Source organism: Mycobacterium lacus (genome assembly GCF_010731535.1).
GTDB classification, from domain to species: domain Bacteria; phylum Actinomycetota; class Actinomycetes; order Mycobacteriales; family Mycobacteriaceae; genus Mycobacterium; species Mycobacterium lacus.
Genome location: NZ_AP022581.1, coordinates 864,428 through 979,770, shown reverse-complemented (window position 1 = coordinate 979,770; position 115,343 = coordinate 864,428). Strand labels below are relative to the sequence as shown.

The following is a 115,343-nucleotide window of genomic DNA, read 5'->3' as shown; positions in this document are numbered from 1 at the left end:
TGTTTCTTCCAGAACCGATCGCATGCTGGCGCGCAGCGCCCGCCAGACGTCGGTCAGCGCCGTGGTCGGGCCGGAGTAGGGCAGGTCACCGAGTCCGATGTCGCGGACGCTGGCCAACGGTCCGTCGATACAGCGCAGCACGTCGGCGATGCTGATCTCGCTTCCCGGACGCGCCAGTTCATAACCGCCCTCGCGACCGCGGTGGCTTCGTACCAACCGGTCGGTGCGCAGATTGGTCAGGATATCGACGAGGAATTGCGGTGGTATGCCTTGCGCGTGGGCTAGGTCGTCGGTCTTGACCAGCGTGCCGGCGTCGGCCGTGGCGAGCTGTACCATCGCGCGGACCGCGTACTCCGCCTTGGCCGACATCCGCATTCTGTGCATTGTGCCATTGCCGGCTGGCTACCCGGCGCCGTCACGCAATCGCACACAGCAACGCGTCGGCGTGCTCCGGCCGGCACACCACCAGATCGGGCAGTAGCGGGTCGGGACGGTTGTACCGCAGCGCGGAGCCGTCCAACCGCGAGGTATGCAAGCCGGCCGCCCGCGCCGCGGCGACCGGCGCCGCGGAATCCCATTCGTACTGACCGCCGGCGTGTACGTACACGTCGGCCAATCCCTGGATCACCGCCCCAACCTTGGCCCCCGCCGATCCCATCTCGACCAGGGTCCCCCCGAGGCGCTCGCACACCCCCAGCGCGACCGCCGGCGGGCGGGTGCGTGACACCACGATCCGGGGCGGGCCCTGATACGCCGGTGGCGGCGTGACGTCGGGGGTGGCCAGCGTAACGCCCTGCGCCGGCAGCGCGACCGCACCCGCGACGAGTTCACCGGACTCCCACAGCGCCACATGCACGGCCCAATCGTGACGACCGAGCTCGGAGAATTCGCGGGTGCCATCCAGCGGGTCGACGATCCAGACGCGATCGGTGCGCAATCGCACCGGGTCGTCGGCGCCTTCCTCGGACAGCACCGCGTCGGCCGGCCTCGACTGCGCCAGCGCCGCCATCAGGAAGTCGTGCGATCGCTTGTCCCCCACGGCTTTGCGCTCGGCCTCGGTGGCATTGGCCAGCTCGTCGCGCACGGCGAGCAGCAGCTCTCCAGCCTGGGTGGCCACCCGCGCGGCCAGCTGGTGATCGTTCATGCCCGCGACTCGAGCATGTCGATGATCAATTGCGCTTGCTCGTCGAGATTTCGGTGCGGGGTAAGCCGCAGGTCTGGATTCTTCGGTCGCTGGTACGGGCTGTCGATGCCGGTAAAATGCGTGATCTCACCCGCTCGCGCTTTGGCGTACAACCCCTTGGGATCACGGCGCTCGCACTCTTCGAGGGACGTGTCGCAGAACACCTCGAAGAACTCAAATCCGGCGTCGGCGTGGACTTTACGTGCCAGCTCGCGGTGCTCGGCCAGCGGGCTGATCGCCGGCACCAGCACGATTTGGCCGGAGTCGGCGAGCAGCGTTGCCACATGCGCCAGCCGGCGCAGGTTCTCCGCACGGTCGGCCATGGAAAATCCCAGGTCGGCGTTCAGGCCATGTCGGAGGTTGTCGCCGTCGAGAACGTAAGCGGGAATGCCCTTTTCGAGTAGCTTCCGCTCAGCCAGCATGGCCACCGAGGACTTGCCGGCACCCGACAGGCCGGTGAGCCATACCGTCCTGCCGCGAATAGTCCGATCTTCGGCGGTGACCAGTGATCTGTGCCGCACGGTGTTCGGGCTTGCGGTGCGGGCCGAGACGTCGCGCAAGACCATTCCCGCCGCCACGGTGCCGTTGGTGTCGGGGTCGATGAGGATGAACGAGCCGGTGCTGGCGTTGCGGGTGTACTCGTCGAGCAACAGCGGCACGTGGGTGCGCAGCGAGACGCGGCCAAGTTCGTTGAGCTTCAACGCCGTCGCGGTCTTGTCGCGGTGCAGGGTATTGACGTTGAGCCGGTAGTCGAGCGCGGTTACCCTCGCGCGCGTGGTCCGGGTGGTGTGCTTGATGACGTAGTCGCGACCCGGCTCTAGCGCCGCGGTATCGGCCATCCAGCACACGGTCGCGTCGAATTCGCGTGTGACCCTGGGCTGGTTGTGGGTGCGGGCGATCATGTCGCCCCGCGAGATGTCGATATCGTCGGCCAGGCGCACCGCGACCGCCATCGGCGGAAAGGCTTCTGCCACAGGCCCGGTCGGGCCGTCGATGGCGGTGATCGTGGTGGTCTTGCCGACCGGCAGCACGACCACCTCGTCGCCCGGGCGCATCACCCCGCTGGCCACCGTGCCCGCGTAGCTGCGATGGTCCTGATGCTCGAGGGTGTGTGGCCGGATGACGTACTGAATCGGGAAACGAACGTCGACCAGGTTGCGGTCACCGGCGAGGTAGACCTCTTCGAGATGGGACAGCAGCGACGGCCCCTCATACCACGGTGTTCGATCCGATTTGGCGACGACATTGTCACCGTGCAGCGCGGAGACCGGAATGGACGTTACGTCTTGCACGTCGAGGCGGGCGGCGAAGGCATGAAATTCGTCCCGGATCGATTCGAATTCCTTTTGGTCCCATCCGATCAGGTCCATCTTGTTGACCGCGAGCACAAGGTGACGAATGCCCAGCAAGGACGCCAGGAAGGCGTGCCGACGAGATTGTTCGAGCAGGCCGTGGCGGGCATCGACGAGCACGATCACCAGCTGCGCGGTGGACGCCCCGGTCACCATGTTGCGGGTGTACTGGATGTGGCCCGGGGTGTCGGCGATGATGAATTTCCGCTTGGGAGTGGCGAAGTAGCGGTAGGCGACGTCGATGGTGATGCCCTGCTCGCGCTCGGCGCGCAGGCCGTCGGTGACGAGCGCCAGATCGGTGTACTCGTGGCCGCGGTCCCTCGACGTTTGCTCGACCGACGCCCACTGGTCTTCCATCACGGCCTTGGAGTCGTAGAGCAGGCGCCCGATCAGTGTGGACTTGCCGTCGTCGACGGAGCCGGCGGTCGCGAGCCTCAGCAGCGTAGTCATCAGAAGTAGCCCTGGCGCTTGCGGTCTTCCATCCCAGCCTCCGAGATCCGGTCGTCGGCGCGGGTCGCGCCGCGCTCGGTCAGCCGGGACACCGCGGTCTCGGCGATGACCTCGGCGATGGTGGCAGCCGACGACTCAACGCACCCGGTGCAGGTGACGTCCCCAACGGTGCGGAATCGCACCGTGGCCTCGAACACCGGCTCGTCGGCGCGCGGCTGCATGTGCCGATGCACCGCAAGCAGCATCCCATCGCGCTGAAATACCTTGCGCCGGTGGGCGAAATAGATCGTCGGCAGCGTGACGTTCTCCGCACCGATGTACGACCAGATGTCGAACTCGGTCCAGTTGGACAGCGGGAAGACCCGAATGTGCTCGCCCGTGTGATGCCGCCCGTTGTAGAGGTTCCACAGCTCCGGCCGCTGCGCCTTCGGGTCCCACTGACCGAACTCGTCGCGGAAGCTGAACACCCGCTCCTTGGCCCGAGCCTTCTCCTCGTCGCGCCGCGCTCCCCCGAACGCGGCGTCGAACTTGTTCTCCCGGATGGCACGCAGCAGCGTCACGGTCTGTATCGGGTTGCGCGAAGGGATAGTCTCGACGACCCGGCCGGCGTCGATGTCCTCCTGCACCGATGCCACCAGCAAGCGCACCCCGGCCGCGGCCACCAGCTCGTCGCGGGTGGCGATGACCTCGTCGAAGTTGTGCCCGGTGTCGACGTGCATCACCGGGAACGGCAGTCGCCCGGGGCGAAACGCCTTCAGCGCCAAGTGCAGCATGACGATGGAATCCTTGCCGCCCGAGAACAACAACACCGGCCGCTCGAACTCGGCGGCCACCTCCCGGATGATGTGGATCGCCTCGGCCTCCAGCGAGCGCAGATGGCTCAATTCGTACTGGCCCGCCGCCGGGCCTGCGTTCACACCGCTGGTCATGCTCCCCGAAAATTCCCGATTAAGTTGGTAGAATTGACCAGATTTAGGTCATTACCTGTCATGTAACCAGCGGTCGTCGACCCTGTCAATGAACTCGCGGACGGCTCTTCTCCCCGCTTCCCGCGCCCCTAGCCACCTACAAGGTCGGCCGAGCTACAGCGTGACCTCGTTGAGCTTGCCGGTGGCGACATCGAAGACGAACCCGCGCAGCGACACGTGCTTGGTGACGAACGGGCTGTTCTCGATGCGGCGCAAAGACTGCTTGACGTCCTCGACAGGATCCGGGAATGACTCGGCCGCCCACGGCGGTTTGATCCCGATCTCGTCCTGGATGGCGCGCTTGAAGTCGTCGTCGGTGAAAGTGAGCATCCCGCAGTCGGTGTGGTGAATCAGGATGATCTCCCGGGTGCCCAGCAGCCGCTGGCTGATGGCCAGCGAGCGGATGGCGTCGTCGGTGACGACCCCGCCGGCGTTGCGGATGACGTGCGACTCGCCCTCTTTGATGCCGAGCGCGCGGTAGACGTCGAGCCTGGCATCCATGCAAGCCAAGACCGCGACGTGCTTACTCGGCGGCAGCGGCAGTGGGCCCTTGAAGGTGCTCGCATACTCGGCGTTGTTGGCCAGATAGTCGTCGGTCACCGTCACGCAAGTCTCCTTAGCCTCGATCCACTGATGCAGTTCGGCCGGGCGGGTCTCGTAATGCGGAAAGTGCCCCTCTGAGCTGGGATGATCGGTGTCCTCAAGCGAAAATTCGACCAGCTACGAGAAAGGCGCTTCCGGTGCCAGTGTCGCACAACCCCATCCCCGATTCCACGGTGTTCGACGATGACAGCCTCGTGTCGCGCGCCGGGCGGGTGCCGGTGATGGCGCTGGCCCAGGTCGCGGCCACCGCCGGCGGGTCTCAGGTTGCGGGCGGGGCAGGCTGGTCGGGCGGGGCGGGCTGCTCGGGCGGAATTGCCCCGTCGCAGCCACCAGGCGGTGGCGGGCCCGGGAGAGGTTCGTCGCCACTGACGCAGTCGTAGTAGAACTGAGGGCCGACTATCCAGGTCTTCATCCACTGGTGCCAAAACGACCCGTCGGGGTACTTCTCGCCGTCGCACACGGCCAAATTGCCGAAACCCCATCGACCACCGGGGCAGTAGCCCTTTGTCATGTCCGGCTGGTGCGGGTCAGGCGGATCAGCGCTGGCAACCGCGGTAGAAAACGCAAACGCCGCGGCGCAACCCAATATCGCAGCGCCATGGCGAGCAAGCTTCAACGTCATTTCGACTCCATTCAGAGGTTGAATCAACGCGGCGGATTCCACGTAATGGTCAGCACTTGTGGATGAGCCGCGCGATGAGGCATAGGTGTTCCGACCTTCTCGAGGACAATCTGAGCCCGGTTCGTTGTGATCAACAGTCGGCATTTCAGGAAACACGACCGCGCTTTCGCCAGTCTATGATGCGGAAAGCTGGCGATGTCAACTCGAAGTGGCCCTGGGGTGAACCTGGGGTCTGAACCCCAGATCGCGGTACGAAACTGTGCTTAGGCAGGCCGATCCCGCGGTGGATACTGACAATCGGCAGCCCGCATTTCGGCCACGAACATCCACGCGATTGCAATGATCGTCGGACACAGCGTCATCGCTTCGGTGTGACAAGGCCAGACCGGTAGGCGATGTCAACCGGGCGAACTGCCAAGCGGCATCGAGCAACTCGGCGGCGAGCAACCGTACCCCCGCGCTCCGCCCGGCTGCCAATGCCGCCGGATAGTCGGAGACGAGATCACGGGGCATACGTACGTGATTGGCAATGGCGGGGATGGCGTCGATGGCGGTGTCGGCGCCCCGGGGCGGGCAGCCATTTGGTTGGCCAGGTAGACACGGCAGCAGCAGATAACGGGGCACCGAAACCAGGCTCGATCACACCCACGCCCACGACCATCAGCAACCCAGCCGGCGGCTCGCTACCCTGTGCCCATGCGACTCGTTGGTCTGGCATGACACGGTTTCTGGCGCGCCGGTTGCTCAACTACCTCGTGCTGCTGGCGCTTGCGTCGTTCTTGACCTACTGCCTGACCTCGCTCGCGTTCTCGCCGCTGGAAAGCCTGATGCAACGCAGCCCGCGCCCGCCGCAAGCCATCATCGAAGCCAAAGCCCACGACCTTGGCCTGGACCGGCCCATACCGATCCGCTACGCAAACTGGGTCTCGCACGCCGTACGCGGCGATTTCGGGACCACCATCACCGGCCAGCCCGTCTCGGCCGAACTCGGGCGTCGCATCGGAGTCAGCCTGCGGCTGCTGGTTGTCGGCTCCGTGGTGGGTACGGTGCTCGGGGTGGTGGCCGGGGCGTGGGGAGCCATCCGCCAATACCGCCTCAGCGACCGAGTCGTCACCATGCTGGCGCTGCTGGTGCTCAGCACCCCGACATTCGTCATTGCGAACTTGTTGATTTTGAGCGCGCTGCGGGTCAACTGGGCCGTGGGTGCCCAGCTCTTCGACTACACCGGGGAGACGTCACCGGGCGTGGTCGGCGGGGCGTGGGACGACCTGGGCGACCGGTTGCAGCATTTGATCCTGCCCTCGCTCACGCTGGCGCTCGTTGCCGCCGCGGGATACAGCCGGTATCAGCGCAACGCGATGCTCGACGTCCTCGGCCAGGACTTCATTCGCACCGCCCGCGCCAAGGGGCTGACCCGCCGGCGCGCACTGTTCAAGCATGGGCTGCGGACCGCGCTGATACCGATGGCCACCCTGTTCGCCTACGGGGTGGCCGGATTGGTCACCGGAGCGGTATTCGTCGAGAGGATCTTCGGCTGGCACGGCATGGGCGAGTGGACGGTCCGCGGAATCGCGACTCAGGACACCAACATCGTCGCGGCGATCACGGTGTTCTCCGGCGCGGTGGTGCTGCTCGCCGGCCTGCTCTCCGACGTCATCTATGCGGCGCTCGACCCGAGGGTACGGGTGTCATGATCGCCACCACCGGCCAAGCCGATGTCCAGCAAACCGATTCAGAGGCAACGGTTTTCAGTTCGCGCCGCACTCTGGTGCTGCGCCGGTTCCTGCGCAACCGGGCCGCGGTGGCGTCGCTGACGCTGCTCGTCGTCTTGTTCGCCGGCTGCTATACGTTGCCCTCGCTGCTGCCGTACTCATACGAGGACCTCGATTTCGATGCGTTGCTGCAGCCACCGAACGCCAATCACTGGCTGGGCACCAACGCGCTGGGTCAGGACCTGCTGGCGCAGACGTTGCGCGGCATGCAGAAGTCGATGCTGATCGGTGTCTGCGTTGCGGTGATCTCCACCGGAATCGCCGCCACCGTCGGGGCGATTTCGGGCTACTTCGGGGGCTGGCGGGACCGGGCGCTGATGTGGGTAGTCGATCTGCTGCTCGTGGTGCCCAGCTTCATCCTCATCGCCATCGTCACCCCGCGAACCAAAAACTCGACCAACATCATGTTGCTCGTCCTACTGCTGGCCGGCTTCGGCTGGATGGTCAGCTCGCGCATGGTGCGCGGCATGACCATGAGCTTGCGCGAACGCGAATTCATCAGGGCCGCAAGGTATATGGGCGTCTCCAGCCGCCGGATCATCGTCGGTCACGTGGTGCCCAACGTGGCATCCATCTTGATCATCGACGCCGCGCTCAATGTCGCCTCGGCCATCCTGGCCGAGACCGGTTTGAGCTTCCTCGGTTTCGGCATTCAACCGCCGGATGTATCGCTGGGCACCCTGATCGCCGACGGCACCCAGTCCGCGACGACATTCCCGTGGGTGTTCTTGTTTCCGGCCGGCGTCCTGGTGCTGATTCTGGTCTGCGCCAACCTGGCCGGTGACGGCCTGCGCGACGCGCTCGACCCCGGCAGCAGAACCCTGCGGCTACGGCGGCCGGCCCGATGAGCCCGCTGCTCGAGGTGACCGACCTGGCCGTCACCTTCCCCACCGACGGCGACCCGGTGACCGCGGTGCGTGGTATCAGTTACCGCGTCGACCCCGGCGAAGTGGTGGCGATGGTCGGCGAATCGGGATCGGGAAAGTCCGCGGCGGCGATGGCCGTGGTGGGCCTGCTGCCCGAGTATGCCGAGGTGCACGGCTCGGTGCGGCTACAGGGCACCGAAGTCTTGGGGCTTGCCGACGACGCGATGTCACGATTCCGCGGTAAGGCGATCGGCACGGTGTTCCAGGATCCGATGTCCGCGCTCACGCCCGTCTACACCGTCGGTGACCAGATCGCCGAGGCGATCGAGGTGCACCAGCCCCGCGTCGGCAAGAAGACCGCGCGGAGACGCGCGGTGGAACTGCTTGAGCTGGTTGGCATCTCACAGCCCGGGCGGCGCGCCCGCGCGTTTCCGCATGAACTGTCCGGCGGTGAACGGCAGCGGGTGGTGATCGCGATCGCGATCGCCAACGACCCCGACCTGCTGATCTGCGACGAACCCACCACCGCGCTGGATGTCACCGTGCAGGCGCAAATCCTCGAGGTGATCAAGACCGCACGCGACGTTACGGGAGCCGGGGTACTGATCATCACCCACGACCTGGGCGTGGTGGCCGAGTTCGCAGATCGGGCCCTGGTGATGTACGCCGGCCGGGTGGTGGAGTCTTCCTCCGTGAGCGACCTTTACCGCGATCGCCGGATGCCTTACACGGTCGGCCTGTTGGGCTCGGTGCCCCGGCTCGACGCCGCGCAGGGCACGCGGTTGGTGCCCATACCCGGGGCGCCTCCCTCACTGGCCGGCCTTCAGCCGGGATGCCCGTTCGCGCCGCGCTGCCCCTTGGTCGTCGACGAATGCCTGGCCGCGGAACCCGAATTGGTCGAGGTGGGAGCGGACCACCGGGCGGCCTGCATCCGTACCGATCAGGTCAACGGGCGCAGCGCCGCGGACATCTACGGCGTCAAGACCGACACCGGCGCTGCAGACGTTGGGGACTCGTCCGTCGTCGTGCGGGTAAAGGATCTGGTCAAAACCTACCGACTGACCAAGGGCGTGGTATTGCGTCGCGCCGTCGGCGAGGTCCGCGCCGTCGATGGCGTCAGCTTCGAATTGCGGCAGGGCCGCACCTTGGGCATCGTCGGTGAATCCGGTTCGGGCAAGTCGACCACCTTGCATCAAATCCTGGAACTGGTTGCGCCGCAATCGGGCTCGATCGAAGTGCTGGGCACCGACGTCGCCACGCTGACGTCGGCGGACCGGCGAGCACTCCGGCGCGACATTCAGGTCGTCTTCCAGGACCCGGTCGCGTCGCTGGACCCGCGACTGCCCGTATTCGACCTGATCGCCGAACCGTTGCAGGCCAACGGTTTCAGCAACAGCGACACGAACGCGCGGGTTGCCGAGCTGCTCGACATCGTGGGATTGCGCCGTGCCGACGCGAGTCGCTATCCCGCCGAGTTCTCCGGCGGGCAGAAGCAGCGCATCGGCATCGCCCGGGCGCTGGCGCTGCGGCCCAAGATCTTGGCCCTCGACGAACCGGTCTCCGCGCTTGATGTCTCCATCCAGGCCGGGATCATCAACCTGCTGCTCGATCTGCAGGAGCGCTTCGGACTGTCGTATCTGTTTGTGTCCCATGATCTTTCGGTGGTCAAGCACCTCGCCCACCAGGTGGCCGTGATGTTCGCCGGGTCGATTGTCGAGCAGGGCGACAGCCAGCAGATCTTCAGCAATCCGCAGCACGATTACACACGGCGGCTGCTCGGTGCCGTCCCGCAACCGGATCCGGGCGGCCGTGACTAGCCGGATGACGATGCCCCGAGCCTGCGCTCGGGGCATCGAGGCTGCGCTCAGGGCGTCACTGTGCGGAAAATCCACGCCCTGGACGCAGACTCGAACTGGGCGCGCAGTGATGGCGTTGCTGGCGGCCGGATTGGTGCTTGCCGGATGCTCGCCGGCCGCTCCCATCGCGCCCTCAACGGGCGTCGACGCTGCGGTCGGCACCACCAGCGACATCAACCCGCAGGATCCCGCTACCTTGCAGGACGGCGGCAACCTGCGACTGTCGATCACCGATTTTCCGGCCAACTTCAACACCTTGCACATCGATGGCAACGTGGCCGACGTCGCGGCGATGATGAAGGCAACCCTGCCGCGGGCATTCATCATCGGGCCGGACGGCTCGACGACGGTCGACACCGACTACTTCACCAGCATCGAGCTCACCAGCACTTCCCCCCAGGTGGTCGCCTACACCATCAATCCCAAGGCGGTGTGGTCCGACGGCACACCGATCACCTGGCGAGACATCGCGAGCCAGGTCCATGCCACCAGCGGCGCCGACAAGTCGTTCGCGATCGCCGCTACCGGCGGCAGCGAGCGCGTGGCGTCGGTGACCCGCGGCGTCGACGACCGCCAGGCCATCGTGACGTTCGCCAAGCCGTACGCCGAGTGGCGCGGCATGTTCGCCGGCAACGGGATGCTGCTGCCCGCCAGCATGACCGCCACCCCCGAGGCGTTCAACAAGGGCCAGCTCGAGGGGCCCGGCCCGTCGGCCGGTCCGTTCATCGTGTCGTCGCTGGACCGAACCACACAACGAATCGTGTTGACGCGCAACCCGAAATGGTGGGGGACGCGGCCGCGCCTGGACAGCATCACCTACCTGGTGCTCGACGACGCCGCGCGGCTACCGGCGTTGCAGAACCACACGATTGACGCGACCGGGATCGGCACACTCGACCAGCTGACCATCGCGCAGCGCACCAAGGGCATCTCGATCCGGCGCGCCCCCGGCCCCAGCTGGTATCACTTCACGTTCAACGGAGCCGCCGGCTCGATCCTCGCCGACAAGGCGCTGCGCCTTGCGGTTTCGAAGGGCATCGACCGCCGAACCATCGCCAAGGTCGTCCAGTACGGCCTGGCCAGCAACCCGACGCCGCTGAACAATCACATCTTCGTCGCGGGACAGGAGGGCTATCAGGACAACAGTGGCGTGGTCGCCTACGACCCGGAGCAGGCGAAACGGGAGCTCGACGCCCTGGGCTGGAAGCAGCGCGGCCAGTTCCGGGTGAAGGACGGTCGCCCGCTTGTTATCCGAGATCTGTTCTACGACGCCCAGAGCACCCGGCAGTTCGCCCAGATCGCACAGCACACGCTCGCGCAGATCGGTGTCAAACTCGAGCTCGAGGCCAAGTCCGGCAGCGGCTTCTTCAGCAACTACATCAACGTCGGGGCGTTTGACATCGCGCAGTTCGGCTGGGTCGGCGACGCCTTTCCATTGTCGTCGCTCACCCAGATTTACCGGTCCGACGGAGAGGGCAACTTCGGCAAGATCGGCAGCCCCCAGATCGACGCCGCGATCGAACAAACGTTGGAGGAACTCGATCCGGGCAGGGCCCGGGCGCTGGCCAACCAGGTCGACAAGCTCATCTGGGAAGAGGGATTCAGCCTGCCGCTGACCCAATCTCCTGGCGACGTCGCGGTCGTCAGCACGCTGGCCAACTTCGGTGCGACCGGTCTCGCTGACCTGGACTACACCGCCATCGGGTTCATGCGTAGCTGAAGCGGCGCCGCGGCAACGGCATCGGGGGCAGCGCATGCTCGACCGTGGCCGAGGCCATTCCCGGGCCGCCCGGGATGATCACCACCGGGTTGCGGGCACCTGCGGCCCGTGCGCACGTAATTTCTTGGTCGCCCTCCGGCGACACCGGCCGGCGCACCGGTCGCACGCCGGGCAGTTTCGCGAGCTTGTCGTGCGCCCGGCGCCGCTTCGCGTTCATCGTCATCGGTGTCGGCCCGCCATCGTCTCATTCTGCCGACATCGCCCGACACAGGCACCCAGGCAGCCCGGCGCGACTCAGCCGCGAATCAAGTCGGCGGCCTTCTCCCCGATCAGGACCGACGGCGCATGGGTGTGCCCACGAACCGTGCTAGGCATCACGGAGGCGTCGGCGACCCGGAGGCCGTCAATCCCACGGACTCGCAGCGCGGGGTCGACCACGCTCGCCTCGTCGCTGCCCATCCGGCATGTGCCCAGCGGGTGATACAGGGTGTGCGAGCAGGTCGCGAGTGCCAGTTCCAGCGTGGCCTCGTTCAACTCGGTGCAGTCACGCGGTCGCGCGATGGGCCCGAGCAAACCCTTGAGCGGGGCGGCTTCGGCCATTCGCGCGCATATCCGCAGGCCGGTCATCATCGCCGCGCGGTCCGCGCCGCCGGGGTCGGACAGGTAACGAGGCTCGATGACCGGCTTGGCAAACGGGTCGGCGGACCGCAGCGTGACCTGGCCGCGGCTTTCCGGTGCGACCAGGATCGGCCCGAACACCACGCCGTGCCCCGGCGGCTTTACCAGCAGACCCTCGTCGTAGAACGGCGCCGGGGCGAAGATCAGCTCGACGTCGGGCAGCTCCAATTCGGGCCGGCTGCGGACGAATCCATACGCCTCGCCGACGTTGGAGGTGAGCATGCCGCGGCGCCGCAGCAGGTAGTCGATCAACTGTTTCGGCTTTTCGGCGGCGAACAAGCTGTCGCCGTCGACCTCGAAGCCCAGCACCGTGACGAGGTGGTCGAGCAGGTTCTGCCCCACCTCGGGCGCGTGGTACACGGTGTCGATGCCGTGCTCGGCGAGCTGCTCGCGGTCGCCGATGCCCGAGAGCATCAGCAGCTGGGGGCTGTTGATGGCGCCCCCGCAGAGCACCACCTCGCGGCGGGCGTAGGCGACCGCTGATTGTCCGTCGCGGCGGAATTCCACGCCGACCGCCCGGGTTCCGTCGATGACGATTCGGGTCGCGGTGGCCTCGGTGAGCACGTTGAGGTTCTTGCGTCGCATCGCCGGCTTCAAGTAGGCGTCGGCGGTACTGCACCGAGCACCCCGTCGCTGCGTCACGACGGTCTCGCAGAAGCCTTCCGGTGCAGGGGAATTCGGTTGCGTAGCGGGGAATCCGCACTCACGCGCCGCCGCCAGCCACGCTGCCGTCGAGCGGCGCGGGCTGCGCTGCCGGGAAATGTGCAGCGGGCCGGTCACTCCGCTGTCGTCGCCGCTGACGAAGTGCCACGCCGCGGTGACGTTCTCGATGCGCCGGAAATATCCGAGCGCCTCGGCGTAAGACCATTGCGGGCCGGCCCGCCGCGCCCACTCGTCGTAGTCGGCCCGGAACCCGCGCACCCACATCATCGCGTTCATCGAGGACGAGCCGCCGAGCACTTTGCCTCGGGGCCAATAGATCTCGCGACCGCCGAGCCCCGGCTGCGGCTCGGTCAGGTAATCCCAATCGACCTCGCTGCGGAACAGCTTGGGGAAGGCCGCCGGGATTCCGATGAATCGGTTCTTGTCGCGCGGCCCCGCCTCCAGCGCAACCACGGCCGTGGCGGGCTCGGCGCTGAGCCGATTGGCCACGACCGCCCCGGCCGAGCCGGTACCGACCACAACGTAGTCACACTGAATGTCCATATCTTGGGGTGAGTGTATGACGCGTGGTTGCTAAGCCGTGAGATCGATGCGGTGCGCGCCCTTGACGCCGTCGTAGCGGTCGGGACTGCACGTCAGCACGATCACCTGGCCGTGGTTGCCGACGGTGTCGAAGACCTCTGCCATCTTGGCCAGCCGGTCCGGATCGGTGAACCCCAGCGCGTCGTCGACCACCACCGGAACGGTGTCCTCCTTGGCGACCAGGGCCGCACCGGCCAACCGCGCCAGGATGCCGAGTTGCTCTTTGGTGCCACCCGACAAGGATTCGTAAGGCACGGTGACGTCGTCGACCGTGCGGCTGCGGATTCGCAATTCGCTGTCGATGTCGACTTCGAAGGTAGGCCCGAAAACCGGCTGGCCGAGCCGCTGCAGCTCGGTGCGGTAGGGCTCGACGTAGCGCAGACGGGTGGTGTCCCGGTGTCGCGTCATCACCGACCGCAGCAGCTGCGCGGCCCGGGCCCGGCGGCCGACGCGGGCGTGCTGGCTGGCGGCGTGCTCCCGCTCGGCCTCGGCGGCGTCGAGCTTGCCTTTGCGGCCCTCGCTGCCGAACACCGAGAGCTCGATGCCGACCTCCCGCAGCGCGCGGGCCGCATCGTCGTGGCGCTCGCGCAGGGATTCGGCCGCTTCGGCGGCGTCGTCCAGCTCGGCGGCTACCGCGCCGGGCGCCGTGGCGGCGAGTTCTGCGGCCAGCTCGGCTACCCGCCGCTGCGCGGCCCGCATCGCCCGCGCGTCGGCCGTGGCCTTGGCGGCAAGTTCCTCATCGCTGACCGACATCCGCTCCCCGGTCAGGCGGTCGGTGGCCGCATCGAGCTCGGCTCGTTGGGTCGTCACGTTGTCGTGCAGAACCGTTGCCCGCGTGGCCATCTCGGCGAGCCGTCGGTTGGCGGCGGCCGCGATCTGACGGCGGGTCTCGAATTCCGACTCCGCGGCCGCTCGAGCCGCCTCGGCCGCGTTGAGTTCGGCGCGGGCGGTTTCGCTATCCAAACCCGCGTTCGTCGTGAACTGGTCAGGTTCGTCCACTTGGCCGGCGCGCAAATGAGCCAGCCGCGAGCGCAGTTGCTCGACCTGTTCGTCGCCGCACAGGCCGGCCAGGGTGGCGCTCAACTGGTCACGGCTGCTTTGCAGTTCGCGGCGCCGTTGGTCGCCGCGGCGAGCCGCGGCAACGTCAACGACCTCTCCGGCCGCCAGCGCGTCGGCCAGCTGTTGTTGTGCCGCGGCATATTCGGACTGAATGTCGAGGGCTGTTGCCCCCGGGGTAACCCGCGCGTTCAGGACACCGGCAACCTCGACCTCGGTGGGGCCGGTGGCGGTGATCGACCAGCTTTGACCGGCCGACAACGAGACGCGCCGGTCACCGACGGCGAGCTGGATGTCGGCGGCGGCGGTGAATTCCACCGCCGTCGAGAGCAACGCGAGCTGACCCGCGGTGCGCTCGACCGCGGCCGCGGCATGTTCGATCCGATGCAGTAGCCCCTCGGTCAGGGTGACGGTGGACAGCTCTGCGCAGACCGCGTCGCGGTCACGCTGGATGGCATCGATCTTGGCCAACCGGGAGGCTAACCGGTCGGCCTCGTCGCGGTCGGCGAGCAGGTCGACGGCGCGCCGGGCGCGTTCGGCGCGGCGCTGAACGGCGGCCAGGACGCAGGTGGCCTGCAGCGCCGCGGCATCGGCGGCCTGCGCATCCGCATCCGCCGTCGACCGTGCCGCGGCGGCCGCCTGCGCCTCGACTTCGGAGGCGGCGAGCGTTGCCGCACGAGTGTCGATTTCGGCGAGCAGGCGCAGGCGCTCGGTGTGCGCGGCGGTCGACGCGGCGCTCGTCGCCGCCGCGGCCGCGGCGACCAGCTTGGCTTCGCGCGCCTGGTCGGTGAGTTCGGCGATCCTGGCGGCGGCGGCCCGCGCGGCGGCGAGTCGGGGGCCGGCCGCAACCAGTTGCTGCGACAACTCGGCCACCTGTTCGCTCAGGGCGGCGTGGCGACGCACCCGCTCGTCGACCTCGGCGACCGCCGCCGCGCACGCGGCCACCGCGGCGTCGGCGTCGGCGAGCCGGGAGATCGCGGCGGCCCACTCACCGGTGGGACGTCCGGTCGGGGTGAAGTAGCGCGCATATTCGGCGTCGATCCGCTCCACCAGAACCGGCTCGGTTCCCGACAGTGTCGCTTGGTCTCCGGCGGCGACATCGAGCGCACGAGACAGCGCATCGCAGCCGGACAGGTCCACCGCGGAGGTCGACGCGGCCTGCAATACCCGCTGGGCATGCCATAGATCGGTGTCGACAGTCTCGGCCAGCATCGCGGTGACCCGCTCGTGGGCTTCGTCGCCCGTCAGCTGTTCGCGGCGCGGGGCCAGCAGCGTCAACTCCGTCTCGCATCTCTTGTGAAAGCGCTTGCGATAGACGAAACGATAAGGGCCGCTGCTGATCTCGGCGGTGACCTCGGAGCCGACGTCGGCGTTGGTCGGCTTGACCTGCTTGACTTCCTTCTTCGTCGAGCGGTCCTTGGATTCCAGCAGCAGGTCCAAGGCCTCAATCATCGACGACTTGCCGATCTCATTGGCACCGCACACCACCACCACGCCGTGATCGGGGAACTCGATCTCTCGGTGCGCGATGCCGCGGTAGTTCGTCAGAACCAGCCGATGCAGCTTCATGCCGCGCCCCGACCGACGAGCCGCAGCAATAGCGCCAGCGCCGCGTGGGCGTCGACGGCGGACTCGTTGTCGCCGGCTCGTGCCGTTGCGACCAGTTCGTCGACGGCCGCGGCGGCGAATCCCCCGATGCCAAGGTCGCTGAACTCGCCGTCGGCGGGCATCACCGCCAGGTCGGTGTGACGTTCCCACAGGCCCAGCCAGGCGAACAACCGCGCGTACTTGTCCAGGCAGGCATCCAGGGCAGCGCGGTCGGTGACGCTCAACGAACCGGTCAACGCGAGACGCACCACGGCGCGATCCTTCTCGGTCATCAGGTCGAGATTCAGGCCCAAGTCGGTGATGTCGCGGCTGGTGTCCACCTGGTGATGCAATGTGATGAACCGCCAATGGCCGACGCGGCGGGACTCCACGGTGACCGGGCGTCGCGGGTCAGTCTCGTCGATGTCGACCACCAGGACGTGGCCCGGGTCTGGTTCGACGTCGTCGAAGTTGGTGACTTCGGGTGTGCCCGAGTACCACACGCGGCCGCTGCCGCCGACCGCGGTCAACGAATGCTTGTCCCCCAGGGCCACGTAGTGGATCGTTCCGCGAGACACGGCGTCCTCGAGTTCGGCCAGCCGGATCAGCGAAGGCTTGTCACGGTCGGGGTCCAGCACGTCGACGCCGCCGTGGGCGACGAGCACGCGCGTGATGTCGTCCTTGGGCAGCCCGTCTAGCACTTCGGCGACCAGGTCGGTGGTGGGTGCCTTGGACCGCCACGGCGCGGCGACGATCTGCAGCCCCGGCCGGATCTCGTGGACGCCGGCGTGATCGAGCACCACGACATTGTCCGGGCATTCGGCGGTGAACAGCGTACCGGTGTACACCGACGACGCATCCAACGGGTCGTGATTGCCGGGCAGCAGGTAGACCGGAATACCGATGGCGCGCATGGCCTCCAAAGACTGCCCGATGACGTGCGGGGCAAGCTGGTTGTGTTCGAAGACGTCACCGGCGACCACGACGAACTCGGCGCCCACCTCGGCGGCCAGCGCACCCAGCCCGGCCACCGCGTCCCGACGAGCGGCCGAATACCGTGGCTGCGCGTCGCCCGCCAGGAAGTGACGGGTCATGCCCAGCTGCCAATCGGCGGTGTGCAGGAATCGCATCCCATCTCTCCTCAGTGGGTGGGCTGTCATGGCAACGCGAGTTTAGGTCTGGGCACCGACAAGACGGGGGACCTCGCTCGGCAGGTCCGGGAGCGCGAGTTTATTGGGCAGCTGGCCCAGTGTCTCGGGACGGCTCCCTTGTCACTGAAACCACTTGTGTCACTTCGGTATCTGTGCGGCGATTCTTGTCGGTGGCCTCGGATAGTTTGGGGCTATGGGTTCGGGCGGTGTCGCGACCGGGCTGAGGTTCGACGCGTTCACCACCAGGAAGTGGCTGGCGCTGCTGGAACGCTGCGAGCGAGTGCGCCCCGACTCCCCGTGCCCGAGCATCAGCTGATCAATCACCTGGCCCGCCAAGCCACCGCAGAAGAACTCGGTGGCAAACTTTCGCATCCGATCGCCGACAATTGGCCCTGCCAGGTGATCGGTTGGAACGCTTCGATGAGTTCGGGTCGCGACCGTCGTGTACGCTGCACCCTTCGCGACCGACTTAATTCTTGGGTCGGTTACGAGGCCCTCGTCGAGAGTTACGACCGACTTACTTCCCAGTTATGTGGCGAAGTGACCACCGACGCGGAGGTCTGGCCTGTCGAGGACCCAGAACTCGCCGTCAGCTTCAAAACCTTCTGCAGGCACCGTGGGCAGGATGACCGTGCACGACCAGAGTGGCGAAGTACCACGGCTCAATCCGTGGTCATAAGCGGACTTGACACTCATATGACCGATCGAATGTCTTGGCTTGTCGACGATATGTCGCGCATGCCGTCCGGCTCCGCTAAGGGGCGCCAACGCCTCCGCTCACGTAGGGCTGGGGATCGCCAGTGATGGGAAAACGGAGTTTGCCGCTAGTCTGTTGTAGCCACATCACCCCGTGGACGTGTAGCGCGATCTCCTCTGGCGCACGGTCTGACGAAGTCGCGTCGAGGACTGCTTCGCCCACGACGCACGGAGCACCTGCTTGGCGTAGCTGTCGGTCGACGGCTTCCACTACCCAGATGAATCGCGGCAGGCGGGCCAGTCGGTATTCGCGTTGGATCGTCGCTGGTATCGCTCTGGCTTCCAGATTGGCTTTGAAGTCGTTGGAGCGGATTGCGTAGGTGCGAAGGGCGAGCTGCCGGGCGTTGATGAGATCCTGAATCGGCGCGAAGGGCAGGGGATCTGCTGCGGCGCTGGCGATCTGGTTTGAGGCGTTGAGGAGAAATTGCCCACCCTTGCGCTCGGCGGCTTCGGGGGCCAGCCAGAGCTTGTCTGGTACCGGGACGTGCATGGTGCGCCACGGCCCATAGCTCTTGCCTGTTCGACGGTCTACGTCGTTGAGGACATCGTGGACAACGAGATAGGGACCGGCCTGGTCATCGTGACGAATGAACTCGATCCAGCCAGGCTGTGGATGGTTGGTCCGGCGATAGCCACAGAGAATGAAGGCATGGTTGCTGGTGCCGACAAGTACGGGATTGCCTGAGTTGAGGTGCCGGCATGCGACGGCGACAATCCGATGGTCCCACGATCCCGGTGAGGCCGTGGGTGAGCCGGGTGAAATTGTAGGGGGCACAGGATCAGCCGGTTGCCACGGCAGCTGCGGACTGGGCAAGTCGCCAACAAGGTAGTACATCGCTGGAAGTTCAAATGTGCGAAACAGCTCGCTGAGTTGGGTCACCGTGAGGCCCCTCTCTGGCAGGGTTAGTTGAGACAGCAGGGTTCGAAAATATCTGACCAGGTATTGAGGGCAAGTAAGGATTGCAACGAACAATGACGGCGACTTTGGCTGAGGTCCGGAAGGGTAGCGCCGATGATGAAGGCGTGGGAACCGATTCGGCCCAGGGTCCGCGGGCGGATCGTCCCCGGCGGCGCAACTTCACCCCGGAGTACAAGGCGGCCATTGTGGCCGAGTACGACGCGTTGACCGAGCCGGGTGCGCGGGGTGCGCTGCTTCGGCGTGAGGGCCTGTACTCATCGCACATCGTGGAGTGGCGCCGAGCGCGCGACGCGGGCGCGTTGGACGGCTGGCCCGGTCAGGCGGTCGTGGTAAGGACCGCGACCAGGCCGAGATCGAACGGCTACGGAAGCGGGCCGAACGGGCCGAGGCCGAGCTTGAACGCACGAGGGCCGCGTTGGATCTGGTGGGAAAAGCACACGCGCTCTTGGAGACGCTCTCCGAGAGCACGGGCACGCGGCCCGGGTCGAAGAAGTGATCGCACAGTTGCTGCCCGAGGTGGAGCGGCTGACCTCGACCGCGAAGGCGTGCGCGCTGCTGGGCAAGCCGCGCGCGAGCCTGTATCGGCAGCGCAACCGCCCTGCCGGTCCACGCCGCAAACCCGGGCCGAGCGGACCGCCGCCCAATGCGCTCGACGCGGCCGAGCGCACGCAGATCCTTACGGTGTTGTGCCAGCCGCGCTTCGCCGACAAGGCGGTCGCCAAGTGTGGGCCGAGCTGCTCGACGAGGGCGTCTACCTGTGCTCGCAGTCCACGATGTACCGGATCCTGCGCACGCACAACATGACCCGCGAACGGCGGCGGGTAGCCACACACCCGCCGCGGGTCAAACCCGAGCTGGTCGCCCACCAACCCAACGACGTGTGGTCCTGGGACATCACCAAATTGGCGGGACCGGTGCGCGGCGAGTTCTACCAGCTCTACGTGATGCTGGACATCTTCAGCCGCTACCCCGTCGGCTGGCGCGTCGAGTACCACGAGGACGCCGACATCGCCCAGGACTGGATGGCCGAGCTGACCGCGCTACACGGGCGGCCCGGCGCGATCCACGCCGACCGGGGTTCGGCGATGACGTCGAAGAACGTCGCCCAGCTGCTAATCGACCTCGGCGTGGCGCGCAGCCACTCGCGCCCACGGGTGTCAAACGACAACCCGTTCAGCGAATCCCAGTTCAAAACGCTGAAGTACCGCAACGATTTTCCCGAACGGTTCGACTCGATCGAGCACGCCCGCACCTGGTGCAAAGACTTCTTCGACTACCTGCGCCACGAGCACCGCCATTCCGCGCTCGGCCTGCACACACCGGCGTCGGTGTACTTCGGCACCGCCGCCGACATCCAGGCCAAACGAGCCCGGGTCATGGCCGATGCCTACGCCGCCAACCCCAACCGGTTTAGCAGCCCACCACAGCCCCCGAAACTACCGACCGCGGCATGGATCAACCCACCGACCCCACAACCGAAAATAGTGTCCACATAGTGAGACGCTGTCTCAAACACCTTGACAGCTACCGGGCCGCCACTCGGTAGGGCTCGGCTCGGATGCAAGCTGGCATCAGCTTTCAGCGAGAAGTCAGCCTTCGTGCGCCTTGCCGTGTCGCCGCGCAAATATGCAGCGAAGTGGCACATCCATGCTGCGGCTTGAGCACAGGCGCCGAGTTGGGCATCCTGTTGCGCGAATGGCACACCGCGAATTTCCAGTTGGCGTCCGAAGAAGTTCACAGGTTCAGTTACCGACGTGCGCACCGCCGAGGCCAGGTCAGGCGGAGGTGGAAGAAGGGCTCGAGACACGAGTCCCGTCGATGCCGGGCGTACGACGACATAGCCGATGTAGTCGTGTTCGTTGCCAAGCCGCCACAGCGACTGTGGCTCGAGTTGCCTGCCAAAGAAGTGCAGCCGGTGTGCGGAGTCCGGGACATCGGCGAACTGGCGTGAGTAGTACGCTGAAAACTCGCTGCGGTAATCGATGTCCAGGTAGCGGGTTTCAACCACTACGGTGGCTGCCCCATGTGAGCGCGCCACCTCGACGCAGCGTCTGAGCGGTGCGTCGTTGAGCGACCCCAGGTAGCGGGACAGCGCCGCATCCCATTCGGCGTCTGTGGTCGGATGATGGACCTCAGCGGGATCGGGATCGTTCCAACCCCTCAGCTGCACCATTCGCCTGTTTGGTCAGGCCAACCGCAAGCTCGCAGATGCGGTTTCGGCATCTCGCCGCAACTCGGCGAGCTTGGCGAGATCTTCGGTCAACTCTTGTTGCTCTGCGGGGCTGAGCAGGTCGTTGGGATCGGAGGGCAGCTGCGCGGTGGTGTTATCGGTCGACAGCTGCGGCAGCACCGCTTCAGGCATCAGATCTTCCCTCTCTCGGGTGACGTTGTTCGAGCGTACGGCATATAACCATGTCCCACCGACATCTGCTTATATGCGTCACATGGCGCAGGCCACGGCCAGGCGTCGACCGCATCAGCTGGTCGCCGCGTGATCGGCAGCGAACTGACATGTCAGCACAACTCAAGTCGTGGACGCGACCGATGCCGCGCGATGAACGACTCCCTGGCAGGCAGCCACATGAGCACGAATACCCGGTAGGTATTGCAAAACGATTGCACCCGAACCGTCGTCATCTCCGCCCTGCGGTCATCCAGACCCCAGTAGCCGTCAATGTCACCGGTACGCGGTAAGCCCAGCTGACCCAAAAGCCCATGGTTGGTCGATATCAGACGCGCAGGAAACCGGTTGGCGCCGTACCGCTCTGTCCACGAGTTTGATTCCACGAGTTCGAATCGGCGAAACGTCAGTGGCGAAGCGCTCACCGGCTGCGGATCGAGCACGAGGCCGCATACCGGGATGTTGTTGTGTTCGATCCATCGGCGGAAAGTGGCATGTATCGACGCCCCGAACAGATCGGCGAGCTGCACCGGGGTCGAGATGTCAATCGGGTAGTCGCGGGCTACCCGGGCCAGAAGGTCGAGCTGAAAAAGCAGTTCGGCGCCGCCCTGATTGGCTTCACGTTCGAAGACAAACTCAACATCAGGGGCCAGCGTGCGATCGGTGTCCCCAAGGACGAGCAGATCACGCTGCCAGGGAAGTGCGTCGTGCATTGCCTCATGGCAGCGCACAAACTGCCGCCGCGCGGGAACGTCAATCGCTGGGCTCACGTGCAAAACGCGTTCGCGTCGATCGAGCGCGCCGCGGATCTTCCGCCCCGCACTGCGAAGGAGTTTGCGCAATTCGAGCGGCGCATGCGTGATCTTGCTCTCCAAGAACACGTAGTCGTCTGACTCAAGCAGACCGCAGCCGGCGACAATGTCGTCCACCGGCGTCGGGAGCCGATCGGCCACATCCGCTTTGCGCAAGACAGCGCGCGCGACGTCGCGAATGTCGTCGAGGTTGTCCAGCGGCTTGATCACGTGCTCCTCCGTATGTTCATCTGCGTTGGTCTCGAAGATGGGCGATGAACGCGGCGACAGCCCTGCGTTCCTCCTCGGTCAAATCTGAGCTGCTCAGCGCATGGTCGAACGTGTTGGCGGCCAGCACGCCGTCTTTCTCGGGGACGACATAGCCGGCCAGCTCCATCAGCGTCGGGTAGGGAATCTCGAGCACCTTCGCGAGGCGGTGCAGGACGTTGGGATTTGGCTGCTGGACATCGCCACCTTCGAGCTTTTGCAGGTAGGCGATCGAGATCTTGGCGGGCTCAGCCACCGCCTTCAACGCCAGCCCACGTATCTGTCGGACCTCACGCAGCTGGTCGCCCAACGCGTTGCCCATATGACTGCCCTCCTTGTGCTATACCACGGTGGTGATAGTACACCACAGTGTTGACGCTGTCGGTAACTTCCACTATGGTGTACGCCAGGTACCACAGTAGGTGGTGCGTCTCCTCGAGAAAGGACAACGGCATGACACGGCACGACACCCAAATCCGATTCACGCTGGACGGTCAGCTCTTCACGACGATTGACGACGACCAAGAGGCCGCCGCGCTGCTGCGGCTAGTCGGACACGACCCGTCCGGATTCGACCTCGGGCGGATCGACGATGAGGGCGACGAGACCTTCTTCCTCGACACCGACATCGTGCGAGTCCATCCCGGTGACAGCTTCATCACCCGACCCACGCTGCATTTCACGATCGACGGCGTGCCATACACCACCCACGACGACGACCAAGAGGTTGCTGCGCTGCTGCGGCTGGCCGGAGTCAACCCCGCCAACCACTACCTGGCGCGCGTGGGCGAGCCCACGCACCTTGATCCAGGCGAACTGGTCAAGATCCATCCCGGAGACTCGTTCGTCACCGTGCGGCACGACAGCCCCGTGGCGTGATGACCACCGCCCGCCACGGCCCGGACCGGTTCTTGGCCGACCTCGCGTGCGGTGGTGTCCCAGCACGTCGGGAAGGCCCCGCCATCATTTATGTGGTCGTTCCGGCGACCGGAGCGCTGGCCGGGGTAAAAATTGACACGGCGGTCAGCGTCAGCGAGTTGCAGTCGTGGCCCACGACGGTCCCGCATTGGCTGCACTTCCGCGAGGCCATCGCCTTCGCGCACACCAACACCGACACCAATGACTGTCTGCCCGGGTGGCGGCGGCATTCTCGCGACATCGGACAATGGGACACCTCCGCTCCACCAGTCCGCGCATGGCTCGCCCATGTTCGCGGCGTTCTGAGCACAGCCACGAAAGCGGACTAAGCGATGAGGCACTCGGTGGCGATGACCGACACGGTGGCTGACCAAGCACGACACCACCTGCTTCGACCAGACGGCCAAGAGGATGTATGCCTGGCCACCTACACTGTCTCCACCGGCAAGCATCGCATCACCTACTTGGTTAATTCCCTTGTGCTGCCAGAAGATGGTGACCGCAAGGTCCACGGCAACGCGTCCTTCACCGGGCGCTATCTCCTGCGCGGTGCTGCCAAGGCCGCCGCCGAAGGGCAGGGGCTGGCCATGTTGCACTCGCACCCCGCAGGCGAAGGTTGGCAGTCACTCAGCAACGCCGACCACGACACAGAACACGGCTATGCCCATATCGCCCACGAATGCACGGGAGGCGCGCTGCTCGGCATGACCCTGGCCGGTGCCGACAACACGTGGTCAGCGCGCATTTGGGGCCGCGGGGAAACGTCGCCTCAGTGGGCTGAGACCGTACGCGTGGTCGGCCCGAAGCTCAAGATGTCATGGAATAACGACTTGCGCCGGCCACCACGGCGAACCGCAGCACAGGTACGCACCATCTCCGCATGGGGGCCTGCGCGCCAAGATGCCATAGCGCGTCTGCGTGTCTTGGTCGTCGGAGTCGGTAGCGTGGGACTCGATGTGGCCCAGCGGCTCGCAGCTACCGGTATTACCGATATCGGCGTCATGGACTACGACGTCATTAAGGAACTCAACCGCGACCGCATGATCGGAGTCACGCGATCTGACGCACGCTGGAGGCGGCACAAGGTAGATGTCGCTCTCAGGCAGATGCGCATCGCAGCAACGACGGACCGCCCGCGGTTCAAGAGATATCGGATGAGTATCTGTACACCGGAGGGTCTTGTCCACGCGCTGGACTACGACGTTATCGTCTCCTGCGTCGACAGGTCTTGGCTGTCAGCGGTCACGCAATTCCCCAGGTTTGAGGGGTTGTCCGTCACGGAATTCCCCACCCTGGCTGTCAGGTAATTCCCCACCCTGGGCGGTGTGTCTGCCGGGTGTGGGCCTCGCACACATGTTCGCTCTTGATCCGTCGGAGTACGGCGGACGAAGGGGCACTGATGGCGAGGAGAGATATCGAGATGTTCGATCTGATCGAGTTGTACACGCATTGGCAGGCTGGTCGCTCACAGGTGCAGTTGTGGCAGTCGCTGGGGATGGATCGTAAGACGATCCGCAAGTATCTGGCCCCGGCGGTCGCCGAGGGCATTGGCCCAGGCGGAGAACCGCTGAGCGCCGAGCAGTGGGCGGCGCGGATCGCGCAGTGGTTTCCCGGACTGGATGATCGCGGCGCGCGGGCATCGACGTGGCCGTTGATCGACCGGCATAGCGACCGGATCAAGGACTGGCTGCACGCCGATGTTACGGTCGCCACGATCGCGCAGCGGCTACGTGACGACCATCAGGTCGACGTGTCGGAGTCCTCTGTGCGGCGTTGGGTGGCAATGAATTTCGCCGATGAGGTGGCTCGTGCTCGGGTGAGCGTGCCGCGCGGCGAAGTGCCGCCGGGCAGCGAAGCGCAGATCGACTACGGCCGGTTAGGAATGTGGCTGAACCCGGCCACAGCCAAGCGAGTCGCAGTGTGGGCGTTTGTCATGGTGCTGTCGTGCTCGCGGCACCTGTTCGTTCGCCCTGTGGTCAGGATGGACCAAACCACCTGGTGCACTTGCCATGTCGAGGCATTCGAATTCTTCAATGGTATTCCGGCCCGGCTGGTGTGCGACAACCTCAAGACCGGGGTGGACAAGCCCGACCTATATGACCCGAAGATCAACCGCACCTACGCCGAGCTGGCCGCCCACTACGACTGCTTGATCGACCCGGCCCGGGCGTTCAAGCCCAAGGACAAACCTCGTGTCGAGCGGCCGATGCCGTATGTGCGGGATTCGTTCTGGCGGGGCCGCGAGTTCACCTCGCTGGCTCAGATGCAGGGCGAGGCGGCCCGGTGGAGCCGGGAGGTGGCCGGGCTACGACATTCACGGGCCCTCGACGGCGGCCAGCCGCTGCGGGTGTTCGAAGCGATCGAGGCCGATACGTTGAAACCGTTGCCGCGCCACGCGTTCGAACTCACCACCTGGTCTATCGGCACCGTGGGGGTCGATACGCACCTCAAGGTCGGCAAGGCCCTCTACAGCGTGCCATGGCGGCTGATCGGGCGGCGCCTGCACGCCCGCACCGCCGGTGACATCGTGCAGATCTTTGCCCACAACGAGGTCGTCGCCACCCATGTGCGGCGGGCCTCGGGCGCTCCACCGACTTCTCCCACTACCCGCCGGAGAAGGTCGCCTTCGCGATGAAAACCCCACCTGGTGTCGGCACACCGCCGCCCAGGTCGGCCCCGCCTGCGAAGCGGTGATCGCCGAATTCATGCGCGACAACGCGATCCACCACCTGCGCTCGGCGCAAGGAGTGCTCGGGCTGCGCGACAAGCACGGCTGTGATCGGCTCGAAGCCGCCTGCGCCTGCGCGATCGCCGTCGGCGACCCGGCGTATCGGACCATCAAGGGCATCCTGGCCGCCGGCACCGAACACGACGCCACCACCGCCGAACCGGCCACCGGCGCCGCCGCCACTACCGCGGCGTTCCTGCGTGGCCCCGACCAGTTCGCCACCGGCGACACCGGCGGAGTCGGCTGAAAGTCACCGGGTCCCGGAATCTGACCGAATCACAACCCACATAAGCTATTTCACAAGGAGAACACGACTTCATGGGTATTTGTGACCCCGCGCTGCGCAACGCGCTGCGCACTCTGAAACTGTCGGGCATGCTTGACACCCTCGACGCCCGGCTAGCCCAGACCCGCAACGGCGACTTCGGGCACCTCGAATTCCTGCAAGCACTGTGCGAGGACGAGATCGCCCGCCGCGAATCGGCCGCCCTGACACGGCGCATCCGCCGCGCGAAGTTCGAAGAACAAGCCACCTTCGAATCCTTCGACTTCTCCGCCAACCCGAAACTGCCCGCCGCCATACTGCGCGACCTGGCCGCGCTGCGCTGGCTCGACGCCGGCGAGTCGGTCATCCTCTACGGACCCGTTGGGGTAGGCAAAACCCATGTGGCACAAGCACTCGGGCATGCTGTAGCCCGACGCGGCGGCGACGTCCGTTTCGCCAAAACCTCTCGGATGCTCGCCGACCTCGCCGGCGGGCACGCCGACCGCAGTTGGGGCCAACGCATCCGCGAATACACCAAACCGCTCGTGTTGATTCTTGATGATTTTGCGATGCGCGAGCACACGACCATGCACGCCGACGACCTCTACGAGCTAATCAACGAACGCGCGGTCAGCGGCAAGCCGCTGATCTTGACCTCCAACCGCGCCCCCAACGACTGGTACGGCCTATTCCCGAACCCGGTCGTCGCCGAATCGCTACTCGACAGGATCATCAACAGCAGCTACCAGATCCTCATGGACGGACCCAGCTACCGGCCCCGCAAACGGCCCGGACGCAGCGTCAGCTAGACAACGCCACCGCGGGCACGGTACACATACCATCGAGGCCCGCACCTGGGGAATTCCGTGACGGCAGCCCTGGGGAATTACGTGACGGTCGACACTTGGCCGCGAGCAATACTCAATACCATCGCCTACGCCGACTTGATCCCCGTCATCGACGGCGGCCTCACCCTAGAGACCTTCCCGGACGGGCAGATGCGCTCAGGCAGCTGGCGCGCTCACACGTTGGTTCCCGGCCGCCCGTGCATGCTCTGCACCCGCCAACTCAACCAAACCGACATCCAGTTGGACCGTCGGGGACTGCTCGACGACCCAACCTATATCGAGCGGTCCGGACGCCAAACTGCCATGGGCGCACCAAATGTCGCCGCCTACGCGGCATCGGTCAGCGCGGCCCTGCTAGCACAGTTCGTCAGCCTGACAGCGCACCCCGGCCATCAAGGTGTCCCAGCACCATTGAGATACGTGCTCACGACCCACAACTTGCACCTCCTAGAAGCCGCCACCGGAGAGCACTGTCAATATGAACTCGACACGGCCATCGGCGATGGCCGTACGCCATGGGGCACGTCTGAATCGACAATTGCCGCGACGGCACGCGGCTGTGGACGCATCTCGCGCACGCGGATCGCCAGAAGCCATCGGATGGCCCCCGACCGGGCCACATAGCATGTTTCCGGCGCGTGTTCGAGTTCTCCACAACCGCACGGTTTTAGGATCGCAACAAAGACGAGAAAGACCCGTCCGCCATTTCGGTGAGGATTCTGCAAGCCTGCAGGTAGAGGCATCGCCGTCCGCCACGCAGTTTGAGAACCTACAGAAGAATAGGCCTCGTAGTTCCGAACTGATTAACGTGAGTTCGATGAATGAACACAACCTTGTGCTGATGCGGCACGCGAAGTCGGCGTATCCAAACGGCGTCGCCGATCACGACCGCCCATTGGCGCCCCGGGGCATCCGAGAGGCCGGTCTGGCCGGTGACTGGTTGCGCGCCAACGTGCCCACGATCGACAGCGTCCTGTGTTCGACGGCGACCCGCGCCCGGGAGACCTTGGCACGCACGGGGATCGAAGCTCCAGCGAATTACAGCGAGCGGCTGTACGGCGCCGCCCCCGGCACCGTGATCGAGGAGATCAACAGGGTTGCAGACGAGGTGAGGACCCTGCTCGTCGTCGGGCACGAGCCGACGATATCCGAGGTGGCGATCATCCTCGCCGGGGCCAACGCCACCGACGAGGAAGCCGCACAACGCATCTCGGCGAAGTTCCCGACGTCAGGAATCGCCGTACTGCGCGTCGCTGGGCGCTGGCAGGACCTCGAAACCGGTGGCGCCGCCCTCGTCACCTTCCACGTGCCGCGAGGCTAAGCGTTGGTGGCCAGCGTCAGCTCCATCAGCTTGATCGCCTGACCGCAGGCGTCGATGCCGGGCGCCTGCGGGTTGACCCACCAGCCGACCACTCCCGCCGCGTCGCTGGCGACGCCGCAGGCGCCGTTGGGATCGCCCGTGCGCATCACGATCGAGTCAATGCCCTGGATGGTGCGGTTCTCGATCTGGTATTTCAGGCCCTCAGCGACCTTGCGCTCGTTGCTCAAACTGCCCTGTTCGAACCAGAACCGGGTGATGTCGATCAGGCCGGCCGGGTTGGCCGCCTGCCACCGGCAGATCGCGCCGACGAACGTGCTCTGGATGTCGAGCGGATCGGCGCCCACCGTCTTGGCCAGGATGTCGGTGGTCAGGACCTCACATTCCTTGAGCAGGTTCGGATACTGCCGTTCGGAATCGTTGTTCCGCGGGACCCCGCCCGAACCCGCCTTCACGGCGTTGCCCGCGATCGACCTCGAACAACCGGTCAACACCACCAGCACGGCGATCAGCGCTGCGACGCCACGCATCCACCGGCTCATTTCGAGTTCGCAATCGATTGGCGGGTCAGTTCTTTGGCTATGTCGCAGGGGGGCGGGAATGGCTTCTGGCTGAAGCTGACCGACCATTCGATGAAGTCGTCGGAGAACTGGATACCGACCTCACACAGCGAGTCACCGAGGCTGGCCTCGCTACCGATGGCGATGAAACCGCTGTGCCCGTTGATGTTGATGTCCTCGACACTGGCACGGGACAGCTCCTCGGTCTTGCGTTCCCGCCCGATGGGGCTGCCGCGGTACCAGGAGAAGGAAAAGTGCGGCCCCGTGATGCCGCCACCCGCCAGCCACTGGCAGCCGACAGAATTCTTGGCGGTGTTGACCAGCCCGGTCACCCTCGTCAGCTGCGTCACGGTCTCGTCGCTGACGCCGCCGCATTGCGGGAAGAAGGGGCCGTGATGGCCTTCGGCGTTGCCGGGCGTCGACGAGATCGTCGCTCCCGGTTTGTTGTCGCCGGAACTAGAGCACCCGGCAACCGCCGGGATCAGAGCCATCAAGGCCACGAACGCCCGAGTCGCCAGGGCCAGCGTCGTCACGTTACGCCGCACCGCTATCCTGCCTGTTGCTGAGCCTGCTGCTGGTCACACGATGCACTGTAGCCGCCGCCCCAGGTGTCAACCACCGACACGCCATCTGATCAGGCATTTCGGCCCAGCCCGCCGACCCGGCGCGAGGGCCGAACTAACCCGCGGCGGGCGCACGCGGTGTGGGACAGTTACCCAATGCTCCTGGCACTGCTGCGCCAGTACATCCGGCCGTACCGTCGTCTGGTCGCGGTGCTCATGGTGCTGCAGTCGATCAACACCATGGCTTCGCTGTACCTGCCGACGGTCAATGCCACGATCATCGACGACGGCGTATCCAAGGGCGACACCGCCACCATCGTCAGGCTCGGCGGGGTGATGCTCGGGGTCGCCGGATTGCAGGTGTTGTGCTCGGTAGGGGCCATCTACTTCGGATCGCGGACCGGTATGGGCTTCGGCCGCGATCTGCGTTCGGCGATCTTCGAACATGTCATCACCTTTTCGGAGCGCGAGACGGCACGGTTCGGTGCGGCAACGCTGTTGACCCGCAGCACCAACGACGTCCGCCAGATCCAGTTCCTGGTTCAGATGACGGGCACCGTGCTGGTCACGGCGCCGATCATGTGCATCGGCGGCATCGTGATGGCCATCCACCAGGAGGCCGCCCTGACGTGGCTGCTGCTGGTGTGCGTTCCGCTCCTGGCCGTGACCAATTACTGGATCATCTCGCACCTGCTGCCGCTCTTCCGCGGCATGCAGAGCATGATCGATGGCATCAATCGGGTGCTGCGCGACCAGCTCTCCGGCGTTCGGGTGGTCCGGGCGTTCACGCGAGAAAGCTTCGAACGGGACAGGTTCGCGCAGGCCAACCTCGCCCTGTCGAACACCTCGCTGAAAGCGGGCAACTGGCAAGCGCTGATGCCGCCGGCGACCTCGCTGATCGTCAACGTGTCGGGTGTCGCGGTGATCTGGTTCGGCGGGCTGCGCATCGACCACGGCCAGATGCAGGTCGGCTCGCTGACCGCCTTCCTGGCCTACCTCGGCCAGATCCTGCTGGCCGTATCGATGGCGACAATGACGCTGATGGTGTTGCCGCGAGCGTCGGTCTGTGCCGAACGGATCAGCGAGGTGCTCTCCACTCGCGCCGCCATCGACAACCCGGAAAATCCCGCGTTCCCGGCGGGTGGCGTCACCGGGGTGGTGCGCTTGGAAGCCGTGACGTTCACGTATCCGGGCGCCGACCGTCCCGTGCTTCAGGACGTCTCGTTCACCGCGTTGCCGGGTACCACCACCGCGATCGTCGGCAGCACCGGTTCGGGCAAGTCCACGCTGGTTTCGTTGATCTGCCGGCTCTACGACGTAACCGCCGGCGCGGTGTCGGTCGACGACCTGGACGTTCGTGACTACCAGACCGAGCGGCTTTGGTCGGCGATCGGTCTGGTGCCCCAGCGTGACTACCTGTTCTCCGGCACCGTCGCGGACAACCTGCGCTACGGCGCGGCCCCGGAACAGGCAGTCACCGACGGACAGATGTGGGAAGCGCTGCGGGTCGCCGCCGCCGACGGATTCGTGCGGGCACACCCCGACGGGCTGCGGATGCGCGTCGCCCAAGGGGGAATCAACTTCTCCGGTGGACAGCGCCAGCGGCTGGCGATCGCCCGGGCCGTCATCCGCCGCCCGGCCATCTATCTGTTCGACGACGCATTCTCCGCACTTGACGTGCACACCGACTCCCGAGTCCGCGCCTCGCTGCGGCAGATATCGGGCGATGCAACAGTTATCGTTGTCACACAACGGATTTCGACTGCCTACCAGGCAGATCAGGTGATCGTGGTCGACGACGGGAAGATCGCCGGCGTGGGTACCCACAAATCGCTGCTGGCCGACTGCGCCATCTACGCGGAATTCGCTGCCTCGCAGTCGATGAGCGCCGGAGTCGGGGGCGCGCCGTGACCGCGGCGATCAGCGCACGGCCCCGCGGCACGGCCTTGCCGCCGACCGCGATGCGGTCGCGCGACTTCTGGGGTTCGGCGTCCCGCCTGGTGAAACGCCTTGCGCCACAGCGTGGGCTGAGCATCGCCGTGATGACGCTGGGCATCTGCGGCACCGTGATCGGGGTTGTCGTTCCGCGAATCCTCGGTCACGCGACCGACCTGCTGTTCAACGGTGTGATCGGGCGAGAGCTGCCGTCGGGCATCACCAAGGCACAGGCCGTCGCCGCAGCCCGGGCCCATGGGAACATCGCCTTCGCCGACCTGCTGGCCGGGATGAACGTGGTGCCGGGCCACGGCGTGGACTTCGACGCGGTGGGCAGTACGCTGGCGCTGGCGCTCGGGCTGTATCTCGTTGCCGCGCTGCTGATTTGGGCGCAGGCGCGACTGCTCAACGTGACCGTGCAGAAAACCATGGTCGCCCTGCGTGCCGATGTCGAGGACAAGCTGCACCGGCTGCCGCTGTCCTACTTCGACGGACGCCAGCGCGGTGAGCTGCTGAGCCGGGTCACCAACGACATCGACAACCTCCAATCGTCGCTGTCGCTGACGGTCAGCCAGCTGGTGACCGCGATTCTGACCGTGGTCACCGTGCTGGCGATGATGGTGTCGATCTCACCGCTGCTGGCGTTGATCACGCTGTTGACGGTGCCGCTCTCCCTGCTGGCGACGCGCGCGATCGCGCGGCGTTCGCGGCGGCTGTTCACGGCGCACTGGACCAGCACCGGACACCTCAACGCCCACATCGAGGAGACCTACAGCGGGTTCACGGTGGTCAAGACGTTCGGCCACCAGGCCGCCGCGCGAGAGCAGTTCCGCAGGCTCAACGATGACGTCTACCGGGCCAGTTTCGGCGCGCAGTTCTTCTCCGGCCTAGTTGGCCCCGCGACGACGTTCATCGGCAACCTCGGCTACGTCGCGGTCGCCGTGGTCGGGGGCCTGCAGGTGGCCACCGGACAAATCACGCTCGGCAGCATCCAGGCATTCATCCAATACGTCCGGCAGTTCAACACGCCGCTGAGTCAGACCACCGCGATCTACAACACCCTGCAGTCCGGGGTGGCCAGCGCCGAGCGGGTGTTCGACCTGCTCGACGAGCCCGAGGAGGTGCCCGACCCCGAGCCGGCCGTCGAGCGAATATTGCGATCGCCCAACGGCCAGGACCCGCTCCGGCGCGGCGACGATGCGGTCACGGATGGCCCGTGGGGGTCCCCCCGCTTGCGGGGGTGGGGGTACCACCCACTTGCGGGGGAAGGAGGCGCGCCATCCAACTTGCGCGGCCGCGTCGAGTTCCGGCACGTGAACTTTGCCTATCACCCCGGCACCCCGGTGATCCGCGATCTGTCGATGCTCGCCGAACCGGGCAGCACCGTGGCGATCGTCGGACCAACCGGAGCGGGCAAGACCACGCTGGTGAACCTGCTGATGCGGTTTTACGAGGTGGATTCCGGCCGAATCCTGATCGACGGGGTTGACATCGCCTCGGTGAGCAGGCAAACGCTCCGGTCGCGTATCGCCATGGTGCTGCAGGACACCTGGCTATTCGACGGGACGATCGCGCAGAACATCGCCTACGGACGGCCCGAGGCCACCGAGGACGAGATCGTGCAAGCCGCCAGGGCCGCCTATGTCGACCGGTTTGTGCACACGCTGCCCGCCGGCTATCAGACTCGGGTCAGCGACGACGGCGGCAACATCAGCGCGGGCGAGAAGCAACTCATCACGATCGCCCGCGCTTTTCTCGCGCGCCCGCAGCTGCTGATCCTGGACGAGGCGACCAGCTCCGTCGACACCCGCACCGAGGTGCTCATTGCGCACGCAATGTGCGAGCTTCGCCGGGACCGAACGAGTTTCATTATCGCGCACCGCCTTTCGACGATCCGCGATGCCGACCGCATCGTGGTGGTGGAGGACGGCAGGATCCTCGAACAGGGCAACCACACCGAACTGCTGGCGCGTCGCGGTGCCTATTACGAGATGGCCCAGGCCGCGACTTAGAAAGAAGTTGTTGAGGATCCTCCAAGGGGCCGACCGGAGGCTGAGATCGTCCCGGGCCAACCCCACCAGCAAAGGATCACGACAATGTTCTCACCCCGCCTCACCGCAGCTCTGTCCACCGCAGTCGGCGCCGCCGCCGTCGGTCTTGCCGTGGCTACCGCCGGCGCCGCCTCGGCCGGCACCGCCGACGCGACGTTCATCTCACAGATGGAGTCGGTCGGCGTCACGTTCTCCTCGCCTGAGGCCGCCGTACAAGCGGGTCACCAGGTGTGCACGGAGCTGGCCGCCGGCGAAACCGGAAGCCAGATCGGCGCCGAAATCGTCAGCCAGACCGACCTCACGCCGAAACAGGCGGCCTACTTCGTGGTCTACGCGACCAAGGCATACTGCCCGCAGTACGCCAGCCAGCTCGCGTAAGCCCCACAGGCCAGGACGTGGGGATCCCGTCACGGGGATCCCCACGTCGCTTTTCGGGTCGGGGGTCGGGCGGCCCCCATCGCGTTGGGCAAACCCTTCCACCCGCACGTTCGGCTCATTAGGCTCAGTACCCGGCTATCGATGCTGCTGCGCCGAGACCTCGACGCAGCAAACAGCTGTGGGCCAACTGAAGGAGATGTTGATGAAGCTTTCGCTTCGCACCGCAGTCGCTGCCACGGCCGCGACGCTTGCCGTCACGCTCGCGATCGGCGGTTGCTCAAGCAATTCGGGCCCCGGCGCCGGGAAATCGGGCACCGGCGTCGTCGCTCCCAATGGCGACGCGGCGACGCTGCTCAAACAGGCGGCCGAAGCCATGCGCAAGGTCACCGGGATGCATGTGAGCCTGGCAGTGAAGGGCAACGTGCCCAACCTTCGGGTGACCAAGCTGGACGGCGACGTCTCCAACACCCCACAGACCGTCGCCACCGGTAATGCGACACTGCTCGTCGGCAACAACAGCCAGGACGCGAAATTCGTCTATGTCGACGGCCACCTGTACTCCGATCTCGGACAACCCGGAACGTATACCGATTTCGGCAACGGCGCCTCGATCTACAACGTGTCGGTGCTCCTCGACCCCAACAAGGGCTTGGCCAACCTATTGGCCAACCTCAAGGACGCGGCGGTGGCCGGCACCGAGCAGGTGAACGGCGTCGCGACCACCAAGATCACCGGAAACTCGTCCGCCGACAACATCGCGACGCTTGCCGGCACGCGTTTGACCTCCGAGAACGTCTCGACGGTGCCCACCACGGTCTGGATCGCTTCGGACGGATCCTCCCACCTCGTCCAGATCCAGATCGTCCCGACTCCTGACACCTCGGTGACGCTGACGATGTCCGATTGGGGCAAGCAGGTCACCGCAACCAAACCGGTCTAGCCGCCGGCGTGGGCGTCACAGCAGTTCGCTGCAACCTGTTGAAACCGCCGGACCGCCGGCACTCGGAAAGGACTCACCAATGACGATCATTACCCGTCGGCGGCGGTTAGCGGTGGCCGTCGCAAGCATGGCCACCGCCACCGCGATGACCCTTGGGCTCGCCCCCGAGGCGACCGCCGCCGATCAATATGGCGCGATTGCCTACTCCGGCAATGGCTCATGGGGCCGATCGTGGGACTACCCAACCAGAGCGGCGGCCGAGGCCACCGCCGTCAAAGGTTGCGGCTACTCGGACTGCAAGGTCCTCACCAGCTTCACCGGCTGTGGCGCCGTGGCCGCGAATGGCAAGGCCTACCAAGGGGGTGTTGGGCCCGACCTGCCCACCGCGATGAAGGACGCCTTGACCAAACTCGGCGGAGGCTACATCGACACCTGGGCCTGCAACTAAAGTCCTGAAAGTCGCCGGCGCGGGTGCTCGCACCCGGGCGCCGGTCACTCCAAGGATTCGTAGAGATAACAAAAGGTCAACGTCTGAACCTTTTCTCAACACCCACTCCGCACGAGCGGAAACGAGAAAAGGACCAGACCGTGAAGACCATCAAGATTGCCACCCTCGCCAAGACCGCCGTCTTCGCAGCCGTCGCTGGTGCCGTCGCACTCGGGCTGGCCGGCCCGGCCGGCGCAGCCGCGGGCACCATGCACGGCGACCCCGCCGCCGCCGCCCAGTGGTGGCGTCATCAGAAGTACGACGACTGCGTCATCATGGCGAGCGCCGACGTGATCGGTCAGATGACCGGGAAGGAGCCCTCGGAGCGGGCCATCATCAAGAAGGCCCAATCCACCCCCAGCGCCATCCACCCCGGCTCGATCTACATCAAGCCGGCTGACACCACGAACCCGAACTCGGGCATGGGCACGATGTTCGCCGACGTGCCGACGCTGTTGAAGCAGTACAACATCGACGCCGTCATCAGCAACAAAGACCACGCCGCAGAGACCGGCGTCCCCGCCGGCATCGAGGGAGTCGAGGCGCTGCTGGACGGCGGCCACGCGGTGATCGTGAGCGTCAACGCCGAAATGATCTGGGGCGAGCCCATCGAGTCCAAGGACGACGACGGCAACCCGGTGTCCGACCACGCCGTGGTGGTGACCGGTGTGGACACCGCCAACAACGTCGTGCACCTCAACGACAGCGGCAACCCCGAGGGCCGCGACGAGCAGATCCCCATGGAGCTGTTCATGAAGGCGTGGGAGACCAGCCACGAGCTGGTGGTCACCACGACCGGAACCATCGCCCATTGATGCATCGATCGCGATCGGCGGGCGGCCACCCGGTGCAATCGCGCCGGGTCGGCCGCCCGCAGATCGCGTGTTCCGCTGAGCATCAGGGCAATTCGCGCGACGAGCCGACAATCACCTTGGCAGGGCCAGCATTTCAGTCGTCTCGGAGGGACCCGCACCACCGCGCCGCGACACGTCAGCGCGCCGGCAGCGGGGCGTCCATGGGAGTGCGGCCAGGATACCGACGTGCCGGAATCCTCGGTTCTTACCGAATTCCCGCACTTCGTATGACAATGAACAACCGACGGCACATCAGAGGACCCGGAATGGCTGGTAGCGCGACAGTGGACAAACGTCTCGACCTCGGCCTGCTTGGGCCGTTGGAGATGAGCATCGACGGCACCCTGGTGCCGTTGGGCACCCCCAAACAGCGGGCGGTGCTGGCCATGCTGGTAATCAACCGCAACAGACCCGTCGGGGTCGAAACGCTTACCACCGCCCTATGGGAGGACTGGCCTCCGTCGGGGGCAAGGGCCAGCATCCACTCCTACGTGTCCAATCTGCGAAAGCTCCTGAGCGGCGCCGGGATCGACCCCCGAGCGGTATTGGCCGCGGCGCCACCGGGGTACCGACTCAGCATCCCCGACAGTAGTTGCGATCTCGGCCGATTCATCGCGGAGAAGACCGCGGGCGTGCACGCGGCCGCGGCCGGCCGATTCGAACAGGCCAGCCGGCATCTGTCGGCCGCGTTGGCGCAGTGGCGCGGCCCGGTGCTCGACGACCTGCGCGACTTTCAGTTCGTCGACGCCTTCGCCACCGCCCTCGTCGAGGACAAGATTCTCGCCCACACCGCCAAGGCGGAAGCCGAAATCGCTTGTGGACGGGCCTCCGCCGTGATCGTCGAATTGGAAGGGCTGACGGCCGAGCACCCTTACCGCGAGCCGCTGTGGACGCAACTGATCACCGCCTACTACCTCACCGACCGCCAGTCCGACGCGCTGGGCGCCTACCGCCGGGTGAAAACAACGCTCGCCGAGGACCTCGGCATCGACCCTGGCCCGACCTTGCGGGCACTGAACGAGCGGATCCTGCGCCAGGAACCGCTGGACGCCAAGAAAACCGCCAAGACCACCGCCGTCGGCACCGTCACGGTGCTCGACCAGCGCACCCGGGCCGCCGGCGAGAAGGTCGTCGCGTACCTGCACGAAACCTCCGGCCCCAGCTACCCGCTGCAATCGGTGGCTACCCGGATCGGGCGTCTGCACGACAACGACATCGTCCTCGACGACGCGAACGTCAGCCGCCATCACGCCGTCATCATCGACACGGGCACCAACTTCATCATCAACGACCTTCGGTCATCGAACGGCGTGCATGTGCAACACCAGCGGATCCGCTCCACCGCCACGCTCAACGATGGCGACCACATCCGCATCTGCGATCACGAATTCACCTTCCAGATCACGCCGGGGACTGAAACACGGTGGGTGTGACTTCGGCGCAATGCTTTTCGGCGCCGGACGCTTCCGGGCGCACGCCCGTCGTAATGTGGCGGTTTTCGCGCGCTCGCGTCGACGAAGGCTTAGCGTCATGATTACCGTCATGGTTGCCGGACCTGGTGGTTGCGGCCGATGCGACGCTGTGCGGCTGTTGATAGTGTCGGCGGGGACGCGGGTTGGTTGGGAGGATCGTCGATGAGCGACGCGCAGAGCTCGCGGGTAGGCTCGATGTTTGGGCCGTACCACCTCAAACGGCTGCTCGGCCGGGGCGGGATGGGCGAGGTCTACGAGGCCGAGCACACCGTCAAGGAGTGGCCGTGCGCGGTCAAGCTGATGACCGCGGAGTTCAGCAAGGACCCGGTGTTCCGCGAGCGGATGAAGCGCGAGGCCCGCATCGCCGGGCGTTTGCAGGAACCCCACGTGGTGCCCATCCACGACTACGGCGAAATCGACGGGCAGATGTTCCTGGAGATGCGCCTCATCGAGGGCACCGACCTGGACAGCATGCTCAAACGGTTCGGGCCGCTGACCCCGCCGCGCGCGGTGGCGATCATCACCCAGATCGCCTCGGCCCTTGACGCCGCCCACGCCGCCGGCGTGATGCACCGCGACGTCAAACCACCCAACGTCCTGGTCACCCGCGACGACTTCGCCTATCTGGTCGATTTCGGCATCGCCAGCGCCACCACCGACGAGAAGCTGACCCAGTTGGGCACCGCGGTGGGCACCTGGAAATACATGGCGCCCGAACGGTTTTCCTCCGACGAGGTGACCTACCGCGCCGACATCTACGCGCTGGCCTGTGTGCTCTACGAGTGCCTGACCGGCGCCCCGCCCTATCGCGCCGACAGCGCGACCACGCTGGTCACCGCCCACCTGATGGACCCCGTCCCGCAGCCCAGTGCGGTGCGCTCGGGCATCCCCAAGGCCTTCGACGCGGTGATCGCGCGCGGTATGGCCAAAAAGCCCGAGGACCGCTACGCCAGCGCCGGTGATCTGGCCCGGGCGGCCCACGAAGCGCTCAGCGACCCCGACCAAGACCACGCCGCCGACATCCTGCGCCGCAGCCGGGAATCCACTCTGCCCGGCACGGCCGCCGTGACCCCCCAGCAGCCAACCCTTCCCGCCACCACCCCGCCCCCGCAGTACTCGCCAACGCCTTCCTACGCCGACGCGGCCAGTTCGGGGCCCCTGCAGCGCTCGTCGCCATCCGGCCAACCCTCCTGGGCCCCCGCGAGCGGCCCCATGCCCGCCGCGAGCCAGGTCCCCCAGCCCCCGCAGTACTTCCAGGGCGGCGGCTGGGGCGGCACGCCACCGGGCACACCGCCACCACAGCAGCCGGGTGGCCCAACATCCTGGAATCACGCTCCGGCGCCGCGTGGTCGCAACCCGTGGCCCATCATTGCCGGCGCCGCCGCGCTGGTGGTCGTTCTCATCCTCGCGGGCATAGGCATCTGGATCGCCGTCAGCCCCGACCACCCAACCCCGACGGCGGGTGAGACCACCACCAACGTCCCCACGACCACGACCAGGCCGTCGACCTCCACGACGGCGCCCACCACGACCACGTCAAGCGGCGGCGATCCCCAGAGCAGGCTGCTCAGCCTGCTCCCGTCGGGATACGCGAGCGGCGCGTGCACGCCGACCACTCCGAAGCCAAACAGCATTTGGGTGAACGCGGTGGCCATGGTCGACTGTGGGCAAAACACCAACCCGGGCGGCCCGAGTCGCGCCGTCTACGGGCTGTTCGCCAATCCCGACATGCTGAAGCAGGCCTTCAACGACGACATCGCCGCCGTGCAGCTGATGAATTGTCCCGGGGAAGGACCGTCCCCGGATGGCTGGCACTACGACAAGACCCCTACGGTGACCGCCGGCATGATCGCGTGCGGCACCTACAAGAACCATCCGAACGTGATTTGGAGCAATGAGGCAAAGCTGATGCTCAGCGATGTCTTCGGCGACCCCGCCACGATCGAGGAACTGCACGTCTGGTGGCAGAAATACGGCTGATCTGGTTGCACTGCAGGGCCCACTGATGGCCGGCCAATTCCGATATGCGTTGGCCGACTTCGGATCTGGCCTGTCAGCCCGTCGCAGGGTCTTCGACAATCCTCATTCGGCGGCAGGCTCGGGACACTAGGAAGATGCAGCGGAGGCTAGGCATGGACGACACGACCGATATCGCCACCACTACCCCACCCCGGCTGGAGTTGCGGGCCGCCGGGCGCACCTGGCACGCCGTCCCGGGCCGCGCCTGGACGATTGGCCGATCCAACGAAGTCGACATTCATCTGGAAAATCCGAGGGTATCGCGACACCACGCGGTGCTGGAGCCGACGCCCGCGGGGTGGGTTTTGGTCAACCACAGCAGCAACGGGATCTTCGTGAACGGGCAACGCGTCGAGCGACTGACGATACGTCAGCCCCTCACGGTGCTGCTGGGCTCGGCATCCTCCGGCGAGATGCTGCAGCTACACCCGGCCGTCCGGCCGGGTGTAGCTGGCCCGCCGCGCGCGAATGCCGCCGAGCCGCCACGGATCGGCGAGACGACGGTCGCCCGGCCGCCGACCGCGGTACACGCGATCGACCAGCTGGTCGTCACGATCGGCCGGGCACCCGACAACAACGTCGTCCTCAACGACCTGTTGGTATCCCGACGCCATGCCGTGTTGCGGCGCAGCGGCAACCGGTGGGAGCTCGTCGACAACAACAGCGCCAACGGGACCTACGTCAACGGGAACCGGATCAACCGCGCGGTCATCGGACCCGACGACATCGTCGGCATCGGCCACCAGTTGCTCCACCTGTCCGGCGAGCGGCTCGTGGAATACGTCGACACCGGCGATATCTCCTATGAGGCGTCCAATCTGCGGGTGGTCACCAACAAGGGCCGCGTGTTGTTGGCCGACGTCAGCTTCGTGCTGCCGGAACGCAGCCTATTGGCGGTGGTAGGCCCAAGTGGTGCGGGGAAATCGACGCTGCTGGGCGCGCTCACCGGGTTCCGCCCCGCCGGCAGCGGCACGGTGCGATACGACGACCGCGACCTCTACGACAACTACGCCGAACTGCGGCACCGGATCGGCTTCGTACCTCAGGACGACATCCTGCACACGCCGCTGACGGTGCGCCGGGCGCTGAACTACGCGGCGCGGCTTCGCTTCCCGCAGGATGTGTCCGCGGCCGAACGCAGGCAACGCATCGAGGAGGTCCTCGCCGAGCTCGGGCTCACCACGCAGGCCAATCAACGTATCGACAGTCTGTCGGGTGGTCAGCGCAAACGCACCAGCGTCGCGCTGGAACTGCTGACCAAACCGTCGCTGCTGTTCCTCGACGAACCCACGTCAGGCCTCGACCCGGGCTATGAGAAATCGGTCATGCAGACCTTGCGCTCGCTGGCCGATGATGGCCGTTCGGTGGTGGTGGTCACCCATAACATCGCCCACCTGAACATGTGCGACCGGTTGCTCATCCTTGCCCCCGGAGGTCGCCTGGCCTACTTCGGTCCACCGCAACAGGCGCTGAGCTACTTCAACTGCACCGACTTCGCCGACCTGTTCACTCTTCTCGAACAGGACACGTCCACCGACTGGACCGGGCGGTTCAATACATCGCCGTTGCGCGAGGCGTTCGGCGGCCCGCGGCCGGCGGCGCGCCAGGCACGGCCGGCCACCCCTCCGGCCGCCAAGGCAGTCGCTCAGCAGAGCGCGTTGGCCCAATTCGCCATCCTGTGCCGGCGGTATCTGGCGGTCATCGCCGCCGACCGCCAGTATTCGGTGTTCTTGCTGCTGTTGCCATTGTTGCTGAGCGTGTTCGCGCAGGCCGTCCCCGGCAACGCCGGCTTGTCGCTGGCGAAGGCGATCGAAACGAGGTCGACTCAACCCTCGCAGTTGCTGGTGCTGCTGATCATTGGCGGCGGGCTCATGGGCTGCGCAACTTCCATCCGCGAAATCGTCAAGGAACGCGCGATATACCAACGCGAACACGGCATCGGTTTGTCGCGCGGCGCCTACCTGGCCTCGAAGTTGGTGGTCCTCACGGTAATAACCAGCCTGCAGGGGCTTCTCCTGGGTTTCCTCGGTGACATCCGTTGGCCCCCTCCCGATCAGTCCGTCGTCTTGCCATGGCCCAGGTTCGAAGTGGCGCTGGCGGTTGTCGCCGTCAGCGTGGTCTCGATGATGATCGGCCTGCTGATCTCGGCCATGATCGGCAACGCCGATCGCGGCATGCCGCTGCTGGTCCTCGTGGTCTTTGCCGAACTCGTGCTGTGTGGCGGGATGTTCGGCGTGAAGGGCCGCATCCCACTGGAGCAGCTGGCGTGGTTGTCGCCGTCACGGTGGGCCTACGCGATGGCCGCTTCGACCGTCGATCTCAACGACCTGCGCCGGACGGCGGGCGGGGACCAAGATCCGCTCTGGGACTACGACGTGAGTACCTGGCTGACGGCCCTGGGCGCATGCGCGGTGCAGGCGCTCGTGCTGGTGATCCTGCTCGCAATACAACTCAGCCGGCTGGACCCCCACCGCAAGGCCCGCAAGTAGGGTTCACGCGTACTTCATCACAAACGGCACCCCGCTGACGGCCAGGGAACCGCACGACAGCTGAACCGACAGCAGGCGATAGCCGATGTAGTACACCCCGTAGGACCAGGCGCGCTCGGCGGCGGCACGCCACCCGACGGGCAACAGCGCCGCGACGCCGAACAACGCGGCCATGACGAACATCGAGGCCCTGAGGTCGGTTCCGGCTGCCGTGAGCATTTGTCTCCCCTGATCTCCAGCTCCCGGGGTGGGTGCGCTGAGAAGAGGGTGTGCCCCCGCACTCAGCGCATCCTTGAGGGATCCTTGGAGCGGCGAGCGCCAGCCTGGCGACGATGCACGCCCCGAAGGGCGTGGCACCCCCAAACCCGCAGGGGCGAAGGGCGAGCCGGGCAATCCTGCATCGGCCTTGCGACGGACCCACACCCGCCCTTGATGTCGTGGTTTTCGTGCGGTCGGGGTGGTGGCGGCCTACCGTCATGATTGCCACATGTGGGGTTGCGCCTTGCCGGGCCTGCCTGGATGTTGTTGGTAGTGTCGGCGGGATTGCGGGTTGGTTGGGAGGATCGGCGATGAGCGACGCGCAGAGCTCGCGGGTAGGCTCGATGTTTGGGCCGTACCACCTCAAACGGCTGCTCGGCCAGGGCGGGATGGGCGAGGTCTACGAGGCCGAGCACACCGTCAAGGAGTGGACCGTCGCGGTCAAGCTGATGTCGGACACCTTCAGCAAGGACCCGGTGTTCCGCGAGCGGATGAAGCGCGAGGCCCGCATCGCCGGGCGTTTGCAGGAACCCCACGTGGTGCCCATCCACGACTACGGCGAAATCGACGGGCAGATGTTCCTGGAGATGCGCCTCATCGAGGGCACCGACCTGGACAGCGTGCTCAAACGGTTCGGGCCGCTGACCCCGCCGCGTGCGGTGGCCGTCATCACCCAGATCGCCTCGGCCCTTGACGCCGCCCACGCCGCCGGCGTGATGCACCGCGACGTCAAACCGCAAAACATTCTCATCACCCGCGACGACTTCGCCTATCTGGTCGATTTCGGCATCGCCAGCGCCACCACCGACGAGAAGCTGACCCAGTTGGGCACCGCGGTGGGCACCTGGAAATACATGGCGCCCGAACGGTTTTCCTCCGACGAGGTGACCTACCGCGCCGACATCTACGCGCTGGCCTGTGTACTGCACGAGTGCCTGACCGGCGCCCCGCCCTATCGCGCCGACAGCGCCAGCATGCTGGTCACCGCCCACCTGATGGACCCCATCCCGCAGCCCAGTGCGGTGCGCTCGGGCATCCCCAAGGCCTTCGACGCGGTGATCGCGCGCGGTATGGCCAAAAAGCCCGAGGACCGCTACGCCAGCGCCGGTGATCTGGCCCTGGCGGCCCACGAAGCGCTCAGCGACCCCGACCAGGACCACGCCGCCGACATCCTGCGCCGCAGCCAGGAAGCCACGCTCCAGGGCCCGGCGACCAACGCACCGCTGCCCACCATGCCGGGCACCGCGATGGCGCCTCCCCCGCCGCCCGCACCGTCTTTCACCCCGCCGCGACCCGCACCCGTCCGGCAATCGCCGGCGTCGTCTGCCGAACCGGGCAGCTCGGGTCCCATGCAGCGAGCTGCGGGACCTCCGGCCCCTCCGCAGCCGCAACAGTCATCGCCGGCCGGCCAGCCCGCCTGGGTCCCCACGAGCGGCCCCGTTCCCTCCGCCAACCAACCTGCCCCCCAATACTTCCAAGGCGGCGGCTGGGGCGGCACGCCACCGGGACCGCCCCGCCGCAGCAGCCCGGTGGGCCGACACCCTGGAGCCAGACGCCACCAGCGGGTACGCCCAACCCGTGGCCGATCCTGGCCGCCGTCGCCATCGTGCTCGTCGTGATCGTCGGAGGCATCGGCATCTGGTTGGTCACCCGGCCCACGCCGGCAAAGCCGAAGAAACCCGTACCAGAGGACCGGCTCAGCGCGTTGCTGCTGACCGCCTCGGAGGTCAACTACGTCATGGGTTCGTCGAACATGCAACCCGGGAAACCCATCACGTCGATGGACTCCTCGCCCGTGACGCTGTCGCTGCCAGACTGCCAGGGCGCGCTCTACACCACCCAGGATCCGGTGTATGCCGGCAGCGGCTATACCGGCATCAGCGGATTGGTATCGTCCGAGCCCGGCGACAACTATGACCACTGGGTCAACCAGGCGGCGGTTACCTTCCCGTCCGCCGACAAAGCCAAGGCGTTCCTGCAATCCACGGTGAACAAGTGGAAAGCCTGCGCCGGCAAGACGGTCACCGTCACCAACAAGTCCAAGACGTATCGGTGGACGTTTGCCGACGTCTACGGCCAGCCCCCGAAGATCACGATGGTGGACACCCAAGAAGGCGCGGATGGCTGGGAATGCCAGCGCGCGATGAGCGTGGCCAACAATGTGGTGGTCGACGTCAACGCGTGCGGATACCAAATCACCGATCAGGGCAGCCGGATCGCCGACAAGATCGTCGATAAGGTCAACGAGGAAACCAAGCAGGCCTAGAGGCCTGGCCCCTCGGCACGCAGGTCGTCGACCGCCGACATGGCGTCGCGCAACTTGGCCAGCCACTCCTCGGTGTGCTCGCCGACGAGCTTGACCGACCAGGCGAGCGCGTCGGCACGCGATCGTGCGACGCCGGCGTCGACCAGCGTGTCGAGCACCTGGCGTTCCGGTTGCTTCAACCGCGTCATCACCGGAACTGCGATGTGCGTGAACAGGATTCGCTCGGTGCCGGTTGCCGAGTCAACGTCGACCCCCCAGGAAACCTTGCGGCCGTAGCGGTGTTGCGCTTCATCGGCGATGTTCATCCGCTGCGAACGGGTTTCTTCACGGAATCTCGCGACCCGGCCTTCCGCGCGTGCCTCGCTTTCCTCATTTCCGGAATCCCCGGGTTCGGGCAATTTGCCGATGACAGTGATCTCTTCGCGGTCGACGATGACCGTGGGGTCGCCGTCGAACCAATCGTCGGGTAGGCGTCCCGCGAACCACTCCGCGGCGCCGCTGGCGTCGGGTTGCGCCGCCTGCTGCCAGCCGCCGGGGCGGCCGCAACCGCGCCCACGCATGTGATGGTGTTTCATGATTACATGATTACACCGTTACAGGTGTAATGGAATGCCATTCGCCGGCAGCGAACGTCGGACCGGTGCGGCGGGAGCGCCCGAGGTGGCAAAACGCATTGATATCGGGGGTTCGACGTTGTACTTTTGGTAGCGAAGCAGGCCCGGAAAGTGACCTATCTCAAGTGCCGGAAGACGGGGTGAAAGCCGGCCGCGGACATCGTCAGCCGCCCCCAAGAGTCACGCCGGGCCTGCCCGTGTCGTCGCCCCGGCGGACCCTAAAGAGTTTTACTGCCCCCTTGACGCCCCGGAGGTGACGCCGGCCCGCGGAAGTCCACTGATATCCAGCGGCATCGGCGCTATCGCCGCAGGCATCCCGCACCGAATCCGCGACCAGCACGGTACCTGGCCGCGCCACCCCGGTGACCCGGCTGGCCACGTTCACCGGACTACCGAACCAGTCGCCGGCCCGACTCACCGCCATCCCGGCGGCAACTCCAGCTCGCAAGCGGGGAAAGTCGTTGTCGGTGTCGACGACCTCGACAAGCTTCAGCACGGTGTCGAGCAGGGGCGCCGGATCCGGGCAGACCAACATCACCGCGTCGCCGATCGTCTTGATGAATCGCACCGGCGGAGCCGTCACGTCACGGGCGAGGTCAGCCAGCCGGCTGGCAAGTTGCCCTAGCGCTTCGGGCGATACTACTTCACCCAGCCGGGTGAAACCGACCAGGTCGGCAAACGCGACGGTGACCTGGCGCGCTCCCGGCAGAGGCCTGCCGGCGGCCCGCTCCCCCGCATTGACGGCCTCGGTCTCCATCATGTGCCGCAACTGCATGAAAAGCATGTCCTTGATCATCGGTCCGAGCATCGGCGCGATGCGGCCCACCAGTTCCTTCGACGCCTTGGCGATCTCCAGCTCGGTAGCCCCCGGACGCATGATTGCCGACAGCGCGGTGTAGCGCATGACCTCGGCGGCGCGCGACAAACCGTCGGCGAGCACCCGCACCACCAGCACCAGTTGATCCGGATCGAGTCCCAGCTCAACGAACCGCTGCGCGTGCGCGGCGGCTTCGCCGTCGGCGCGCATGTGCACGACCGCGTCGGGGTCGTCCACTCTGACCAGACCGATCGCACGCTGGACGCGCTGCAGCAGTTCCAGGTCGACGTTGTGGCGCTCGCTGATCTCCCGGGTGGATACGTAGGTGCCGTCGTCGCCGATGAGGCGGCGGGTGACCAGCAGCAGCGGCGGATTGGTCGTCTGGATCTCCTCGGCAGTAATGCCTTGCTCAAGTAGCCATTCGACAAGCTCGGCCCGCTCGGCGCGCGCGGTGCCTTCCAATCCAACGAGTAGATCGTCGATGTTCTGGTCGACCGCTTCCTCCATGACGCCAACGTATAACGCTGACTGGGCATGATGTGGGGTGATGCCAACCGCGTTACTCCACGGACTCCCACCGGTCGTCGACGAGCGGGCCAGCGTGCTGATCCTTGGTTCCTTTCCGAGCGTTCGGTCGCTGGCCGCAAGCCAGTACTACGCCAACCCGCGAAACGCGTTCTGGCAAATCACCGGTGAGCTTTTCGGATTCGATGTCACCGCACCGTACGAGTTGCGGTTGGAGGCGCTGCGATCCCATCGTGTGGCACTTTGGGACGTGCTGCGACAATGCCGCCGCCTCGGCAGTGCGGATTCCGCGATCGATCCGAAGAGCTTGGTGGTCAACGACTTTAGCGAGCTGTTCGCCAACTACCCGGACATCACGCGGGTGTACTTCAACGGCGCCAAAGCGGCCGAGCTGTACCGCCGGCTGGCCGGGGCCGACGGGCCGCACCGGCCGCTGCACCACGAGCGGCTGCCGTCGACCAGCCCGGCTCATGTCATGCGCGCGGGCGAGAAGCTGGCCGCCTGGCGGGCGATTTCCGCGCCGATCGCGAGCGCGGCGCAGCCGGGCGAAGCGGGTCGGCGCCAGTCAGATTCCGCGCCGATCGCGAGCGCGGCGCAGCCGGGCGAAGCGGGTCGGCGCCAGTCAGATTCCGCGCCGATCGCGAGCGCGGCGCAGCCGGGCGAAGCGGGTCGGCGCCAGTCAGATTCCGCGCCGATCGCGAGCGCGGCGCAGCCGGGCGAAGCGGGTCGGCGCCAGTCAGATTCCGCGCCGATCGCGAGCGCGGCGCAGCCGGGCGAAGCGGGTCGGCGCCAGTCAAGCCCGTCATGATACCGGCGGTCGCCGGTGGGCCCACGGCCTTGCGGCTTCGATCTGCGCGGACAACGACAGCAACGTCGCCTCGTCATACGGCCGGCCGACGAGCTGCACCGATATCGGCAGGCCGTCGGCGTCGAAGTCCCACGGCACCACCGCGGCGGGCTGGCCGGTCAGGTTCCAGACCTGCAGGTACGAAACCCGCTGCGCGATCAGCAGCAGCGTCGACACCGCGCCCCGCCGTTGATAGGCACCGACCCGGAACGGGCCGGACGCGGTGCCCGGCGTGACGACGACGTCGACATCGTCGAAGATCGACTGGATCCGGCTGCTCAGCGCGGCTTCGGCGGCACGTACGGTCGACATTCGGCGATCCGAGAAGAACGACCCAATGCGCGCGATCGCGCGAGTGCGCGCTTCCAGACGTTCCGGGTGCGGCTGGGCATCCGCGTCGTCGCTGATGCCGCGAAGATAGCGGGGCAGGTAGTTAGCGTAGAGCGAGCGCGGATACTCGGGGTCACGGGTGACGACGTCATGGCCCAAGTCGCGTAGCAACGCTCCCGCCATCTCTACCGCCGTCAGCTCCGCCTTTCCACACCTGACGGGCAGCGGCGTTGGGGCCTTGGTGCTCAAGGCAATTCGCAGCCGACCGGGTTCGCGTGCGGCCGCGTCGACGAACTCACCTTCGGGACCGGGCACCCCGGACACCTCGGTCGTCACATCAAGGAAAAGTGCCGCGTCCATCACCGAACGCGCTATCGGCCCGTTGACGCTTAGTCCGTACCACGCATTGTCGTGTGGCTCCAACGAGATCCGATCGCGTTGTGGTTTCAGCCCGAACAGACCACACCAGCTCGCCGGGATGCGGATCGACCCGCCGCCGTCGGATCCCAGTGCCAGCGGAGCCAGCCCGGCGGCAACCGCGGCGGCGCTACCGCCGCTGCTGCCGCCCGGGGTGCGAGACGGGTTCCACGGATTGCGGGTAGCCCCGAAGGTCAGCGACTCGGTGTAGGGCATCATCATCAGCTCGGGCACATTGGTCTTGCCGATGATCACAGCGCCCGCCGCGCGCAGTCGGCGAACCACTTCCGCGTCAGCGGTCGCGGCCGGACCGTGCCCTCCGCTGCCGCAGGTCGTCACCTCGCCGGCGACGTCGACGTTGTCCTTGATCGCGATCGGCACGCCGAGCAACGGCAGTCGCTCACCGGCGTCGAGGCGTTGCTGGGCGACCGCTGCCTGTTCGCGCGCGCTGTCGCACAGCACCACTCGGTACGCGCGCAGCTCGCTGTCGAGCCGCTCGATCCGTTCTAGGTAGACCTCGAGCAGCACCGGTGCGGTGAGTTCACCGTCGGCCAGCATGCGCGCCTGTGTGACCGCGCCGGCGAAGGCAAGATCGCTAGGGTCCACTGCGGCAGCGTATCCGAGCGCAGTCCCCGACTGGTCTGCGGCCGGGCCTAGCGGGCAAGTACCGTGACGACATGTCCTGCGTGTTCTGCGCGATCGTCGCCGGGGAGGCTCCGGCCATCCGGATCTACGAAGACGACGCCTATCTGGCCATCCTCGACATCCGCCCGTTCACCCGCGGCCACACCCTGGTGCTGCCCAAGCGGCACACTGTAGACCTCACCGACACCCCGCCGGAGACAATGGCGGACCTGGTCGCCATTGGCCAACGGATCGCCCGCGCGGCCCGCACAACGGAATTGGCCGACGCAACCAACATCGCGATCAACGACGGCGGCGCCGCCTTCCAGACCGTGTTCCATATCCACCTGCACGTGTTGCCGCGGCGCAACGGCGACAAGCTGTCGGTCGCTAAGGGGATGCTGCTGCGTCGCGACCCGGACCGGGAAGCCACCGGACGGATCCTGCGGAAGGCGCTGGCGCAACTGGATGCCACGGCACAGGACTGATTTCCCGGGCCTGAAAATTTGCTGGCCTCCACTCGCACGTCATCTGCAGATCTATCGGTTCGGTGAATCGTCTGGCCCCGACGCACCGTGGGCCCGGTCAGTAGTCCTCGAGGATGATCGAATGCACGACGCGGTCGAACTCCTCCTGGGGTATCGGCTCACCGCCAGGGATGTTGTCGCTGACCAGCCATTGGTTGCGCTCGACGTAGCCGTTGAACTCGGCGTGGTAGTTGGCGAAGCCGCGCTCGTAGTCGGTGCCTGCTGCCGCAAGCTCGCCGGCGAGGATGTAGGCGCCCAACAGGGCGACACTGGTCCCCTGCCCCGACAACGGCGAACAGCAGTATGCCGCGTCGCCGACCAGCGCCACCCTGCCCTTCGACCAACTATCCATCTTGATCTGTGACATCTCGTCGAAATAGAAATCCGGCGCATTGCGCATGTAGTGCAGCAGTTGCGCGCGGACCCAGCCGTCCTCGGCCATCCGCCGTTCCAGCTCCGCGAACTGCGCCTCGGCGTCGCGGTAATCGATGCGTAGCTCGGTATCCATGAAGGCCAACGCGGCCCGGGCCTCGGTGTTGTCGCGCGCGCTGTAGACGCCGGCCATGGTGGTGTCGCCGTAGTGCCACTTCTGCCAGTAGTCCAGTTCCAGGAAGTTGGGCACGGTGAAGATCGCCGCGTGAGTGCCCAGTCTCTTGATGAATTGCTCCTCCGGGCCGAACACCAGCGCGCGCACATTGGAATGCAGACCGTCGGCGCCGATCACGAAGTCGAAGCTGCGGGCCGCGGCGCGCTCGAACGTCACCGCGACCGAGGTGCCGTCGTCCTGCAACGCGGCAATGCTGTCGTCGAACAGGTATTCGGCCGCATCTTGGGTTGCCCCGTAAAGCAATTCGACGAGGTCGTCACGCAGCAGCTCGATGTCGGGGTTATCGATCGGACCGCCGGTCGGGGTGGATTCGGTGTCGCGGGACAGCTCGTTGCCGTCGCGGTCGACGATGGAGGCGCCGCGAATTCCGGTCTTGCGGGCCTCGGCGGCTTCGAGTAGTCCCATGCGTCCCAGCACCGTCAGCGCCGGGCCACGGACGTCGATCGCCTGGCCACCCGGCCGCAGGCCGGGATGGCGTTCCACCACGGTCACCGAATAGCCGTGCTGCCCAAGCCAATACGCCACTGTCAGGCCGGCCACGCTGGCACCTGAAACCAAAACCGTCCGCACGTCACGCACTTCCTACCCAATTCCCGCAAGCCTCTTGGCATCCCGGAAAATGTCGTCGAGCATTGCCGGAGTCAACTTACCGGTGAACATGTTCTGCTGGCTCGGGTGGTAGCTGCCGAGCAATCGCACGCCCGACGGTAACTCGGCGACGACGCCGTGGCCGAACTTCGGCTTGCGCGTCCCGGCTATCCCCGCCAAACCCGGCAGTCGCAGCGCGACCTGCCAGGCGAACCCGCCCAGGGCGACGATTGCGCGGACATGATCGGACACCAGGCGCCACTCCGCGTCCAGCCATGGCGAGCAGGTGACCCGTTCGACCGGTGTCGGGGCGTTGCCCGGGGGCGCACACCGCACGGGTGCGACGATCCGAATCTGGTTGGCCCGCAACCCGTCCGCGGCGTCGACGCTGACCGGCGAGTTCACCAGCCCGGCCCGGTGCAGTGCCGCGTACAGCTGGTCGCCGGACCGGTCACCGGTGAACATCCGTCCGGTGCGGTTGGCGCCGTGCGCGGCGGGTGCTAACCCGACGATCAACAGTCGCGGGTGCTCCGATCCCCAGCCGGGCACCGGGCGTCCCCAGTACGGCTGATCGGCGAAGGCTCGGCGCTTGGCCACGGCGACGTCCTCACGCCAGCTGACCAGCCGGGGGCAGGCCCGGCACACACTGATCACCGCGTTGAGTTCGGGGATCGAGCCGGCCGCGGCTGCCAGCACCGAGACCTGCGCGGCGTCGGCGGCCACCGGCGTCCGCGGGGTCGCCGGATCTCCCGGCCACCCGGTCCCCGGCGCGACTGGAGAACCGAACGCCCGACCGGTGCTCGGATGGGGAAGCACACAAACATCCTGCATGGCGGCGGATGGCGGAAAATTCGGTGGCTCCCCGTCCGGGGTTGGCGCTAGATTCGGCCGCGATATCCCATGAACAACAGCGACCGCGGCCCGGTGTCTCTCGTCCTCTTGGCCTCCCTGATGGCGTGCGCGGGGGACGGCATCTCGATAGTCGCCTTCCCGTGGCTGGTGTTGCAGCGCCAGGGCAGCGCCGGGCAGGCGTCGATTGTGGCCGGCGCGACGACGTTGCCGCTGCTGTTCTCCACGCTGGTCGCCGGCACCGCGGTCGACTACTTCGGACGTCGCCGGGTGTCAATGATTGCCGACACACTGTCCGGGACAGCCGTGGCCGCCGTCCCGGTGGTGGCCTGGGCGTTCGGCGCCGACGCCGTCAACGTCACGGTGCTGGCGGTGTTGGGCGCCTGCGCGGCCACCTTCGACCCGGCCGGGATCACCGCCCGCCAGTCGATGCTGCCGGAGGCCGCCGCCCGCGCGGGCTGGTCGCTGGACCGGGTCAACAGCATCTACGAGGCGATCCTCAACCTCGCCTTCGTCGTGGGTCCGGGCATCGGCGGCTTGATGATCGCGACAGTTGGCGGCATCACCACGATGTGGATCACGGCCGGGGCATTCGGGTTATCCATCCTCGCGATTGCCGCCTTACGGCTCGAGGGCGTGGGCAAGCCGCACCACGCGACCCGGCCCGAGGGGCTGGTGTCCGGCGTTGCCCAGGGGCTGCGCTTCGTGTGGAGCTTGCGGGTACTGCGCACGCTGGCGCTGATCGACCTGTCCGTCACGGCGCTGTACCTGCCTATGGAGAGCGTGCTGTTCCCGAAGTACTTCACCGACAGGCATCAACCCGCCGAACTCGGCTCGGTGCTGATGGCGCTCTCCCTTGGCGGATTGGTCGGCGCGCTGGGCTACGCGACGCTGGCGAACTACCTCGCCCGGCGCACGATCATGCTGACCGCGGTGCCGACCCTTGGCTTGGCGACGGCCGTCATCGCGCTGCTGCCACCGTTGCCGGTCATCTTGGTGTGCTGTGCGTTGATCGGCTTGGTGTACGGGCCCATCCAGCCGATCTACAACTATGTGATCCAGACCCGGGCACCGCATTATCTGCGCGGCCGGGTGGTCGGGGTGATGACGTCCCTGGCGTTTGCCGCCGGGCCGTTGGGCTTGCTGATGGCCGGTCCGCTGACCGACGCGGCCGGGTTGAAGGCAACGTTTTTCGCGTTGGCGCTGCCGATCTTGGTTACCGGCCTGATCTGTACCCGGCTGCCATCGCTGCGCGAATTGGACCACGAGCCGAAGTTTGCCCTCGATCCCGCGCCGTAGGATCGGGTGAGTGAACGTGTTGGCCAGCCTGATCGCCGAGCTGCCCGACGGCACAGTGGTCACCGATCCCGCGATTACCGATGGCTACCGCCAAGACCGCGCCTTTGATCCGTCGGCGGGCAAACCGATGGCCGTGGTCCGGCCGCGGCGCACCCAAGAGGTGCAGACCGTGCTGCGCTGGGCTTCCGCGCACGGGGTGCCGGTGGTCACGCGGGGGGCCGGCAGTGGCCTGTCGGGCGGGGCCACCGCGCTGAACAACGGGATCGTGTTGTCGACGGAAAAGATGCGCGACATCACCGTCGACCCGGTCACCCGCACCGCGGTATGCCAGCCCGGGCTGTTCAACGCCGAGGTGAAGCAGGCGGCCGCCGAACATGGTCTGTGGTATCCGCCCGATCCGTCGTCGTTCGAGATCTGCAGCATCGGCGGCAACATCGCCACCAACGCCGGCGGCCTGTGCTGCGTGAAATACGGTGTCACCACCGACTACGTGCTGGGCATGCAAGTGGTGCTGGCCGACGGCACCGCGGTCCGGCTGGGTGGCCCGCGTTTGAAAGATGTGGCGGGGCTGTCGCTGACCAAACTGTTCGTCGGCAGCGAAGGCACGCTGGGCGTCATCACGGAAGTGACGCTGCGGCTGATACCGGCACAGAACGCATCGAGCATCGTGGTGGCCAGCTTCGCTTCTGTGGAGTCGGCGATCGATGCGGTGCTCGGCGTAACCGCGCGGCTGCGTCCCTCGATGCTGGAGTTCATGGATTCGGTGGCGATCAACGCCGTCGAGGACACCATGCGGATGGACCTGGACCGCTCCGCGGCGGCCATGCTGGTGGCCGGCTCCGACGAACGCGGGCGCGCGGGCAGCCAGGACGCCGAACTGATGGCCGCGGTGTTCGCCGACAACGGTGCGACGGAGGTTTTTTCCACCGACGATCCCGACGAGGGCGAGGCGTTCGTGGCCGCGCGCCGGTTCTGTATCCCGGCCGTCGAAAGCAAGGGGTCGCTATTGCTCGAAGATGTCGGCGTGCCGCTGCCCGCATTGGGCGAGCTGATCACCGGAATCGCGCGGATCGCCGATGAGCGCGACCTGATGATCTCCGTGATCGCCCACGCCGGCGACGGCAATACGCACCCGTTGCTGGTGTATGACGCCTCCGACGCCGCGATGGTGGAGCGCGCGCATGTCGCCTACGGCGAGATCATGGATCTGGCCGTCGGTCTGGGCGGCACGATCACCGGCGAGCATGGCGTCGGGCGGTTGAAGCGGCCGTGGTTGGCCGGTTACCTCGGCCCCGAGGTGATGGACCTCAACCGGCGCATCAAGCGGGCGTTGGACCCGCAAGGCATCCTCAACCCCGGCAGCGGGATTTAGCTTTCGCCGAGCGTGAACCACGCGACGCGTCGTTCGCGTGTCGCGTTGTGGATTTCACAGTCGGCGATTGACATTGCTGTCGATATGTCTTAGACATGAGACATGAAGCCGGTGATGTCTCAGAGCTTCGAGCTCGCCACCGCAGCGACCTGGCCGAATCCCTGGCCGATGTACAAAGCGCTGCGCGACCACGACCCGGTGCACCATGTCATCCCGCCCGGACGTCCCGACCACGACTACTACGTGTTGTCGCGCCATAACGACGTCTGGTCGGCCGCGCGCGACCACGAGACGTTCTCGTCGGCGCAGGGATTGACCGTCAACTACGGCGAACTGGAAATGATTGGGCTGCAAGACAACCCACCGATGGTGATGCAGGATCCCCCAGTGCACACCGAGTTTCGCAAGCTGGTGTCCCGCGGATTCACCCCGCGGCAGGTCGAGGCGGTCGAGCCGAAAGTGCGCGAGTTCGTCGTCGAGCGGATCGAGAAGCTACGCGCGGACGGCGGCGGCGATATCGTCACCGAACTGTTCAAACCGCTGCCGTCGATGGTGGTCGCGCACTATCTCGGTGTGCCAGAGGCGGATCGGGTCCAGTTCGACGGCTGGACCCAGGCGATCGTCGCGGCCAACAGCGCCGAGGGCGGCGTCGCCGGCGCGCTGGAAACCGTCGGCGACGCGGTCGGGTCGATGATGGCGTACTTCACCGCGCTGATCGAGCGACGCCGTGCCGAACCCGAGGATGACACCATTTCGCACCTGGTCGCGGCCGGGATGGGCGCCCGCGGCGACATCCCCGGCACGCTGTCGATACTCGCGTTCACGTTCACGATGGTCACCGGCGGCAACGACACCGTCACCGGCATGCTCGGCGGCTCGATGCCGTTGCTGCACCAGCGTCGCGACCAGCGTCGGCTGCTGGTAGACCACCCGGAACTGATTCCGGACGCGGTCGAGGAACTGCTGCGGCTGACCTCACCGGTGCAGGGCCTGGCGCGGACCACGACGCGCGACGTGACGATCGGCGCCACCACCGTTGCGGCCGGTCGCAGGGTGCTGCTGCTCTACGGATCGGCCAACCGGGACGAGCGCCAGTACGGGCCGGACGCCGCGGAGCTGGACGTGACCCGCTGCCCGCGCAACATCCTGACCTTCAGCCACGGCGCGCACCACTGCCTGGGCGCGGCCGCAGCCCGGATGCAATCCCGGGTCGCCCTGACCGAACTGCTGGCCCGCTGCCCGGACTTCGAGGTCGACGAGTCGCGCATCGTGTGGGCCGGCGGCAGCTATGTCCGGCGTCCACTGTCGGTGCCGTTTGAAGTGAAATCGTGATGGCCGACTGGCTGGGCGAGCGCCGTACCGAGGTGGCCGCCGACCGGATACTCGACGCCGCCGAGGAGCTCTACACGCAACGCGATCCGGCCTCGATCGGCATGAACGAGATCGCCAGGGCCGCAGGCTGTTCCCGCGCGACCCTGTACCGCTACTTCGACAACCGTGAGGCCTTGCGGACAGCCTACGTGCACCGCGAGACCTATCGGCTCAGCCGCGAAATCAACCGGCAGATCAGCGGTATCGACGACGCGCGCGAGCGGCTGATCGCCGGCATCACCACCGCGTTGCGGATGGTTCGCGATAGCCCCGCGTTGGCGGCGTGGTTTGCCGCCAGCCGTCCACCCATCGGTGGCGAGGTGGCCGGACAATCCGAGGTGATCGCGGCCCTAGCCGCGGCGTTCCTGCATTCGCTCGGGCCGGGCGACCCGGCCACCGTCGAACGCCGAGCCCGGTGGGTGGTCCGGGTGATCATCTCACTGCTGATGTTCCCCGGCCGCGACGAAGCCGACGAGCGAGCGATGATCGAGGAGTTCGTCGCCCCGATCGTGACGCCGGCAACGACCCGCCGGTAGACGCGGATTAGCCGCGACGAACCTGGCGATATCGCCCGAGACGCAGACCACGTCGCGATACCATCCCTCGCGGCCGGGGGCCCTCGAAGGATGGGAGGCCAGCGATGTCTCTTGTGATGGTGGCGCGGGAAATGATTGTCGGCATCGGCAGCGTCTTCGGTCTCATCGGTGTCGCGGGCAATCCGGACGCCAACGGCGCCACCGGCGCGTCGCACCCCCGGGTTGCCGGGGTGACAACGATTGATGCCGCCGTTCACCAACGACATCGTCGACGCGACTTGCGGGCAACCACTCGGCAAGACGCCGCAGCGAACATCCCGTAGCCGGTCAGGCCAACCAATAGGCTTGCGCCTTAATGGATTTCCGCGGAATGCCGAAGTCCTCCCGAAGCACCTTGGCGACCGAACGCGTCGTGCGGGTGTCGCAGGCCACCCAGCCGAAGTGGTCGCAGGCGTCGAACGCCGCCGAGCGGACCGTCTCGAGCAGCTCCGCGCCGGCGTTCTTGCGGTCCACCCAGGTGACACCGGTTTTGCGCGCCACCGGCAGGCATTTGTCGTCGTCGCAGCAGGCCTCGAGAAACACTTGCGCGGGGGCGTCGCCAATCGATTCGAGTAGCGAGTTGATCGCCGGCAGTGATGCCGTGTCGCCGACGATGACGTACCCGGTGGGCGGCGGATCCGGGATTGCGAACTTGCTGCCCAACACGGTCGCCTCGATGGTGTCGCCGGGTTGCGCGGCCCGTGCCCAATCCGACGCGCAGCCGTCGTGCAACGCGAACTCGATATCGAACGTGCCGGCGCCCGGATCGGGGTCGACCAGCGTGTAGCCGCGTTGGTGCCCGTCGGCGAACCACATCCGGATCCACATCGTCGGATGCACGGCGTGTTCGTCGAGCATCCCGCCGGCGTCGAAACTCAACCTCAGGTAGCGCGGGCTGATCTCGCGGCGGCCGATCACGGTGAGCCGGTAATCCCCGGCTCGCAGCAGCTTCAGCACCGCGCCCTGCCAACCCCGCGATGGTTTCAGTTCGGTCATGCGTCCCGACGCCTTCCATCAGCCTGCCGTTAATTAGGACAGGGTAACCTATCTAGCCATGGTGTCGGGTTCAGTTCCGGACGCGCGTGAATCGGTGCAGCAACCAGGCCAATGGAAGGGTCAGCGCGAGCGTCGCGATGAAAAGGTTCAGCATCGAGCCGGTGTAGACGTGATACCGGACCACGTAGACCATCGCGAACTCCATCGTCACCAGATGGATCAGGAAGATCTCGTAGGAGATCTCGCCCAGCCACACCATCGGCCGGGTGGCCAGCAGCCGCGCATACCAACCCTGGTCGCCGAGGGCCAGCGGTGCCACCGCCAGCGCGGCAATCCCCGCGTAGAAACCCGTCTTGACCAACGCCTCCCCCAGAGTTGCCGGCGACGTCGTGGGCGCGCCCGCGATCGGGGTGGAGACGATGAAGTAGCTGACGATCGCCAGTGGCATGGCCGCGAACGCGTAGCAGCGCACACCCATCGCCTGCAGCACGGCCAGCATCATGCCGGCGAGGAACCAGGCGAGGTAGGTGGGCAGCCAAAGCCGGGCGCCGTCGGGGAATCGGTGTGCGGTGTGCACCAGGGTCAACCAAGCCGGGCTGATCAGCATCAAGCCCGCCAGGGCACCCAGCAGCAACTTGGGCTGCCATCGCCGCTGGCAGATCGCCACCAGCAGCAGGTAGGCCAGCAGTGGGAGCGCCACGTAGAAGGCGGCCTCCACTGCGAGACTCCACATTTGGGTCAGGCCCTGATGCAGGTACGAACCCAGGTAGCCGTCGGTGTAGATCTGCGTCAGCGTGAGGTTGCGGAGCAGTCCCATCCAGCTGTGCCCGGGGTTCGGCGCGGCCTCGCGGAAGTGGTACAGAACGTAGGCGAACAGCACGGTGAGGACGTAGGCAGGCATGATGCGCCGAACCCGGTGCCAGGCGTAGCGGCTCAGCGAAGGCGGCGGGCCGCCGGTGGCGGCCGATTTCGCCCACGGACGGAACAGCAGGAATCCGGACAGCACGAAAAAGATCGGAACGCCGATCTCCAGCCGGGCCCCGACCAGGCCCCAGTAGCCGTGGGTGTACTTGCCGGTGGTGTAGGCCGCGTGGGTGCCGACCACCAGCAGGGCGGCGACCGCGCGGATGCCGGTCAGCGAAGCGACCCGGTCCACGTGCGAGGTTTGCTCGAGCCCGCCCTGGGCGTCCTCGGCCTTGGACAGCGTCATCCGGCGCGGTTCCGCCGAGGTTTGCCGGTGTCGTGGCGGCGAAGGTCGATCAGCACGCCCGAGATGCGGGTGCGCTCAAGTTTTTTCAGTGTGGCACGGCCCATCTTGGCCGGCAGTTCCACCAGTGAGAAGTTTGGCCCGATGGAGATATGGCCGAAATCACTGCGGTGCAAGCCACCCTCGTTGGCAATTGCGCCGACGATTGCGCCCGGGCCGATCTTGTGCCGCTTGCCGACGGAGACCCGGTACGTGGTGAACTCCGGCTTGCTCCTTGGCTTTTCGATACGGTCCTGGCGGCGTCGCTTTTCCAGCCGCTCGGGTCGCGGTTCGGGCGCCAGCAGAAACGCCTCGCCGTCGCGGGACTGCAGCGCCAGCGCCGCGGCGATGTCGGCCATCGGGACATCGTGCTCGCGTTCGTAGTCCTCGACCAGGCCGCGGAACAACTCGATTCCCGGGGCGCCGAGGGCGTCGGTGATGGAATCGGCGAATTTGGCTACCCGTTGCGCGTTGACGTCCTCGACGGTGGGCAGCTCGGCCTCGGTGAGCTTTTGACGTGTCGCCTTCTCGATCGACTTGAGTAGGTGGCGCTCCCGCGGGGAGACGAACAACAGCGCGGTTCCCGAACGCCCGGCCCTGCCGGTGCGTCCGATCCGGTGTACGTAGGCCTCGGTGTCGTGCGGGATGTCGTAATTGACCACATGCGATATCCGCTCCACGTCGAGCCCGCGGGCCGCCACATCGGTGGCGACCAGGATGTCTATACCTTTGGGGCCGCCATCTCTTAACGCCGCGATGGTCCGCTCCCGTTGTGCCTGGGCAATATCGCCGTTGATGGCCGCCGCGGAAAAGCCTCGGGCACACAGCCTTTCGGCGACGTCCTCGGTCGCCTGCTTCGTGCGCACGAAGACGATCATCGCCTCGAACGGCTCGACTTCGAGGACTCGGGTGAGTGCGTCCATCTTGCGCTGACCGGCGACCTGCATGTAGCGCTGCGAAATGTTTTCGGCTGCAGCAGTTTTCGCTTCAGCCTTGACTTCGAACGGATCGTGCAGGTATTTGGCGGTGAGCTTGCGGATGGCCGGCGGCATGGTCGCCGAAAACAGGGCAACCTGTTTGTATTCCGGGGTTTCGGACAGGATGCGCTCGACATCTTCGGCGAAACCCATACTGAGCATCTCGTCGGCCTCGTCGAGCACCAGGTAGTCCACCCGCGACAAGTCCAGCGTCTCTCGTTCCAGATGGTCGATGACCCGGCCGGGAGTCCCCACGACAACCTGGGCGCCGCGTCTCAGCCCGGCACGTTGCACGCCGTACGACGACCCGCCATAGATAGGCAGCACATGGAGCTCTGGCAGATACGCCCCGTAGCGGCCGAACGCCTCGGCAACCTGCAGCGCCAGCTCCCGGGTGGGCGCCAGCACCAGCGCCTGAGTGGCCTGGCTGGCGACATCGATTCTGGACAGGATCGGGATCGCGAAGGCCGCGGTCTTGCCGGTGCCGGTCTGCGCCAGTCCCACCACGTCGGAACCCGCCATCAGCGCCGGGATCGATGCGAACTGGATGGCCGTCGGCGACTCGTAACCGACGTCAGCGATCGCCCGCAGGACGCGGGGGTCAATCTGTAGGTCGGCGAACGTCGCAGGGGGGGTGTCCGGAAGGGCCATTGCCTCGGAAGTCTAGTGGGGATCGCGCCCGGCCCGGATGCCAGGCGCGACGCGTCCCCGAGCGCGCGTGTCTGTACAGCGACACGCCGCATTGACCGTACACCTTGGTGCGCTCGTGGCGACAGAATCGCGGCCACCCGGCCACGCCTGCCACACCTGCACGCCCGATGGCGGTACCGTGCGCGATGTGTGGTCACTACCGTGGCGCGCCCAGCCGCTGGCGGGTTTGGTCATTGCCCTCGTCGCCGCGATGCTGGCTGGCTGCGGATCGGGCGACTCCACGGTCGCGAAGACACCGCGGGCCAGCACAACCATGCCGACCCCCGCGAGCACTACACCGAGCAGCCCGCCGTCCGGGACGGCCGCCCCGCCCAGCAGCAGCGCCGCCGCCGACCCGTGCGCGGTCAATCTCGCCTCGCCGACGATCGCGAAGGTCGTCTCCGAGCTGCCTCGCGATCCGCGCAGCGAGCAACCCTGGAACCCAGAACCGCTGGCCGGCAACTACAACGAGTGCGCTCAGCTGTCCGCGGTGATCATCAAGGCCAACACGAACGCCATCAATCCCACCACCCGGGCGGTGCTGTTCCATCTCGGCAAGTACATACCGCAGGGCGTGCCCGACACGTACGGATTCAACGGCATTGACACGTCGCAGTGCACCGGCGACACGGTGGCGTTGACCTACCCCAGCGGCCTAAGCGGATTGACCAGCGACGTGAAGTTCCGCTGGAACGGCAGTGGCGTCGAACTGATCGGCAACACCGCCGGCCGTTGAACGAGCCGTCAGCCGACCAGAGTCTGACGCGATGTTCGACGGCCGCTTTGTCGGATTCGCCGACTTCCTGATCCGAGACGGCGAGCACTGTCGGGTCGCCGACACCAAGCTGGCCCGCTCGGCCAAGGTCACCGCGTTGTTGCAGCTGGGGGCCTACGCGGACACGCTGGCGCGTTCGGGAGTGCAGGTGGCTCCGGAGGCCGAGCTCGAACTTGGCGACGGCGCGGTGCTGCGCTACCGCGTCGGCGACCTGATCCCGGTGTACCGGTTCCAGCGCGCTCTTGCAGCGGCTCCTTGACGACCACTATGCCGCGGACACCCCGGTACGCTGGGACGACGAAGGGGTGGGGGCGTGTTTGCGCTGCCCGCTGTGCACCGAACAGCTGCGCGCGAAAGACGATCTGTTGCTGGTCGCCGGAATGCGAATAACCCAGCGCGAGAAGCTACTTGACATCGGCATCACCACAATCACCGAGCTGGCCAGCCACGCCGGGCCGGTCCCCGACCTGGCGGCGGGCGCACTTAACAAGCTGACCGCGCAGGCCAAACTCCAAGTCCGCCAACGCGACACCGGTCCGGGCGTAGGTGGTACCGTGACACCGATCGGCGTGCAACCGGTTCCAGACGGAACCGCGATCGACGACCATGACTCGCTGTCGTCAACCTTGTCGGCCTTCATGGGGGATGCCGCCGCGTGCGATCGCACGCCGGAACAAACGGCGGTCGCCCTGCTGGCCGCTGCCCGTGCTCTGGTGGGCGCATTTCGATCGGCTGAACTTCCCGGTCGACGAATGGGCGGACAACACAGACGTCTTCGTTGCCCGCGAGGCGACCGTCGACAACTCCGCGCTGGATTGGCTGGTCGACGGTCGGCACACGCTGCCCGATGAACGGGGCTATTTCCTGGATCGCTCATACCGGATGCATCCGGCGGTGCGCGCCGCCGTCTCCGAGCTGTGCTACGGAGGCAGGCCGCGCTCCCACGCCAAGTGCATCGCCGCGCGCAGCCTCGACGCATATCAACCCGGCGTCCGGGTGGTTCCCGTTCGCCACCAAGGGAATTCGATCGAAAGCCCGCAGGAGGGCGAGGCGATCGTCGCTGAGATTCAGCGTTTGCTCGGCAGGTCGTGGACCGATGAGCACGGCACCCGGCCGTTGGCCGCCGCCGACGTGCTGGTGCTGGCACCGTACAACGCCCACGTGGCGATGCTGCGCCGGCGGTTGTCGTCGGCCGGTCTGCGCGACGTCAGGGTCGGAACAATCGACAAGTTCCAGGGCGCGCAGGCGCCGGTCGTCTTCATCTCGATGACGGCATCGTCCGCTGATGAAGTGCCACGCGGAATCTCGTTTCTGCTCAACAGGAATCGGCTCAACGCCGCCATCAGCCGGGCGCAGTATGCGGCCGTGGTCGTGCGCTCGGAGATGCTGACCGGGTAACTGCCCGCCACGCCCGCCAGCCTGGTAGACCTGGGCGGGTTCCTCGCGCTGACTCAAGCCAGTTGAAGACAGCTAAATTAATCCCCACGAAACGAATGCCGACCGGAAGTGCCATAGTCGTCCGGATCTGCGCGGCGGTGCTTGTTGCGCCACGGCGAATACTCGGCGATCGGGCGGAAGCGCTGCCCGTCGTCGGCAGGAGAACCGTTGTGGGCGAAGCCAATCTGTTCAAGCGGCGCCGAAACGGGGTCCGCGGGCACGCCGTGCGATGATTCGACAGAGTCGCTGTGCCGCGCTTCGGCGGATGCCGGGCGCAGTTGACCGACTCGGGCCACCAGCGGTTCTGTGTCGCCCTCGTCGTACACCGGTTGCAGCGCGGAATCGATGTCGGGTTCGCGACGGATGACGTACTCGACATAGTCGTCATAGCTATCGTCATAGCCGTCGGCGGGCACGGGCTCGTCGGTCGTCACCGGACCTGTGAAGCCCTCCAAGAACAAGACGGCAACGATCCCGAACAACGAAATGAACGCGGGCAGCAGCATCGACTGCGACATCGCGGCCGAAAACGGCTCGCGAACATACTCGGGCAACTGCAAGGTGGGGGCGCCCTGCACGCTGGGCGTGCCCGCGCCGCCGGGCATCGGCGGCATCTCGGCGGCGATGCGCGCCGTCATGAACGCGGCCATGCCTGCGCTGCCGAGCACCGCCCCGAGTTGCCGGGTCGCGTTGTACACGCCCGAGCCCGCACCGGCCAGGCGCGGCGGCAGGTCGCGGGACGCGGTGGCCGTCAGCGGTGACCACACAAACGCCATCGACACACCGATGACGCTGAACGGTAACATCAACCGCCAGATCGGCGTGTCCGGAGCCATCTCGAACGCCAGCCACGTCAGCCCGATCGCCAGCGCCGAAAACCCGAAACCGAGCACCGGCAGCGGATGGGATCTGTCCACGATCACGCCGACGAGCGGGGCCAGCACACCGCTGGTGATCGCCATCGGCGCGATCAGCAGCGCCGAGCGGGTCGGCGACAACCCGCACACCGCCTGCGCGTAAAACGTCAGCGGCAGCACCATCCCCGTCATGGCGAATGCGGTAATCGCCACCCCGACATTGCACAGGCTGTAGTTCCGGTAGTCGAGGATGTCCAGCGGAATCAACGGCTCGCGGGTGTTGAGGGCCTGCCAGTAGATAAACGTCGACAAAAACCCGACGCCGGCGACGATCACCGCCCAGATCCATGGCTGCCAATGGGCGGACTCCCCCTCCTGCAGGCCGAAGACAATCAGAAACATGCCCACCCCGGACAAGCCGACGCCGATCCAGTCGAACTGGTGCAGCTGGGTCGGCAGCACCGGAACCAGCCAAACCGCCAATACCAGGGCGACGATGCCGACCGGGACGTTGACGAAGAAGATCCACTGCCAGCCCAGACTGTCGACCAGCCCCCCGCCGGCCAACGGTCCCACCAGGCTGGCTACTCCGGCGGTGGCACCCCACACGCTCATGGCGGCGCCGCGGCGGTGCGCCGGGAAGATCCGGGTGATCGTCGACAACGTCTGCGGGGTGAGCACCCCGGCACCCACACCCTGTGCCACGCGGGCGGCGATCAGCATGCCTGCGCTGCCCGACAGGCCGCACCACACCGACGCGACGGTGAACACCACCAGGCCGATCAGGTAGAGGTTTTTCGGGCCGAATCGGTCACCGAGTCGACCGGCCACTAGCAACAGCACCGCATACCCCAGCAGGTAGGCGCTGGTCACCCAGACCACGGTGTCGTAGCCGATCGCCAACTTGGCCATGATGGTCGGGTTCGCTATGGCCACGATCGTCGAGTCGAGCATGATCATGAAGAAGCCGATCATCATCGCCCACAACGCGTTCCAGGGGTTTCCTGAGCTGCTGTGACTCGACCCCACGCGCCAGGGGCCCCGGAACCGGGTCGTCGCCGTGGTCATGAGCGCCGCTCCTTCCCCCGCAAGCGGGTGGGGGTACCTCCCACCTGCGGGCGCGTGCCCCCATCCCCGCAGTTGGGTGGGACCCCCACGGCATCGTCGCCAGCGCGGGTCATGCACTCACCTCGTTTCGGCTCCACCGGAGCTACCCGCAACGCCGCCGACCGACATCCAGCCTGCATTATTCCGGGTAAGCCAGGCGTTAGCCTAGACAGACGCCATTCGCAGGAGAGGCAATTATGCAGGCCCGACGCAACCCCCGACGGAAGAGGTCGACTCAAGCGCTGCCGAGGACCCCAGGCGGTCGACCCAAAGCGTCCGCGCGCGCATTGGCGCAGGTCATCGAGCGCAGCTCGCGGATACAGGGCCCGGCCGCCGAGGCCTACGTGGCCAGGCTGCGGCGCGCGCACCCCGCCGCCAGCCCCGCCGAGATCGCCACCAAGCTACAGAAGCGCTACCTGGCCGTGGTGACTGCCAGCGGCGTGGCGGTGGGAATGGCAGCGACCATCCCCGGGATCGGCACGTTGAGTGCGCTGTCCGCGGCTGCGGCGGAAACCGTGGCGTTCCTCGAGGCCACCGCGCTCCTGGTGCTGGCGCTGGCGGTGGTGTACGGCATTCCCGCCGACCACCGGGAACGACGCCGCGCTCTGGTGCTGGCGGTGCTGGTCGGAGACAACAGCGGGCACGCCGTCGCCGAGCTGATCGGTCCGGCCCGCACCAACGGTGGCTGGATCGCCGAGGGCATGGCCTCGCTGCCACTGTCGTCGATGTCGCGGTTGAACTCGCGGTTGCTCAAGTCCTGGGTCAAGCGGTACACGGTGCGACGCAGCGCACTGATGTTCGGCAAGCTGCTGCCGGTCGGCATTGGCGCCCTGGTCGGCGCCATCGGCAATTACCTCGCGGGCAAGAAGCTCGTCAGCAACGCCCACAAAGCGTTCGGCGCCCCGCCGGCGCGCTGGCCAGTCACCCTGCACCTATTGCCGCCGGTTCGCGAGGCCGGCTAGGGCCGGCTAGGGCCGGGTTGCATCCGTCTCGCTGGCGAATTGCCGGCAAAGCGTTAGCCTTTATGAGGCGGAGACCATCAGAACGGCAGGCGTCGCACCATGGCGCTTGCGGGACCTTGGAGAACAGAGGAATCGAGGCGAACAGCGGCCGTGAGCAACATAAGTTCACCATTCGGGCAAAACGAATGGCTGGTCGAGGAGATGTACCGCAAGTTCCGCGACGACCCCTCCTCGGTCGATCCGAGCTGGCACGAATTCCTGGTGGACTACAACCCCGAATCGGTCTCCGAGCCAGCCCCTGCGCCCGCCCCCGCCGCTGCGACCCCCGCCGACGGGCAGGCGGCCGCGGTCGCCCCGGAAGCGAAGCCGACCGCCCCAGCACCACAGGCCGCGCCGCCGACTCCACCCGTCGGCACCGCCACGGTGGGCGACGGCGCGCCGACCACGCTTGCCGCGCCGCCGGCAAAAGCCGCCCCTCCCCCACCGGCCGAAGGTGACGAACTGCAGGTGCTGCGCGGCGCGGCGGCGGCCGTCGTCAAGAACATGTCGGCATCGCTCGAGGTGCCGACGGCGACCAGCGTCCGGGCCGTTCCGGCCAAGCTGCTGATCGACAACCGGATCGTCATCAACAACCAGCTCAAGCGCACCCGCGGCGGCAAGATCTCGTTCACCCATCTGCTCGGCTACGCGCTGGTGCAGGCGGTCAAGCGTTTCCCGAACATGAACCGGCACTACACCGAGGTCGACGGCAAGCCCACCGCCGTCACACCCGCGCACATCAATCTGGGCCTGGCCATCGACCTGCCGGGCAAGGACGGCAAGCGCTCACTGGTGGTGGCCGGCATCAAGGGCTGCGAGACCATGCGATTTGCGCAGTTCGTCACCGCCTACGAAGACATCGTGCGCCGGGCGCGCGACGGTAAGCTGACCGCCGAAGACTTTGCCGGCGTGACGATTTCGCTGACCAACCCCGGAACCATCGGCACCGTGCACTCGGTGCCGCGGCTGATGGCCGGCCAGGGCGCGATCATCGGCGTCGGCGCGATGGAGTACCCCGCCGAATTTCAGGGCGCCAGCGAGGAGCGCATCGCCGAACTGGGCATCGGCAAGCTGATCACCCTGACCTCGACCTACGACCACCGCATCATCCAGGGCGCGGAATCCGGTGACTTCCTTCGCGCCATCCACGAGATGCTGCTCTCGGACGCATTCTGGGACGAGATCTTCCGCGAGCTGAGTATCCCGTACCTGCCGGTGCGCTGGAGCACCGACAACCCGGACTCGATCGTCGACAAGAACGCCCGGGTGATGGAGCTGATTGCGGCGTACCGCAACCGCGGCCACCTGATGGCCGACACCGACCCGCTGCGGTTGGACAAGACCCGCTTCCGCAGCCATCCCGATCTCGAAGTGCTGACCCACGGCCTGACGCTGTGGGATCTCGATCGGGTGTTCAAGGTCAACGGCTTCGCCGGTTGCGAGTACAAGAAGCTGCGCGACGTCCTGGGCTTGCTGCGCGACGCGTACTGCCGCCACATCGGGGTGGAGTACACCCACATCCTCGACCCCGAACAACAGGAGTGGCTGCAACAACGGGTCGAGACCAAACACGTCAAACCGACTGTCGCCCAACAGAAGTACATCCTGAGCAAGCTGAACGCCGCCGAGGCCTTCGAAACGTTCCTGCAAACCAAATACGTTGGGCAGAAACGGTTCTCGCTGGAAGGCGCGGAAAGCGTGATCCCGATGATGGACGCGGCGATCGACCAGTGTGCCGAGCACGGCCTCGATGAAGTGGTGATCGGGATGCCGCACCGCGGCCGGCTCAACGTGCTGGCCAACATCGTCGGCAAGCCGTACTCGCAGATCTTCACCGAGTTCGAAGGCAACCTGAACCCGTCACAAGCGCACGGCTCCGGCGACGTGAAATACCACCTCGGCGCCACCGGTGTGTACCTACAGATGTTTGGCGACAACGACATTCAGGTGTCACTGACCGCCAACCCGTCCCACCTAGAGGCCGTCGACCCGGTGCTCGAGGGGCTGGTGCGGGCCAAGCAGGATCTGCTCGACCACGGCAGCACCGACAGCGAAGGGCAACGCGCGTTTTCGGTGGTGCCGTTGATGCTGCACGGGGACGCCGCCTTCGCCGGCCAGGGCGTGGTCGCCGAGACGCTGAACCTGACGAACCTGCCCGGCTACCGCGTGGGCGGCACCATCCACATCATCGTCAACAACCAGATCGGGTTCACCACCGCGCCGGAGCATTCGCGGTCCAGCGAGTACTGCACCGACGTCGCGAAAATGATTGGGGCGCCGATCTTCCACGTCAACGGCGACGACCCCGAGGCGTGCGTGTGGGTGGCACGGCTGGCCGTGGACTTCCGGCAGCGGTTCAAAAAGGACGTCGTTATCGACATGCTGTGCTACCGACGCCGCGGGCACAACGAGGGCGACGACCCGTCGATGACCAACCCCTACATGTACGACGTCGTCGACACCAAGCGCGGGGCCCGCAAGAGCTACACCGAAGCCCTCATCGGCCGTGGCGACATCTCGATGAAGGAGGCCGAGGACGCGCTGCGCGACTACCAGGGCCAGCTGGAGCGGGTGTTCAACGAGGTCCGTGAGCTGGAGAAGCACGGCGCGCAACCCAGCGAATCGGTGGAGTCCGACCAGATGATCCCCGCGGGGCTGGCGACCGCGGTGGACAAATCGCTGCTGGCCCGGATCGGCGACGCGTTCCTGGCCTTGCCGGACGGATTCACCCCGCACCCACGCGTCCAGCCGGTACTGGAGAAGCGCCGGGAGATGGCCTACGAGGGCAAGATCGACTGGGCCTTCGCCGAGCTGCTGGCCCTGGGTTCGCTGGTGGCCGAGGGCAAGCTAGTGCGGCTATCCGGCCAAGACACCCGCCGCGGCACCTTCTCCCAGCGGCATTCGGTGCTCATCGACCGCCACACCGGTGAGGAGTTCACGCCGCTGCAGCTGCTGGCGACCAACAAGGACGGCACTCCCACGGGCGGCAAGTTCCTGGTGTACGACTCGCCGCTGTCCGAGTACGCCGCGGTCGGCTTCGAGTACGGCTACACCGTGGGCAACCCGGACGCCGTCGTCCTGTGGGAGGCGCAGTTCGGCGACTTCGTCAACGGCGCGCAGTCGATCATCGACGAATTCATCAGCTCCGGTGAGGCCAAATGGGGCCAGCTGTCCACGGTCGTGCTGCTGCTGCCACACGGACACGAGGGGCAGGGGCCTGACCACACCTCCGGACGCATCGAGCGCTTCCTACAGCTGTGGGCGGAGGGTTCGATGACGATTGCGGTGCCGTCGACACCGTCCAACTACTTCCACCTGTTGCGCCGGCACGCGCTCGACGGGATCATGCGCCCGCTCATCGTGTTCACGCCGAAGTCGATGCTGCGCAACAAGGCAGCGGTCAGCGACATCAAGGACTTCACCGAGATCAAATTCCGCTCGGTGCTCGAGGAGCCGACCTACGAGGACGGCATCGGCGATCGCGGCAAGGTCACCCGGATCCTGCTGACCTGCGGCAAGCTCTACTACGAGCTGGCCGCGCGCAAGGCCAAGGACAAGCGCGACGACATCGCGATCGTGCGAATCGAACAACTTGCCCCGCTGCCCAGGCGCCGGCTGGGCGAGACGCTGGACCGCTACGAGAACGTCAAGGAGTTCTTCTGGGTGCAGGAAGAGCCGGCCAACCAGGGCGCGTGGCCGCGGTTCGGCCTGGAGCTGCCCGAGCTGCTGCCGAGGCTGGGCGGCATCAAGCGCATTTCGCGCCGGGCCATGTCGGCACCGTCGTCGGGCTCGTCGAAGGTGCACGCGGTCGAGCAACAGGAGATCCTCGATGAGGCGTTCGCCTGAAGCACGGCGAACGTGCGTGTTTGTACCGCGCCACGCCACGTCGGCCGGCATTTTGCGCGCGCTCGTGAAGTGAAAGTGCGTGCCACACGGTTTTGACGCGGGACCGTCAGCGGGAGATCGGGTTTGAGCAGGCTCGGCAACTTCGCCTGTGGGATCGCCGACCAACTGCGCGGCGTATACAAGTCGCACCAATACGGCGGCGTGATCTTGCCATTCACGATCCTGCGACGCCTGGACTGCGTCCTCGAGCCTACTCGCGACGAGGTGCGGACGCTGGCCGAGCCGGACATGATCGCCAAGGGCCAAGACGCCGGCAACATCCGCCTCGGCGGCACCCTGGCCGACGACCAGTTCTGGGACCGCACCTTCGCCTTCTGGATGTCCAACCCCCCCAACGGTTTTGACCGGAAGGCGGCGCATGAGGCCGTCGAGAAGGAAGCGCTCGCCGCGGGTACGCGGTCCTCGCATAGTCTTCCCTCCATTGGCGACGGGCAGACGCTGCTTATGTGCCACTTGCGCACAAGATGCGGCCCAGGCATGACCGCGGCGGCTGCGCCGGGATAGTCCTGAACGGCTCGGCGCTGTTCAACGGCGCCGCCGAATCCGGGCCGTCGAAGACCCGACGGTGGCTGCCGGAAATCGGATCTGGTAGACGCGATCGTCGCGCTGCCGACCAACATGTTCTTCAACATCGGAATCGCCACCGGCATCTGGATCCGTTGATGCGCCGGGGCGGGCACACTTGATCTCCGATATCGCCAATGGTTTTGCTCGCCTGAACCACCCGCTACTAACGGGACCAGCGGTACCGGCTAACGTCGATCGCAACGACCGAGGGAGGGTGCGCATGGAGGGGTTCGCCGGAAAAGTCGCCGTGGTCACCGGCGCGGGTTCGGGCATCGGGCAGGCGCTGGCCGTCGAACTGGGACGCTCGGGCGCCAAGCTGGCGATCAGCGACGTCGACACCGAAGGGCTGGCGGGGACCGAGGAAAGGCTGAAGGCGATCGGCGCCCCGGTGCGGGCGGACCGACTTGACGTCACCGAGCGCGAAGCGTTCCTGGCCTACGCCGACGCGGTCAACGAGCACTTCGGCAAGGTAAACCAGATCTACAACAACGCCGGCATCGCCTTCACCGGTGACATCGAGGTCAGCCAGTTCAAGGACATCGAACGGGTGATGGACGTCGACTTCTGGGGCGTGGTGAACGGCACCAAGGCGTTCCTGCCATACCTGATCGCCTCCGGGGACGGCCACGTCGTCAACGTTTCCAGCGTGTTCGGGCTGTTTTCGGTCTCGGGTCAGGCGGCATACAACGCGGCCAAGTTCGCCGTCCGCGGCTTCACCGAGGCGCTGCGGCAGGAGATGATTCTGGCCGGGCATCCGGTCGGGGTGACCACGGTGCACCCCGGCGGCATCAAGACCGCGATCGCCCGTAACGCGACCGTCGCGGAGGGCCTTGACCAGGCCGAACTGGCCAAGATGTTCGACAGGCGGGTGGCCCACACGAGCCCGGAGCGGGCCGCCCGGATCATCCTGGGGGCGGTGCGCAAGAACAAGGCCCGGGTGCTGGTCGGCCCGGACGCCAAGGTGCTGGACATCGTGGTGCGCTTGACGGGTTCCGGATACCAGCGGCTGTTCATGCCCGTGCTGGGCCGGCTATTGCCAGCCCCGCATCGCTGACGGGTCAGCGCGAACAGACGCAAAAGCCCCCATTTGGCGGCGCAAATGGGGGCTTTTGCGTCTGCTCGCGCAGCCAGACGTGCGCATTAGCGCCCTAACGGGTGCTCAGCCAACCACCCGTCGGCGACCACCTGTGGGTCCGCACCGCGTGCCACCTGGCGGCGCATGTCGGTCAGGGCCGCGGTGTCCAGCACCCCCGCGATTTCGTTGATCGCCAGCAGTTGCCGATCATTCAGGGCATTGCGCCTATAGAGCGGCACCACGTTCTCGGCCCGGATCAGCGCGGCTTTGCCGTCGGCGAGCACAACCAGGTCGGCGGGGAGGTCGGGGTTGGCGGTGGTGGTCCAGCCCGCGGTCAGCTGTCCGGCCCGCAGCGCGGCGAACATCGTTGGGTAGTCCGGGAATTCACGCACCACGGGCAGCCGGCAAGAACCCACCCCCGTGGGCTGCGCGCCATTGACCCGCCCGACGACCAGCCCGTCGCAGTGGCGCGGCAGCAGGCTCAAGTCGCTGCCACCCCAGGCCGTCGCGGTGGCCGCAGTCACCACCAGCGCGGGCTTGTCTTCGGCGGCGGTGGTGTAGTCACCGGCGGTGACGCCCTCGGGCAGCGCGGAGATCATCACCCGGTAGACCTGCCCGTCGGAGAGCGCCGAGGCGCCGGGCTGCAACGTCTGCAGCACCTGGCCGGTGAAAGCGGGCATGACGGCGAACTCACCCGAATCCAGTTTCGCCATGGGGTCACTCGCGGTTTGGGCACGCGCCCCGAACCCGTACGACCGCAACGCGGCGACGTAGATGGCGGCCAGCAGCCTGTACTCGGAGTCAGGCTTGGATCCGACGACCAACGCCGGGCTGTGCTCCTCGGCCGCACAGGCGGCCACCGCCAGCGCCCCGGCGAGCAGCAGCGCGGCCAGCCTGCCGACTTTCACCCGGAAGTATCTGCGGCCAGGGCCACCGCCTTGGCAACCGCTTCCCCGACGCGCAAGTCCAGTGGGCTGGGGACGATGCGGTCGACGGCGAGGTCGTCGCTGACGACGGAGAAGATCGCCTCGGCCGCGGCCACCATCATCTTCTCGGTGATCCGGCGCGCGCCGGCGTCCAGTGCGCCGCGAAACACCCCGGGAAAGGCGAGCACGTTGTTGATCTGGTTGCAGAAGTCGCTGCGCCCGGTGGCCACCACCGCCGCGTACTTCGCCGCAACGTCGGGGCATATCTCCGGGTCCGGATTGGACAGCGCGAACACGATCGGTTCGGGTGCCATCGTGGCGATCAACTCTTCGGCGACCTGGCCCGCCGACACCCCGAGGAACACGTCCGCGCCGCCGAGAGCCGTGGCCATGCCGCCGGTGAGGCCACCGGGATTGGTCCGTTGCGCCAAGTCGACCTTGACGCTGTTCATGTCGTCACGCCCGGTGTGCAGAATCCCGCGGGAGTCGAGGACCGTGATGTCGGAAACCCCCATTGCGAGAAGCAGATTCGTGCATGCGACCCCCGCGGCGCCGGCGCCGGACACCACCACCCGCAGCGAGGACATGTCGCGGCCGAGCACCTTGGTGGCGCCCATCAGCGCGGCCAGCACGACGATCGCCGTGCCGTGCTGGTCGTCGTGCATCACCGGGCAGTCCAGCGCCTCAACAACCCGCCGTTCGATCTCGAAGCAGCGCGGCGCCGCGATGTCTTCGAGGTTGACGGCGCCGAACGTCGGGCGCAGCCGCACCAGGGTCTCGACGATCTCGTCGGGATCCTTGGTGTCCAGCACGATCGGGATTGCGTCCAGCCCCCCAAAGGCCTTGAACAGGGCGCACTTGCCCTCCATCACCGGCAGCGACGCGGCCGCGCCGATATCCCCGAGCCCGAGCACCGCACTGCCGTCGCTCACGACCGCCACCAGCCGATTGGCCCAGGTGTAGCGGGCGGCCACGGTGCGGTCCGCAGCGATCGCGCGGCTGACCTGCGCCACACCCGGGGTGTAGGCGATCGACAACGCGCGCTGGGTGTCCAGCGGAGCCTTCAGTGCTACGGAAAGCTTGCCGCCTACGTGCGCCTCGAAGATCTCGTCGTCGTCGATGACGATGCGTGGCGACAGGTCGATTTTTGGCACGGGGTCGAGGGTACTGCAGGCCTGCCCGGACAAAACGCCGATGTGCTGTCGAGCCTCCGATAGACTCGTGCCCGTTGTTTGATTTCGGCGCCTGCGAGGCCCGTCATGGCGTATCTGATTGCAGCGCAGGACATGTTGGAGGCGGCGGCGACGGATTTGCAGGGCATCGGCTCGGCACTGGTCGCGGCCAATGCTGCGGCGGCGGCCCCGACCACCCGGGTGCTGGCCGCGGGCGCGGATGAGGTGTCGGCGGCCATCGCGTCGCTGTTTTCTGCCAATGCCCAGGCCTACCGGGCGCTCAGCGCGCAGGCAGAGGAGTTTCATCAGCAGTTTGTGCGGGCGTTGAGTGCCGCTTCGGGATCATACGCAGCCGCCGAGGCCGCGAATGCCTCGCCCATGCAGCAGGCGCTGAACCTGGTCAACGCGCCTACCGAGTTACTGCTCGGGCGCCCGCTGATCGGCAACGGCGCCAATGACGGGCCCGGGCAAAACGGTGGCGACGGCGGGTTGCTGTGTGGCAACGGCGGCAACGGCGGCTCGAGCACCACCCCCGGCCAGCCCGGCGGTCGCGGCGGTGCCGCCGGGTTGATCGGCAACGGCGGGGCCGGTGGAGCCGGCGGGCCCGGCGCGAACGGTGGTGCCGGCGGCAACGGCGGGCTGTTCTATGGCAACGGCGGGGCCGGTGGGGCCGGCGGGGTCGCCACCATCGTCGGCGGCAGCGGCGGTAACGGCGGGGCCGGCGGCAACGCCGGACTGTGGGGCAACGGCGGGGCCGGCGGGGCGGGCGCGGCCGGCGCGACCGGCGCCAACGCCGTAAATCCCGCGCCCAACCAGGTGCAACAGGCGCCCAACGGCGCCGACGGGCTCGACAACGGGTCCGGCAACGGCGGCGACGGCGTGTCCGGCGGCAATGGTATCAACCCCGGGGTGGGCGGCGGGGATGGCGGCATGGGCGGGGACGGGACTAGCAGCGGCGTCGTTTCCGGAGGCGTCGGCGGGACCGGCGGTGCTGCCGGCAACTTCGCCTCGGGAGGCGACGGCGGGGCCGGGGGCTCCGCCACAAGCAACGGACAGCACGCTACCGGGGGCAACGGTGGTGCCGGCGGCGCCGGAGGTGCCGGTGGCGCTGGCGGTGCGGGCGGTGCCGGCGGTATGGCCACCGGTCCCGCCGGCGCTACCGGTGGCGATGGTGGTGTCGGTGGTGCGGGCGGTATCGGTGGTGCCGGCGGTGCCGGCGGCAACGGCGGTGACGCCTCCGTATCGGGCGGCGACGCTACGGGAGGCAACGGTGGCGACGGCGGCACCGGCGGCATCGGCGGCTTCGGGGGCGCCGGTGGTCGCGGGGGGCTGCTGGTCGGCACGGGCGGCGCCGGCGGCATCGGCGGCATCGGCGGCGACGGCGGCATCGGTGCGCCGGGAGGCGCCGGCGGTGGCGGTGGCAATGGGGGTATCGCGTCGGGCACTGGCGGAGGATTCTTCACCAGCGGCGACGGCGGCGACGGCGGAGCGGGCGGCGACGGCGGGGCCGGTGGCGCCGGCGGCAACGGCGGAGCGGGCGGCGCGGGCGGGCTGTTCGGTCAGGCGGGCAGCCCCGGCGCCGGCGCCGCCGGGGGTCTCGGCGGCTCGGGCGGCGCGGGCGGCGCGGGTGGTGCCGGCGGGGCGGGCTTCACCCCTGGGAACATGGGCGCCGCTGGCGCTCAAGGCGCCACCGGCGCCAACGGGCAGCACGGCCTGGACGGTTAGCGATCACCCGTCGCGCAAGGGATCGGTCCACCTGAGGTCGGCGAATCGGGCAAAGTCGGTGTCACTGGACTGGATCTCGGCGTTGTTTTCGATGCCGTACGCAGCCAATTGCACATCGGTAGTCAGGTTGCCGGCGGTGCCGAGTTTCTCAAGCAGGCTCAACGCGATCTCCATATGGCGCGGACCCGCGGTGAGCAGGTCCACGTTTGGCTGCGAAAGCCAGTCACGCACATAGGCGACCGCATCCACCGTAGGCACCGGCGCGGCGAGCACTCGGGCGTTGGTGGCGATCCGCAGGAATCCGAACAACGCTGGATGGGTCAACCCGATTCGTGTGGGGCCGTTGACAGTATCTTGCCACCACGCGTGCGCGCGCTGATGTTGCGGGAACCCAGTGATGACCGCATAGAGCAGCAGATTGACGTCAGGGATGATCACCGGTGCGCGCGGCGTCCAGGATCGCCGCGTCCTCCAGCTCGTCGACCAACCGGTTGAAGCCTGCCAGATCGAATCCAGGCCGCACTGTGGACTCATGCGGGTTCAACCGATACGGCTCCTGGCGTGCCGCCTGCGGTGCCAACGCGCTCCGCAACGCGTCGTTGATGACGTGCTTCATGGGTCGGCGTTCGCGATGAACCGCCTCCTCGACCAGGCGGACGACGTCATCGTCGAGCGTCAAGGTGGTGCGCATAGCAGTCATCATGATGTCTACCTATGCGTGCGTCAAGACGTCCCGACGACCGCGCCTCCGCCTAAATCAAGCCAAGCTCGGTGACGGCGTTGCGCTCGTCGGCGAGCTCGGCCGTCGACTTGTCGATGCGCCCGCGCGAGAAGTCGTCGATCTCCAGGCCGCTGACGATCGTCCAGTCGCCGTCCTTGGTGGTCACCGGGAACGAGGAAATCAGGCCCTCCGGCACGCCGTAGGAGCCGTCGGAAACGACCGCCATCGAGACCCAGTCGCCCTCGGGGCTACCCAACAGCCAGTCCCGGGCGGCATCGATGGTCGCCGACGCGGCCGACGCGGCCGACGACGCGCCGCGCGCGTCGATGATCGCGGCGCCGCGCTTGGCGACCGTCGGAATGAAGTCGTTCTCGATCCAGGCCTGATCGCCCACCACCTCCGCGGCGATCTTGCCCTTGACTTCGGCGTGGAACAGGTCGGGGTACTGGGTGGCCGAGTGGTTTCCCCAAATTGTCATCTTCTTGATGTCGGTCACCGCGGCGCCGGTCTTGCGGGCCAGCTGCGAGATCGCCCGGTTGTGGTCGAGGCGGGTCAGCGCTGAGAACCGCTCTCTGGGGATGTCGGGGGCGTTGCTCATCGCGATCAGCGCGTTGGTGTTGGCCGGGTTGCCCGTCACGCCGATGCGCACGTCGTCCGCGGCCACCGCGTTGAGGGCCTTGCCCTGAGCGGTGAAGATCGCGCCGTTGGCCTCGAGGAGGTCGCTGCGCTCCATGCCCGGGCCGCGCGGACGAGCACCGACCAGCAGCGCCAGGCTTACACCGTCGAAGATCTCGTTCGGGTCGGCGCCGGTTTCGACGCCCGCCAGCAGCGGAAACGCGCAGTCGTCGAGTTCCATCACGACACCCTCGAGGGCCTTCAGTGCGGGCTCGATCTCGAGCAGACGCAGCTCGATCGGGCGGTCGGGGCCCAGCAGCGAGCCGCTGGCCAGTCGGAACAACAGGCTGTAGCCGATCTGGCCGGCGGCACCGGTGACGGCGACCTTGAGGGGACTTGCGCTCACGTCGGTTCTGCTCCTTACGCATCCTCGTAGGGTGTCGGGTCGAAACTAGCGCACCCCTGCCGTCGGCAAATCCCCGGTCCAATGCTGGCAACGGCCGCGCTTCGTCTCTCGCCGTTATGCCGGGGCGCGTACCATGGACCCCCGCCGGTCAGACCTGCGCTGCGATCGGAGGTGGATGTGTTTCCGGGATTTGACGCATTGCCTGAAGTGCTGAGGCCAATCGCAAAGCCCCGGGTTTACGAGCCGCATGGACACCCGGTCAACGGCCCGGCCGACGCCTTGGTCGACTGCGGGGTCTACGTCGACGGCCACCGGTTGCCCGGCAAGTACACGCACGACGCCGCGCTGGCGAGGGTGCGCGAGATCGAGCTGACGGGCCATGAGGCATTCGTCTGGATCGGTCTGCACGAGCCCGACGAGAGCCATATGCAGGACGTGGCCGACGTCTTCGGCCTGCACCCGTTGGCGGTCGAGGATGCCGTGCACGCGCACCAGCGGCCCAAGCTGGAGCGCTACGACGAGACGCTATTCCTTGTCCTGAAGACCGTGAATTACGTGCCGCACGAATCGGTGGTCCTGGCCCGCCAGATCGTGGAGACCGGCGAGATCATGATCTTCGTCGGCAGGGATTTTGTGGTCACGGTGCGGCACGGCGAACACGGCGGACTGTCCGACGTGCGCAAGCGAATGGATTCCGACCCCGACCATCTGCGACTGGGGCCGTACGCGGTGCTGCACGCGATCTCCGACTACGTCGTGGACCACTACCTGGCGGTGACCAGTCTGATGGAGACCGATATCGACAGCATCGAGGAGGTGGCGTTTGCCCCTAGCCGCAAGCTCGACGTCGAACCGATTTATCTGCTCAAGCGCGAGGTGGTCGAACTACGCCGGTGCGTGAGCCCGCTGTCCGCCGCCTTCCAGCGACTGCAGACGGAGAGCAAAGACCTGATTTCCAAGGAAGTGCGACGCTACCTGCGTGACGTCGCCGACCACCAGACGGAGGCCGCGGATCAGATCGCCAGCTACGACGACATGCTCAACTCGCTGGTGCAGGCCGCGCTGGCGCGTGTCGGCATGCAGCAAAACATGGACATGCGCAAGATATCGGCGTGGGCCGGCATCATCGCCGTGCCCACCATGGTCGCTGGGATTTATGGCATGAACTTCCACTTCATGCCCGAGCTGGACTCCAGGTGGGGTTACCCGACGGTGATCAGCGCAATGGTCGCCATCTGCATATTCCTCTACATCAGTTTCCGCAAGCGAGACTGGCTGTAGGTCGCGGCGAGCAGACGCAAAAGACCCCGACACCAACGTAAGGGGTTTTTGTCAAGGGGTTGGGGGGCCTGCCCGTTCATCGTCTCTACGTAGCGATCAACCGGGGTTCGTGATGCCCCGACAGCGTGCAATCGAGTTCGGTGAGGAATGGGCGGGGCCTGCTCATGGTGTCGGTCGAGGTGGTCCTCTACGCCGAGTGGAGCTTGGCCCCAACCTATTTCATTCGGTTGGTTCGGGGTGGGTGAGGTTAGGCAGCTGCGGGCAGCTCGGTGGGGCCGGCGATGGCGGCGTCCCAGGTCACCCGGCGGGTGACGATGGTATGTATCCAGCGCAGCAGCGCGGCCGCGATAGCGGCTCGGGCTTGCCCGTCTTTGAGCGGATTGCGCTCGGCTAGTCAAATGCCGGTAGCGGGCGGCCATTACCGGGTTATTCGGCAGGGCGCCCCACACGGCGCGCCAGGCCGCCAGCCGCAGCCGGGGCCGGCCCCGCCCGGAGATCCGCGACCGGCCCGTCATGGTGCCGCTGGCGTTCTCCCGCGGGCACAGCCCGGCGTGTTTGACCAGCGCGCGGGCTATCGAAGCGGGTGGGGTCGCCGGTTTCAGCCAGGATGGCGGCCGCCCCAGTGCCGAGACGCCGGGGATGCTGCTGACCAGCTCGGTCAACCTGAGTTCATCGAGGATGGCGACCATGTGGGTCTCCACCTCGGCCAAGCGGGTCTTGGTGGCGCGCCAATCGGCCAGCACCCACTTGGCGCGCTGCAGCGCACCCAGGCGCTGCGCCAATACCCCGGCCGGATCGGTCAGCGCGGTAAAGACCGCGGTCAGGATGCGCCGCCGGGGCCCCCGCCTTCCCCCCCAGCGCGCGAACTCCCGGCGTACCGCCTGCTCAAACCGCGTCGGGCCGAGCCGGGCCAGCCGCTGCGGGCGGCCATCACAACGCTCCAGCACCACCGCCAGTGCCGCACACCAGGTGATCGAGTCAAACGGGTCGGCGGCCGCGGTCAGCACCGCCGGCCAGGCGCACTCCAGCAGATCGCGCAGCTGCTGGATGGCCGCGGTGGCTGTGGTGATCAGCCGGTCCCGATAGGCGCCCAACTGGCGCAGCTGCGCCCAGCTTTCGTCGGCACGCTCGGGGACATAGCAGTCCAGCTGGGCCACCAGCCGCGCGATCAGCACCGCATCCTTGTGATCGGTCTTATCTCGGGTGTAGTCCTCGGTCTCGCGGGCCCGCCCAACCAGCAGCGGCTGCACACACACCAACGCCATATCCTGTTGGGCAGCAAGCTGATCCAGCACCCGCCAGCGATGCCCGGTCGGTTCACAACCCACCGTCACATCAGCGAAACCATGCTTGCGCGCCTCCTGGCGCGCCCACGCCAGTACCGGGCCCAGCCGCCACGCCTTGGCTTTCACCGTGCGACGGGCCAGCACCCGCGAATCATGATCGCAGAGCACCACCGCCTGCTTCTCATCGGCCAAATCGATCGCCAAAATCGCGTTGCTGGCCGGCACCAATTCCCGCAACCGAGCCAACCTGGCATTGCGCCGCTTGTCACCGCGCGACAGACCACTACCCTGAACCATGACGCCCTCCTGGATGTATTGGGATTCCAAGCCCGTCAACGACACCAGGAGGGCGTCCTTCTGATCAACATTCATCGGCATAGCTCTCTTACTACGCCGAGAAATTGGGAGCTTTTGCGTCTGCTCGCGACCCCTTAAGGCGACACCGGAATGGTCAGGTTTACCCCGGAGTCGGCATCGAAAACGGTGAGCTTCGAGGTGTCGAAAGCCAACTCGATCGACTTTCCGATGGCAGCCTTCGATTCGGCGGGAACCCTTGCCACGAACTGGCTTTCATTCGCTTCCGAGTCAGCGGCAAGCTCATCCAGCCGAGCCGAGTGCACATCACAACCCGGGGCGGAAAAATACACGTATTTGTCGGCGCCCAGGGATTCGACCATGTCGACAGTGACCTCAACGGACAGCGCCCGGATGCGCTGGTAGCCGTCGATCAACGCGGCATCCGCCACATGTTCGGGTCGCACCCCGACGACGATGTTGTCCGGTTTCGGGTGCACGGTGATCACCTCCTGGACTTCTGGCGTCAGTGTCACCTCACCGAAGGGCAGCGCCAACCCGATCGGTGTCAGACTGGCGGGAAAGAAATTCATTGCCGGCGATCCGATGAAGCCCGCGACGAACAGATTGGCGGGGCGTTCGTAAAGCTCAGTGGGAGTGCCGATCTGCTGCGCCACACCCCCGTGCATCACCACCACGCGATCGCCCAGTGTCATCGCCTCGGTCTGGTCGTGGGTGACGTAGACGGTGGTAGTGCCCAGCTTCTTTTGCAGCCGGGCGATCTCGCCGCGCATCTGCACTCGCAGTTTCGCGTCCAGGTTGGACAGCGGCTCGTCCATCAAGAATGCCTTGGGGTGGCGCACGATTGCCCTGCCCATCGCGACCCGCTGCCGCTGCCCGCCCGACAACTGCGACGGCTTACGATCCAGAAGGTCAGTGAGGTCGAGGATTCTGGCGGTCTCGGCGACCTTCTGCGCAATGTCGGCCTTCTTCATCTTCGCCAGTGTCAGCGGAAACGCGATATTCTGCCGCACGGTCATGTGCGGGTACAGCGCGTACGACTGGAACACCATCGCGATATCGCGGTCTTTCGGCGCCTTCTCGTTTACCCGTTCGCCGCCGATGCGCAGTTCTCCCGACGAGATATCCTCAAGTCCGGCAATCATGTTCAGTGTCGTGGTCTTGCCGCAGCCGGAAGGCCCGACCAGGATCAGGAATTCGCCGTCGGCGATGGTGATGTTGAGGTCCTTTACGGCCATCGCCCCGTCGGGGTAACTCTTGTTGACGTGCTCCAGCACTATCTCGGCCATCGTGCTATCCCTTCACAGCGCCAGAGGTCAACCCGGCGACAATCCGACGTTGGAAGATGAGAACAAAGACGATGATCGGGACCGTGATCACGATCGCGCCGGCCGCGATCGATCCGGTTGGCTCCTCGAATTGCGAACTGCCGGTGAAGTTGACGATGGCCACCGGCGCGGTGATCGCCACCTTGGTAGCGGTAAGCGACAACGCCAGCAGCAGGTCGTTCCAGGCGAAGATGAACACCAGGATCGCGGCGGTCACCAGCCCCGGAGCCGCCAGCGGCACAATCACTTTGCGGAAGGCCTGAGCGGGTGTGGCGCCATCCATCTTCGCGGCTTTTTCCAGATCCCACGGGATCTCCCGGAAGAACGCCGACAACGTGTAGATGGCCAGCGGCAACGCGAACGTGATGTACGGCAGGATCAACCCCGGCCAGGTGTTGAAGAGGCCGACGGCACGTTCGATGTTGAACAACGGTGTGACCAGTGATATCGCGGGGAACATCGTGATCAGCAAGGTGACACCGATCAGCGGCCGCTTGCCCGGAAAGTCCAGCCGGGCAACCGCGTAGGCCGCCATCGCGCCGAGCGTCACCGCGATCACCGTGGTGATCAACCCGATTCCGATGGAGTTGATCAGCGCCGAGGTGAAGAACTCGCCCCGGAAGATGCCGCGATAGTTGTCCAACGTCACCGATGACGGAATCAGCTTGCCGTCCTTGACAGTTGACGTTGGCTTGAGTGACAGGCTCAAGATCCACAACACCGGAAGCAGCGCATACGCCACGACCAAGGTGTCGATGACGGCCCAGAACGCGGCGCGCCGCGCACCCAATGGCTCGGTGCTCAACCCGCTAGGCCCCATCGCGAGCACCCCCGGGCGCCGCGGCGCCGAACAGCTTGATGAAAATGAACGCAATCAGGGCCACGCAGCAGAAGATCAACACGCTGATCGCCGAACCAAGGCCCACGTTGAAGCCCTTGAACAGGTTGTCGTAGCCCAGGATCGACACCGACTCGGTGTTGTTGTCGCCCGAAGTGAGCACATAGATGTTGTCGAAGATCCGGAACGCGTCCATGGTCCGGAACAGCAAGGCGACGACAATGGCGGGCTTGATGATCGGCAGGATGATCTTCGTCAGCCGACGCCAGGCGCCGGCACCGTCGACCTGCGCGGCTTTCACCAAGTCCTCGGGGACCAGCGCCAACCCGGCCAGCAGCAGCAGCGACATGAACGGCGTCGTCTTCCAGACCTCGGCGATCACGACGATGCCCAGCGACGGGACTTGGTGGGTCAGCGGCGCGCTACCTTGCGGCAGCAGATTAGCCAGATACCCGGTGCCCGGGGTCCAGGCGTAGTACCAGCTGTAAGAGGCGACCACCGTGACGATGCCGTACGGGATGAGCACGGCGGTGCGCACCAAGCCCTTGCCCACCAGCGTGCGATGCATCACCAGCGCCAGTGCCAGGCCCAGCACGAACTCGATCGTCACCGAAACCACCGTGATCGCCAGCGTCACCGCCAGCGCCGTCCACCAATACCGGTCGGCCAGGATCGTCTGGTAGTTGCCGAGGCCGATAAACGCGGTGTCGTTCGGGGTCGCCAGATTGTTGCGCTCCAAGCTCAGCCACACCGCGTAACCGACCGGATAGGCCGTCACCGCCAGCATCACCGTCGCCGCGGGCGCGACCAGGAGGAACGCCAGCCGCTGCTCGCCGCCGCGGTTTTCGGTGCGGGAAACAACGCGCGCATGGGCAGTGGCGGTCATGGGAGCAGGCCCTTGCCGTCGATGGCCTTCTGCGCCTGCGCAGCGAGCTCGTCGGCCGTCCGCTCGGGGTCGATCTCGGTGATCGGGCTCAGCGCGGCTGCCAGCCGGATGGACAGGGCCTGATAGACCGGCGTAGCCGGCCGCACCGCCGCATCGGTGAGCTGTTGGCGGATGATGGTGTACGCCGGATATCTCGTCTGGAATTCGGGATCGGAATACAGCGAGGTCCGCACCGCGGGCAGACCACCTTCGATCGACACATACTTCTGGCTTTGCAGGCTGCGCAGGCACCTGATGGCTTCGAACGACTCGGCAATGTGACGGGTTGTCTTGGCGACCGCCAAGTTCAACCCGCCGATCGTCACCTTGGCCGGCACGCCCGACCGGACGGAGGGATACCGCGCGAAACCAAACACCATCTGGCTGGCAAGGTAGGCGATCCGGAACTGCTCGTCGCTGGGCGTGAAGGTTCCGACGTCGTTGACGCTGCCGGCCAGTTCGGGGAGCCGGTTGAGCGGCAGGAAAGCCACGCCGCCCTTCACCGCGTTCTCCAGCATCGACGCCAGCACGAACGGCCAGTTGACCTCCAGCGCGGCCTTACCCTGCTCGACGGCCAACCGCGCGGTGCCCTCGTCGGTGCGGGTGATCGACGGGTCAGCACCGGGCGCGGTGGCCACCGACTTCAGGATCCGCAGTGCGCCGACGGTGGCGGCCCGGTGCGCGGGAGTATCGGTGAGGGTGACGCGCTTGCCGTCCTCGGAGAGCACCTGGCCACCCGCGCTCGCTAGCAGCGTGTTGAACCACACGACCAGGCCCTCACCCTCGTTGGCCTGCACGGCGATCCAGCTGGGCTCGCCGGCGGCGTGTAACCGAGTCGCCTCGGCCACCATGCCGCTCCAGGTGTCTGGCGGCTGGGGAACCAAATCTGCTCGGTACCAAAGTAATTGGGTATTCGTGGTGACGGGCGCGGCATACAGCTTGTGCTTCCAGGTGGCCGTCGCAAGCGGGCCCGGCAGTGTGTCGACGGTCGCGTCCGTCTCGGCCTGCCCCGATGGGTCGTCGGAGAGCGGCAGCGCCCACCCCGCTTCGGCGAACTCGGCGGTCCACACCACGTCCATCGCCATCACGTCCAGGGTGCGGTCGTTGCCGGTCAGCCGCCTGGCCAGCTGCAACCGCTGCTCGTCGGGAGACCTGGCCAGACTGATGTGCTGGATCGCGAACCGCCCACCGGACTGCGCGTTGCACTGCTGGGCCACCGCGGCGAAGGTGGCGCTGTCACTCGACGGCGTGTAGAAGCTGAGCACCACGCCCTTGCCGCTCGACCCGCACGACGACACGGCGGATGCGGTGGTCAGCGCCGTCAGGACAGTAGCGACGAGCCGCCCTGCGCATCCGCGTTGGCTCACCAATAACCCGCCTCTCGTCCTGGCGGTCAGATCGCCAGGCGCGCCAGCAGATCCCGCGCCTTCTCTGCGTTTTGCGGATCGCAGAGTACGTCGTAGCGGCCGGCCACCAATTGCATGGTCGAGCTGAAATCCCTGGTACCACGGGCCATTGCGTACGGAACCGCAGACGTGATCAATCCGAAGAACACACCGGCGACCAGACCGGTGGCCAGCGCGGCCCACGGGTTGGGGCTGAAAAAGCCCAGCACCAACCCGATGAACAGGCCAAGCCAGGCGCCGCTGAGCACGCCGCCGCCGAGCACCTTCGTCCAGGTCAACCGCCCGGTGACCCGCTCCACCTGCATGAGATCGACGCCGACGATGGTCACCTGCTGGACCGGGAATTGCTGCTCGGATAGGTAGTCGACGGCGCGCTGCGCCTCCGCGTAGGTGGGGTAAGAGCCGACCGGCCAGCCCTTGGGTGGGGTCGGCAATCCGGGCACGCCACGTCGGCCGGCAGCCCCCGGGGTGGGTGTTGCGCCTGGAACCTGTCCGGGCTGGAATGGGCTAGTCATCGGTCCTTATTCTCCTCTGCCTTGACCATCGTTTCATGTCCAGTCATGTCCGGTCATATCCAGCACGTCCGCCACACTAACCGGGCAACCTGTAGGTGGCCTTGGCGTCGCGACGTCGATGAATCCGATGAATCCCCTACGGGGCGTGCATCGTCGCCAGGCTCAAGTTGGATTGCCCGGCTCCTTCTCACGCCCCTACGGGGCGTGCATCGTCGCCAGGCTCAAGTTGGATTGCCCGGCTCCTTCTCACGCCCCTACGGGGCGTGCATCGTCGCCAGGCTCAAGTTGGATTGCCCGGCTCCTTCTCACGCCCCTACGGGGCGTGCATCGTCGCCAGGCTCAAGTTGGATTGCCCGGCTCCTTCTCACGCCCCTACGGGGCGTGCATCGTCGCCAGGCTATGTTGATCGCATGACGGCTCCGCGCGGCTCCTCCGACGAAGGTAGCCACGACGATGGGGCTCCCCCTCCTCTAGCTGGTGAGCGGGACTCTGACCAGCCTGTATGGCAGGCTCCCTGGCAGCCGCCGGCATCTTCGCCGGTACCCGACTACCCGCCGCCCGCCTACCCGCCACCCGGTTATCCGCCTGCCTATCCGGCCGACTATCCACCGCCGATCACGCCCACCGGATACGCACCGCCCGGATACCCGCAGCCGGCGGGCTACGGCAACCCGCCGTATCCGCCCATGCCGCAGGCGTACGGCGCTCCTCCGGGCGGATTTGGGGCACCACCTTCCTACCCAGGTTCGCATTCCGGCGCCTACTACCCGCCTCCGGATTACCTGGGCTACGGAACGGCGCAGCCCGGAATGAACACCATGGCGATCGTCTCGCTGATCTCCGCGTTCGTCGGCGTGTTCTGCTGCATCGGCTCGCTCGTCGCCATCGTGCTGGGCGTGATGGCGATCAACGAGATCAAGCGGACCCGCGAAGAGGGCTACGGTCTGGCGGTCGCCGGCATCGTGATCGGGGTCGCGACCCTACTGGTCTATTCGATCATCGGGATCTTCAGCATTCATTTGCATTAGCGGCAAGCTGCCATCCCGCAGGCGGCTGCCTACGCTCTCAAGCATGGGATCGGTCAATAGGGTCTACGTAGCACGGCTGGCGCGGATGATGGTGCTGGGTCCACTCGGCGAATCCTTCGGGCGGGTCCGCGATGTCGTGATCGGCATCAGCATTGTCCGCCAGCAGCCGCGTGTCCTGGGTCTGGTCGTCGATTTGGCGACCCGCCGCAAGATCTTCATTCCGATTCTGCGCGTCGCCGCCATCGAGCCCGACGCGGTGACACTCAACACCGGCAACGTGTCATTGCGCCGCTTCGAGCAACGGCCGGGCGAGGTGCTGGCGATAGGCCAAGTGCTCGATACCCCGGTGAATGTCACCGATCCCGCGCTGCCGGAGCTGGCGAAGGCTGACGTGGTGATCACCGACCTGGGGATCGAGCAAACCCGAACACGCGACTGGGTGGTGTCCAGGGTTGCCGTCCGCGGCCAGCGACGGCTGGGACGTCGCGGCCCCGTGCACGTCGTGGACTGGCAGAACGTGCACGGGTTGACGCCGTCGGCCTTAGCGATGCCGGGTCAGGCGGTAGCCCAGCTGCTGGACCAGTTCGAGGGGCGAAAAGCGGTCGACGTGGCCGACGCCATCCGCGGACTCCCGACCAAACGCCGCTACGAGGTGTTCAATGCGCTCGGCAACGAACGGCTGGCCGACATCTTGCAGGAGCTGCCGGAGCTGGATCAGGCCGAAGTGTTGTCGCAACTTGGCACCGACCGCGCGGCCGCCGTGCTCGAGAAGATGGATCCCGACGACGCCGCCGACCTGCTCGGCGTGCTCAGTCCGACCGACGCCGAAATGCTGCTGACCCGAATGGACCCCGACGAGTCCGACCCGGTGCGTCGGCTGCTGAAGCACTCCCCCGACACCGCGGGCGGCCTGATGACCTCCAATCCGGTGGTGTTGACCCCCGACACCTCGGTCGCCGAGGCGCTGGCCCGGGTCCGCGATCCGGACCTCACCCCCGCCCTCTCGTCTATGGCTTTCGTGGCGCGCCCGCCGACGGCCACCCCCACTGGGCGCTACCTGGGCTGCGTGCCGTTGCAGCGGCTGCTCCGCGAAGCGCCCGCCGAGCTGGTCGGCGGAATCGTCGACACCGACCTGCTCACCTTGACGCCGGAGACCCCGCTAGGCGCGGTGACCCGCTATTTCGCCGCCTACAACCTGGTGTGCGGGCCGGTGGTCGACGACCAAAACCACCTGTTGGGAGCGGTGACGGTGGACGATCTGCTCGATCATCTACTGCCGCATGACTGGCGTGTGGATGTGCAGGAGCTCGACGCCGCCGGCCGACTCGGAGGATCGCTGTGAGCAAGACCTTCACGCCACGACGGCTGCACACCCCGCGAACATCGCGCGCCCTCGGGCCGCGGCTCGACCCCGAGGCCGTCGGGAGGACGACTGAGTCCATCGCACGGTTCTTCGGTACCGGCCGCTACTTGCTGGCACAGACCCTTTTCGTGGCGACGTGGATCGCGCTGAACCTGTTCGCGGTCAGCCTGCGCTGGGACCCGTACCCCTTCATTCTGCTGAATCTCGCCTTCTCCACACAGGCCTCATACGCCGCGCCGCTGATTCTGCTCGCCCAGAACAGGCAAGAAAACCGGGACCGCGTCCTGATCGAAGAGGATCGGCGACGCGCCGCACAGACCAAGGCGGACACCGAGTATCTGGCCCGCGAGCTGGCCGCGCTGCGGCTGGCCGTCGGCGAGGTCCCGACGCGTGATTACCTGCGTCATGAATTGGAAGGCCTGCGCACCCTGCTCGATGGTATGCAGCCCGCAAGACCGGACACCGGGCCCACCCCGTTATCCGACAACGCCGAGCGCCGCGCAGAGAAATCCCGCTGACAATCAAGTCCGCCATTGCGCTACTCGCGTTACGCGAGTTATGTATGGTGATCAAGTTCATGAAGCTAAGAAATGGTGACGGTAAGGTAAGTTTCCCGACGGCTCACAACTGAGGACGGTCGCGTGCGCATAGGGGGACGCTGGGCAGCACGCCCGGCCGTCGCGACAGTGCGGCGGCGGGCACAAAGCCTGACACGGCCGGTGCTCGGCATGGCCGTGATCACCCCCTTGGTATTCGCCGGAGCGGTCGGCGGGGCGGCTCCCCCGCACCCACGCAAGAACCCGACGGTGCGCACCGTCATCACCCCGGTGGCCGCCGTCGAGCCCTCCGGCCCAGACCTATCCGGCCCGACGGTCATCGCTGTCCAGCGTCCGCCGACCGGTTTCCATGTCGCCGCGGCCAGCAGGTCGGCGCCCCCACCGCCAATGATCGTGAACTCGCCTGGCGCGCTTGGCATTCCGCTCATGGCGTTATCCGCCTACCGCAACGCCGAACAGAAGATGACAATCGCCGCCCCGGCCTGCGGCATCAGCTGGAACTTGCTGGCCGGAATCGGGCGGATCGAGTCGATGCACGCAAACGGCGGCGCCGTCGACGCGCACGGGACGGCGGTCAGCCCGATCTACGGCCCCGCGCTGGATGGCACACTGCCCGGCAACGAGATCATTATCCAGAGCAAAGTCGGCAATCGCGTAACCTACGCCCGCGCGATGGGCCCCATGCAGTTTCTCCCCGGTACCTGGGCGCGGTACGCCTCCGACGGCGACGGCGACGGCGTGCCCGACCCACAGAACCTGTTCGACTCCACGCTGGCCGCCGCCCGCTACCTCTGCAGCGGTGGGTTCAACCTGCGGGATCCGGCGCAGGTCATGGCGGCGATCTTGCGCTACAACAACTCGATGCCTTATGCGCAGAACGTGCTGGGCTGGGCTGCGGCGTACGCCACGGGCGTGGTCCCGGTCGACCTGCCACCGATCACCGGACCGCCCCCACCGATCGGCGACGCCCACCTCGAGCATCCGGAGGGACTCGGGCCTGATTTGCCGCTGAACCAAAACGGCCTCGGCGTCAACGACCCGCTGGGACAACACATGCCGCTGATCGACTTCGGCCCACCCCGGTCACTCCCTCAATATCCGATGCCTCCGATGTGGCCGTGGCTGCAGCAACCGCCCGCCCCTGCGCCACTGGCGCCGCAACCTGGCTGCACGCTGATCTGCATAACCTCGCAGAACCTGCCCGACGCGCCTGCACCTGGGGTCGGCCCGATCCCGGCCGCCCCGCCACCCCCGGATCCGCTGGCCCCGCCCGCCGGGCCGCCGATGCCACCGATGCCACCGACCGGGCCGCCGCAGCCGCCGACGCCCACTCCTCCGGCGCCGGGAGAGCCGGCACTCATTCCGGTCAGCTGATCCGCCGGCCATCCCAGCCGCCTACACTCGGCGTTGATGTCCGGAACTCGAGACGACGCTGCCGACCTGGGTGCGGCTATCCGCGGCGCGCTGGCCAAGGTGATCGACCCTGAACTGCGGCGCCCCATCACCGACCTCGGGATGGTCAAGAGCATCGACGTCGGCCCCGACGGCGCCGCGCACGTCGAGATTTACCTGACCATCGCCGGCTGCCCGAAGAAGTCCGAAATCAGCGAGCGCGTCACCAAAGCGGTCGCCGACGTGCCCGGCACCGGGGCCGTGACGGTCGGCCTGGACGTGATGAGTGACGAGCAGCGCGCCGAGCTGCGCAAGCAGCTGCGCGGCTCGGAATCAGGGGCCCGTGAACCCGTTATCCCATTCGCCCAGCCCAGCTCACTGACCCGGGTATATGCGGTCGCGTCCGGCAAGGGCGGAGTGGGTAAGTCGACCGTCACCGTCAACCTGGCCACCGCGATGGCCGCCCGCGGCCTGTCGGTCGGCGTGCTGGACGCCGACATCCACGGCCATTCCGTCCCCCGGATGATGGGCACCACCGACCGGCCCACACAGGTTGAGTCGATGATCCTGCCCCCCATCGCCCACGAGGTGAAGGTCATCTCGATCGCCCAGTTCACCCAGGGCAATACGGCGGTGGTGTGGCGTGGGCCAATGCTGCACCGGGCGTTGCAGCAGTTCCTGGCGGACGTCTACTGGGGCGACCTGGACGTGCTCCTGCTTGACCTGCCGCCCGGAACCGGCGACATCGCCATCTCGGTGGCTCAGCTGATCCCGAACGCGGAAATCCTCGTCGTCACGACGCCTCAGCTGGCGGCCGCCGAAGTGGCCGAACGAGCCGGCAGCATCGCGCTGCAGACCCGTCAGCGCATCGTCGGCGTCGTGGAAAACATGTCGGGGCTTACCCTGCCGGACGGCACCACGCTGCAGGTATTCGGCGAGGGAGGGGGCCAGCAGGTGGCCGAGCGGCTGTCCCGTGCGGTCGGCGCCGACGTGCCGCTGCTGGGCCAGATCCCACTGGACCCCGCGCTGGTGGCCGCCGGTGATTCGGGCGTACCCATCGTGCTCAGCGCCCCCGACTCGGCGGCGGGCAAGGAGCTGCTCAGGGTCGCCGACGGACTGTCGGCGCGACGACGCGGGTTGGCGGGGGTGTCGCTGGGGCTCGACCCGACTCCGAAATAGTCTCGTCGCGAGCGTAACGTGGCTGCGATTGCGGGGCGCGGATTTCGCAGTGTGGTTACGCTCGTGGGATCGGCTACGTTGCGTCGGTGTCGAACGGAGTGTGGTCGCTGGGCCGTGGCTCGGCCGGTTCGGCCGGCGGTACCGGCGTTCCGTTGACCCGCTGGTCGAAATTCCCGGTGAAAATGGAGTCATCGCCGTCGAGCAGGTGCTTGGTCAGCGCCGCGCGCGGCGTCATGCCCCGCAACTTCTGTAGCTCGCTGAGCGGTTCACGCAGGTCGTCGAACTCCGGTCCGATGTCCTCGCGTAGCTGGTTGGTCACCCCGGTGAGATAGTCGCGCGCCTGCCGCAGCGCGTGCGCCGACCAGCGGATGGCACCCGGGAGCCGCTCCGGGCCGAGCACCAGCAGCCCGACCACGACGAGGACGAGCATCTCCCCCCAGCCGATATTGGCGAACATCTAGGTCGGATGGTGATGACCCGCTGCGCCCGGCTGCGCCGCGCTTGCGATCATCACGAGCTGGTATCGGGGTCGGGTTTCACGGTCAGCGTGACGTTCCGACCGTCACGGACCACCTCTATCGGGGCGTCCTGACCGATGGTCAGCTGCCGCACGGCGACGACGAACTCGTCGGCGTCGGCGACCTTGCGGTTGCCGACCTTGACGATGACGTCGTTTTCCAGGATTCCGCCCCTCTGTGCGGGGCTTCCTGCTTTGACGTTGGCCACCTGCGCACCCGACGCGATTGCGTTGCTCACCGAACGGGTGCTGATTCCGATCGTCGGGTGCACGATTTTCCCATCCCTGATCAGGGTTTGCGCGACGAATTTCATCTCGTTGACCGGAATGGCGAAGCCCAGGCCGCTGGCGCTGTCCGACAGCGATTTACCGGCGGTGTTGATGCCAATCACCTGGGAATCCATATCGATCAGCGGGCCACCGGAGTTGCCGTGGTTGATCGAGGCGTCGGTCTGGATGGCGTCGATGACGGTGTCGGTGTCAGAGCCTTCCCCGGATAGCGGGACGGGCCGGTGCAGCGCGCTGATGATGCCGTGCGTCACCGTGCTGCGCAATCCCAGCGGCGCACCCGCCGCGAGGACCTCGTCGCCGACCCGCACCTTGCCGGAATCACCGAGCCGGGCCACGGTCAGGTTGTCGACGTTGTCGACCTTGAGCACGGCCAGGTCGGTCTTGGGGTCTCGGCCCACCAGGCTGGCGGGCACCTCCTTGCCGTCGTTGAACACCACCGTCGTCTTGAACTGGCTGGGGTTGTTGGCGGCCTCGGAAATCACGTGGTTGTTGGTGACGATGTAGCCGCGGCCGTCGACGATGACACCGGAGCCCTGCATGCCCTCCTGGTCGCTCTTCGACTCGATCGTCACCACCGAGTCGGCGATCGCGGCCGCCACCTTGGTGAACCGGCCCGCCGGCTCCTCGCCGTTTCCAGTGGTCGACAGCGTCACCTTAGAGGTGGTGAACGCCTCGACGACTTCGGCCGTCTTGCGACCGATCACACCACCGATCGCGCCGATCACCAGCGCGATAAGCAGCACGACGACCAACGCCAGGTAGGACACTTTGCCGCCGAACAGCACGTCGCGCACGCCCAGCTTGCCGCCATGGCCCAGAGCGGAACGCGAGGGGGGCGGGGTCAACGCCGGGGTTCCCAGGGCGGCCGCGGCTGCGGGGTCTCGCCACGGATCGTCGAACTCGTCCGGCCCGGCGCCGTCTTTCTCGGCAGCCAGCGCGCCGGCGTCTATGGGGTGGCGCTGCAGCGACTCGGCACCCGCGAAAGGACGGCCGAATGCCTCCTGAAGCACCGGGTCAGCCGGCTGATCGTGGGGGGTGAACTCAGCCTGGTCCCGATACCTTGGCGGGCGCACCCGATCGGCGACAAAAGATCCATGGACCCCAGACGGACGCCCGAACGCCTGGCGCGACGCGGGGTCGACCGGTGGCCGGGAGACCGGGCGCGGCGCCAGCCGGTGGCCGGGGTTTTGGCCGCTGTTGTTGCCTTGGTCGGAGGTCACGTGATTTTCTTCCAAATCCGGTTCGGAGCGCTCGAGACGGCGTCCACCCTAGTATCCATACTTCCCCGGTTAGTCGGCATGAGCGCACACGCGGCAAACGCGGGCAGGACGGGCGTCAAGCTACCGCCGCTTACGTTGGTTGCGCGCGTCGTCGTCGGCGAGGCGGTCGGAGAGCAACGTGGTGTCGTCGGGCGCACCCCCAGATCGGTGACGCGGAATCTCGGATAGCAGTCCGAGCAACGTGCTGGGGATGCGGATCGGGTGGGAGTCGCGCAGCGCGGCGCGCGCTCGACTCTGGTCGTCCACCTCGGCCGCGCATTGGGGACACAGCGAAAGGTGATGCGCGGCGCGCAAGTGTGCGTTCATCCGCAACTCACCGTCGACGAAGGCCGCGATGGCCTCGACGGACAGGTGCTCGGTGGAACCGAACCGCCGCGGCGCGCCCACTGGCGCATCACTCTGGGACGCGAATTGTGCGGGGAGCCAGGAGAACGCGCGACGGAACACTTGTCCCATATTTTCAGGGCCGGCCATCCTCCAGCTCCTTTCGCAGCCACCCGTATCTCGAATGTAGCGCGACATCGTGCTAGTACCCAGCACAAACCGGTAAAACCCCAGCATCACTGGGGCGGCTAAGCCAGCCCTACCCCCGGTCGATGCGGATGTTGACACTCCCCCTAGCGAGCGGCCGAGCTGACGGCGCCAAGCTTGGGATGCTTGGCGAGATAGTCGCGCAGCGCCTGTCGTCCACGGTGGATGCGGCTGCGCACGGTACCCAGCTTCACGCCCAGGGTGGCGCCAATCTCCTCGTAGGACAGACCTTCGATATCGCACAGCACGACGGCGGCACGGAAGTCCGGCGGCAGCGAATCCAGGGCCGCCTGCAGATCGGGCCCAAGCCGCGAGTCGTGGTAAATCTGCTCGGGGTTGGGCTCATCGGCAGGCACCCGGTCGTAATCCTCGGGTAACGCTTCCATGCGGATGCGGGCGCGCCGGCGGACCATGTCGAGGAACAGGTTGGTGGTGATGCGGTGCAACCAGCCTTCAAAGGTTCCGGGCTGGTAATTCTGCACCGACCGGAAAACCCTGATGAACGTCTCCTGGGTCAGATCCTCGGCGTCGTGCCGGTTGCCGGAGAGCCGGTAAGCCAGCCGGTACACGCGGTCGGCGTGCTGACGCACCAATTCGTCCCATGACGGCATGGTGGCCTTGTCCCCGGTCGCGTCGAAAACCGCGGTGCCTTGCAACGCGTCAGACGGTTGCACCCACTCGTCGTCGCGGACCTGTTGGGGATGAGACATGCTGGTCGGGCTCAAGGTGGTGATGATCGAATCCTCCGAATTTGCCCTGCCATGACGGATTGGCAGTTCGTCAAAGCGGGCAACACTTGGTTGCCGCTCTCTATTCCCGGATCCGCGCCAATCGCCTTGCATACGGACACCGTCGCGTACCGGCGTGTGGGCGGTATATGAGCAAACTGAGCTTTAGCTGAGAAACCATATCGTTACCTGCGTTGTCCAGGGCGTTTCGGGCGCATGGTGACGTTCGTCGCGCCGCGCGTCCCGGGCGTGTCGCGGGCTGTGCACGGGGCCGGCACCGGGCGCGCCTGCCTGCCCCCGCGGCGAATCCGACATACGCTGCGGGTCATGGACGGCACCGGTAACTGCTCGGTCACCCCAGGCCAGGGCCCCCGCGGTCGGGCCCACAGTCAGGCAGAGGCGCTGCTGGCACACGCAGAGGAATCGATGTCCGAAGACGCGGTCCTGGCAAGCGCCCGGGAGCGCGCCGTGGACATCGGGTCCGGGGCGGTGACACCGGCGGTCGGTGCGCTGCTGAGCCTGCTGGCCAAGCTCAGCGGCGGCAAGGCGGTTGCCGAGGTGGGCACCGGCGCGGGTGTCAGCGGCCTGTGGTTGTTGTCCGGCATGGGCGACGACGGCGTCTTGACCACGATCGACATCGAGCCCGAGTATTTGCGGCTCGCCAAGCAGGCGTTCGCCGAGGCCGGCATCGGGCCGTCGCGTACCAGGCTGATCAGCGGGCGGGCCCAAGAGGTGCTGACCCGGCTCGCCGACGAGTCCTACGACCTGGTGTTCATCGATGCCGATCCGATCGACCAGCCGGAATACGTGGTCGAGGGCGTGCGGTTGCTGCGATCCGGCGGGGTGATCGTTGTCCACCGGGCCGCGCTGGGCGGGCGTGCCGGTGATCCCGCGGCGCGCGACGCCGAGGTGACCGCCGTCCGCGAGGCGGCCCGGCTGATTGCCGAGGACGAACGGCTCACCCCGGCCCTGGTGCCGCTGGGCGACGGCGTTCTGGCCGCGGTGCGCGACTAGGTTCGCTGAGCAGACGTAAAAGCTCCTGAAAACTGGCGTTTTCAGGGCTCTTCTGACAGTTCCGTGGGTGGATAGCAGCGAAGTAGGGGCGCACGCCGTTGTGGCTTAAGGTTTCTGGCTTGTGAAGGGTCCGAAACCAAAGGAGCCAGCAACGACGTGCGCAATGTGAGGCTATGGCGTGCGCTGCTTGGTGTCGACCGCCGCACGGTAATCGAGGACATCGAGTTCGCTGAAGACGGCGATGGCGCGGAGTTGGTGGTGGCGCGGGTGCGCTCGCGCAGCGGTATGTCGGGCCGCTGTGGCCGCTGTCAACGCAAGGCGCCCTGGTATGACCGGGGTGAGGACCGCGGCGGTGGCGGGGCTTGGACTTGGGCACGATCCGGGTGTTTTTGGAGGCCGAGGCGCCGCGGGTGAATTGCCCCGCCCATGGGCCGACCGTGGTGATGGTGCCGTGGGCGCGTCACCATGCTGGACACACGTTTGCCTTTGATGACACGGTGGCCTGGCTGGCGGTGGCCTGCTCGAAAACCGCGGTGTGCGAACTGATGCGAATCGCCTGGCGCACCGTGGGGGCAGTCGTGGCCCGGGTGTGGGCCGACACCGAAAAGACCGTCGATCGGTTCGCCAATCTGCGTCGTATCGGCATTGACGAGATTGCCTACAAACGCCACCACAAGTATTTGACGGTGGTGGTCGACCACGACAGCGGCCACCTGATCTGGGCCGCGCCCGGACGCGACACCGCCACCCTGCGGCGCTTCTTCGACGCGCTGGGTGCCGACCGGGCCGCGCAGATCACCCATGTGTCCGCCGATGCGGCGGACTGGATCGCCGACGTCGTCGCCGAGCGTTGCCCGGCCGCGATCCGTTGCGCCGATCCGTTTCACGTGGTGGCCTGGGCCACCGAGGCCCTGGACGCCGAGCGGCGCCGGGCCTGGAATGACGCGCGGACGCTGGCGCGTACCGAGGCCAAATGGGGCCGTGGCCGGCCCGCCAAGAACACCGCGCCGCGGCCGGGTCATGAGCGGGCACGGCGGCTCAAGGGTGCCCGCTATGCGCTGTGGAAAAACCCCGAAGACCTCAGCGAACGTCAAACCGCCAAACTGGCCTGGATCGCCAAGACCGATCCCCGGCTATACCGTGCCTATCTGCTCAAAGAGGGCCTACGGCACGTGTTTTCGGTCAAGGGCGAGGAAGGCAAACAGGCCCTGGACCGGTGGATCTCCTGGGCGCGGCGCTGCCGCATCCCGGTATTCGTCGAGCTGGCCGGCCGCATCGTGCGCCACCGCCAGGCCATCGACGCCGCCCTCGACCACGGCCTGTCCCAGGGACTGATCGAATCCACCAACACCAAAATCCGGGTCCTGACCCGCGTCGCGTTCGGGTTTCACAACCCCGCCGCACTGATCGCGCTGGCCATGCTCGCCCTCGGCGGCCACCGCCCCACACTGCCCGGCCGCGGCTAACACCCCACCAGGGCACCCCTGGCGGGCCCCTTCCGCAGCGTCGCCGATTCTGCGCCACCCGCGCGTCGGTGTCCATGTCGTTCCGCCTCGCTGCGCTCGGGGGGCTCCACATGGACACCTCCCACGCAGGCAGCGCCAACGAGCAACTATCGCGGAAGGGAGCAAGAAGAAACTTCCAACCCATCAACCCACGGATAGGTCAGGAGCACCGTTTTCAGGAGCTTTTACGTCTGCTCAGCGAAGTGCCGGGCTAAGAGTCGAACTGCTGGACAAGCTTCGCCAATTGGGCACGAGTAGCGATCCCGGCCTTGAAGGTGGCGCGGTAGATGTGCCCTTCGACGGTGCGGACGGACAGCGACAGGGCCTCTGCGATCTCCCGGTTGCTGAGGCCTTTGGACACCAGAAGTGCGATCTCGCGTTGCCGGTGGCTGAACGGGAAAGCGATCTTGGCCCCCGCGAGCGCCGGACTGGTCGCGCCGCCACAACGTTTGCCCAGGCCCTCGGCGCGAGCGGCCGCAGTCAAGGCGCTGCCGTTTCGATTGGCCACTCGGTAGGCCGATGACGAATGGGCGGCCGCGTCCGCCGCGGCAAGGAGATCGCCCATCGATTCAAATTCCGCGGCTACCGCGTCGAGTTCTGCCGCGGCGTCGTCGGCGAGCGCTTTCGCGTAGCGCGCCGCGATCGGTGCGCGTGGCCCCTCGACGAGAGTGGCCAACTCGGCTAGCCGGTCTGCGACGCTTGCGTCGCAGAACTGAACCGAGGTCTGCAGGCACATGACTTCGCTGGCCAACAGGCCGCGCCAGCGTGCGAACGTCGCAGCCTGCGCAGCTGTGTCGCGTGCGCGTTCGATCTGCCCTTGCGCGGCTGCCACCCATCACCGAGGCGAAAGGGGTGGCGCCCTGTCGGATGTCGGTGTCGATTGCTTCACCAGAGTCCCCGCATGGTTCACGGCGGGCGGTCGGCAACGGCGGTGCCGGCATGGCCGGCGCGGCGGGCACCTCGGAAGGTGCCTCGGTTGTTGCCCACGGTGACCGCAGGCTTCGCCAAATGTCGGACGCGCGCAACACCGGGGATGCTTTCGGTGGCGCCTCGGATGTGGCGGGCATTGGCTCATCGCTGAGGCGGCCAACGCGTCGCCATTGCAGGCGCTCGTGGACGACCAACCTGCTATTGGGTCACCCGCTGATCGGCGACCGCACCTACGGGGCGCCGGTGCGGCCAACGGTGAGGCCGGCGTCAAGCGCCAGCAATCTCACTCGCTGGACCGGAGGGGCCCGCGGTAGCGGACCTGCCGGTCTTGGTCCGTCCGGCTCAGACGACGACATCGAGATAACCCAATGAGTGCATGTGCCGCGACCGCCCGGTCGGTAGTCGAAAACCATTGAGCAACCGACGGATTCCTGACAGGGCCCAACTTGACCGTGGCTGAACATACGTTTAGTATACTGAACATGCGTTCAGCCGATCTGACCGCGACTGCCCGGATCCGCGATGCGGCCATCGAGCAGTTCGGGCAGCACGGCTTCGGCGTCGGGCTACGCACGATCGCCGAAGCCGCGGGGGTGAGCGCCGCGCTGGTCATCCATCACTTCGGCTCCAAGGACGGCCTGCGCAGGGCTTGTGACGACTTCGTCGCCGAAGAAATCCGCAGCAGCAAGTCGGAGGCGCTACGGTCCAACGATCCGGCCACCTGGTTCGCACAGCTGGCCGAGATCGAGTCCTATGCGCCGCTGATGGCCTACCTGGTGCGCAGCATGCAGTCCGGCGGTGACCTGGCGAAGATGTTATGGCACAAGATGATTGACAATGCCGAGGAGTATATCGACGAGGGGGTGCGCGCGGGCACCATAAAGCCCAGCCGTGACCCGCACGCCAGGGCCAGATATCTCGCGATCACCGGGGGCGGGGGATTTCTGCTCTATCTTCAAATGCATCAAACCCCAACGGATCTCCGCGCGGTGCTACGCGATTATTCGCGCGAGATGGTGCTGCCCGCCCTCGAGGTCTACAGCGAAGGACTGCTGACCGACCATACCATGTACGACGCATTCCTGGCCGCAGAGGATCGAGGAGAACCCCATGCCAGTTGACCGGCGAAATCCTATCGAAATCCGCGGTCTGACAAAGCGCTTCGGCGCGGTGCGGGCGCTGGACGGTCTGGACCTGACGGTGCACGAAGGCGAAGTGCACGGCTTCCTCGGACCGAACGGGGCCGGAAAGTCCACCACCATCCGCATCTTGTTGGGTCTGGTGAAGGCCGACAGCGGAACCGCGCGGCTCCTGGGGGGCGACCCGTGGAACGACGCCGTCGAGCTACACCGCCAGATCGCCTACGTACCCGGCGATGTCACGTTGTGGCCGTCGCTGACCGGCGGCGAGACCATCGACCTGCTGGCGCGCATGCGGGGCGGCATCGACGAACATCGTCGCGCGGACCTGATCGAGCGCTTCGACCTGGACCCGCACAAGAAGTCGCGCACGTACTCGAAGGGCAACCGCCAAAAGGTTTCCCTGATTTCGGCCTTCTCGTCGCGGGCCGGACTGCTGCTCTTGGACGAGCCCAGCAGCGGCCTGGACCCGTTGATGGAGAACGTGTTTCAGCAGTGCGTCAGCGAAGCACGCGACCGGGGTGTGACGGTCCTGCTGTCCAGCCACATCCTGGCCGAGACCGAGGCACTGTGCGAACGGGTGACCATCATCCGGGCCGGCAAGACCGTCGAGAGCGGCACACTGGACTCCATGCGGCATCTGAGCCGCACCTCGATCAAGGCCGAAATGATCGGTGACCCAGGCGACCTCACCCGGATCAGGGGCGTCGAGGACGTCAGCCTCGACGGGACCACGCTGCGCGCCCAAGTCGACAGCGAAAGCCTCGGAGAGCTCATCCGCGTGCTCGGTGACGCCGGAGTGCGCAGCCTCGTCAGCCAGCCGCCCACGCTTGAGGAGCTCTTCCTGCGCCACTACGACGTCGCGGCGGAGGTGCCCGCGCCATGAGCGCCGCGACTTTGAATCGACCACGGCGTCCGGCACACCCGCCGCCACGCGCCGGCTCCAACTTCTCCGGGACGCTATCGATGTTGCGGCTGTACCTGCGCCGCGACAGAATCTCGTTGCCGCTGTGGGTGTCGCTGCTCTCGGTGCCGCTGGCGAGCGTGTACGTCGGCAGCGTCGAGAAGATCTATCCCACCGAGGCGGGCCGCTCCATGTTCGCGGCCACCATCATGGCCAGCCCGGCCCAACGTGCGCTCTACGGGCCGGTCTACAACACCAGCCTCGGCGCGGTCGGCATCTGGAAGGCCGGGATGTTCCACCTGCTCATCGCGATAGCGGTCATCCTCACCGTGATCCGGCACACCCGCGCCGACGAGGAGACCGGCCGCACCGAACTGCTGGACTCGACCGCGGTCGGCCGGTACGCCAGCCTCACCGCGGCGCTGCTGTTGTCGTTCGGGGCGTCGATCGCCACCGGCGCGATCGGGGCGGCGGGATTGCTCAGCACCGACATTCCGGCCGGCGGGTCACTAGCCTTCGGAGCGGCGCTGGCCTGCTCCGGTCTGGTGTTCACCGCCGTGGCGGCGGTGGCCGCGCAACTCTCGCCGAGCGCCCGCGTCGCCCGCGGTGTCGCGTTCGCCGTGCTGGGGTTGGAGTTCACGCTGCGCGCCATTGGTGATGCCGGTGATGGCACGCTGTCATGGCTCTCGCCACTGGGGTGGTCGCTGCAGGTCAGGCCTTACGCGGGCGATCGCTGGTGGGTGCTGCTGCTGCATCTGTCAACGATGGTCGTGCTTACCGTGCTGGCCTACCGACTGCTCGCCGGCCGCGATGTCGGCGCCGGGCTCATCGCCGAGCGAGCCGGCCCCGGCGTCGCCGGCCCGGGGTTGCGCGGCGTCGTCGGGCTGGCCTGGCGGCTGGACCGCGGCGCGTTGCTGCTGTGGACCGTCGGCCTGTGCCTATATGGCGCGGTAATCGGCAGCGTGGTGCACGGCATCGGCGACGAGCTGGGCAACAGCGCCACCGTGCGTGACATCGTCGCGCGGATGGGCGGCACCAGCGCGCTGGAGCAGGCCTTCGTTGCGGTGGCATTCACCATGATGGGCATGGTGGCCGCCGCGTTCGCCGTCTCGCTCACCTTGCGACTATTCCAAGAAGAATCCGGTCAGCGCGCCGAGCCGACGCTCGCCGGGGCGGTTTCGCGAACCCGTTGGCTGGCAAGCAATTTGGTCGCGGCGCTCGTTGGATCTGCGGTGGCGATGCTGGCCGCCGGTATGGCGGCCGGGCTCATCTACGGCACGGCGGCCGGCGATATCGGCGGCAAGCTGGCCATCGTTAGCGGCACCGCGGTCGTGCAGCTGCCCGCCGTCTGGCTGTTGGCCGGGGTGACCGTCGGATTGTTCGGGCTCGCACCGCGGTTCACGCCGGTGGCGTGGGGCGTGCTGGTGGCCTTCATCGCGTTGTATCTGATCGGTTCGCTGGCCGGATTCCCACAGTGGCTGCTCGACCTGGAACCGTTCGCCCACGTTCCGCGAGTCGGCTGCGGCGGCTTCACCGCCGTGCCGCTGCTGTGGTTGCTAGGCATCGATGGTGCGCTAATCATGTTGGGAACAATGGCCTTTCGACGACGTGATCTGCGCTGCTAGGAGGGGTTATGAAGGCTGGCGTTCAAGCGACGGCATCATCCGTTCTCGGACTTGTCGCATTCGGCTTGGTCCTGTTCTGGCCAGCGGGCACATTCGACTATTGGCAGGCATGGGTTTTCATCGCCGTCTTCGTGGCTGTGACGATCGTCCCCACCATCTATCTGGCTCGGACCAACCCCGCGACCCTGCGGCGACGTATGCACGCCGGTCCACGGGCGGAAACCAGAGTGGCGCAAAAGATCATCGTCACCGGCACGATGGTGGATTGCTTCGCAATGATGGCGGCCAGCGCATTTGATTATCGAATGGGCTGGTCGATAGTGCCCGGGTGGGTGAGCCTGCTCGGCGATGTCCTGGTTGCGGCCGGACTCGGTTTCGCCATGCTGGTGGTCATCCAGAACAGTTACGCGGCTTCGACCGTCACGGTGGAGACGGGTCAGCATGTGGTCTCGGGCGGTGTCTACAAGTTCGTCAGGCACCCGATGTATGCCGGCAGCGTGATCATGATGGTGGGCATACCCCTGGCCCTCGGCTCCTACTGGGGACTCCTCTTCGTCATCCCGGGCGTCGTGCTGCTCGTCTTCCGCATTCTCGACGAGGAGAAGATGCTCGCCCAGGAATTAACCGGATACCGCGAATACGCACGGCGCGTGCGCTACCGGTTGGTGCCCTTCGTGTGGTAGCGGCCGGTCCGCGAGCAGACGCAAAAGCACCCATTTTCGTGCCGAAATGGGTGCTTTTGCGTCTGCTCGCGGTACTAAATCCACACGCCCTTGCCGACAGCGACCACGCCGCCGGCGCTGATCGCGAAGCGTTCCCGGTCCTTTTCCAGGTCCACTCCGACCATCTCGCCGGGCCCGACGACGACGTTCTTGTCCAGGATCGCGTGGCGTACCACCGCGCCGCGGCCGACCCGAGCGCCCGGCATGATCACACTGCCCTCCACGATCGCGCCGTCGTCGACCACGACGTTGGACGACAGCACCGAGTTGCGCACCGATGCCGCCGAGATGATGCTGCCGGCACCCACCACCGACTCCTGAGCGGAGCCGCCGTTGACGAACTTCGCCGGCGCCAGGTTCTCCGTCGCACCGCGGATCGGCCAGCGCCTGTTGTACAGGTTGAACACCGGGTGGACCGACACCAGGTCCATGTGGGCGTCGTAAAACGCGTCCAGCGTCCCGACGTCACGCCAGTAGGCCCGGTCGCGGTCGGTGGCACCGGGCACGTCGTTGTCGTTGAAGTCGTAGACCGCGGCCATCCCGTCGGCCACCAGCCGGGGGATGATGTCGCCGCCCATGTCGTGGTCGGAGTGATCGTCATCGGCGTCCGCGCGGATCGCGTCGATCAGTACCTTGGTGGTGAAGATGTAGTTGCCCATCGAGACGAACGTCGTGTCGGGGTCGTTGAGAGTCCCGGGCGGCTCCAGCGGCTTTTCGACGAAACTGCGGATTCGGCCGGACTCGTCGGCGTCAATGCATCCGAACGCATGCGCGTCGGCGCGCGGAACCCGGATGCCGGCCACCGTAGCGCCGGCCCCGCTGTCGATGTGGAACCGGACCATCTGCTCGGGGTCCATCCGGTAAACGTGATCGGCTCCGAAAACCACTATGTAGTCCGGATCTTCGTCGTAGATCAGGTTGAGCGATTGATAGATCGCATCGGCGGAGCCAGTGTACCAGCGGGGCCCCAGGCGCTGTTGGGCCGGCACCGGGGTGATGTACTCACCCGCCAGACCGGATAGCCGCCAGTTCTGTGAAATGTGGCGGTCCAGTGAATGCGACTTGTATTGGGTGAGAACGCAGATCCTCAGGTATCGGGCGTTTACCAGGTTCGACAGCACGAAATCGATCAGCCGATAGGCGCCCCCGAAGGGAACCGCGGGTTTGGCCCGGTCCGCGGTCAGCGGATACAGCCGCTTGCCCTCACCGCCGGCCAGAACGATGCCCAGCACGTGTGGCGCTTCCCTCATGTGCTCAAACCTATCGGCCCCCGCGAACCGCTGCCAGGGGAATTCCCTGCCACCACCGTCCTGACGAGCTGTCCATCAAGGCATTTGGACGGCTCCTCAACGGGCCGCCGCGCGGCCCGCATCGTCGCCGAACCCGCGCCCAATTGTCCAGCTCGTCAACGGGCCGCCGCGCGGCCCGCATCGTCGCCGAACCCGCGCCCAATTGTCCAGCTCCTCAACGGGCCGCCGCGCGGCCCGCATCGTCGCCGAACTACGGTGCGCAGTATGCGGGTGGCGATGATGACACGGGAGTACCCACCGGAGGTCTACGGCGGGGCCGGGGTACACGTCACCGAATTGGTATCCCAACTGCGCCGGCTGTGCGCGGTCGACGTGCACTGCATGGGTGCGCCCCGCCCGGGTGCTATCGCTCATCAGCCCGACCCGCGCCTGAGCCGCGCCAACGCGGCGCTGTCCACTTTGTCGTCAGACCTGGTGATGGCCAACGCCGCGCACGCGGCCACCGTTGTGCATTCACACACTTGGTACACCGGCCTGGCGGGGCATCTGACCAAGTTGCTCTACGACATCCCGCACGTCCTGACCGCGCATTCGCTCGAGCCGATGCGGCCGTGGAAGACCGAGCAACTCGGCGGCGGCTATCGGGTGTCCACGTGGGTGGAACGCACCGCGGTGCTGGCCGCCGATGCGATCATTGCGGTCAGCTGCGGCATGCGCGACGACATGCTGCGGGTTTACCCCACGCTGGATCCGAACTCGGTGCACGTGATCCGCAACGGAATCGACACCGACGTGTGGTATCCGGCCGAGCCCGCGGGCACCGAGTCTGTGCTGGCCGAACTCGGAGTCGACCCCCATCGGCCCATGGTGGCGTTCGTCGGACGGATTACCCGGCAAAAAGGCGTTGCTCACCTGCTGGCAGCCGCGCACCGCTTCAGACCGGACATCCAGCTGGTGCTCTGCGCCGGCGCTCCCGACACTCCGGAGATCGCCGATGAAGTGCGATCGGCGGTGGCCGAACTGGCCCGCAACCGCACCGGCGTCTTCTGGATCCGGGACATCCTGCCCATCGGCAAGCTACGCGAAATATTCTCGGCAGCAACAGTTTTCGCATGTCCATCGGTATACGAGCCGTTGGGCATCGTGAACCTGGAGGCGATGGCCTGCGCGACCGCCGTGGTCGCCTCAGACGTCGGCGGGATACCCGAGGTGGTCGCCGACGGAACCACCGGGTCGCTGGTCCATTACGACGCCGCCGACCCATCCGGTTACCAGGCCAGATTGGCCGAGGCGGTCAACGCCCTGGTCGCCGACCCTGCGAGAGCGGAGCGCTACGGCCACGCGGGACGCCAGCGCTGCGTCGAAGAATTCTCGTGGGCGCACATCGCCGAGCAGACGTTAGACATCTACCGGAAGGTGTGCGAGTAATAGCCAACCATTCGCCGGTCAGCTGGACTTAGCCAGTCACGCCCTTGAGCTCGTCACCGAGTGCGGCGGCTTCGTCGGGCGTCAGCTCGACGACCAGACGACCCCCACCCTCGAGTGGTACCCGCATCACGATGCCGCGCCCCTCCTTTGTCGCTTCCAGAGGACCGTCTCCGGTCCGGGGCTTCATCGCCGCCATCGAGTGCTCCCTCCAGATTCGAGCTGGCCCGCCGTCACGGACCTGGCCGGCGCCGAGCATGCCCCGCCAGTGGATTTCCAGCCATACCCGACATTGAACTGCCAAATCACTCCCCCATTGTTCCCTATCCGGGTCCACGGGTGCACAAAGACCCGGCTCTGCGGGGTCATGGGGCCATCGGAGGCACCCAGCAATCGCGGATGTGGTCGTCGACCATCCCGGTCGCCTGCATCAGCGCGTACGCGGTAGTGGGCCCGACGAAGCGGAACCCGCGCCGCTTCAACTCCCGCGCCATAGCCTTCGATTCCGCACTGGCCGAAGGAATTTCGGATAGGTCGGCAGGCCGGGGCCGGGGTGGCGGCGCGAAAGACCACAGCAGCTCGGACAAGTCTTCGGACGACCCCAGGTCGGCGGCCGCACGCGCGTTGGCGATCGTCGCCTCGATCTTGGCCCGGTTGCGGACGATTCCGTCATCGGCCAGCAGCCGTTGCACGTCGGCCTCGGTATAGCGGGCGACCTGCTCGATGTCGAATCCAGAGAACGCGCGCCGGAAGTTCTCCCGCTTGCGCAAGATGATCAGCCACGACAGGCCGCTCTGGAAGGCCTCCAGGCTCATCCGTTCGAACAGTGCCACCCCGCCGTGCAGCGGGCGGCCCCACTCGTGGTCGTGATAGCTGCGGTACATCGCGGTGTAGGGCCCGGGGCGAAGATCCGCCCAGCCGCAGCGCACCAGTCCCGGAACGCTCGAGTCGCTCACATCGTGTCCTGACGCTCCCCGCCGTCCTCAGGTTCCCCGGCAGCAGGCTCGGTCTTGGCGGCCGACGAGGCGTGGATCGCGGCCAGCTGGCCACGGAGCGCCTCAAGCTCACGACCGAGCCGGTCGAGCACCCAGTCCACCTCGCTGGTCTTGTAGCCGCGCAGGACCTGCGTGAACTTGACCGCGTCGACGTCGGCGCCGGTGATCCCGTACGCGGGCAGGATCGTCGCCGTCGTTGCCCGCGGCAGGGGCGGCAGCTGCTCGCCGCGGCCGAACAGCAGGCTGGCCGCGCCGAACAACACGATCGCGACCAGGACCAGCACCACCAAGTACAGCAACACCAACGCCACGTCGTTGATCTTGCCCTACCCCTCCGACACCCCGCCGAGTCAGCGCGGCCGCAGCCTATTCATCGGCGGGCGATCCGCCAGCGACACCGGCCAGGTGTGCTCCGTATAGACGTCGCCGTCGGCGAGGAACTGGGTCAGCCCGACGCCGGAATCGGGGATCCCGCAACGTGAGAGCAGGGTCGCGATGACCTGGCGGCTCATCGCCCCCAGCTCGCTCAGCGGCCGGTTGCGGTGGGCCCGCACGCCAAGGTTGACCTGCGCGATCGCGTCCAGCCCCAGCCGCTCGAAAGTATCGACCAGCAGGCCGATCTCCACCCCGTAGCCAGGGGCGAACGGCAGCGATGTCAGCAGCTCCCGGGTGCCCGCGTACTCGCCGCTCAGCGGCTGCAGCACCCAGCCCAGCTCCGGCCGCAGCGCCGCCAACAACGGCCGCGCCACCAGCTCGGTGACCCGTCCACCGCCCGTTGCAACCGCGCCGCCGCCTGGGGCGGCGCCGTCAGTGACATTTAACGGCCGTCGGTAAAAGCCCTTGACCAGGTGAATCCCCTCGCCGGTGAGCAAGGGGCCGACCAGCCACGGCACGAACATCGGGTGCGGGTTGATCAGGTCGGAATCGACAAACACCACGATGTCACCGCTGGCGGCCGCAAGCGAGCGCCACAGCGCCTCACCCTTGCCGGCCCGCGTCGGGAGCTCGGGTAACGCCTGCTCTCGGCTGACGACGCGGGCGCCGGCGGCGACGGCTCGGATCTCGGTGTCGTCGGTGGAGCCCGAGTCCAGCACGATCAGCTCGTCGACCAGCCCGTCCACCAGCGGCGAGATGCTGTCGATCACCGATTCGATGGTGTCTTCCTCGTCGAGTGCCGGCAGCACCACCGAGATCGTGCGCCCGTCCTTGGCCGCCACCAACTCCGCGATCGTCCAGCCGGGACGGCTCCAGGTGCGGTCGGACAGCCAGATGTCCCCAGGTCGTGCGGCGAGGGCTCCGTCACCGGCGATGTCGCGGGCGACCAACTCAGATGCAGTCATGCCAGCCCTCTCACCGTGCGCGTCGGTGGGCGGGTCCCCTGGATGGCGGCGACCATTTCCAGCACCCGCCGGGTGGCCGCAACCTGGTGCACCCGAAACATGCGTGCTCCGGCCGCCGCCGCCAGCGCGGTGGCCGCCAGTGTCCCCTCAACGCGTTCGGTCAACTGCACGCCCAAAGTCTCTCCGATGAAGTCCTTGTTGCTCAAAGACATCAGCACAGGCCAGCCGCTCTTGACAAGTTCGTCCGCGTGACGCAACAGGAGCAGCCCGTGGAAGGTGTTCTTGCCGAAATCATGCGTCGGATCGATCAGCACCCGGTCGCGGGCGACTCCGGCGGCGACCGCCCGCTCGGCGGCGGCGGTGACCTGCCGAATCACGTCGTCCACCACCCCGCGGGTGGTCGTGCCGTAGCTCACCCGGAAAGGACGCGTGCGCGGCAGCGCGCCGCCGGTGTGCGCACACACCAGGCCCGCGCCGAACTCGGCGGCCACCTGCGGCATGGCGGGGTCGATGCCACCCCAGCTGTCGTTGACCAGGTCCGCGCCCGCCGCGCAGGCGAGCCTGGCCACCTCCGAGCGCCAGGTGTCGACGCTGATCAGCTGGTCCGGGTAGGCAGCGCGGAGCCATTCGATGAACGGCACCAGCCGGGCGATCTCGGTGTCGGTATCGACGCTCTGGCCTGGTCCGGCCTTGACACCGCCGACGTCGATCACGTCGGCACCGTCGGCGATGGCCCGGTGCACGGCGTCCCTGGCAGCTCCCTCGCTGAAGGTCGCACCCTTATCGAAAAATGAGTCCGGAGTGCGGTTGATGATCGCCATGATCAGCGCGCGATCCCCCGCGACCAGCCGGCCGCACAGAGTTGACTGCACGCATCCATAGTGCCTGTCAGCACGGCGCGCCGGGCCGTCGGCATCGACACTGCGCTCAGGGCTCCGGGGCGGGCCTCACACACGCGCTGTGCGCAGTCTCGACGCCGTCGGCGCAGACTCGACCCAGGGCCTCTAGCCCCGCGGTCGCTTACCGGACGAAACCTCGTCGGGGTATCCGTCGTAGTACGGCACGTAGCCCTCGTCGCGGCCGGCCAGAACGTACAGCGGGTCCTCGACGCCGGGACCATAGGCCTGCTCACGCAGCTCCACCTTGCGACTCTTGAACGTCGTCGTGTGCTCTAGCGACTTCACCAGCCGTACGAACAGCGGCAGCGCATAGCCGGGTAGCCGGCCGTACACCGCACGGGCCATGGATTGGCCGTCGAACCCGGCGCCTTCGCGCAGCTTGATCGCGGCCATGCCAGCGCGGCCGCCGGTGCGCGGAACCTCGACGCCATAGACCGTGCACTCCTCGACGGATGCGTCGGAGGCCAACGCCGCTTCGACCTGAGTGGTGGCGACGTTCTCACCCTTCCAGCGGAAGGTGTCGCCCAGCCGGTCAACGAATGCGGCATGACCCATGCCCTGGGGGCTCATCACGTCGCCGGTGTTGAACCAACAGTCGCCCTGACGGAAAGCGTTGCGCACCAACTTCTTTTCGCTGGCCACCGGGTCGGTGTAGCCGTCGAAGGGCTGCAGCCGATTGACGGGGCTGAGCAACAGGCCGGGCTCACCGGCGGCCACTCGCCGCACCCGTCCGCTCGCATCCCGCAGCGGAGCGCCGGTGTCCGGGTCGTACTCCACATAGGCCAATGGCATCGGTGAGATGCCGGTGGTCCCAGGCACATTGAAGATGTTGACGAAAGCGGAGTTGCCCTCGCTGGCGGCGTAGAACTCGCACACCCGCCCGATACCGAACCGCGTCGTGAAATCGCCCCAGATCTCCGGCCGCAGCCCGTTACCGGCGATCACACGGACCCGGTGCGCCCGGTCGGTGGGCTTGCGCGGTTGGTTGAGTAGATACCGGCACACCTCGCCGATGTAGACAAACGCGGTGGCCCCGCTGTCAATCACTTCGTCCCAGAATCGCGACGCGGAAAACGACGTGCCCAGCGCCAGCGTCGCCCCGGAATTGATCACCGACGACATCGCCACGGTCAGCGCATTGTTGTGATATAGCGGCAGGCAGCTGTAGAGCGTGTCGGAGCCCTTCAGCCGCAACCCCATCCCGCCGAACACGGCCAGCGCACGCAGCCACCGTTGGTGCGTCATCACACTGGCCTTGGGGAATCCGGTCGTGCCCGAGGTGAAAATGTAGAACGCGGTGTCCCTGGCCCGCACCGCCGAGGCCGAAACCGGGTTGGTGGCGGGCGCGGTCGCGGCGAATCGCTCCAGGTCCTCGACGGTCAGGACCTCGCCGCTCGAGGCGCCACATTCGCCGACGAAGCCGACCAAGTCGGACTGGGCAATCAATACCTTGGCGTCAAGCAGGCCCAGGCTGTGGGCCAGCACGTCGCCGCGGTGGTGGTAGTTGACCATCCCGGCAATGGCGCCGCACTTGACCGTGGCCAACATCGCCAGCACGGTGTTGGGCGAATTGCGCAGCATGATCCCCACGACGTCGCCGGGGCCGACACCGCGCGCGGCCAGCACCGCGGCGTACCGGTTGGCGGTCGCATTGGCCTCGCGGTAGGTGATTTGCTGGTCGCCAAACCTCCCGAACTTGAGGAAGATCCGGCCACCATAGCGAGCCGCCCGGTCCTGGAAAACCGTGCCGATCGACGCCTTGGACCTGGGCTGGACCAGCAGCCCGGTCCGCGCCCCGCGCATGATCACCGGCAAGTCGGCCAGTACGCCCGGCACCCGGGATGCGATGTCGGTCAGGCTGACCCGGGTGGACACGTCGACCTCAAGCGGGCGCACAGGCCTCAAGCGCATCGCTCACCTTATCGACCACCACGAGCCGTTCCACCGCGGTCTGCGCGATGTAGCCGGCGTCGAGCAATCCGTCCATCCAGGCCAACAAGCCGTCGTAATGCCCCCACGGGTCCAGCATCACGATCGGTTTCTTGTGCACACCGAGATACCCCTCGGTCCACGCGTCAAATAGCTCGTCGAGGGTGCCGACGCCACCCGGCAGCACGATGAACGCGTCGGCGCGATCCTCCATGATCTGCTTGCGCTCCCACATCGTGTCGGTGACGATCAGCTCGTCGGCGTCATGGTCGGCCAGTTCGCGATGGACCAGCATCTTGGGAATCACGCCGACGGTCCAGCCGCCACGAGCCCGCGCCGCCGAGGCGACAGCCCCCATCGCCGAAACGTGACCGCCGCCCCATACCAGGTTCCAACCACGCGCGGCGATCGCCGCGCCGACGTCGGCGGCGAGCTCCAACAGCTCGGGATGCGTCGGTGCAGCCGCGCAATACACGGCCACCGTCCAGTCGCCGGCGGAATCGCGTTTCGCGGACATACACGCCAAACGTAGACCACGGGTGCGGAACTCGTGCGGCATTTGGCCCCATCGCAACGCGCGCGCCGAACACCATAAAATCCGGCAGTGCCGATTCGATGGAACGTCCCCGAACACTCGGCCGTGTTGGAGCGGTTGGACGTTGTCCTGGACCCGGACGCTCCGGTGGCGCGGGGCGGCGCAGTCGTGCTCGGGCCCGACGGCGTCGGCAAATCCACGTTGGCCCGCGTGGCCGCCGAGAACTTCGCTTCTCGACACCCGGGCACGCTGATCCGCTGGGTCACCGGCACCCCGACCGAACGCGTGGTCCCCTTCGGGGCCTTCAGCCATCTGGTGCAGATTGCCGACATCGGGAAGCCCGCTGCCCTCTTGCGGGCGGCACGCGCATCGCTGGGCAGCGCCGATCGGGAGGGGGACCTACTGCTCGTCGTCGACGACGCGCACGACCTCGACGTCCTGTCAGCCACACTGGTGTACCAGTTGGCGCTGGCCGGCGCGGCCCGAATGATCGTCACCGCCCGCGCCGAGGCAGCCCCCGAGGCCATCGCCGCGTTATGGACCGACGGCCTGCTCCATCGGATCGACATCGAGCCGCCCGGCGGGGCCACCAAACGATCCGACGCGGCCGATGTCGACGAGTTCATTGCCGAGCTGCCTGCGGCCGCACGGGCAGTGCTGGACTACCTCGCCGTCGAGGAGCCCCTCTCGCTCGCCGATCTGACGATCCTCGCCGGCGAGGGCGCGGTCCGGCAGGCGGAGGACCTGGGCGCGGCGGAGACCCGGGTGCGCGGCCAAGGCGCGAACGACCCGGTGGTCTACACGGCGCACCCGCTATTCGCCGAACGAGCGCGTGCCGAGCTTGGCGCCGAGGGCGCGCGACGACGGCGCACCGAGTTGGTCAGGCTGCTGTCGCGGCATCCGTCCGACCACCTCAGCGACCGGCTCCGGCTGGCGTCGCTGGCGCTGAACAGCGACGCCCCGCAGCCGGTAGCTGAGGTCACCGAGGCCGCCCAGCAGGCGCTGCGGCTCGGCGACCTGACGCTCGCCGAGCGGTTGTCGCGGGCGGCGTTGGATTCCTCGGGCGGACTTGCGGCGCGACTTGTCCTGGGCCAAGCGCTGGCCTGGCAGGGCCGCGGTCGCGAAGCCGGCGCGGTGCTCGCGGCGGTCAATCCGGGCGAGTTGTCCGACACCGAGCTCATGGCCTGGGCGGTGCCCCGGGCCGCGAACCAATTCTGGATGCTCGACGAGCCCGAGCGGGCCACCGCGTTCCTGCAGACCACCCGCAACCGGATGTCGGACCCAGCGGCCCGCCTCACCCTCGAAGCACTATCCGCCACGTTCGCGATGAACGCCGGGAATCTGCAGCGTGCCACCGCGATAGCCGCCGAGGTGTTGTCCCGACCGGTGGCGGACATGGCGGTGGCCTGGGCGGCCAGCGCCGCGGCATTATGTTCGGCGCGGATGGGCCGGTGGCGCGACGTCGAGCCGATGGCCGAGCGCGCGTTGGCCGCCGAGCATCCCGGGCTGCTGCGATTCACCACCGGCCTAGCCCAGATCACTTCGCTGCTGATGGCCGGCGACGTGGCGCGGGCGCAGGAACTGGCCCAGCGATTCACCGACTTCGCCGAACTGCAGCAACCCGGTCGGGCCGTGGGCGAAGTGTTGCTGGCAGACGTGCTGATCATCAAGGGCGAATTCGGCGCGGCGGCGTCGATGCTGGAGCCGGCCGCGGCGACGCTGGAACGCACCGGCTACTCGTGGGGGCCACTGTCGCTGATGTTGTTGGCGACGGCACTGGCGCACCAGGGCAACATACCTGCGTCCGCAATAGCGTTGCGCCGCGCCGAAACTCGCCACGGGACGAAGTCCGCTTTGTTCGCACCCGAGCTGGGGCTGGCGCGCGCGTGGACCAGAGCGGCCGCCCGGGACACCACGGGCGCCATCAGCGCGGCCCGTGAGGCGGCCCGGACGGCCGAGCGGGCCGGGCAGTCGGCGGTGGCTCTGTGCGCCTGGCACGACGCGGTTCGGCTGGGCGACGTCCGTGCCGTCGACCCGGTCACCCGACTGGCCGCCGAGATCGACTGTGCGGTGGGCAACATCGTCGTCAACCATGCACGCGCGCTGGCCAACCGCGACAGGGCGGCCCTGGCGGCGGTGTCCGATGAGCTGGCGGCGGTCGGGATGCGCGCGGCGGCCGCCGATGCCGCCGCCCAGGCGCGGCGCTAGGGCCGACTGTCAGCCGCTCAGGTAGCGCCGCAGCATCGCCACCGCGGCGGTAATCTGATCGACCGACACGCGTTCGTCGTGCCGGTGCGCCAGGTCGGGGTCACCGGGCCCGTAGTTGACCGCGGGTATGCCCAGGGCGGCGAACCGGGACACGTCGGTCCAGCCGTATTTCGCCCGGACCTGGCCGCCGGCGGCCTCGACCAGCGCCTTGGCGGCGGGCTGGGATAGGCCGGGCAGCGCCCCCGCCGCGGCATCGGTCTGCTCGATCTCCACGCCGAGCCCGTCGAACACGTCGTGCACGTGCTGCAGCGCCGCGGCGGGCGACCGGTCGGGCGCAAAACGGTAGTTGACCGTCACCGCGGCCGCGTCGGGAATCACGTTGCCGGCGACGCCGCCGTCGATCCGCACCGCCGACAGGCCCTCGCGGTACGTGCAACCGTCGATGTCGACGCTGCGTGCCCGATACCCCGCCAGCCGGTCCAGTACGGGGCCCAGCTTATGAATTGCGTTGTCGCCCAACCACGAGCGCGCCGAATGTGCGCGGGTACCGATCGCGCTGATCACCACCCGCAGCGTGCCCTGGCAACCGGCCTCGATGAAGCCGGCGGTGGGCTCGCCCAGGATCGCCACGTCGGCAGATAGCCAATCCGGCAGCTCGCGCTCGATGCGACCCAAACCGTTTGCCGCCGAATCGATTTCCTCGCAGTCGTAGAACACCAGCGTCAGGTCGTGCACCGGGTCGGCCACGGTTGCCGCCACATGAAGGAAGACCGCATCGCCGGATTTCATGTCCACGGTGCCGCAGCCGTGCAGCTCGCCGCGCTCGCGGCGGCTGGGCAGGTTCCCGGCCACCGGGACGGTGTCCAGGTGGCCGGCCAGCAGCACCCGCGTCGGCCGGTGCAGCGCGGTGCGCGCCAGCACGGCATTGCCGTTGCGCACGATCTCGACGCCCGACGTCTGGGCGCGCAACGCCGCCTCCACCTCGTCGGCGATGCGCGCCTCGTTCCCCGACTCGCTGGGGATGTCGACCAGGGCAGCAGTCAACTCGATCGGATCCCCGCGCAAGTCCAGCACGGCCCCAGCCTAGTTGGTCCGAGCAGTCGCAAAAGCCCCCAAATCGGGCCGAAATGCGGCTCTTCTGACAGTTCCGTGGGTGGATAGCAGCGAAGTAGGGGCGCACGCCGTTGTGGCTTAAGGTTTCTGGCTTGTGAAGGGTCCGAAACCAAAGGAGCCAGCAACGACGTGCGCAATGTGAGGCTATGGCGTGCGCTGCTTGGTGTCGACCGCCGCACGGTAATCGAGGACATCGAGTTCGCTGAAGACGGCGATGGCGCGGAGTTGGTGGTGGCGCGGGTGCGCTCGCGCAGCGGTATGTCGGGCCGCTGTGGCCGCTGTCAACGCAAGGCGCCCTGGTATGACCGGGGTGAGGGACCGCGGCGGTGGCGGGGCTTGGACTTGGGCACGATCCGGGTGTTTTTTGGAGGCCGAGGCGCCGCGGGTGAATTGCCCCGCCCATGGGCCGACCGTGGTGATGGTGCCGTGGGCGCGTCACCATGCTGGACACACGTTTGCCTTTGATGACACGGTGGCCTGGCTGGCGGTGGCCTGCTCGAAAACCGCGGTGTGCGAACTGATGCGAATCGCCTGGCGCACCGTGGGGGGCAGTCGTGGCCCGGGTGTGGGCCGACACCGAAAAGACCGTCGATCGGTTCGCCAATCTGCGTCGTATCGGCATTGACGAGATTGCCTACAAACGCCACCACAAGTATTTGACGGTGGTGGTCGACCACGACAGCGGCCACCTGATCTGGGCCGCGCCCGGACGCGACACCGCCACCCTGCGGCGCTTCTTCGACGCGCTGGGTGCCGACCGGGCCGCGCAGATCACCCATGTGTCCGCCGATGCGGCGGACTGGATCGCCGACGTCGTCGCCGAGCGTTGCCCGGCCGCGATCCGTTGCGCCGATCCGTTTCACGTGGTGGCCTGGGCCACCGAGGCCCTGGACGCCGAGCGGCGCCGGGCCTGGAATGACGCGCGGACGCTGGCGCGTACCGAGGCCAAATGGGGCCGTGGCCGGCCCGCCAAGAACACCGCGCCGCGGCCGGGTCATGAGCGGGCACGGCGGCTCAAGGGTGCCCGCTATGCGCTGTGGAAAAACCCCGAAGACCTCAGCGAACGTCAAACCGCCAAACTGGCCTGGATCGCCAAGACCGATCCCCGGCTATACCGTGCCTATCTGCTCAAAGAGGGCCTACGGCACGTGTTTTCGGTCAAGGGCGAGGAAGGCAAACAGGCCCTGGACCGGTGGATCTCCTGGGCGCGGCGCTGCCGCATCCCGGTATTCGTCGAGCTGGCCGGCCGCATCGTGCGCCACCGCCAGGCCATCGACGCCGCCCTCGACCACGGCCTGTCCCAGGGACTGATCGAATCCACCAACACCAAAATCCGGGTCCTGACCCGCGTCGCGTTCGGGTTTCACAACCCCGCCGCACTGATCGCGCTGGCCATGCTCGCCCTCGGCGGCCACCGCCCCACACTGCCCGGCCGCGGCTAACACCCCACCAGGGCACCCCTGGCGGGCCCCTTCCGCAGCGTCGCCGATTCTGCGCCACCCGCGCGTCGGTGTCCATGTCGTTCCGCCTCGCTGCGCTCGGGGGGCTCCACATGGACACCTCCCACGCAGGCAGCGCCAACGAGCAACTATCGCGGAAGGAAGCAAGAAGAAACTTCCAACCCATCAACCCACGGATAGGTCAGGAGCACCCGAAATGCGGGGCTTTTGTGTCTGCTCGGCCGGGGAAGTAGCGTGTCGAACGTGACTGGTGCTGCGGGCATCGGGCTGGCGACGCTGGCCGCCGACGGATCGATCCTCGACGCCTGGTTTCCCGCGCCGGAACTGACCGAATCGGGCGAGAGCGCAACGTCGCGACTGGCGGTGTCCGATATTCCGGCCGAGCTGGCGGCGCTGGTCGGCCGTGACGACGACCGCCGCACCGAGACCATCGCCGTCCGCACCAGCATCGGCTCGCTAGACGACGTCGCCGCCGACGCTTGCGACGCCTACCTGCGGCTGCACTTGCTCTCTCACCGCCTGGTGGCGCCGCATGGGCTGAACGCCGGCGGCTTGTTCGGGGTATTGACCAACGTGGTGTGGACGAATCATGGCCCGTGCGCAATCGACGGTTTCGAAACGGTCCGGCTGCGGCTGCGCCGCAAGGGGCCGGTGACCGTGTATGGCATCGACAAGTTCCCTCGCATGGTCGACTACGTCGTGCCGACCGGTGTGCGCATCGCCGACGCCGATCGGGTGCGGCTGGGCGCCCACCTGGCACCGGGCACCACCGTGATGCACGAGGGCTTCGTCAACTACAACGCCGGCACCCTAGGCGCGTCGATGGTGGAGGGCCGCATCTCGGCGGGCGTGGTGGTCGGAGACGGCTCCGACATCGGCGGCGGAGCGTCGATCATGGGCACGCTGTCCGGCGGTGGGACGGAAGTCATCTCGATTGGCAAGCGTTGCCTGCTCGGCGCCAACTCCGGGCTGGGCATCTCGCTGGGCGATGATTGCGTCGTCGAGGCCGGCCTGTACGTCACCGCGGGCACCAAGGTCGGCACGCCCGACGGAGGTTCGGTCAAGGCACGCGAACTCTCCGGCGGCAGCAACATGTTGTTCCGCCGCAATTCGGTGACCGGGGCGGTCGAGGTGGTCCCGCGCGACGGTCAGGGCATCGTGCTCAACGAGGCCCTACACGCCAACTGACGGCTGTCTTCGGCCTCAGCACCACGAGCCCGAATGCATTGGGACGCAAACGATATCCCGCCGGGTTCGGGGAGTAGATAGATGCAGACCAGGCTGACCATCACCAGGACTGCCAGCATGAAACCGATCACCCAGCTGCCGTAGGTCGTCAGTAGGGTGCCGGCGAGAACGGGCGCCAACGCGCCCCCAACGATGCCGGCGAGATTGCTCGCCAGCGCCGTTCCGGTGTAGCGGTAGCGGGTGGCGAAC

Annotated in this window: 96 protein-coding genes and 11 pseudogenes (2 of these 107 running past the window's edge); 55 read left to right on the top strand and 52 right to left on the bottom strand. The window is 66.9% G+C overall.

Translation table 11 applies throughout. The features are described 5' to 3' along the window. The 6 genes from G6N24_RS04595 to G6N24_RS04570 all read right to left on the bottom strand — a co-directional run. Positions 1–375, bottom strand: partial view of an Rrf2 family transcriptional regulator gene (locus G6N24_RS04595; protein WP_085161959.1) — the 5' portion only. Its footprint begins 111 nt before the window's first position; only the first 375 of its 486 coding nucleotides appear in the window; its start codon is at positions 373–375; its stop codon lies beyond the left edge, outside the window. A 40-nt stretch (positions 376–415) separates the two neighbouring features. Continuing rightward, positions 416–1,144, bottom strand: coding sequence for a 3'(2'),5'-bisphosphate nucleotidase CysQ (locus tag G6N24_RS04590; RefSeq protein WP_085161958.1), 729 nt, complete (start codon positions 1,142–1,144; stop codon positions 416–418). Beyond that, on the bottom strand, positions 1,141–2,985 hold the full coding sequence (cysC, locus tag G6N24_RS04585) for an adenylyl-sulfate kinase (protein WP_085161957.1): 1,845 nt from the start codon (positions 2,983–2,985) through the stop codon (positions 1,141–1,143). The genes G6N24_RS04590 and cysC overlap by 4 nt, the downstream gene beginning before the upstream one ends. Then, positions 2,985–3,914 (bottom strand): sulfate adenylyltransferase subunit CysD, encoded by a 930-nt coding sequence (gene cysD, locus G6N24_RS04580; RefSeq protein WP_085161956.1) that lies wholly within the window; start codon positions 3,912–3,914, stop codon positions 2,985–2,987. The genes cysC and cysD overlap by 1 nt, the downstream gene beginning before the upstream one ends. Positions 3,915–4,067: 153 nt before the next feature. After that, the gene (locus G6N24_RS04575; RefSeq protein ID WP_085161955.1) at positions 4,068–4,559 is read right to left on the bottom strand and encodes a beta-class carbonic anhydrase; all 492 of its coding nucleotides are present in this window, start codon (positions 4,557–4,559) and stop codon (positions 4,068–4,070) included. Positions 4,560–4,815: 256 nt separating this feature from the next. Then, a complete protein-coding gene (locus G6N24_RS04570; protein WP_085161954.1) occupies positions 4,816–5,178 on the bottom strand; it encodes a hypothetical protein in 363 nt (120 codons plus the stop codon). A gap of 716 nt (positions 5,179–5,894) precedes the next feature. Between G6N24_RS04570 and G6N24_RS04565 the strand changes: the two genes are divergently transcribed. Genes G6N24_RS04565 through G6N24_RS04550 form a run of 4 tightly spaced genes read left to right on the top strand, consistent with a single transcriptional unit; the run spans position 5,895 to position 11,392 of the window. Then, positions 5,895–6,872 carry an ABC transporter permease gene (locus G6N24_RS04565; protein ID WP_085161953.1) on the top strand — a complete coding sequence of 326 codons (978 nt, stop codon included), beginning with the start codon at positions 5,895–5,897 and terminating at the stop codon, positions 6,870–6,872. After that, entirely contained in the window at positions 6,869–7,798 is a 930-nt protein-coding gene (locus G6N24_RS04560; RefSeq protein ID WP_085161952.1) for an ABC transporter permease, read from the top strand. The genes G6N24_RS04565 and G6N24_RS04560 overlap by 4 nt, the downstream gene beginning before the upstream one ends. Next, positions 7,795–9,633, top strand: a complete 1,839-nt coding sequence (locus G6N24_RS04555; protein WP_085161951.1) for a dipeptide ABC transporter ATP-binding protein — start codon at positions 7,795–7,797, stop codon at positions 9,631–9,633. The genes G6N24_RS04560 and G6N24_RS04555 overlap by 4 nt, the downstream gene beginning before the upstream one ends. Before the next feature lie 4 nt (positions 9,634–9,637). Continuing rightward, a complete protein-coding gene (locus tag G6N24_RS04550; protein ID WP_139822517.1) occupies positions 9,638–11,392 on the top strand; it encodes an ABC transporter family substrate-binding protein in 1,755 nt (584 codons plus the stop codon). A gap of 28 nt (positions 11,393–11,420) precedes the next feature. On the opposite strand, the pseudogene G6N24_RS04545 reads toward G6N24_RS04550, so the two are convergent. The 4 genes and pseudogenes from G6N24_RS04545 to G6N24_RS04530 all read right to left on the bottom strand — a co-directional run. Continuing rightward, positions 11,421–11,615, bottom strand: a pseudogene (locus G6N24_RS04545) (alpha/beta hydrolase); the annotation flags it as partial. 71 nt (positions 11,616–11,686) lie between these two features. After that, positions 11,687–13,276 carry a GMC family oxidoreductase gene (locus tag G6N24_RS04540; protein WP_085161949.1) on the bottom strand — a complete coding sequence of 530 codons (1,590 nt, stop codon included), beginning with the start codon at positions 13,274–13,276 and terminating at the stop codon, positions 11,687–11,689. A gap of 30 nt (positions 13,277–13,306) precedes the next feature. Beyond that, on the bottom strand, positions 13,307–15,940 hold the full coding sequence (locus tag G6N24_RS04535) for an AAA family ATPase (RefSeq protein ID WP_085161948.1): 2,634 nt from the start codon (positions 15,938–15,940) through the stop codon (positions 13,307–13,309). Further along, positions 15,937–17,088: a metallophosphoesterase family protein gene (locus G6N24_RS04530; protein ID WP_085161947.1), complete on the bottom strand. Its 1,152-nt coding sequence runs from the start codon at positions 17,086–17,088 to the stop codon at positions 15,937–15,939. The genes G6N24_RS04535 and G6N24_RS04530 overlap by 4 nt, the downstream gene beginning before the upstream one ends. Before the next feature lie 226 nt (positions 17,089–17,314). Between G6N24_RS04530 and G6N24_RS26040 the strand changes: the two are divergent. Then, positions 17,315–17,493, top strand: a pseudogene (locus tag G6N24_RS26040) (HNH endonuclease signature motif containing protein); the annotation flags it as partial. Positions 17,494–17,863: 370 nt separating this feature from the next. Here G6N24_RS26040 and G6N24_RS04525 read toward each other — a convergent pair. Further along, positions 17,864–18,745 (bottom strand): hypothetical protein, encoded by an 882-nt coding sequence (locus G6N24_RS04525; protein ID WP_139822516.1) that lies wholly within the window; start codon positions 18,743–18,745, stop codon positions 17,864–17,866. A 92-nt stretch (positions 18,746–18,837) separates the two neighbouring features. Between G6N24_RS04525 and G6N24_RS25460 the strand changes: the two are divergent. Together G6N24_RS25460 and G6N24_RS24170 are read left to right on the top strand one after the other, a co-directional pair. Continuing rightward, positions 18,838–19,878: pseudogene (locus G6N24_RS25460) on the top strand (DDE-type integrase/transposase/recombinase); the annotation flags it as partial. A 60-nt stretch (positions 19,879–19,938) separates the two neighbouring features. Further along, complete coding sequence (locus G6N24_RS24170) at positions 19,939–20,280, top strand: integrase core domain-containing protein (protein ID WP_163745447.1); 342 nt, start codon at positions 19,939–19,941, stop codon at positions 20,278–20,280. 689 nt (positions 20,281–20,969) lie between these two features. On the opposite strand, the gene G6N24_RS04515 is transcribed toward G6N24_RS24170, so the two are convergent. The 3 genes from G6N24_RS04515 to G6N24_RS04505 form a co-directional block, all read right to left on the bottom strand. After that, a complete protein-coding gene (locus tag G6N24_RS04515) occupies positions 20,970–21,146 on the bottom strand; it encodes a hypothetical protein (RefSeq protein ID WP_163745414.1) in 177 nt (58 codons plus the stop codon). Positions 21,147–21,298: 152 nt separating this feature from the next. Continuing rightward, positions 21,299–22,207, bottom strand: a complete 909-nt coding sequence (locus tag G6N24_RS04510) for an ImmA/IrrE family metallo-endopeptidase (protein ID WP_085162308.1) — start codon at positions 22,205–22,207, stop codon at positions 21,299–21,301. 16 nt (positions 22,208–22,223) lie between these two features. Next, positions 22,224–22,565, bottom strand: a complete 342-nt coding sequence (locus G6N24_RS04505; RefSeq protein ID WP_085162309.1) for a helix-turn-helix domain-containing protein — start codon at positions 22,563–22,565, stop codon at positions 22,224–22,226. Between the two features lie 131 nt (positions 22,566–22,696). On the opposite strand from G6N24_RS04505, the gene G6N24_RS04500 reads away from it, so the two are divergent. The 7 genes and pseudogenes from G6N24_RS04500 to G6N24_RS04470 all read left to right on the top strand — a co-directional run bounded on the left by G6N24_RS04500 (position 22,697) and on the right by G6N24_RS04470 (position 28,323). Continuing rightward, the gene (locus tag G6N24_RS04500; protein WP_085162310.1) at positions 22,697–23,122 is read left to right on the top strand and encodes a hypothetical protein; all 426 of its coding nucleotides are present in this window, start codon (positions 22,697–22,699) and stop codon (positions 23,120–23,122) included. Beyond that, entirely contained in the window at positions 23,122–23,490 is a 369-nt protein-coding gene (locus tag G6N24_RS04495) for a hypothetical protein (RefSeq protein WP_085162311.1), read from the top strand. Before G6N24_RS04500 ends, G6N24_RS04495 begins: the two co-directional genes overlap by 1 nt. Before the next feature lie 21 nt (positions 23,491–23,511). Further along, positions 23,512–24,468 carry a ThiF family adenylyltransferase gene (locus G6N24_RS04490; RefSeq protein ID WP_232070769.1) on the top strand — a complete coding sequence of 319 codons (957 nt, stop codon included), beginning with the start codon at positions 23,512–23,514 and terminating at the stop codon, positions 24,466–24,468. Positions 24,469–24,581: 113 nt separating this feature from the next. Next, a pseudogene (gene istA / locus G6N24_RS04485) lies at positions 24,582–26,136 on the top strand (IS21 family transposase). A gap of 71 nt (positions 26,137–26,207) precedes the next feature. After that, complete coding sequence (istB, locus tag G6N24_RS04480; RefSeq protein ID WP_085161386.1) at positions 26,208–26,963, top strand: IS21-like element helper ATPase IstB; 756 nt, start codon at positions 26,208–26,210, stop codon at positions 26,961–26,963. A gap of 57 nt (positions 26,964–27,020) precedes the next feature. Further along, positions 27,021–27,626, top strand: coding sequence for a hypothetical protein (locus tag G6N24_RS04475; protein WP_139822484.1), 606 nt, complete (start codon positions 27,021–27,023; stop codon positions 27,624–27,626). A 193-nt stretch (positions 27,627–27,819) separates the two neighbouring features. Next, positions 27,820–28,323, top strand: coding sequence for a SixA phosphatase family protein (locus tag G6N24_RS04470; protein ID WP_085161773.1), 504 nt, complete (start codon positions 27,820–27,822; stop codon positions 28,321–28,323). Here the strand turns inward: G6N24_RS04470 and G6N24_RS04465 are convergent. Both G6N24_RS04465 and G6N24_RS04460 read right to left on the bottom strand, forming a co-directional pair. Next, the gene (locus G6N24_RS04465) at positions 28,320–28,862 is read right to left on the bottom strand and encodes a DUF3558 domain-containing protein (RefSeq protein WP_139822485.1); all 543 of its coding nucleotides are present in this window, start codon (positions 28,860–28,862) and stop codon (positions 28,320–28,322) included. The genes G6N24_RS04470 and G6N24_RS04465 overlap by 4 nt on opposite strands. Further along, complete coding sequence (locus G6N24_RS04460) at positions 28,859–29,425, bottom strand: DUF3558 domain-containing protein (protein WP_085161775.1); 567 nt, start codon at positions 29,423–29,425, stop codon at positions 28,859–28,861. Before G6N24_RS04460 ends, G6N24_RS04465 begins: the two co-directional genes overlap by 4 nt. 174 nt (positions 29,426–29,599) lie before the next feature. On the opposite strand from G6N24_RS04460, the gene G6N24_RS04455 reads away from it, so the two are divergent. From G6N24_RS04455 to G6N24_RS04415, 9 genes are all read left to right on the top strand, one after another. Next, complete coding sequence (locus tag G6N24_RS04455; protein ID WP_085161776.1) at positions 29,600–31,354, top strand: ABC transporter ATP-binding protein; 1,755 nt, start codon at positions 29,600–29,602, stop codon at positions 31,352–31,354. Continuing rightward, complete coding sequence (locus tag G6N24_RS04450; protein WP_085161777.1) at positions 31,351–33,390, top strand: ABC transporter ATP-binding protein; 2,040 nt, start codon at positions 31,351–31,353, stop codon at positions 33,388–33,390. Before G6N24_RS04455 ends, G6N24_RS04450 begins: the two co-directional genes overlap by 4 nt. 84 nt (positions 33,391–33,474) lie before the next feature. After that, the gene (locus G6N24_RS04445) at positions 33,475–33,807 is read left to right on the top strand and encodes a DUF732 domain-containing protein (RefSeq protein WP_085161778.1); all 333 of its coding nucleotides are present in this window, start codon (positions 33,475–33,477) and stop codon (positions 33,805–33,807) included. 202 nt (positions 33,808–34,009) lie between these two features. Continuing rightward, positions 34,010–34,747, top strand: coding sequence for an LppX_LprAFG lipoprotein (locus G6N24_RS04440; protein ID WP_085161802.1), 738 nt, complete (start codon positions 34,010–34,012; stop codon positions 34,745–34,747). A gap of 79 nt (positions 34,748–34,826) precedes the next feature. Then, the gene (locus G6N24_RS04435) at positions 34,827–35,195 is read left to right on the top strand and encodes a DUF4189 domain-containing protein (protein WP_085161779.1); all 369 of its coding nucleotides are present in this window, start codon (positions 34,827–34,829) and stop codon (positions 35,193–35,195) included. A 140-nt stretch (positions 35,196–35,335) separates the two neighbouring features. After that, positions 35,336–36,049, top strand: a complete 714-nt coding sequence (locus tag G6N24_RS04430; RefSeq protein WP_085161780.1) for a C39 family peptidase — start codon at positions 35,336–35,338, stop codon at positions 36,047–36,049. Positions 36,050–36,354: 305 nt separating this feature from the next. Next, positions 36,355–37,521, top strand: a complete 1,167-nt coding sequence (embR, locus tag G6N24_RS04425; RefSeq protein ID WP_085161781.1) for an ATPase/transcriptional regulator EmbR — start codon at positions 36,355–36,357, stop codon at positions 37,519–37,521. 201 nt (positions 37,522–37,722) lie between these two features. Next, on the top strand, positions 37,723–39,540 hold the full coding sequence (locus G6N24_RS04420; RefSeq protein ID WP_085161782.1) for a serine/threonine-protein kinase: 1,818 nt from the start codon (positions 37,723–37,725) through the stop codon (positions 39,538–39,540). Between the two features lie 152 nt (positions 39,541–39,692). Further along, positions 39,693–42,068: an FHA domain-containing protein gene (locus G6N24_RS04415; protein WP_085161783.1), complete on the top strand. Its 2,376-nt coding sequence runs from the start codon at positions 39,693–39,695 to the stop codon at positions 42,066–42,068. Positions 42,069–42,071: 3 nt separating this feature from the next. Here the strand turns inward: G6N24_RS04415 and G6N24_RS04410 are convergent, their stop codons facing one another. Then, positions 42,072–42,287 (bottom strand): hypothetical protein, encoded by a 216-nt coding sequence (locus tag G6N24_RS04410; protein WP_139822486.1) that lies wholly within the window; start codon positions 42,285–42,287, stop codon positions 42,072–42,074. A gap of 350 nt (positions 42,288–42,637) precedes the next feature. On the opposite strand from G6N24_RS04410, the pseudogene G6N24_RS04405 reads away from it, so the two are divergent. Beyond that, positions 42,638–44,592: pseudogene (locus G6N24_RS04405) on the top strand (serine/threonine-protein kinase PknH/PknJ). Here the strand turns inward: G6N24_RS04405 and G6N24_RS04400 are convergent. Together G6N24_RS04400 and G6N24_RS04395 are read right to left on the bottom strand one after the other, a co-directional pair. Beyond that, positions 44,589–45,167 (bottom strand): hypothetical protein, encoded by a 579-nt coding sequence (locus G6N24_RS04400; RefSeq protein ID WP_085161786.1) that lies wholly within the window; start codon positions 45,165–45,167, stop codon positions 44,589–44,591. The pseudogene G6N24_RS04405 and the gene G6N24_RS04400 overlap by 4 nt on opposite strands. Before the next feature lie 202 nt (positions 45,168–45,369). Beyond that, positions 45,370–46,530 (bottom strand): adenylate/guanylate cyclase domain-containing protein, encoded by a 1,161-nt coding sequence (locus G6N24_RS04395; protein WP_085161787.1) that lies wholly within the window; start codon positions 46,528–46,530, stop codon positions 45,370–45,372. A gap of 40 nt (positions 46,531–46,570) precedes the next feature. On the opposite strand from G6N24_RS04395, the pseudogene G6N24_RS24165 reads away from it, so the two are divergent. Beyond that, positions 46,571–47,062: pseudogene (locus G6N24_RS24165) on the top strand (DNA-deoxyinosine glycosylase); the annotation flags it as partial. Positions 47,063–47,350: 288 nt separating this feature from the next. Here the strand turns inward: G6N24_RS24165 and G6N24_RS04385 are convergent. Continuing rightward, on the bottom strand, positions 47,351–48,748 hold the full coding sequence (locus G6N24_RS04385; protein WP_085161789.1) for an amidase: 1,398 nt from the start codon (positions 48,746–48,748) through the stop codon (positions 47,351–47,353). Between the two features lie 71 nt (positions 48,749–48,819). On the opposite strand from G6N24_RS04385, the gene G6N24_RS04380 reads away from it, so the two are divergent. Then, positions 48,820–49,254 (top strand): HIT family protein, encoded by a 435-nt coding sequence (locus G6N24_RS04380; RefSeq protein WP_085161790.1) that lies wholly within the window; start codon positions 48,820–48,822, stop codon positions 49,252–49,254. A gap of 97 nt (positions 49,255–49,351) precedes the next feature. Here G6N24_RS04380 and G6N24_RS04375 read toward each other — a convergent pair whose 3' ends face one another. Further along, the gene (locus tag G6N24_RS04375; protein ID WP_085161803.1) at positions 49,352–50,470 is read right to left on the bottom strand and encodes an FAD-binding protein; all 1,119 of its coding nucleotides are present in this window, start codon (positions 50,468–50,470) and stop codon (positions 49,352–49,354) included. 12 nt (positions 50,471–50,482) lie between these two features. Then, positions 50,483–51,319, bottom strand: a complete 837-nt coding sequence (locus G6N24_RS04370) for a uracil-DNA glycosylase (protein WP_085161791.1) — start codon at positions 51,317–51,319, stop codon at positions 50,483–50,485. 69 nt (positions 51,320–51,388) lie between these two features. Between G6N24_RS04370 and G6N24_RS04365 the strand changes: the two are divergent. From G6N24_RS04365 to G6N24_RS04345, 5 genes and pseudogenes are all read left to right on the top strand, one after another. Further along, positions 51,389–52,650, top strand: a pseudogene (locus G6N24_RS04365) (MFS transporter). Continuing rightward, on the top strand, positions 52,647–54,008 hold the full coding sequence (locus G6N24_RS04360; protein ID WP_085161793.1) for an FAD-binding oxidoreductase: 1,362 nt from the start codon (positions 52,647–52,649) through the stop codon (positions 54,006–54,008). The pseudogene G6N24_RS04365 and the gene G6N24_RS04360 overlap by 4 nt, the downstream one beginning before the upstream one ends. Positions 54,009–54,110: 102 nt before the next feature. After that, positions 54,111–55,340 (top strand): cytochrome P450, encoded by a 1,230-nt coding sequence (locus tag G6N24_RS04355; RefSeq protein WP_139822487.1) that lies wholly within the window; start codon positions 54,111–54,113, stop codon positions 55,338–55,340. Beyond that, positions 55,334–55,915 (top strand): TetR/AcrR family transcriptional regulator, encoded by a 582-nt coding sequence (locus G6N24_RS04350; protein WP_139822488.1) that lies wholly within the window; start codon positions 55,334–55,336, stop codon positions 55,913–55,915. The genes G6N24_RS04355 and G6N24_RS04350 overlap by 7 nt, the downstream gene beginning before the upstream one ends. 104 nt (positions 55,916–56,019) lie before the next feature. Then, entirely contained in the window at positions 56,020–56,238 is a 219-nt protein-coding gene (locus G6N24_RS04345) for a hypothetical protein (protein ID WP_139822489.1), read from the top strand. 4 nt (positions 56,239–56,242) lie between these two features. Here G6N24_RS04345 and G6N24_RS04340 read toward each other — a convergent pair whose 3' ends face one another. The 3 genes from G6N24_RS04340 to G6N24_RS04330 all read right to left on the bottom strand — a co-directional run bounded on the left by G6N24_RS04340 (position 56,243) and on the right by G6N24_RS04330 (position 59,824). Then, positions 56,243–56,950 carry a siderophore-interacting protein gene (locus G6N24_RS04340; protein ID WP_085161796.1) on the bottom strand — a complete coding sequence of 236 codons (708 nt, stop codon included), beginning with the start codon at positions 56,948–56,950 and terminating at the stop codon, positions 56,243–56,245. Between the two features lie 70 nt (positions 56,951–57,020). Further along, complete coding sequence (locus G6N24_RS04335; protein ID WP_085161797.1) at positions 57,021–58,160, bottom strand: acyltransferase family protein; 1,140 nt, start codon at positions 58,158–58,160, stop codon at positions 57,021–57,023. Beyond that, on the bottom strand, positions 58,157–59,824 hold the full coding sequence (locus G6N24_RS04330) for a DEAD/DEAH box helicase (RefSeq protein WP_085161798.1): 1,668 nt from the start codon (positions 59,822–59,824) through the stop codon (positions 58,157–58,159). The genes G6N24_RS04335 and G6N24_RS04330 overlap by 4 nt, the downstream gene beginning before the upstream one ends. A gap of 178 nt (positions 59,825–60,002) precedes the next feature. Between G6N24_RS04330 and G6N24_RS04325 the strand changes: the two genes are divergently transcribed. From G6N24_RS04325 to G6N24_RS25680, 3 genes and pseudogenes are all read left to right on the top strand, one after another. Beyond that, entirely contained in the window at positions 60,003–60,599 is a 597-nt protein-coding gene (locus G6N24_RS04325; RefSeq protein WP_372514546.1) for an LppP/LprE family lipoprotein, read from the top strand. A 28-nt stretch (positions 60,600–60,627) separates the two neighbouring features. Further along, positions 60,628–61,415: pseudogene (locus tag G6N24_RS25685) on the top strand (hypothetical protein); the annotation flags it as partial. 18 nt (positions 61,416–61,433) lie between these two features. Continuing rightward, a pseudogene (locus G6N24_RS25680) lies at positions 61,434–62,102 on the top strand (DEAD/DEAH box helicase); the annotation flags it as partial. 11 nt (positions 62,103–62,113) lie between these two features. Here the strand turns inward: G6N24_RS25680 and G6N24_RS04315 are convergent. Further along, the gene (locus G6N24_RS04315) at positions 62,114–64,000 is read right to left on the bottom strand and encodes an MFS transporter (protein WP_085161800.1); all 1,887 of its coding nucleotides are present in this window, start codon (positions 63,998–64,000) and stop codon (positions 62,114–62,116) included. Between the two features lie 236 nt (positions 64,001–64,236). Between G6N24_RS04315 and G6N24_RS04310 the strand changes: the two genes are divergently transcribed. The 4 genes from G6N24_RS04310 (at position 64,237) to G6N24_RS04295 (ending at position 70,567) form a co-directional block, all read left to right on the top strand. Next, positions 64,237–65,001, top strand: a complete 765-nt coding sequence (locus tag G6N24_RS04310) for a hypothetical protein (protein ID WP_085161801.1) — start codon at positions 64,237–64,239, stop codon at positions 64,999–65,001. A gap of 150 nt (positions 65,002–65,151) precedes the next feature. Next, positions 65,152–68,886, top strand: a complete 3,735-nt coding sequence (locus G6N24_RS04305) for a multifunctional oxoglutarate decarboxylase/oxoglutarate dehydrogenase thiamine pyrophosphate-binding subunit/dihydrolipoyllysine-residue succinyltransferase subunit (RefSeq protein ID WP_163745411.1) — start codon at positions 65,152–65,154, stop codon at positions 68,884–68,886. A gap of 123 nt (positions 68,887–69,009) precedes the next feature. Then, entirely contained in the window at positions 69,010–69,450 is a 441-nt protein-coding gene (locus tag G6N24_RS04300) for a type I restriction-modification system subunit M N-terminal domain-containing protein (RefSeq protein WP_232070690.1), read from the top strand. Between the two features lie 283 nt (positions 69,451–69,733). Further along, positions 69,734–70,567, top strand: coding sequence for an SDR family NAD(P)-dependent oxidoreductase (locus tag G6N24_RS04295; RefSeq protein ID WP_085156720.1), 834 nt, complete (start codon positions 69,734–69,736; stop codon positions 70,565–70,567). 86 nt (positions 70,568–70,653) lie between these two features. On the opposite strand, the gene G6N24_RS04290 is transcribed toward G6N24_RS04295, so the two are convergent. Both G6N24_RS04290 and G6N24_RS04285 read right to left on the bottom strand, forming a co-directional pair. Further along, a complete protein-coding gene (locus tag G6N24_RS04290; protein ID WP_085156717.1) occupies positions 70,654–71,496 on the bottom strand; it encodes a glycine betaine ABC transporter substrate-binding protein in 843 nt (280 codons plus the stop codon). Next, positions 71,493–72,668: an NAD(P)-dependent malic enzyme gene (locus G6N24_RS04285; RefSeq protein ID WP_085156714.1), complete on the bottom strand. Its 1,176-nt coding sequence runs from the start codon at positions 72,666–72,668 to the stop codon at positions 71,493–71,495. Before G6N24_RS04285 ends, G6N24_RS04290 begins: the two co-directional genes overlap by 4 nt. A 105-nt stretch (positions 72,669–72,773) precedes the next feature. Between G6N24_RS04285 and G6N24_RS04280 the strand changes: the two genes are divergently transcribed. Beyond that, entirely contained in the window at positions 72,774–74,411 is a 1,638-nt protein-coding gene (locus G6N24_RS04280) for a PE family protein (RefSeq protein ID WP_163745410.1), read from the top strand. Between the two features lie 3 nt (positions 74,412–74,414). Here the strand turns inward: G6N24_RS04280 and G6N24_RS04275 are convergent, their stop codons facing one another. The 3 genes from G6N24_RS04275 to G6N24_RS04265 all read right to left on the bottom strand — a co-directional run bounded on the left by G6N24_RS04275 (position 74,415) and on the right by G6N24_RS04265 (position 76,153). After that, complete coding sequence (locus G6N24_RS04275) at positions 74,415–74,849, bottom strand: type II toxin-antitoxin system VapC family toxin (protein WP_085161429.1); 435 nt, start codon at positions 74,847–74,849, stop codon at positions 74,415–74,417. Continuing rightward, a complete protein-coding gene (locus G6N24_RS04270) occupies positions 74,836–75,102 on the bottom strand; it encodes an antitoxin (RefSeq protein ID WP_085161427.1) in 267 nt (88 codons plus the stop codon). Before G6N24_RS04270 ends, G6N24_RS04275 begins: the two co-directional genes overlap by 14 nt. A gap of 61 nt (positions 75,103–75,163) precedes the next feature. Further along, the gene (locus G6N24_RS04265; RefSeq protein WP_085161425.1) at positions 75,164–76,153 is read right to left on the bottom strand and encodes a malate dehydrogenase; all 990 of its coding nucleotides are present in this window, start codon (positions 76,151–76,153) and stop codon (positions 75,164–75,166) included. Between the two features lie 177 nt (positions 76,154–76,330). Between G6N24_RS04265 and corA the strand changes: the two genes are divergently transcribed. Continuing rightward, positions 76,331–77,434, top strand: a complete 1,104-nt coding sequence (gene corA, locus G6N24_RS04260) for a magnesium/cobalt transporter CorA (protein WP_085161430.1) — start codon at positions 76,331–76,333, stop codon at positions 77,432–77,434. Here corA and G6N24_RS04255 read toward each other — a convergent pair. Genes G6N24_RS04255 through G6N24_RS04230 form a run of 6 tightly spaced genes read right to left on the bottom strand, consistent with a single transcriptional unit; the run spans position 77,401 to position 84,047 of the window. Then, complete coding sequence (locus G6N24_RS04255) at positions 77,401–79,092, bottom strand: IS110 family transposase (RefSeq protein ID WP_163745409.1); 1,692 nt, start codon at positions 79,090–79,092, stop codon at positions 77,401–77,403. The genes corA and G6N24_RS04255 overlap by 34 nt on opposite strands. A 59-nt stretch (positions 79,093–79,151) precedes the next feature. Then, a complete protein-coding gene (locus G6N24_RS04250) occupies positions 79,152–80,324 on the bottom strand; it encodes an ABC transporter ATP-binding protein (protein WP_085162514.1) in 1,173 nt (390 codons plus the stop codon). Between the two features lie 4 nt (positions 80,325–80,328). Next, positions 80,329–81,153, bottom strand: a complete 825-nt coding sequence (locus G6N24_RS04245) for a carbohydrate ABC transporter permease (protein WP_139822578.1) — start codon at positions 81,151–81,153, stop codon at positions 80,329–80,331. Between the two features lie 19 nt (positions 81,154–81,172). Continuing rightward, positions 81,173–82,087 carry a carbohydrate ABC transporter permease gene (locus tag G6N24_RS04240; RefSeq protein WP_085162513.1) on the bottom strand — a complete coding sequence of 305 codons (915 nt, stop codon included), beginning with the start codon at positions 82,085–82,087 and terminating at the stop codon, positions 81,173–81,175. Further along, the gene (locus G6N24_RS04235; RefSeq protein WP_085162512.1) at positions 82,084–83,496 is read right to left on the bottom strand and encodes an extracellular solute-binding protein; all 1,413 of its coding nucleotides are present in this window, start codon (positions 83,494–83,496) and stop codon (positions 82,084–82,086) included. The genes G6N24_RS04240 and G6N24_RS04235 overlap by 4 nt, the downstream gene beginning before the upstream one ends. Positions 83,497–83,519: 23 nt before the next feature. Beyond that, on the bottom strand, positions 83,520–84,047 hold the full coding sequence (locus G6N24_RS04230) for a general stress protein (RefSeq protein WP_085162511.1): 528 nt from the start codon (positions 84,045–84,047) through the stop codon (positions 83,520–83,522). A gap of 410 nt (positions 84,048–84,457) precedes the next feature. On the opposite strand from G6N24_RS04230, the gene G6N24_RS04225 reads away from it, so the two are divergent. The 5 genes from G6N24_RS04225 (at position 84,458) to G6N24_RS04205 (ending at position 89,566) form a co-directional block, all read left to right on the top strand. Then, complete coding sequence (locus G6N24_RS04225) at positions 84,458–85,075, top strand: DUF4190 domain-containing protein (protein WP_085162510.1); 618 nt, start codon at positions 84,458–84,460, stop codon at positions 85,073–85,075. 43 nt (positions 85,076–85,118) lie between these two features. Beyond that, positions 85,119–86,417 carry a magnesium transporter MgtE N-terminal domain-containing protein gene (locus tag G6N24_RS04220; protein ID WP_085162509.1) on the top strand — a complete coding sequence of 433 codons (1,299 nt, stop codon included), beginning with the start codon at positions 85,119–85,121 and terminating at the stop codon, positions 86,415–86,417. Next, on the top strand, positions 86,414–86,956 hold the full coding sequence (locus tag G6N24_RS04215) for a DUF1003 domain-containing protein (protein WP_085162508.1): 543 nt from the start codon (positions 86,414–86,416) through the stop codon (positions 86,954–86,956). The genes G6N24_RS04220 and G6N24_RS04215 overlap by 4 nt, the downstream gene beginning before the upstream one ends. Before the next feature lie 123 nt (positions 86,957–87,079). Then, positions 87,080–88,369 (top strand): lytic transglycosylase domain-containing protein, encoded by a 1,290-nt coding sequence (locus G6N24_RS04210; RefSeq protein ID WP_085162507.1) that lies wholly within the window; start codon positions 87,080–87,082, stop codon positions 88,367–88,369. Between the two features lie 36 nt (positions 88,370–88,405). Beyond that, positions 88,406–89,566, top strand: coding sequence for an Mrp/NBP35 family ATP-binding protein (locus G6N24_RS04205; protein ID WP_085162506.1), 1,161 nt, complete (start codon positions 88,406–88,408; stop codon positions 89,564–89,566). Positions 89,567–89,639: 73 nt separating this feature from the next. On the opposite strand, the gene tatB is transcribed toward G6N24_RS04205, so the two are convergent. The 4 genes from tatB to sigE all read right to left on the bottom strand — a co-directional run bounded on the left by tatB (position 89,640) and on the right by sigE (position 93,027). Next, positions 89,640–90,023 carry a Sec-independent protein translocase protein TatB gene (gene tatB / locus G6N24_RS04200; protein WP_085162505.1) on the bottom strand — a complete coding sequence of 128 codons (384 nt, stop codon included), beginning with the start codon at positions 90,021–90,023 and terminating at the stop codon, positions 89,640–89,642. A 53-nt stretch (positions 90,024–90,076) separates the two neighbouring features. Continuing rightward, entirely contained in the window at positions 90,077–91,594 is a 1,518-nt protein-coding gene (gene htrA / locus G6N24_RS04195; RefSeq protein ID WP_085162504.1) for a serine protease HtrA, read from the bottom strand. 120 nt (positions 91,595–91,714) lie between these two features. Then, on the bottom strand, positions 91,715–92,128 hold the full coding sequence (gene rseA / locus G6N24_RS04190) for an anti-sigma E factor RseA (RefSeq protein WP_085162503.1): 414 nt from the start codon (positions 92,126–92,128) through the stop codon (positions 91,715–91,717). A 143-nt stretch (positions 92,129–92,271) separates the two neighbouring features. Next, complete coding sequence (gene sigE / locus G6N24_RS04185; protein ID WP_085162502.1) at positions 92,272–93,027, bottom strand: RNA polymerase sigma factor SigE; 756 nt, start codon at positions 93,025–93,027, stop codon at positions 92,272–92,274. A gap of 213 nt (positions 93,028–93,240) precedes the next feature. Here sigE and G6N24_RS04180 point away from each other — a divergent pair, with 213 nt between their 5' ends. Continuing rightward, positions 93,241–93,927: an O-methyltransferase gene (locus tag G6N24_RS04180; RefSeq protein WP_085162515.1), complete on the top strand. Its 687-nt coding sequence runs from the start codon at positions 93,241–93,243 to the stop codon at positions 93,925–93,927. 156 nt (positions 93,928–94,083) lie between these two features. Beyond that, positions 94,084–95,393 (top strand): annotated as a pseudogene (locus G6N24_RS04175) (ISL3 family transposase). A gap of 250 nt (positions 95,394–95,643) precedes the next feature. Here the strand turns inward: G6N24_RS04175 and G6N24_RS25285 are convergent. Beyond that, positions 95,644–96,264: a helix-turn-helix transcriptional regulator gene (locus G6N24_RS25285; RefSeq protein ID WP_085155922.1), complete on the bottom strand. Its 621-nt coding sequence runs from the start codon at positions 96,262–96,264 to the stop codon at positions 95,644–95,646. Between the two features lie 580 nt (positions 96,265–96,844). Between G6N24_RS25285 and G6N24_RS04165 the strand changes: the two genes are divergently transcribed. The 4 genes from G6N24_RS04165 to G6N24_RS04150 are packed head-to-tail and all read left to right on the top strand — an operon-like array spanning position 96,845 to position 100,713. Continuing rightward, the gene (locus G6N24_RS04165) at positions 96,845–97,483 is read left to right on the top strand and encodes a TetR/AcrR family transcriptional regulator (RefSeq protein WP_085155919.1); all 639 of its coding nucleotides are present in this window, start codon (positions 96,845–96,847) and stop codon (positions 97,481–97,483) included. Further along, positions 97,473–98,387: an ABC transporter ATP-binding protein gene (locus G6N24_RS04160; protein ID WP_085155917.1), complete on the top strand. Its 915-nt coding sequence runs from the start codon at positions 97,473–97,475 to the stop codon at positions 98,385–98,387. Before G6N24_RS04165 ends, G6N24_RS04160 begins: the two co-directional genes overlap by 11 nt. Next, positions 98,384–100,030, top strand: coding sequence for an ABC transporter permease (locus tag G6N24_RS04155; protein WP_139822163.1), 1,647 nt, complete (start codon positions 98,384–98,386; stop codon positions 100,028–100,030). Before G6N24_RS04160 ends, G6N24_RS04155 begins: the two co-directional genes overlap by 4 nt. An 8-nt stretch (positions 100,031–100,038) precedes the next feature. Further along, positions 100,039–100,713 carry a methyltransferase family protein gene (locus G6N24_RS04150; RefSeq protein WP_085155912.1) on the top strand — a complete coding sequence of 225 codons (675 nt, stop codon included), beginning with the start codon at positions 100,039–100,041 and terminating at the stop codon, positions 100,711–100,713. Positions 100,714–100,787: 74 nt separating this feature from the next. Here the strand turns inward: G6N24_RS04150 and glgC are convergent, their stop codons facing one another. Then, on the bottom strand, positions 100,788–102,002 hold the full coding sequence (gene glgC / locus G6N24_RS04145; RefSeq protein WP_085155909.1) for a glucose-1-phosphate adenylyltransferase: 1,215 nt from the start codon (positions 102,000–102,002) through the stop codon (positions 100,788–100,790). Between the two features lie 264 nt (positions 102,003–102,266). On the opposite strand from glgC, the gene glgA reads away from it, so the two are divergent. After that, entirely contained in the window at positions 102,267–103,430 is a 1,164-nt protein-coding gene (gene glgA, locus G6N24_RS04140; protein WP_085155907.1) for a glycogen synthase, read from the top strand. 28 nt (positions 103,431–103,458) lie between these two features. Here glgA and G6N24_RS04135 read toward each other — a convergent pair whose 3' ends face one another. The 7 genes from G6N24_RS04135 to G6N24_RS04105 all read right to left on the bottom strand — a co-directional run bounded on the left by G6N24_RS04135 (position 103,459) and on the right by G6N24_RS04105 (position 109,107). Beyond that, positions 103,459–103,626, bottom strand: coding sequence for a DUF3117 domain-containing protein (locus G6N24_RS04135; protein WP_008714277.1), 168 nt, complete (start codon positions 103,624–103,626; stop codon positions 103,459–103,461). A 166-nt stretch (positions 103,627–103,792) separates the two neighbouring features. Further along, complete coding sequence (tag, locus tag G6N24_RS04130; protein WP_085155904.1) at positions 103,793–104,311, bottom strand: DNA-3-methyladenine glycosylase I; 519 nt, start codon at positions 104,309–104,311, stop codon at positions 103,793–103,795. A 68-nt stretch (positions 104,312–104,379) separates the two neighbouring features. After that, positions 104,380–104,733 (bottom strand): DivIVA domain-containing protein, encoded by a 354-nt coding sequence (locus G6N24_RS04125; RefSeq protein WP_085155901.1) that lies wholly within the window; start codon positions 104,731–104,733, stop codon positions 104,380–104,382. A gap of 39 nt (positions 104,734–104,772) precedes the next feature. Further along, complete coding sequence (locus G6N24_RS04120; RefSeq protein WP_085155898.1) at positions 104,773–105,762, bottom strand: glucosyl-3-phosphoglycerate synthase; 990 nt, start codon at positions 105,760–105,762, stop codon at positions 104,773–104,775. Next, complete coding sequence (folP, locus tag G6N24_RS04115) at positions 105,759–106,583, bottom strand: dihydropteroate synthase (protein ID WP_139822164.1); 825 nt, start codon at positions 106,581–106,583, stop codon at positions 105,759–105,761. The genes G6N24_RS04120 and folP overlap by 4 nt, the downstream gene beginning before the upstream one ends. A 183-nt stretch (positions 106,584–106,766) precedes the next feature. After that, complete coding sequence (fadD6, locus tag G6N24_RS04110; RefSeq protein ID WP_085155892.1) at positions 106,767–108,572, bottom strand: long-chain-acyl-CoA synthetase FadD6; 1,806 nt, start codon at positions 108,570–108,572, stop codon at positions 106,767–106,769. Further along, positions 108,544–109,107, bottom strand: coding sequence for a TIGR00730 family Rossman fold protein (locus G6N24_RS04105; RefSeq protein WP_085155889.1), 564 nt, complete (start codon positions 109,105–109,107; stop codon positions 108,544–108,546). Before G6N24_RS04105 ends, fadD6 begins: the two co-directional genes overlap by 29 nt. A gap of 87 nt (positions 109,108–109,194) precedes the next feature. Here G6N24_RS04105 and G6N24_RS23830 point away from each other — a divergent pair, with 87 nt between their 5' ends. Continuing rightward, entirely contained in the window at positions 109,195–111,333 is a 2,139-nt protein-coding gene (locus G6N24_RS23830) for an AAA family ATPase (RefSeq protein ID WP_085155886.1), read from the top strand. Between the two features lie 9 nt (positions 111,334–111,342). On the opposite strand, the gene dapE is transcribed toward G6N24_RS23830, so the two are convergent. Next, a complete protein-coding gene (gene dapE, locus G6N24_RS04095; protein ID WP_085155883.1) occupies positions 111,343–112,407 on the bottom strand; it encodes a succinyl-diaminopimelate desuccinylase in 1,065 nt (354 codons plus the stop codon). Positions 112,408–112,575: 168 nt separating this feature from the next. Between dapE and G6N24_RS04090 the strand changes: the two are divergent. Both G6N24_RS04090 and dapD read left to right on the top strand, forming a co-directional pair. Further along, positions 112,576–113,888, top strand: a pseudogene (locus tag G6N24_RS04090) (ISL3 family transposase). A 252-nt stretch (positions 113,889–114,140) separates the two neighbouring features. Then, positions 114,141–115,094 (top strand): 2,3,4,5-tetrahydropyridine-2,6-dicarboxylate N-succinyltransferase, encoded by a 954-nt coding sequence (dapD, locus tag G6N24_RS04085; RefSeq protein WP_139822535.1) that lies wholly within the window; start codon positions 114,141–114,143, stop codon positions 115,092–115,094. Here the strand turns inward: dapD and G6N24_RS04080 are convergent. Beyond that, on the bottom strand, positions 115,055–115,343 hold the 3' portion of the coding sequence (locus G6N24_RS04080; RefSeq protein ID WP_085162119.1) for an MFS transporter. Its footprint extends 1,064 nt past the window's final position; only the last 289 of its 1,353 coding nucleotides appear in the window; the start codon falls outside the window, past its right edge; it ends in the stop codon at positions 115,055–115,057. The genes dapD and G6N24_RS04080 overlap by 40 nt on opposite strands.

Bases quoted from the DNA above. Each gene is read 5' to 3' on its own strand.
- G6N24_RS04570 (WP_085161954.1), bottom strand. From the start codon at position 5,178: ATGACGTTGAAGCTTGCTCGCCATGGCGCTGCGATATTGGGTTGCGCC.
- G6N24_RS04340 (WP_085161796.1), bottom strand. From the start codon at position 56,950: ATGACCGAACTGAAACCATCGCGGGGTTGGCAGGGCGCGGTGCTGAAG.
- G6N24_RS04225 (WP_085162510.1), top strand. From the start codon at position 84,458: ATGACGGCTCCGCGCGGCTCCTCCGACGAAGGTAGCCACGACGATGGG.
- G6N24_RS04530 (WP_085161947.1), bottom strand. From the start codon at position 17,088: ATGCGATTCCTGCACACCGCCGATTGGCAGCTGGGCATGACCCGTCAC.
- G6N24_RS04310 (WP_085161801.1), top strand. From the start codon at position 64,237: ATGCAGGCCCGACGCAACCCCCGACGGAAGAGGTCGACTCAAGCGCTG.
- G6N24_RS04280 (WP_163745410.1), top strand. From the start codon at position 72,774: ATGGCGTATCTGATTGCAGCGCAGGACATGTTGGAGGCGGCGGCGACG.
- G6N24_RS04105 (WP_085155889.1), bottom strand. From the start codon at position 109,107: ATGTCCGCGAAACGCGATTCCGCCGGCGACTGGACGGTGGCCGTGTAT.
- G6N24_RS04255 (WP_163745409.1), bottom strand. From the start codon at position 79,092: ATGAATGTTGATCAGAAGGACGCCCTCCTGGTGTCGTTGACGGGCTTG.
- glgA (WP_085155907.1), top strand. From the start codon at position 102,267: ATGCGGGTGGCGATGATGACACGGGAGTACCCACCGGAGGTCTACGGC.
- tatB (WP_085162505.1), bottom strand. From the start codon at position 90,023: ATGTTCGCCAATATCGGCTGGGGGGAGATGCTCGTCCTCGTCGTGGTC.
- G6N24_RS04590 (WP_085161958.1), bottom strand. From the start codon at position 1,144: ATGAACGATCACCAGCTGGCCGCGCGGGTGGCCACCCAGGCTGGAGAG.
- fadD6 (WP_085155892.1), bottom strand. From the start codon at position 108,572: ATGCGCTTGAGGCCTGTGCGCCCGCTTGAGGTCGACGTGTCCACCCGG.
- G6N24_RS04555 (WP_085161951.1), top strand. From the start codon at position 7,795: ATGAGCCCGCTGCTCGAGGTGACCGACCTGGCCGTCACCTTCCCCACC.
- G6N24_RS04370 (WP_085161791.1), bottom strand. From the start codon at position 51,319: ATGCAGGATGTTTGTGTGCTTCCCCATCCGAGCACCGGTCGGGCGTTC.
- G6N24_RS04400 (WP_085161786.1), bottom strand. From the start codon at position 45,167: ATGAAACACCATCACATGCGTGGGCGCGGTTGCGGCCGCCCCGGCGGC.
- G6N24_RS04550 (WP_139822517.1), top strand. From the start codon at position 9,638: ATGACGATGCCCCGAGCCTGCGCTCGGGGCATCGAGGCTGCGCTCAGG.
- G6N24_RS04335 (WP_085161797.1), bottom strand. From the start codon at position 58,160: ATGACGCTGTCCAAGGCCGAGGACGCCCAGGGCGGGCTCGAGCAAACC.
- G6N24_RS04230 (WP_085162511.1), bottom strand. From the start codon at position 84,047: ATGACTAGCCCATTCCAGCCCGGACAGGTTCCAGGCGCAACACCCACC.
- G6N24_RS04315 (WP_085161800.1), bottom strand. From the start codon at position 64,000: ATGACCACGGCGACGACCCGGTTCCGGGGCCCCTGGCGCGTGGGGTCG.
- G6N24_RS04540 (WP_085161949.1), bottom strand. From the start codon at position 13,276: ATGGACATTCAGTGTGACTACGTTGTGGTCGGTACCGGCTCGGCCGGG.
- cysC (WP_085161957.1), bottom strand. From the start codon at position 2,985: ATGACTACGCTGCTGAGGCTCGCGACCGCCGGCTCCGTCGACGACGGC.
- G6N24_RS04155 (WP_139822163.1), top strand. From the start codon at position 98,384: ATGAGCGCCGCGACTTTGAATCGACCACGGCGTCCGGCACACCCGCCG.
- G6N24_RS04415 (WP_085161783.1), top strand. From the start codon at position 39,693: ATGGACGACACGACCGATATCGCCACCACTACCCCACCCCGGCTGGAG.
- G6N24_RS04295 (WP_085156720.1), top strand. From the start codon at position 69,734: ATGGAGGGGTTCGCCGGAAAAGTCGCCGTGGTCACCGGCGCGGGTTCG.
- G6N24_RS04120 (WP_085155898.1), bottom strand. From the start codon at position 105,762: ATGACTGCATCTGAGTTGGTCGCCCGCGACATCGCCGGTGACGGAGCC.
- G6N24_RS04150 (WP_085155912.1), top strand. From the start codon at position 100,039: ATGAAGGCTGGCGTTCAAGCGACGGCATCATCCGTTCTCGGACTTGTC.
- G6N24_RS04440 (WP_085161802.1), top strand. From the start codon at position 34,010: ATGAAGCTTTCGCTTCGCACCGCAGTCGCTGCCACGGCCGCGACGCTT.
- G6N24_RS04455 (WP_085161776.1), top strand. From the start codon at position 29,600: ATGCTCCTGGCACTGCTGCGCCAGTACATCCGGCCGTACCGTCGTCTG.
- folP (WP_139822164.1), bottom strand. From the start codon at position 106,583: ATGGCGATCATCAACCGCACTCCGGACTCATTTTTCGATAAGGGTGCG.
- G6N24_RS04435 (WP_085161779.1), top strand. From the start codon at position 34,827: ATGACGATCATTACCCGTCGGCGGCGGTTAGCGGTGGCCGTCGCAAGC.
- G6N24_RS04500 (WP_085162310.1), top strand. From the start codon at position 22,697: ATGACACGGCACGACACCCAAATCCGATTCACGCTGGACGGTCAGCTC.
- G6N24_RS04505 (WP_085162309.1), bottom strand. From the start codon at position 22,565: ATGGGCAACGCGTTGGGCGACCAGCTGCGTGAGGTCCGACAGATACGT.
- G6N24_RS04560 (WP_085161952.1), top strand. From the start codon at position 6,869: ATGATCGCCACCACCGGCCAAGCCGATGTCCAGCAAACCGATTCAGAG.
- G6N24_RS04565 (WP_085161953.1), top strand. From the start codon at position 5,895: ATGACACGGTTTCTGGCGCGCCGGTTGCTCAACTACCTCGTGCTGCTG.
- G6N24_RS04165 (WP_085155919.1), top strand. From the start codon at position 96,845: ATGCGTTCAGCCGATCTGACCGCGACTGCCCGGATCCGCGATGCGGCC.
- G6N24_RS04495 (WP_085162311.1), top strand. From the start codon at position 23,122: ATGACCACCGCCCGCCACGGCCCGGACCGGTTCTTGGCCGACCTCGCG.
- rseA (WP_085162503.1), bottom strand. From the start codon at position 92,128: ATGGCCGGCCCTGAAAATATGGGACAAGTGTTCCGTCGCGCGTTCTCC.
- G6N24_RS04465 (WP_139822485.1), bottom strand. From the start codon at position 28,862: ATGAGCCGGTGGATGCGTGGCGTCGCAGCGCTGATCGCCGTGCTGGTG.
- G6N24_RS04395 (WP_085161787.1), bottom strand. From the start codon at position 46,530: ATGGAGGAAGCGGTCGACCAGAACATCGACGATCTACTCGTTGGATTG.
- G6N24_RS04270 (WP_085161427.1), bottom strand. From the start codon at position 75,102: ATGCGCACCACCTTGACGCTCGACGATGACGTCGTCCGCCTGGTCGAG.
- G6N24_RS04205 (WP_085162506.1), top strand. From the start codon at position 88,406: ATGTCCGGAACTCGAGACGACGCTGCCGACCTGGGTGCGGCTATCCGC.
- G6N24_RS04240 (WP_085162513.1), bottom strand. From the start codon at position 82,087: ATGACCGCCACTGCCCATGCGCGCGTTGTTTCCCGCACCGAAAACCGC.
- tag (WP_085155904.1), bottom strand. From the start codon at position 104,311: ATGTACCGCAGCTATCACGACCACGAGTGGGGCCGCCCGCTGCACGGC.
- cysD (WP_085161956.1), bottom strand. From the start codon at position 3,914: ATGACCAGCGGTGTGAACGCAGGCCCGGCGGCGGGCCAGTACGAATTG.
- embR (WP_085161781.1), top strand. From the start codon at position 36,355: ATGGCTGGTAGCGCGACAGTGGACAAACGTCTCGACCTCGGCCTGCTT.
- G6N24_RS04420 (WP_085161782.1), top strand. From the start codon at position 37,723: ATGAGCGACGCGCAGAGCTCGCGGGTAGGCTCGATGTTTGGGCCGTAC.
- G6N24_RS04160 (WP_085155917.1), top strand. From the start codon at position 97,473: ATGCCAGTTGACCGGCGAAATCCTATCGAAATCCGCGGTCTGACAAAG.
- G6N24_RS04470 (WP_085161773.1), top strand. From the start codon at position 27,820: ATGAATGAACACAACCTTGTGCTGATGCGGCACGCGAAGTCGGCGTAT.
- G6N24_RS04345 (WP_139822489.1), top strand. From the start codon at position 56,020: ATGTCTCTTGTGATGGTGGCGCGGGAAATGATTGTCGGCATCGGCAGC.
- G6N24_RS04355 (WP_139822487.1), top strand. From the start codon at position 54,111: ATGAAGCCGGTGATGTCTCAGAGCTTCGAGCTCGCCACCGCAGCGACC.
- G6N24_RS04535 (WP_085161948.1), bottom strand. From the start codon at position 15,940: ATGAAGCTGCATCGGCTGGTTCTGACGAACTACCGCGGCATCGCGCAC.
- G6N24_RS04410 (WP_139822486.1), bottom strand. From the start codon at position 42,287: ATGCTCACGGCAGCCGGAACCGACCTCAGGGCCTCGATGTTCGTCATG.
- G6N24_RS04220 (WP_085162509.1), top strand. From the start codon at position 85,119: ATGGGATCGGTCAATAGGGTCTACGTAGCACGGCTGGCGCGGATGATG.
- G6N24_RS04135 (WP_008714277.1), bottom strand. From the start codon at position 103,626: ATGGCGGCGATGAAGCCCCGGACCGGAGACGGTCCTCTGGAAGCGACA.
- G6N24_RS04250 (WP_085162514.1), bottom strand. From the start codon at position 80,324: ATGGCCGAGATAGTGCTGGAGCACGTCAACAAGAGTTACCCCGACGGG.
- G6N24_RS04515 (WP_163745414.1), bottom strand. From the start codon at position 21,146: ATGCCTGAAGCGGTGCTGCCGCAGCTGTCGACCGATAACACCACCGCG.
- G6N24_RS04380 (WP_085161790.1), top strand. From the start codon at position 48,820: ATGTCCTGCGTGTTCTGCGCGATCGTCGCCGGGGAGGCTCCGGCCATC.
- glgC (WP_085155909.1), bottom strand. From the start codon at position 102,002: ATGAGGGAAGCGCCACACGTGCTGGGCATCGTTCTGGCCGGCGGTGAG.
- sigE (WP_085162502.1), bottom strand. From the start codon at position 93,027: ATGCAAGGCGATTGGCGCGGATCCGGGAATAGAGAGCGGCAACCAAGT.
- G6N24_RS04445 (WP_085161778.1), top strand. From the start codon at position 33,475: ATGTTCTCACCCCGCCTCACCGCAGCTCTGTCCACCGCAGTCGGCGCC.
- istB (WP_085161386.1), top strand. From the start codon at position 26,208: ATGGGTATTTGTGACCCCGCGCTGCGCAACGCGCTGCGCACTCTGAAA.
- G6N24_RS04330 (WP_085161798.1), bottom strand. From the start codon at position 59,824: ATGGCCCTTCCGGACACCCCCCCTGCGACGTTCGCCGACCTACAGATT.
- G6N24_RS04180 (WP_085162515.1), top strand. From the start codon at position 93,241: ATGGACGGCACCGGTAACTGCTCGGTCACCCCAGGCCAGGGCCCCCGC.
- G6N24_RS04490 (WP_232070769.1), top strand. From the start codon at position 23,512: ATGACCGACACGGTGGCTGACCAAGCACGACACCACCTGCTTCGACCA.